This is a genomic window from Pseudomonas sp. 1L-C-7-B-C1, assembly GCF_057291635.1.
In genome coordinates this window covers 57672-166176 of the sequence record NZ_JBXAWH010000015.1, presented here as the reverse complement: position 1 = coordinate 166176, position 108505 = coordinate 57672, and the positions used below count along the sequence as shown (strand labels likewise).

Annotated in this window: 87 protein-coding genes and 2 pseudogenes (1 of these 89 running past the window's edge); 48 read left to right on the top strand and 41 right to left on the bottom strand. The window is 61.5% G+C overall.

Annotated features, from left to right (window positions below; translation table 11 throughout):
- The 3 genes from AC0Z8Z_RS22300 to AC0Z8Z_RS22290 all read right to left on the bottom strand — a co-directional run.
- Positions 1–719 (bottom strand): pyridoxal-phosphate dependent enzyme (locus AC0Z8Z_RS22300; protein WP_485620538.1); only part of this gene is annotated, 719 nt, incomplete at its 3' end.
- A gap of 673 nt (positions 720–1392) precedes the next feature.
- The gene (locus AC0Z8Z_RS22295) at positions 1393–2433 is read right to left on the bottom strand and encodes an AraC family transcriptional regulator (protein WP_485620534.1); all 1041 of its coding nucleotides are present in this window, start codon (positions 2431–2433) and stop codon (positions 1393–1395) included.
- A 3-nt stretch (positions 2434–2436) separates the two neighbouring features.
- Entirely contained in the window at positions 2437–3588 is a 1152-nt protein-coding gene (locus AC0Z8Z_RS22290) for a carbon-nitrogen hydrolase family protein (protein WP_122623934.1), read from the bottom strand.
- 345 nt (positions 3589–3933) lie between these two features.
- On the opposite strand from AC0Z8Z_RS22290, the gene AC0Z8Z_RS22285 reads away from it, so the two are divergent.
- A complete protein-coding gene (locus tag AC0Z8Z_RS22285; protein ID WP_485620533.1) occupies positions 3934–5973 on the top strand; it encodes an oxidoreductase in 2040 nt (679 codons plus the stop codon).
- A 93-nt stretch (positions 5974–6066) separates the two neighbouring features.
- Here the strand turns inward: AC0Z8Z_RS22285 and AC0Z8Z_RS22280 are convergent, their stop codons facing one another.
- The 6 genes and pseudogenes from AC0Z8Z_RS22280 to AC0Z8Z_RS22255 form a co-directional block, all read right to left on the bottom strand.
- Entirely contained in the window at positions 6067–6705 is a 639-nt protein-coding gene (locus AC0Z8Z_RS22280) for a DUF2931 family protein (RefSeq protein ID WP_485620532.1), read from the bottom strand.
- Positions 6706–6802: 97 nt separating this feature from the next.
- On the bottom strand, positions 6803–7441 hold the full coding sequence (locus tag AC0Z8Z_RS22275) for a DUF2931 family protein (protein WP_205487163.1): 639 nt from the start codon (positions 7439–7441) through the stop codon (positions 6803–6805).
- Positions 7438–8115, bottom strand: a complete 678-nt coding sequence (locus tag AC0Z8Z_RS22270; RefSeq protein WP_485620531.1) for a hypothetical protein — start codon at positions 8113–8115, stop codon at positions 7438–7440. The genes AC0Z8Z_RS22275 and AC0Z8Z_RS22270 overlap by 4 nt, the downstream gene beginning before the upstream one ends.
- Entirely contained in the window at positions 8102–8740 is a 639-nt protein-coding gene (locus AC0Z8Z_RS22265) for a DUF2931 family protein (protein ID WP_485620530.1), read from the bottom strand. Before AC0Z8Z_RS22265 ends, AC0Z8Z_RS22270 begins: the two co-directional genes overlap by 14 nt.
- Positions 8737–9558 (bottom strand): annotated as a pseudogene (locus tag AC0Z8Z_RS22260) (phospholipase effector Tle1 domain-containing protein); the annotation flags it as partial. The gene AC0Z8Z_RS22265 and the pseudogene AC0Z8Z_RS22260, both read right to left, overlap by 4 nt.
- A gap of 870 nt (positions 9559–10428) precedes the next feature.
- A pseudogene (locus AC0Z8Z_RS22255) lies at positions 10429–12765 on the bottom strand (type VI secretion system Vgr family protein); the annotation flags it as partial.
- Between the two features lie 240 nt (positions 12766–13005).
- Between AC0Z8Z_RS22255 and AC0Z8Z_RS22250 the strand changes: the two are divergent.
- The 4 genes from AC0Z8Z_RS22250 (at position 13006) to AC0Z8Z_RS22235 (ending at position 18192) form a co-directional block, all read left to right on the top strand.
- The gene (locus AC0Z8Z_RS22250) at positions 13006–14034 is read left to right on the top strand and encodes a 1-aminocyclopropane-1-carboxylate deaminase/D-cysteine desulfhydrase (RefSeq protein ID WP_485620529.1); all 1029 of its coding nucleotides are present in this window, start codon (positions 13006–13008) and stop codon (positions 14032–14034) included.
- Between the two features lie 150 nt (positions 14035–14184).
- Complete coding sequence (locus AC0Z8Z_RS22245) at positions 14185–15525, top strand: MFS transporter (protein ID WP_485620528.1); 1341 nt, start codon at positions 14185–14187, stop codon at positions 15523–15525.
- Between the two features lie 238 nt (positions 15526–15763).
- Complete coding sequence (locus AC0Z8Z_RS22240) at positions 15764–16915, top strand: MFS transporter (RefSeq protein ID WP_485620537.1); 1152 nt, start codon at positions 15764–15766, stop codon at positions 16913–16915.
- The gene (locus tag AC0Z8Z_RS22235) at positions 16909–18192 is read left to right on the top strand and encodes an arsenic transporter (protein WP_108123013.1); all 1284 of its coding nucleotides are present in this window, start codon (positions 16909–16911) and stop codon (positions 18190–18192) included. Before AC0Z8Z_RS22240 ends, AC0Z8Z_RS22235 begins: the two co-directional genes overlap by 7 nt.
- Here the strand turns inward: AC0Z8Z_RS22235 and AC0Z8Z_RS22230 are convergent.
- A complete protein-coding gene (locus AC0Z8Z_RS22230; RefSeq protein WP_485620527.1) occupies positions 18155–19141 on the bottom strand; it encodes a DUF1853 family protein in 987 nt (328 codons plus the stop codon). The two genes, AC0Z8Z_RS22235 and AC0Z8Z_RS22230, sit on opposite strands and share 38 nt — an antisense overlap.
- Positions 19142–19445: 304 nt before the next feature.
- Between AC0Z8Z_RS22230 and AC0Z8Z_RS22225 the strand changes: the two genes are divergently transcribed.
- From AC0Z8Z_RS22225 to pepN, 6 genes are read left to right on the top strand one after another with little or no spacing between them, the layout of a single operon-like run.
- The gene (locus AC0Z8Z_RS22225; protein ID WP_037011709.1) at positions 19446–20336 is read left to right on the top strand and encodes an NAD(+) kinase; all 891 of its coding nucleotides are present in this window, start codon (positions 19446–19448) and stop codon (positions 20334–20336) included.
- Positions 20336–21307 (top strand): metallophosphoesterase, encoded by a 972-nt coding sequence (locus AC0Z8Z_RS22220; RefSeq protein WP_485620526.1) that lies wholly within the window; start codon positions 20336–20338, stop codon positions 21305–21307. Before AC0Z8Z_RS22225 ends, AC0Z8Z_RS22220 begins: the two co-directional genes overlap by 1 nt.
- Positions 21304–22176 carry a rhomboid family intramembrane serine protease gene (locus AC0Z8Z_RS22215; protein ID WP_485620525.1) on the top strand — a complete coding sequence of 291 codons (873 nt, stop codon included), beginning with the start codon at positions 21304–21306 and terminating at the stop codon, positions 22174–22176. Before AC0Z8Z_RS22220 ends, AC0Z8Z_RS22215 begins: the two co-directional genes overlap by 4 nt.
- Before the next feature lie 29 nt (positions 22177–22205).
- On the top strand, positions 22206–22466 hold the full coding sequence (locus AC0Z8Z_RS22210) for a YeaC family protein (RefSeq protein ID WP_074888021.1): 261 nt from the start codon (positions 22206–22208) through the stop codon (positions 22464–22466).
- Positions 22463–23293: a DUF2797 domain-containing protein gene (locus tag AC0Z8Z_RS22205; protein WP_485620524.1), complete on the top strand. Its 831-nt coding sequence runs from the start codon at positions 22463–22465 to the stop codon at positions 23291–23293. Before AC0Z8Z_RS22210 ends, AC0Z8Z_RS22205 begins: the two co-directional genes overlap by 4 nt.
- A 29-nt stretch (positions 23294–23322) precedes the next feature.
- Positions 23323–26019, top strand: coding sequence for an aminopeptidase N (gene pepN, locus AC0Z8Z_RS22200; protein WP_485620523.1), 2697 nt, complete (start codon positions 23323–23325; stop codon positions 26017–26019).
- Positions 26020–26256: 237 nt separating this feature from the next.
- Here pepN and AC0Z8Z_RS22195 read toward each other — a convergent pair whose 3' ends face one another.
- From AC0Z8Z_RS22195 to AC0Z8Z_RS22175, 5 genes are all read right to left on the bottom strand, one after another.
- Entirely contained in the window at positions 26257–27720 is a 1464-nt protein-coding gene (locus AC0Z8Z_RS22195; RefSeq protein ID WP_485620522.1) for an aldehyde dehydrogenase family protein, read from the bottom strand.
- Positions 27721–28079: 359 nt separating this feature from the next.
- Positions 28080–28922, bottom strand: coding sequence for a GNAT family N-acetyltransferase (locus AC0Z8Z_RS22190; RefSeq protein WP_485620521.1), 843 nt, complete (start codon positions 28920–28922; stop codon positions 28080–28082).
- Positions 28919–30100, bottom strand: coding sequence for an NAD(P)/FAD-dependent oxidoreductase (locus AC0Z8Z_RS22185; RefSeq protein ID WP_485620520.1), 1182 nt, complete (start codon positions 30098–30100; stop codon positions 28919–28921). Before AC0Z8Z_RS22185 ends, AC0Z8Z_RS22190 begins: the two co-directional genes overlap by 4 nt.
- Positions 30097–30516, bottom strand: coding sequence for a RidA family protein (locus AC0Z8Z_RS22180; protein WP_485620519.1), 420 nt, complete (start codon positions 30514–30516; stop codon positions 30097–30099). The genes AC0Z8Z_RS22185 and AC0Z8Z_RS22180 overlap by 4 nt, the downstream gene beginning before the upstream one ends.
- Positions 30506–31642 (bottom strand): DSD1 family PLP-dependent enzyme, encoded by a 1137-nt coding sequence (locus AC0Z8Z_RS22175; RefSeq protein WP_485620517.1) that lies wholly within the window; start codon positions 31640–31642, stop codon positions 30506–30508. The genes AC0Z8Z_RS22180 and AC0Z8Z_RS22175 overlap by 11 nt, the downstream gene beginning before the upstream one ends.
- A gap of 95 nt (positions 31643–31737) precedes the next feature.
- On the opposite strand from AC0Z8Z_RS22175, the gene AC0Z8Z_RS22170 reads away from it, so the two are divergent.
- Positions 31738–32622, top strand: coding sequence for a LysR family transcriptional regulator (locus AC0Z8Z_RS22170; protein ID WP_485620516.1), 885 nt, complete (start codon positions 31738–31740; stop codon positions 32620–32622).
- Between the two features lie 503 nt (positions 32623–33125).
- On the opposite strand, the gene AC0Z8Z_RS22165 is transcribed toward AC0Z8Z_RS22170, so the two are convergent.
- Both AC0Z8Z_RS22165 and AC0Z8Z_RS22160 read right to left on the bottom strand, forming a co-directional pair.
- Complete coding sequence (locus AC0Z8Z_RS22165; RefSeq protein ID WP_485620515.1) at positions 33126–33839, bottom strand: cupin domain-containing protein; 714 nt, start codon at positions 33837–33839, stop codon at positions 33126–33128.
- 20 nt (positions 33840–33859) lie between these two features.
- Complete coding sequence (locus AC0Z8Z_RS22160; RefSeq protein ID WP_485620514.1) at positions 33860–34711, bottom strand: GNAT family N-acetyltransferase; 852 nt, start codon at positions 34709–34711, stop codon at positions 33860–33862.
- Positions 34712–35219: 508 nt separating this feature from the next.
- On the opposite strand from AC0Z8Z_RS22160, the gene AC0Z8Z_RS22155 reads away from it, so the two are divergent.
- The 12 genes from AC0Z8Z_RS22155 (at position 35220) to AC0Z8Z_RS22100 (ending at position 49326) form a co-directional block, all read left to right on the top strand.
- Positions 35220–35888 (top strand): haloacid dehalogenase type II, encoded by a 669-nt coding sequence (locus tag AC0Z8Z_RS22155; protein ID WP_122535510.1) that lies wholly within the window; start codon positions 35220–35222, stop codon positions 35886–35888.
- A gap of 58 nt (positions 35889–35946) precedes the next feature.
- Positions 35947–37221, top strand: coding sequence for an NAD(P)/FAD-dependent oxidoreductase (locus tag AC0Z8Z_RS22150; RefSeq protein WP_485620513.1), 1275 nt, complete (start codon positions 35947–35949; stop codon positions 37219–37221).
- A 119-nt stretch (positions 37222–37340) separates the two neighbouring features.
- Entirely contained in the window at positions 37341–38978 is a 1638-nt protein-coding gene (locus AC0Z8Z_RS22145; RefSeq protein WP_485620512.1) for an ABC transporter substrate-binding protein, read from the top strand.
- 12 nt (positions 38979–38990) lie between these two features.
- On the top strand, positions 38991–39947 hold the full coding sequence (locus AC0Z8Z_RS22140; RefSeq protein ID WP_122535507.1) for an ABC transporter permease: 957 nt from the start codon (positions 38991–38993) through the stop codon (positions 39945–39947).
- Positions 39944–40819, top strand: coding sequence for an ABC transporter permease (locus AC0Z8Z_RS22135; protein WP_108123039.1), 876 nt, complete (start codon positions 39944–39946; stop codon positions 40817–40819). Before AC0Z8Z_RS22140 ends, AC0Z8Z_RS22135 begins: the two co-directional genes overlap by 4 nt.
- 1 nt (position 40820) lies before the next feature.
- Positions 40821–42662, top strand: coding sequence for an ABC transporter ATP-binding protein (locus tag AC0Z8Z_RS22130; RefSeq protein WP_485620511.1), 1842 nt, complete (start codon positions 40821–40823; stop codon positions 42660–42662).
- Positions 42659–42967: a (2Fe-2S)-binding protein gene (locus AC0Z8Z_RS22125; RefSeq protein WP_485620510.1), complete on the top strand. Its 309-nt coding sequence runs from the start codon at positions 42659–42661 to the stop codon at positions 42965–42967. Before AC0Z8Z_RS22130 ends, AC0Z8Z_RS22125 begins: the two co-directional genes overlap by 4 nt.
- Entirely contained in the window at positions 42949–44340 is a 1392-nt protein-coding gene (locus AC0Z8Z_RS22120; protein ID WP_485620509.1) for an FAD/NAD(P)-dependent oxidoreductase, read from the top strand. The genes AC0Z8Z_RS22125 and AC0Z8Z_RS22120 overlap by 19 nt, the downstream gene beginning before the upstream one ends.
- The gene (locus tag AC0Z8Z_RS22115) at positions 44337–45491 is read left to right on the top strand and encodes an NAD(P)/FAD-dependent oxidoreductase (RefSeq protein ID WP_485620508.1); all 1155 of its coding nucleotides are present in this window, start codon (positions 44337–44339) and stop codon (positions 45489–45491) included. Before AC0Z8Z_RS22120 ends, AC0Z8Z_RS22115 begins: the two co-directional genes overlap by 4 nt.
- A complete protein-coding gene (gene argE / locus AC0Z8Z_RS22110; RefSeq protein ID WP_485620507.1) occupies positions 45488–46645 on the top strand; it encodes an acetylornithine deacetylase in 1158 nt (385 codons plus the stop codon). Before AC0Z8Z_RS22115 ends, argE begins: the two co-directional genes overlap by 4 nt.
- A 117-nt stretch (positions 46646–46762) precedes the next feature.
- Entirely contained in the window at positions 46763–48223 is a 1461-nt protein-coding gene (locus AC0Z8Z_RS22105; protein ID WP_485620506.1) for an NAD-dependent succinate-semialdehyde dehydrogenase, read from the top strand.
- 20 nt (positions 48224–48243) lie between these two features.
- Positions 48244–49326, top strand: coding sequence for a tartrate dehydrogenase (locus tag AC0Z8Z_RS22100; protein WP_485620505.1), 1083 nt, complete (start codon positions 48244–48246; stop codon positions 49324–49326).
- 439 nt (positions 49327–49765) lie between these two features.
- On the opposite strand, the gene AC0Z8Z_RS22095 is transcribed toward AC0Z8Z_RS22100, so the two are convergent.
- The 3 genes from AC0Z8Z_RS22095 to AC0Z8Z_RS22085 form a co-directional block, all read right to left on the bottom strand.
- On the bottom strand, positions 49766–49999 hold the full coding sequence (locus AC0Z8Z_RS22095) for a DUF7683 domain-containing protein (RefSeq protein WP_074887955.1): 234 nt from the start codon (positions 49997–49999) through the stop codon (positions 49766–49768).
- On the bottom strand, positions 49996–51129 hold the full coding sequence (locus AC0Z8Z_RS22090; protein WP_485620504.1) for a colicin E3/pyocin S6 family cytotoxin: 1134 nt from the start codon (positions 51127–51129) through the stop codon (positions 49996–49998). Before AC0Z8Z_RS22090 ends, AC0Z8Z_RS22095 begins: the two co-directional genes overlap by 4 nt.
- A gap of 700 nt (positions 51130–51829) precedes the next feature.
- Positions 51830–52756: a 2-hydroxyacid dehydrogenase gene (locus AC0Z8Z_RS22085; protein WP_485620503.1), complete on the bottom strand. Its 927-nt coding sequence runs from the start codon at positions 52754–52756 to the stop codon at positions 51830–51832.
- 215 nt (positions 52757–52971) lie between these two features.
- Here AC0Z8Z_RS22085 and gabT point away from each other — a divergent pair, with 215 nt between their 5' ends.
- The 6 genes from gabT (at position 52972) to AC0Z8Z_RS22055 (ending at position 60469) form a co-directional block, all read left to right on the top strand.
- The gene (gabT, locus tag AC0Z8Z_RS22080) at positions 52972–54276 is read left to right on the top strand and encodes a 4-aminobutyrate--2-oxoglutarate transaminase (protein ID WP_122624296.1); all 1305 of its coding nucleotides are present in this window, start codon (positions 52972–52974) and stop codon (positions 54274–54276) included.
- A 46-nt stretch (positions 54277–54322) separates the two neighbouring features.
- A complete protein-coding gene (locus AC0Z8Z_RS22075) occupies positions 54323–54997 on the top strand; it encodes a tautomerase family protein (RefSeq protein ID WP_122624297.1) in 675 nt (224 codons plus the stop codon).
- A 44-nt stretch (positions 54998–55041) separates the two neighbouring features.
- Positions 55042–55530 carry an Lrp/AsnC family transcriptional regulator gene (locus AC0Z8Z_RS22070; protein WP_122534823.1) on the top strand — a complete coding sequence of 163 codons (489 nt, stop codon included), beginning with the start codon at positions 55042–55044 and terminating at the stop codon, positions 55528–55530.
- Between the two features lie 174 nt (positions 55531–55704).
- Entirely contained in the window at positions 55705–56664 is a 960-nt protein-coding gene (locus AC0Z8Z_RS22065) for an omptin family outer membrane protease (RefSeq protein ID WP_122624298.1), read from the top strand.
- Positions 56665–56960: 296 nt separating this feature from the next.
- Positions 56961–58061 carry a WD40/YVTN/BNR-like repeat-containing protein gene (locus AC0Z8Z_RS22060; protein WP_485620502.1) on the top strand — a complete coding sequence of 367 codons (1101 nt, stop codon included), beginning with the start codon at positions 56961–56963 and terminating at the stop codon, positions 58059–58061.
- A gap of 26 nt (positions 58062–58087) precedes the next feature.
- Positions 58088–60469, top strand: coding sequence for an efflux RND transporter permease subunit (locus AC0Z8Z_RS22055; RefSeq protein ID WP_485620501.1), 2382 nt, complete (start codon positions 58088–58090; stop codon positions 60467–60469).
- A 277-nt stretch (positions 60470–60746) separates the two neighbouring features.
- On the opposite strand, the gene AC0Z8Z_RS22050 is transcribed toward AC0Z8Z_RS22055, so the two are convergent.
- Entirely contained in the window at positions 60747–61598 is an 852-nt protein-coding gene (locus tag AC0Z8Z_RS22050) for a 3-hydroxybutyryl-CoA dehydrogenase (protein ID WP_485620500.1), read from the bottom strand.
- A gap of 12 nt (positions 61599–61610) precedes the next feature.
- Positions 61611–62795: an acetyl-CoA C-acyltransferase family protein gene (locus AC0Z8Z_RS22045; RefSeq protein ID WP_485620499.1), complete on the bottom strand. Its 1185-nt coding sequence runs from the start codon at positions 62793–62795 to the stop codon at positions 61611–61613.
- A gap of 189 nt (positions 62796–62984) precedes the next feature.
- Here AC0Z8Z_RS22045 and AC0Z8Z_RS22040 point away from each other — a divergent pair, with 189 nt between their 5' ends.
- Positions 62985–64028, top strand: coding sequence for an AraC family transcriptional regulator (locus AC0Z8Z_RS22040; RefSeq protein WP_485620497.1), 1044 nt, complete (start codon positions 62985–62987; stop codon positions 64026–64028).
- A gap of 69 nt (positions 64029–64097) precedes the next feature.
- On the opposite strand, the gene AC0Z8Z_RS22035 is transcribed toward AC0Z8Z_RS22040, so the two are convergent.
- From AC0Z8Z_RS22035 to vioA, 6 genes are read right to left on the bottom strand one after another with little or no spacing between them, the layout of a single operon-like run.
- Positions 64098–64892, bottom strand: a complete 795-nt coding sequence (locus AC0Z8Z_RS22035; protein WP_485620496.1) for a TylF/MycF/NovP-related O-methyltransferase — start codon at positions 64890–64892, stop codon at positions 64098–64100.
- Positions 64889–66160: an ATP-grasp domain-containing protein gene (locus tag AC0Z8Z_RS22030; RefSeq protein WP_485620495.1), complete on the bottom strand. Its 1272-nt coding sequence runs from the start codon at positions 66158–66160 to the stop codon at positions 64889–64891. Before AC0Z8Z_RS22030 ends, AC0Z8Z_RS22035 begins: the two co-directional genes overlap by 4 nt.
- Before the next feature lie 49 nt (positions 66161–66209).
- Positions 66210–69749, bottom strand: coding sequence for a glycosyltransferase family 2 protein (locus AC0Z8Z_RS22025; protein ID WP_485620494.1), 3540 nt, complete (start codon positions 69747–69749; stop codon positions 66210–66212).
- Positions 69750–69756: 7 nt separating this feature from the next.
- Entirely contained in the window at positions 69757–70755 is a 999-nt protein-coding gene (locus tag AC0Z8Z_RS22020) for a hypothetical protein (protein WP_485620493.1), read from the bottom strand.
- A complete protein-coding gene (locus AC0Z8Z_RS22015; RefSeq protein WP_485620492.1) occupies positions 70748–71521 on the bottom strand; it encodes a WbqC family protein in 774 nt (257 codons plus the stop codon). Before AC0Z8Z_RS22015 ends, AC0Z8Z_RS22020 begins: the two co-directional genes overlap by 8 nt.
- Before the next feature lie 12 nt (positions 71522–71533).
- Positions 71534–72652 carry a dTDP-4-amino-4,6-dideoxy-D-glucose aminotransferase VioA gene (gene vioA / locus AC0Z8Z_RS22010; RefSeq protein WP_485620491.1) on the bottom strand — a complete coding sequence of 373 codons (1119 nt, stop codon included), beginning with the start codon at positions 72650–72652 and terminating at the stop codon, positions 71534–71536.
- A 442-nt stretch (positions 72653–73094) separates the two neighbouring features.
- On the opposite strand from vioA, the gene AC0Z8Z_RS22005 reads away from it, so the two are divergent.
- Both AC0Z8Z_RS22005 and AC0Z8Z_RS22000 read left to right on the top strand, forming a co-directional pair.
- Complete coding sequence (locus tag AC0Z8Z_RS22005) at positions 73095–74336, top strand: glutamine synthetase family protein (protein WP_485620536.1); 1242 nt, start codon at positions 73095–73097, stop codon at positions 74334–74336.
- A 54-nt stretch (positions 74337–74390) separates the two neighbouring features.
- Positions 74391–75869, top strand: coding sequence for an MFS transporter (locus AC0Z8Z_RS22000; RefSeq protein WP_485620490.1), 1479 nt, complete (start codon positions 74391–74393; stop codon positions 75867–75869).
- A 264-nt stretch (positions 75870–76133) separates the two neighbouring features.
- Here the strand turns inward: AC0Z8Z_RS22000 and AC0Z8Z_RS21995 are convergent, their stop codons facing one another.
- From AC0Z8Z_RS21995 to flgA, 11 genes are all read right to left on the bottom strand, one after another.
- Entirely contained in the window at positions 76134–77174 is a 1041-nt protein-coding gene (locus AC0Z8Z_RS21995; RefSeq protein WP_485620489.1) for an SEL1-like repeat protein, read from the bottom strand.
- Between the two features lie 49 nt (positions 77175–77223).
- Positions 77224–78261 carry an SEL1-like repeat protein gene (locus tag AC0Z8Z_RS21990; RefSeq protein ID WP_485620488.1) on the bottom strand — a complete coding sequence of 346 codons (1038 nt, stop codon included), beginning with the start codon at positions 78259–78261 and terminating at the stop codon, positions 77224–77226.
- Between the two features lie 51 nt (positions 78262–78312).
- A complete protein-coding gene (locus AC0Z8Z_RS21985) occupies positions 78313–79281 on the bottom strand; it encodes an SEL1-like repeat protein (RefSeq protein WP_485620487.1) in 969 nt (322 codons plus the stop codon).
- Positions 79282–79354: 73 nt separating this feature from the next.
- The gene (locus tag AC0Z8Z_RS21980; protein ID WP_485620486.1) at positions 79355–81319 is read right to left on the bottom strand and encodes a phospholipase D-like domain-containing protein; all 1965 of its coding nucleotides are present in this window, start codon (positions 81317–81319) and stop codon (positions 79355–79357) included.
- 2 nt (positions 81320–81321) lie between these two features.
- A complete protein-coding gene (locus AC0Z8Z_RS21975; protein ID WP_485620485.1) occupies positions 81322–84108 on the bottom strand; it encodes a type VI secretion system Vgr family protein in 2787 nt (928 codons plus the stop codon).
- A complete protein-coding gene (locus tag AC0Z8Z_RS21970; RefSeq protein ID WP_485620484.1) occupies positions 84105–85085 on the bottom strand; it encodes a hypothetical protein in 981 nt (326 codons plus the stop codon). Before AC0Z8Z_RS21970 ends, AC0Z8Z_RS21975 begins: the two co-directional genes overlap by 4 nt.
- An 8-nt stretch (positions 85086–85093) precedes the next feature.
- A complete protein-coding gene (locus AC0Z8Z_RS21965) occupies positions 85094–85348 on the bottom strand; it encodes a PAAR domain-containing protein (RefSeq protein WP_485620483.1) in 255 nt (84 codons plus the stop codon).
- 334 nt (positions 85349–85682) lie between these two features.
- Positions 85683–86423 carry a flagellar brake protein gene (locus AC0Z8Z_RS21960; RefSeq protein ID WP_122534840.1) on the bottom strand — a complete coding sequence of 247 codons (741 nt, stop codon included), beginning with the start codon at positions 86421–86423 and terminating at the stop codon, positions 85683–85685.
- A gap of 75 nt (positions 86424–86498) precedes the next feature.
- A complete protein-coding gene (locus AC0Z8Z_RS21955; RefSeq protein WP_074893095.1) occupies positions 86499–86966 on the bottom strand; it encodes a flagella synthesis protein FlgN in 468 nt (155 codons plus the stop codon).
- A 49-nt stretch (positions 86967–87015) separates the two neighbouring features.
- Positions 87016–87333, bottom strand: a complete 318-nt coding sequence (gene flgM, locus AC0Z8Z_RS21950) for a flagellar biosynthesis anti-sigma factor FlgM (RefSeq protein WP_122534841.1) — start codon at positions 87331–87333, stop codon at positions 87016–87018.
- Positions 87334–87503: 170 nt separating this feature from the next.
- A complete protein-coding gene (flgA, locus tag AC0Z8Z_RS21945; protein ID WP_122624334.1) occupies positions 87504–88265 on the bottom strand; it encodes a flagellar basal body P-ring formation chaperone FlgA in 762 nt (253 codons plus the stop codon).
- Between the two features lie 73 nt (positions 88266–88338).
- Between flgA and AC0Z8Z_RS21940 the strand changes: the two genes are divergently transcribed.
- Positions 88339–89271, top strand: a complete 933-nt coding sequence (locus AC0Z8Z_RS21940; protein WP_122534843.1) for a chemotaxis protein CheV — start codon at positions 88339–88341, stop codon at positions 89269–89271.
- Positions 89272–89315: 44 nt separating this feature from the next.
- Complete coding sequence (gene cheR, locus AC0Z8Z_RS21935) at positions 89316–90143, top strand: protein-glutamate O-methyltransferase CheR (protein ID WP_122534844.1); 828 nt, start codon at positions 89316–89318, stop codon at positions 90141–90143.
- Positions 90144–90499: 356 nt separating this feature from the next.
- On the opposite strand, the gene AC0Z8Z_RS21930 is transcribed toward cheR, so the two are convergent.
- Complete coding sequence (locus tag AC0Z8Z_RS21930; RefSeq protein WP_485620482.1) at positions 90500–90961, bottom strand: hypothetical protein; 462 nt, start codon at positions 90959–90961, stop codon at positions 90500–90502.
- Between the two features lie 111 nt (positions 90962–91072).
- Here AC0Z8Z_RS21930 and flgB point away from each other — a divergent pair, with 111 nt between their 5' ends.
- The 5 genes from flgB to AC0Z8Z_RS21905 all read left to right on the top strand — a co-directional run bounded on the left by flgB (position 91073) and on the right by AC0Z8Z_RS21905 (position 96018).
- Positions 91073–91480, top strand: coding sequence for a flagellar basal body rod protein FlgB (gene flgB, locus AC0Z8Z_RS21925; RefSeq protein WP_485620481.1), 408 nt, complete (start codon positions 91073–91075; stop codon positions 91478–91480).
- A 3-nt stretch (positions 91481–91483) separates the two neighbouring features.
- Positions 91484–91927 (top strand): flagellar basal body rod protein FlgC, encoded by a 444-nt coding sequence (flgC, locus tag AC0Z8Z_RS21920; RefSeq protein WP_122624313.1) that lies wholly within the window; start codon positions 91484–91486, stop codon positions 91925–91927.
- A gap of 15 nt (positions 91928–91942) precedes the next feature.
- Positions 91943–92662 (top strand): flagellar hook assembly protein FlgD, encoded by a 720-nt coding sequence (locus AC0Z8Z_RS21915; protein WP_122534848.1) that lies wholly within the window; start codon positions 91943–91945, stop codon positions 92660–92662.
- 28 nt (positions 92663–92690) lie between these two features.
- The gene (gene flgE / locus AC0Z8Z_RS21910) at positions 92691–94025 is read left to right on the top strand and encodes a flagellar hook protein FlgE (RefSeq protein ID WP_485620480.1); all 1335 of its coding nucleotides are present in this window, start codon (positions 92691–92693) and stop codon (positions 94023–94025) included.
- A gap of 256 nt (positions 94026–94281) precedes the next feature.
- Complete coding sequence (locus AC0Z8Z_RS21905) at positions 94282–96018, top strand: flagellar hook protein FlgE (protein WP_485620479.1); 1737 nt, start codon at positions 94282–94284, stop codon at positions 96016–96018.
- A 605-nt stretch (positions 96019–96623) separates the two neighbouring features.
- On the opposite strand, the gene AC0Z8Z_RS21900 is transcribed toward AC0Z8Z_RS21905, so the two are convergent.
- Entirely contained in the window at positions 96624–96803 is a 180-nt protein-coding gene (locus AC0Z8Z_RS21900; RefSeq protein WP_172612881.1) for a hypothetical protein, read from the bottom strand.
- A 273-nt stretch (positions 96804–97076) separates the two neighbouring features.
- Here AC0Z8Z_RS21900 and AC0Z8Z_RS21895 point away from each other — a divergent pair, with 273 nt between their 5' ends.
- From AC0Z8Z_RS21895 to AC0Z8Z_RS21860, 8 genes are all read left to right on the top strand, one after another.
- Positions 97077–97817: a flagellar basal body rod protein FlgF gene (locus AC0Z8Z_RS21895; protein ID WP_122534852.1), complete on the top strand. Its 741-nt coding sequence runs from the start codon at positions 97077–97079 to the stop codon at positions 97815–97817.
- A gap of 47 nt (positions 97818–97864) precedes the next feature.
- Positions 97865–98653 (top strand): flagellar basal-body rod protein FlgG, encoded by a 789-nt coding sequence (gene flgG / locus AC0Z8Z_RS21890; protein WP_122534853.1) that lies wholly within the window; start codon positions 97865–97867, stop codon positions 98651–98653.
- A gap of 97 nt (positions 98654–98750) precedes the next feature.
- Positions 98751–99464 (top strand): flagellar basal body L-ring protein FlgH, encoded by a 714-nt coding sequence (flgH, locus tag AC0Z8Z_RS21885; protein ID WP_122534854.1) that lies wholly within the window; start codon positions 98751–98753, stop codon positions 99462–99464.
- 13 nt (positions 99465–99477) lie between these two features.
- Positions 99478–100587: a flagellar basal body P-ring protein FlgI gene (locus AC0Z8Z_RS21880; protein WP_074893047.1), complete on the top strand. Its 1110-nt coding sequence runs from the start codon at positions 99478–99480 to the stop codon at positions 100585–100587.
- A gap of 12 nt (positions 100588–100599) precedes the next feature.
- Positions 100600–101886, top strand: coding sequence for a flagellar assembly peptidoglycan hydrolase FlgJ (gene flgJ, locus AC0Z8Z_RS21875; RefSeq protein WP_485620478.1), 1287 nt, complete (start codon positions 100600–100602; stop codon positions 101884–101886).
- A 10-nt stretch (positions 101887–101896) separates the two neighbouring features.
- Complete coding sequence (flgK, locus tag AC0Z8Z_RS21870; protein WP_122624316.1) at positions 101897–103939, top strand: flagellar hook-associated protein FlgK; 2043 nt, start codon at positions 101897–101899, stop codon at positions 103937–103939.
- 13 nt (positions 103940–103952) lie between these two features.
- A complete protein-coding gene (locus tag AC0Z8Z_RS21865) occupies positions 103953–105557 on the top strand; it encodes a flagellar hook-associated protein 3 (protein ID WP_172612877.1) in 1605 nt (534 codons plus the stop codon).
- A 123-nt stretch (positions 105558–105680) separates the two neighbouring features.
- Positions 105681–108505: the 5' portion of a glycosyltransferase gene (locus AC0Z8Z_RS21860; RefSeq protein WP_485620477.1), read on the top strand. Its footprint extends 757 nt past the window's final position; the window shows 2825 of its 3582 coding nt (coding positions 1–2825); it begins with the start codon at positions 105681–105683; its stop codon lies off the right edge, out of view.

Here is a 108505-nt window from a genome sequence, read left to right as displayed (position 1 = left end):
TACTGACCGATCTGCGCCACCGCGACGCCATCGGCAAACAGCCCGACTTGCTGTAACACCACCCGCTCGCCGTAGGCCATGGCCTGTTGCAGGCAGTTGGAATCGTCCGGCTCGACGCCGATCACCTTGATCTCCGGGCGCAGGTATTTCACGTACGCAGCGATGCCGGCGATCAGCCCGCCGCCGCCGACCGGGACGAAGATCGCGTCCAGCGGCCCCTGATGCTGACGCAGGATTTCCATCGCCACCGTGCCTTGCCCGGCGATGGTGTCGGGATCGTCGTACGGATGAACGTAGACGTAGCCGTGTTCCTCAACCAGTTTCAGCGAATACGCCAGCGCTTCGGGAAACGAGTCGCCGTGGAGTACGACTTTTCCGCCCCGGGAGCGAACGCCCTCGACCTTGATCTCCGGCGTGGTCTTCGGCATGACGATGGTCGCCGACACACCCAAGGTCTTCGCCGCCAGCGCCAGGCCCTGGGCGTGATTGCCTGCCGACGCTGTCACCACGCCCCGCGCCAGTTCTTCCGGACTCAGCTGCGCCAACTTGTTGTACGCGCCGCGAATCTTGAAGGAGTACACCGGCTGCAAGTCTTCACGCTTGAGCAGGACGTGATTCTTCAGGCGCTGGGACAGTTGACGCGCGGCGTGCAGCGGGGTTTCCACAGCAACGTCGTACACGCGGGAGTTGAGGATCTTTTTGACGTAGTGATTGAGCAGGTCGCCCTGATCGAGCGCGTAGGCCGGTGGCTGACTCATCGTGAGGGCCTCGTCGGAAGGCTTGGGATGATCAGGCGGGCGGCGAAAAAGGCGAGGGAAGGGCGAATGATCATGTCTGGCTCCTGGTGTGGTTTTTGGCCCGAGAGACAGAGAGAAAAAACCCGCCTCTAGGGCGGGTTGGGTGCAAACGTCGGCTAACCCGCCATGACTGGAATGGCGGTAATAATTATCTGGCCGAAGAAATGCTGGGGTACGTTCATGGCGTCGAGACTATGGCGAACACGGCGCGATCGTCAAGTGGCCAACCCGTCATGCATAAAAGAACTCACAGCCCACACACCGAATGCGAGCTCAAAGCAGGTTTGGAGATGGGTCTGCACGTGATCGCGACCCTTGCCGTTTATCCGGGCGCGTCCAGTGTTCAACGGACCTTCATTTTTTGTTCATGAGGGCACTTTAGGGTTGGGCTCGTAGTCAGTGAATCTGCTGCTGAATGACTCAGCGTCGCTAGAACGATGTCGAGCACAAAAGCCACCTATCACAAGAACCGGCCACGAGGGCGCGAAAATGGACGAGTATCAGGAAGAACTGCTGGAATACCAGGCGTACGAGATGGACCCGCTGGAACCTGCCGAAGACGCCACTGAGTTGTAAGAAAACCCACGGCTGGAAGTCAGAACGACTGGCGCTGGCTGCGGCGAAACGCACCGGGCGTCTGTTCGGTCCAGCGTTTGAAGGCCCGCTGAAAAGCTTCGGCCGACGCAAATCCCAACAAGTAAGCGATTTCGCCGAAGGCCAGTTCGGTGTCCCGGATGTAGGTCATGGCGAGGTCGCGCCGGGTGTCATTGAGGATCGCGCGAAACTGCGTGCCCTCGTCCGCCAGCTTGCGTCGCAGCGTCCAGGTCGGCAGCTTCAGTCGGGCCGCCACTTCTTCCAGGTCCGGCTCCCGACCTCCATTCAACAACGGCCCCAGCAACTGGGTGATGCGCTCGCGCAGGCTGCGGGTGCGCGTGAGCTGTTCCAGTTCCCGTTCACACACCTGCAGCAGATGCCGCCAGGTACTCGGCACGTGGTCGGGGTTGCGCAGGCCAAGCTGATGCTGGTTGAGCCGCAGCTGATTGACGCCCGCCGCGAAACTCACAGGCTGCTCGCAGAGCACGGCGTATTCAGCGGCGTAGTCGGGGGCCTCGAACTCGATCTCCAGACGTTCGGCTTTTAGTGTCGTCCCGCTCAGCGTTGACAGCTGATGCAGCCAGCCGCTGAGAATAGAATCCACCACGAAGCGGTTGTAGTCGTTGTACGGGCTGATGGAGTAGAAGCGCAGCCAGGCGCCGTCACTGTCCTCGTGCAAGCTCGACTGGCCGCGATAATTCGAGCCGTACAGCGGTTCGAAACGAATCAGCGTTCGCGCCGCTTCGCGCACGGTCGGCGCCTGCCCGGCAGTGATACCCGCCAGACCGGCGTGGCTCAAACGACTGGCCTGGCCCATTCGCAAGCCCAGCGCAGTCATGCCGGTCAGCTCGATGGCGCCATGGCCCAGGCGCATGTAGCGCGGGATCGACAGCCGGGCACCGGCCTCGCCCAGTCGCGCGGCATCCAGGCCGTATTGCGCCAGCAGCGGTTGCGGGTCTTTCCCTTCTTTGCGAACGGCGTCGGTGAGGCTGTGGACGAAGCCCACGGACAGATCGCCCAGACGCACGCGAGGGGAGGCCATCGGTCACAACCACAGATTGATCAGGCGCGCGCCATGACCGGGGCGGACACCTTTCGGGGTGGCGCTGATGGATTGCTCGGCGATGCTTTGTCCGTCGCGACTGGCGAAACTGTGGCCGGCGCTGCCTTGATCCCAGAACTGCCCGCGCATGAATACGCCGATACCCGCCTTGGCGGTGCTGGCCGGGGTCAGGGCGAGTCGACGCCAGGCTTCGCCCTGGGTCATGGGTGTTGCGCCGAGGTTCAGATGGGCGGCCAGTGCCTCATGCTTGTCGCTGCGCCAGGGTTCCGCCCAGCCGCCAGTGCCGGCGACGTAAGCGGGCACTGCGATCAGCTCGACGCCGCTGGCATTGAGGCGCGCGTAGTTGTCGGGGTACCAGCTGTCACTGCCGATCAGCGTCGCCAGCCGCCCGGCCGGGGTGTCGATGACGTTGAGCGGCGCGTCTTTGCCGGGACGGATGTAACCCCGCTGATTCCAGCCCGGGAACAACTGACGCTGGGGCTGCCCCAGGGGCAGGCCGTCGGGGCCGAACACCAGGCTGCTGTTATAGAGCGCGCCACGGCCGATGCGCAGTTCGCCGTTTTCCACACGCGGGCTGGGCAGCACGATCGAGCCGGCGACCAGCGTCACGCCGAATTCCTTGGCCAGCCCGCCGAACACGTTCTGATAATCCTGCGCCATGCCAGGCGCCTTCATGCGTAAGTGTGCGTCCTCCAGGCGGCTGCTGCCCCGCGCATGAAACATGGCGTCGATGAACAGCAGCGGGTTGCTGAACGCCAGCCAGTTCATGGCTTCGTCGAGGGTGGTGGCCTGGTAGAACTGGGCCTTTTCATCGACGGCCAACAGCCAGGTGCCGATGTGCTCGGGCAGTACCACGATGGTTTTATCGTTGAGCAGCCCATGGTCGCGGGCCTGTACGAGATACGACGCGAGCTTGCGGTGCAGGCGTTTGACGCTCGAATAATCGGAGGGGAACAGCTCGGGCTGAATGCCCAGCAGGTTGCCGCGTGCGCCGGGTTGCCCGTCGTTGATCACCAGTTGAATGCGCAGGTCCGTCAGGTAATGCCCGACATGACGCTTGCCCGTCCACAGCCCGTAGCTGACGAGGAGGATCACCAGCACTGCAGCGGTAAGTGAACCGAGAACTTTGCGCATGAAGAAAGGAGAACTGCCTCTGGGAAGAAAGCGCGCAGGGCGCGATGACGTTGCCGGAAGGCTACGGCAAAACGGCCATTTGGAGAAGGTGTAGGGCCGCTTCGGGGGGAGAGAGATGTCGATGTTCTGCGTGTTGCATGATGGAAGTCAAAATGGGCTGACTGGATCTGGGTAGCGAGCAAGCTGCGCGATTTAATCATTAACTTGTCACTTAAGGTCATTGAGCAGGCGTCAAGGGCTGTTTACTGTCTGCGTTATGGACAGGCCGTCATTTGGCCCCTGAACTGATCAGACGCGCACCGCAGAGTGCTCGCATCCCGTGATGATGTTGATGGAGTTTTCTTAATGGCCGCCCCCCACTACCCGCACTTGCTTGCGCCCCTGGACCTGGGTTTCACCACGCTGCGCAACCGCACCCTGATGGGCTCGATGCACACCGGGCTCGAAGAAAAGCCGGGCGGGTTCGAGCGCATGGCGGTGTATTTCGCCGAGCGCGCACGGGGCGGGGTCGGCCTGATGGTCACCGGCGGTATCGCGCCGAACGCTGAAGGCGGGGTGTATTCGGGGGCGGCCAAGCTGTCGACGCCGGAAGAGGCGGCCAACCATCGCATCGTCACCCAAGCCGTGCACGAGGCCGGCGGCAAGATCTGCATGCAGATCCTCCACGCCGGACGTTATGCCTACAGTCCGAAGCAGGTGGCACCGAGCGCGATTCAGGCGCCGATCAACCCCTTCAAGCCCAAAGAGCTGGACGAAGAGGGCATCGAGAAGCAGATTCAGGATTTCGTTACCTGCGCGACCCTGGCGCAGACCGCCGAGTACGACGGCGTTGAAATCATGGGCTCCGAAGGCTATTTCATTAACCAGTTTCTCGTCGCTCACACCAACCATCGCAGCGACCGTTGGGGCGGCAGCTACGAAAACCGCATGCGTCTGCCGGTGGAGATTGTGCGTCGGGTGCGTGAAGCCGTCGGCCCGAATTTCATCATCATCTATCGTCTGTCGATGCTTGACCTCATCGAAGGCGGCAGCAGCTGGGAAGAAGTGGTGCAACTGGCCCAGGCCATCGAGCGTTCGGGCGCCACCTTGATCAACACCGGCATTGGCTGGCACGAAGCGCGCATTCCGACCATCGCCACCAAAGTACCGCGCGCTGCGTTCGCCAAAGTGACCGCGAAAATGCGCGGCTCGGTGTCGATCCCGCTGATCACCACCAACCGCATCAATACCCCCGAGGTCGCCGAACAGGTGCTGGCCGAAGGTGACGCCGACATGGTCTCCATGGCGCGCCCGTTTCTCGCCGACCCCGAATTCGTGAACAAGGCTGCGGCCGGTCGCAGCGACGAGATCAACACCTGCATCGGCTGCAACCAGGCGTGCCTCGACCACACCTTCGGCGGCAAGCTCACCAGCTGCCTGGTCAACCCGCGGGCCTGCCATGAAACCGAGCTCAATTACCTGCCGGTCACCCAGGTCCGGAAAATCGCCGTCATAGGTGCCGGTCCCGCTGGCCTAGCTGCCGCAACCGTCGCGGCCCAGCGCGGGCACGACGTAACGCTGTTCGACTCGGCCAGCGAAATCGGCGGGCAGTTCAACATCGCCAAGCGCATTCCGGGCAAGGAAGAGTTCTTCGAAACCCTGCGCTACTTCGGCCGCAAGCTGCAAACCACCGGCGTCGACCTGCGCCTGAACACCCGCGTTACGGCCGATGACCTGCTTGGCAAGGGCTATGACGAAGTGATCCTGGCCACCGGCATTGCGCCACGCACGCCCGCTATCCCTGGCGTCGACAACCCCAAGGTGCTCAGCTACCTCGACGTGATCCTTGGCCGCAAACCGGTGGGCAAGTCCGTCGCCGTGATTGGCGCGGGGGGCATCGGCTTCGATGTGTCGGAATTCCTCGTCCATCAGGGCGTGGCCACCAGCCTGGATCGCGATGCCTTCTGGGACGAGTGGGGCATCGATACCCAGCTGCAAGCGCGGGGCGGCGTGGCCGGGATCAAGCCTCATCCCCACGCGCCGGCGCGTCAGGTGTTCCTGCTCCAGCGCAAGGCCACGAAAGTCGGCGACGGCCTCGGCAAAACCACAGGCTGGATTCATCGCACCGGGCTTAAAAACAAACAGGTGCAGATGCTCAACAGCGTGGAGTATCTGAAGATCGATGATGCGGGTCTGCATATTCGTATCGGCGCGGAGGGCGAGGAGAAACTGTTGCCGGTGGACAACGTGGTGATCTGCGCCGGGCAGGATCCGCTGCGTGAACTGTATGACGGGTTACAGGCGGCGGGGCAGAGCGTGCATTTGATTGGCGGGGCGGATGTGGCGACTGAGCTGGATGCCAAACGGGCGATTGATCAGGGGTCGCGGTTGGCGGCGGGGTTGTAAGGGTTGGTTTCTGGCGGGTGATGTTGCGGTTGGGGTTAATGGGCTTGGATCGCGTTCCGCCAGGGTCTGTGGGGACTCTGGCGGGTGGGACGGTTACCAGCTGCCGTAGGGGATTCCGTGCTGGTTGATCCAGGCTTGAGCGGCTGGATTTGGGGCTCGGTAAAACAGCCCTTTTCCGTCTTGGTTGGGGCCTAACGGCTCTACTTTAGCTTGGTAACGGCCGACTTCTTTGAAGCCCAGGCACGATCCGCCTAACCACGCTTTTACAATTCCCCCAGGCGCCATTCCTAAGGTGATGGTGTCGCGAAAGTCTTCTTTCCACTCGCCAGCCCAGAGGCAAAATCCTTTCTCTGGTTTGACCATCTCATCGCGTACCCACTGCGGTATCCGGATGCTGATTTTGTAAGCCTGAGGCTCAACTAGCGACTGCCAGCGCAGAAGGAGTTGGTCTGGTAGGTCGACGTTGTTGATGGGTTTGCCACCAGATGTGCCCTTGTGCCAGCCCTCGGGCTTACGCGTGTAACCGGCGACCCCAGCATGCACATTGAAGAAAATGTATCCTCGCTGATCGAGCACGTCGACGCTTTCCACCCACACTTCCATGTGTTTGGGCGCGGCGAAGCCGATGTACCATGCCGGATAAGGCAGCTTGACAGGTGGGGGTACTGAGCCACCCGTTGCGCAGGCACTCAGGCTGATCAGCAATCCGACCGCAAAGACCAGACGCCTCATTCGGGAAACCCAGTCTGCAAATGGAAGCCTTGAACAAAGCCGCAAGTGCGCTAGCCGTCGCGTGCCGTGATGCCCCTTGTGAGCACTCATGGCCGAGTTACCAACTGCCATAGGGGATGCCGTGTTGGTCTATCCAGGCTTGCGCTGCTGGATTGGGTGCTCGGTAAAACAAGCCTCTTCCGTCCTGGTTGGGTCCGAGCGGCTCGACTTTGGCTTGGTAGCGGCCAACTTCTTTGAAGCCCAGGCATGGCCCGCCAACCCACACTTTGACGATACCTCCCGGCGCCATTCCCAACGTAATCGCGAATCGGTAGTCTTCTATCCACTCTTTTGAGCCGCGGCAGTAGACCCGCTCTGGCCGTACCATTTCATCGCGTACCCACTGAGGGATTTGTATCCTGGCCCTGTAAGCCTGAGGCTCTACCAGTGACTGCCAACGCAGGAAAATCTGGTCGGGTAGATCGACGTTATTTATAGGTTTTCCTCCCGACACCCCTTGGTGCCAGCCCTCCACTTTCCCGGTGTAACTCGCGACGCCGCCGTGCACCCTAAAGAATGCGAGTCCACGCGTGTCCAGTACGTCGACGGTTTCCACCCATACTTCCATGTGCTTGGGGGCGGCGAAACCTATGTACCAGGCCGGATACGGCAGCTTGGGGGCTGGGGGTAATCTTGGCCCACTTGCGCAAGCACTCAGACTAATAAGCAGCCCTATTCCGAAGATAAGGCGGTTCATTCTGGATAGCCTTCTTGCGGACGGTTGAAATGCACGTTGCGGCGTTTGAGCGGTGCCGGTTTGCTCAATAGAAAGGGACCCTCAGGGGTCCAGTGCGCGGACAGGTGGATGTAACGTGCTCGGAGCAATGCCTCTTGCGCAGGGTCAAGTCGTACAAGCCGGTCTGTCATTACCTGCTGCAAAATTCGCTTCGAGATTGGCACGAGTTCATCGGGCAACATGAATCGTTTATCCGTATCGGTGATGACGTCGAATGGAACGCCGTGACGTATCCCCAGCTCACGCATGACACGCAATGCAATCAGGCTCAGTTCACCATGCACCGGGCGTTCGAGCAGCACTGTTATCCAGTAGTCCTCGGTGACCGACGCAGCTTTGCCGCGAGGGTTAGTTGCTGCAGGCCAGGCCTTCACGGCAACGTAGCCATCGCGAGCCACGGCTGATTCGCGCAATACGTTGGCGTCCGCCTCTGCACGGGTCCACGCGGCATGGAATTCAACCTTTTGACCGGTCGGAACGCTGGCCTTGCAGGGCTGCGTCATCCACAACTTTTCTCGTGCTCGTGGCAGGTAACCTCCGCCGACATCGGAGTGGGCGCCGCACTGGGTTCTGAGATATTCATTTGTGCGGTGGCGTGATGGTCGCGAGTCCGCAGCAGCATTACCAACTGCCATAGGGAATACCGTGCTGGTCTATCCAGGCTTGCGCTTCTGGATTTGGTGGTCGGTAAAATAGTCCTTTTCCGTCTTGGTTCGGGCCACGCGGCTCGACTTTAGCTTGGTAGCGACCGACTTCTTTGAAGCCCAGGCATGGCCCGCCAACCCACACTTTGACGATACCTCCCGGCGCCATTCCCAGCGTAATAGCGAATCGGTAGTCTTCTATCCATTCTTTTGAGCCGCGGCAGTAGACCCGCTCTGGCCGTACCATTTCATCGCGTACCCACTGAGGGATTTGTATTCTTGCCCTGTAAGCCTGTGGCTCCGCCAGTGACTGCCAGCGCAGGAAAATTTGTTCAGGAAGATCGACGTTATTTATGGGTTTTGACTTGCCCCCTCCTTGATGCCAGCCCTCGGCCTTCCCGGTATAACTTGCGACGCCGCCATGCACTCGAAAAAATGCAAGGCCGCGCTGATCTAAAATATCCACAGACTCTACCCACACTTCCATGTGCTTTGGTGCGGCCAATCCTACGTACCACGCCGGATAAGGCAGCTTGTGGAGGGGCGGGACTCTGGACTCACTCGCACAACCGGCAAGGGTCAGCAGCAAGCCTGCCATATAAATTAGCCGTTTCATTCTGGATAACCATCTTGCGGGTAGTTGAGGTGTACGTTCCTACGATTAAGCCGTGCCGGTTTGCTTAACAGAAAGGGACCCTCAGGGGTCCAGTGCGCGGACAGATGGATGTAACGTGCTCGGAGTAGTGCTTGGTGCGCAGGTTCAAGTTGTACAAGCCGACCTGTCATTACCTGCTGCAAGATTCGCTTGGAGATAGGCAGGAGTTCATCCGGTAGCTTGAAGCGTTTATCCGTATCGGGGATGACGTCGAATGGAACGCCGTGGCGTATCCCCAGCTCACGCATGACACGCAATGCAATCAGGCTCAGTTCGCCATGCACGGGGCGTTCGAGCAGCACGGTTATCCAGTAGTCCTCCATGACCGACGCAGCTTTGCCTCGAGGGTTAGTTGCTGCAGGCCAGGCTTTCACCGCAATGTGGCCATCGCGAGCGACGCCTGCTTCGCGCAATGCTTTGGCGTCTGCCTCTGCACGCGCCCAGGCCGCGTGGGACTCAACCCTTTGGCCGGCCGGAACGCTGGCCTTGCAGGGTTGCGTCATCCACAACTTTTCTCTTGCTCTTGGGAGATAGCCCCCGCCGACATCGGAGTGAGCGCCCGGCAGGCCTATCTGAAGGTGCGTGTGGTGAACATTATTGAGAGAAAAGTCGGCGCGATATTCGTCGAGCGCTTGAAGGTGAATAACCTGCCGAGCGCAGTCGGGTGGTAGGTAGAGATTGACGCCACGATTGACGTCATCGCCTGGACTGAAGTCGCCATGCAGAGGGTCTGAGATGGCCGCAACGGTATCGAAAAGGCCAATCAGGTTAATGCATGCGTCTGTCGAAGCGTCAAACCCTTTCTTAAGACCGAAGTTTCCGGCCTTGAGCACTTCGGCGAATATGCCGCACTGCGGCTTGAGGAATTCATTTGCGCAGTGACGCGCTGCAGCTGCTCCGCGGCTGAATCCGAAAATATCGAGCTCAACTTTTTGAATCGAAGTTCCCGGATTGATTTCGCCGAAAAAGCTGAGCTGGTTCTTGATGGATATTGGTGCCTGTTTGACACGAGCCACCACCCCAGTTTCACCCTGCCCGAGGCCTTGACCAATCAGCCTGTCATCTTTGCCGCCACTACGTGTGCCGATGCCTTCCATGTAGACGGATAGGTAGGCGATCTTTTGGTCTGTATTAAGCGGCGTGGTGCTGTTATCCGGATACAAGTCATACAAATACGCCACGTTGCTCGGCGCATTCCCGTAACTGTTATTCGGCGCGCTGTTAAACGCACTACCGTCAAACTCTCCGAACCCATACTGCTTGCAAGTCGCCGCAATGCTCTCAAGCTCTTCACGACTGAAACTGTCCAAATCCGATTGTCGGCACTGTGCGGTCGCCGCCGCATTGCTCTGGTTATTCCCGGTACCATCAAAGAACAGTCCGATGCGCAAAGTGATGCCTTCGGTGATTTCCTCTTCCTCTTCTTCCTCCTCAGGTTCCGGTGTGGAACGCGGCTTCAGCCATTCTTCGGGCTCCGGAAAGTCGATCGCCACGCGTCCGGGCAACATCGTGTGGACGGGCATGGTTCTGCCGTCCGTGTCGGTCACGCCGTTGAATACTTCGCCGTCCTGGGTGGTGATCCGGTAACGGACGAAACGGGCAGCGGCCTGTTGCGCGTCGACCAGGGTGTACCCCGCCCCATAGCCATAAGGTATTGGCGTCACCGGGGTGGTCAGCGTGGTGGCACCGCCCTTTAGCACGTAACCGGCACGGTGATAGATGTTCCCCGGCGCGCCCAGCTCGATCTCGCCATCCTTGATACGGATGAATGCGCCACCGCAACTGAGGACGAGCTCCTTCGGGGCGCTGATTTCTATCCGGCCGGCCAGGCTTTCAATCTTGATGTCTTCTTGGGCGAGCGCGTGCAGTGCGGCGCTTTGGGCGTGAAGCTGGACGTCGCCCTGAACCGCTTTTACTTGCAGACCGTTGGTGACGGCGCACAGGCTGATCGCGCCTTCGGCGGTGCCGGTGATGTTGCGTCCGGCGCTGAGGTCGGTCGAGCGTGACGAGGTGATGGCGACGCTTTCACGACCGGAGGACACGCAGATGGCCTCGGGGCTGACGATGCCAATGCCGGCCGGCGCGTGCAGCAGAAGACCGGGCTCTGTGAGATTGGTGAGCGCATCGTTCAGTTGCGTTTGGCCGCTCGTATCGGCGGGAATGGCCCCTGCACTTCTCGCGGCCTGGGCCATGGTTCGGGCCAGGGACAGCGCGGTTTCGAGCTGGTCGATTGCAGCGTCCATGTCGAGCTGCTGACCGTGCGCCTGGGTCTGTTCATCCGCACTGATGAACAGCCCGCTTCCCGCCCGAATCGCGCCCCAGCCATCGGTGCGCAACTCAAACCCTTCGCCGCGCTTATCCTTCTCGTTGTCGACCAGATGCCCAAGGTTTAGCTGACTCTTGCCGCTGTGCTCGGTGCTGAGTTTGATGTGTTCCTTGCCGCGATCGTCTTCCATGCGCAGCTTGTTATTCGCCGGCGTGCGCAGGACGTTGCGTTTGTAATCGCTGCGCAGCAGCGTCACATGATCGGGATGTCTACTGTCATGAAGCGCATGGGCGATGTAGGGCCGGTCCGGGTCGCCTTGCTCGAAGGCAATTGCCACTTCGGTCCCGCAGATCAGCGGCAGGTGCAGGCCGTGGGTGTCGCCGGCATAAGGTCGGGCCAACCTCAACCACAGGCTTTCCTCACCCAGTTTCCAGCTGTCGCGATCAAACAGAAAGCTGACTTTGTAGCGGCCTTCGCTGTCGATGTGGCTGTAGGGATCGTTGGCCAGCGAACTGGTCACGCGCGCTGGCACAGTGCCCGCTATCTCAGGCTTTGCCAGCAACGGCGGCCGAAAGCACACGCTCTCCGAATACGGAATCGCTTCAAAGCTAAGCTCGAAACTTCGATTCCGAGCCGCCCGCAACCGCAATGCAGTGATCACCGCTCCCGGCTCAAACGCCTGCGGCGCACCACCGGAAGTCTGCAGCACCCGCGCCAATCCCAACGAAGCACTGCTGCTCACGCCACTTAAGCGAGTCTGATTGTTCAGATACCGCTCATGCCGCAATCGGGCATAGAAAAACCCGCTTTCACCTTCTAAATCTTCATCCTGATCCAGCTTGTCGCCGAGGACTCTGTAGGACTCGGCATAGTGATACGCCTCGCCATAAGTCGTGGAGTCTCCACGCGTCTGGTCCACATCGCCATCCAGCCATGCGTTCGCATCCCGATGGTGATAAGCCCGAAAGTGAACGTTTTTCTCCACCACTTCATGGCTAACCTGCAGCCCCCAAACCCCATCCGCGCCACTGCTGCCCAACCCCGACTGCGGCCGAAACGGCAAGCTCACCCGAGGCCGAACGTAATGCCGCTGATCATCATGAAACTCGACGACCGCAATCCCCAATCGCTCATCGTTAGTGAAGCGATACCAGATCCCCACCTCGGCCAACAACCGCGAAATAAACGCCAGATCGCTTTCGCCGTACTGCATCACCTGCTCGCGCTTCGGATACTCCCGCACCAGCGTGAACAGAAAATCCTGCCCCTCAAAGTCATGCCGCGTACGCAGGATGCTCTCGACAATCTGCGGCACCGACTGATGTTGATAGATCCGGAACTGCCGCCCGCGACCCAGCAACGCCAAGCGCGGTTCCAGCGTCACTTCATAGCGCGCCTCGTCAGCGGAACCGGACAGCCGCTTGAAGCCGGTGATGACCCCATGCAACGTCCGCAACGCTTCAACCCGAAGCACCGGCAACCCACGAATCGCAACAGGCAACGTATGTGCCGCAGCATGCAGGCTGAACTGCGCTGTCTTGCCCAGCATCCGCTCGGCGCCGATGTCCTGCTCGACCGAGGTAAATTCCACCCGGTAATGAAACGGCCGGCTCAGCCGTTCCTCGCCCTCGAAGGCCAAGACGTCGAGCGCAAATGGCAAACGATGAACAACAAGCTTATGGCGACTGTGATCAAAGAAAGGCGGCAATACGGTGAGCATGAATGAGCGTCCTTGGCAGGAGAATGCGCCCCCGACCGGTCCATAAAGAACCAGTCAACTCATCCATGACGGGGGCTGAAGCGGGCGAAGATGAGGCATTTCCAGGCGCCGTTCCATAGCGAAAACACGAACCGGACGCGTCCCAATGAAGAACAAGAATCGCCCTACACAGCCTTCTAAACCGAGCCCCCTGCGCAACGAGTGCTAGACTCGCGCACCGTCCATTGCCTGACCGATTTCATGTTTGCTCCCTCATCACCACTCCCTCATGCACCGCTGCAACCCCTCCGTTTCGACTGGCTCCAGGCAGCCGGCGTGGAGGCGGCAATCCTGCGACTGGACCTCGTCGACCCGCTGATCAGCGGCAATAAATGGTTCAAGCTCAAGCACCATCTGGCGGCGGCTGAACAGGCCGGCGCACGGGGCGTCATCAGCCTGGGCGGCGCGCATTCCAATCACTTGCATGCGCTGGCGGCGGCGGGCAAGCGCTTTGGTTTTGCCACGGTCGGGCTGGTGCGGGGGCATGCGGTCGAGACGCCAACGGTGCTGGATCTGCAGGCGTTCGGGATGGAGCTGCACTGGCTGGGTTACGCCGGGTATCGCGCGCGGCATGAAGCGGATTTCTGGGTACCGTGGCGCGAGCGTTATCCGCATCTGTTTCCGGTGCCTGAAGGCGGCGGGGGGCTTGCCGGCGGGGTGGGCTGCGGTGAAATCGTCGAACAGGCGCGCAGCCAGCTTAGCGATTTGGGGTGGGAAGATTACGACGGCTGGTGGTTGGCCTGTGGCACCGGCACAACGTTGGCGGGATTGGTTCTGGCAGAGGCGGGCGGGCATGAGGTGATTGGCGCGATGGCGGTGCCCGAAGGTCATGGGGTTGAGGGCAATGTGGAGGGCATTCTTGAGGCCTTCGCGAGCAAGCTCGCTCCCACAGGGGCTGCGTCGTTGTCGAAACCAGCGACCTTGGCCGAACGTGATCAACAGCCGCTTAACGCCGCTTTGCCTGCCAGCTGTAAACCTCAGGGTTACCGCTTGCTGGACGCCAGCCGTGGCGGCTTCGCGAAAACCGATCCCGCGTTACTCGACTTCATCGCGCACCATGAGGCTGAAACCGGTATCCCCCTCGAACCGCTGTACACCGGCAAGGCATTGCTGGCGCTGCACGGAGAAGTGATCTCGGGCCGGATCGCCAAGGGCACGCGGCTGATCTTCCTGCACACCGGGGGATTGCAGGGCAAGCGAACCTTCGATTCTGCGCCCGCACATCGCTGACGCCGGAGCGAGCATCCGGGCACTGGCACGAATCCTGCGGCCCACACCCTCCGATAGGTCGGTCCTGAGTACGTCGGCGACATTTCTGGAGTCGGGCGGGCAGGGCGCTGTACCGATAATCGGATCTTTCCCACGCGCGCCGAGGTTTCCATGACCACTCCCGTCCTTGAGCAGGTTGATCCTGCCACCCTGAGAAAAGTCATCGTGGCGGCCGCCATCGGCAATTTCGTCGAATGGTTCGACTTCGCGGTGTATGGCTTTCTGGCCACGACCATTGCCCAGCAGTTCTTCCCCAGCGGCGACGCCAGCGCCGCACTCTTGAAAACCTTCGCGGTGTTCGCCGTGGCCTTCGCGTTTCGACCCCTCGGCGGGGTGTTCTTCGGCATGCTGGGCGACCGCATCGGCCGCAAGCGCACGCTGGCGTTCACCATTCTGTTAATGGCCGGGGCGACGACCATCATCGGTCTGCTGCCGACTTACGCGGCAATCGGCGTCATGGCGCCCGTCTTGCTCACCCTCATCCGCTGCGCCCAGGGCTTTTCCGCCGGGGGTGAATACGCGGGGGCGTGCGCTTACTTGATGGAGCACGCGCCGCGCACGCAACGGGCGTGGTACGGCAGCTTCGTGCCGGTGTCGACTTTTTCGGCGTTCGCGGCGGCGGCGCTCATCGCCTACGCGCTGGAAGCCTCTTTGAGCACCGAAGCCATGGGCAGTTGGGGCTGGAGGCTGCCGTTTCTGATCGCAGCGCCCTTGGGGCTGGTCGGGCTGTACCTGCGCTGGAAACTGGACGAAACCCCGGCGTTTCAAGCGGTCAAGCAGGAGCACGCGGTGGCTCATTCGCCGCTCAAGGAAACCCTGCGCAATCACGGCGCGGCGATCTGCTGCCTAGGCGCGTTTGTGTCGCTGACGGCGCTGTCGTTCTACATGTTCACCACCTACTTCGCGACGTATTTGCAGGTCGCTGGCGGGCTCAGTCGTGCGACCGCGCTGCTGGTGTCGTTGATTGCGTTGCTGTTCGCGGCGGCGATCTGCCCAGTGGCCGGAGCATTTTCCGACAAGGTCGGGAGACGCAAGACGGTGCTCAGCACCTGCGTCCTGCTGATCGTGGTGGTGTATCCGTCGTTTCTGATGGCCAGTTCCGGTTCCTTTGTGGCGTCCATCGTCGGCGTGATGTTGCTGGCGATTGGCGCTGTCCTCTGCGGCGTGGTGACGGCAGCGCTGTTGTCGGAGACCTTTCCGACGCGCACCCGTTACACCGCTTCGGCGATCACCTACAACATGGCGTACACGATCTTCGGCGGAACGGCGCCGTTGATGGCGACCTGGCTGATTGGCGCAACGGGCAGCAACCTGGCACCGGCGTTTTACCTGATCGTGATTGCGCTGCTGGCGCTGGCGGGCGGACTGGCGTTGCCGGAGACGTCCAAAGTGTCGCTGCATGAGGTAGAAGGTTCGTTGACTGCGCGGGGGAGATTGCAGACGGCGATCTGACTGTCGCCCCTGCTTCACGCAACCCAACGCACAAATCCGCAACAAAACATGGCAGCGGCGCCCCAAAAAATGGCACATTGGCGACCCCTTGTGCCGCTGACATGTTCTGTAACGAGTCCGACGGCGCATCAACGTTCGATGGATGGACCTGATGGCCGTTACCCGCCCTGCAACCGTGCCCGCGACCGATACCCAACCCGTTCCCGCTCCGCAATCAACGCCATCAAGCCCCTTGGTCATGCGCATCATTGGTGCGGTGGCGCTGGCGCATCTGCTCAATGACTTGATCCAGTCGATCCTGCCCTCGATCTACCCGATGCTGAAGGCCTCCTACGGCTTGAGCTTTACCCAGGTCGGCTTGATCACCCTGACGTTTCAGGTCACGGCGTCGCTGCTGCAGCCTTGGGTCGGCTATTTCACCGATCGTCATCCCAATCCGTTGGTGTTGCCAGTCGGCTCGTTGTGCATTCTGGGCGGGGTGATGATGCTCGCGACCGTGGGCAGTTTTCCGCTGATCCTGCTCGCCGCAGGGTTGATCGGCATCGGCTCGTCGACCTTCCACCCCGAAGCCTCGCGCATCGCCCGGCTGGCCTCAGGCGGGCGCTTTGGCCTGGCGCAGTCGAGCTTCCAGGTGGGCGGCAACAGCGGATCGGCTATCGGACCGCTGCTGGCGGCGGCGATCATCATTCCGTTCGGTCAGGGGCATATCGCCTGGTTCGGGCTGGTGGCGCTGTTTTCCGTGGGCCTGCTGTACGCCATCAGCCGCTGGTACAAGGCCCACCTGGCGCTGTTCAAGATCAAGGCCGGCCAGGCGGCGACACACGGATTGTCGAAACGTCGGGTGACCGGCGCGTTGGTGGTGCTGGCGCTGCTGGTGTTCTCCAAGTACTTCTACATGGCCAGCTTCACCAGCTACTTCACCTTCTACCTGATCGACAAATTCCAGCTGACGGTCGCCAGCTCGCAGCTGCATCTGTTCATGTTCCTGGCAGCGGTGGCGGCGGGCACGTTCTTCGGCGGGCCGATTGGCGATCGCATTGGCCGCAAGGCGGTGATCTGGTTCTCGATTCTGGGCGTGGCGCCGTTCACCATTGCGCTGCCGTACGCTGACCTGTTCTGGACCAGCGTGCTCAGCGTCATCATCGGTTTCATTCTGGCGTCGGCGTTCTCGGCCATCGTCGTTTACGCCCAGGAACTGGTGCCGGGCAACGTCGGCATGATCGCTGGCATCTTTTTCGGCCTGATGTTCGGCTTCGGCGGCATCGGCGCCGCATTATTGGGTCACCTCGCGGACCTTCACGGCATCGTCTATGTCTACACGCTGTGCTCCTACCTGCCGCTGTTGGGCATCCTCGCCATCCTGCTCCCGAGAACTCCAAAAAGATGTTGATAGCCGTCGCGATTTTTCTGGTCACCATCACCCTGGTGATCTGGCAACCCAAGGGCCTCGGTGTCGGCTGGAGTGCAACCTTTGGCGCCGTGCTCGCCCTGCTGTTCGGGGTGGTGCACCTGAGTGACATCCCCCAGGTCTGGCACATCATCTGGAACGCCACCGGGACGTTCATTGCGCTGATCATCATCAGCCTGCTGCTCGACGAGGCCGGGTTTTTCAACTGGGCTGCGCTGCACGTGGCGCGTTGGGGTAACGGTAAGGGGCGGCGGCTGTTCGCGTTTATCGTGCTGCTCGGCGCGCTGGTGTCGGCGCTGTTCGCCAACGACGGCGCCGCGCTGATCCTCACCCCCATCGTCATGTCGATGCTGCTGGCGCTGCGCTTTTCGCCGGCGACCACCTTGGCCTTCGTGATGGCGGCAGGGTTCATTGCCGACACCGCGAGCCTGCCGCTGGTGGTCTCCAACCTGGTCAATATCGTGTCCGCCGACTATTTCGGCATCGGTTTCAACCGCTACGCCTCGGTGATGGTGCCGGTGAATCTGGTCAGCGTCGCCGCCACGCTGGCGGTGCTGATGCTGTTCTTCCGCCGCGACATCCCGAAAACCTTCGACGCCTCGCAACTGGCCGAACCGTCTTCGGCGATCAAGGACCGCGCGACCTTCATGACCGGTTGGTGGGTGCTGGGGATCTTGCTGGTGGGCTGTTTTGCCCTGGAACCGCTGGGGATTCCCATCAGTGCGATCTCCGCCGTTTGCGCGGCGATCCTGTTGGGCATTGCCGCCAAGGGCCACCGCATTTCCACGCGCAAGGTGCTGAAAGACGCGCCGTGGCAGATCGTGATTTTCTCCCTGGGCATGTACCTGGTGGTGTACGGCCTGCGTAATCAGGGCCTGACCGATTACCTCGCGACCTGGCTTGATCGTTTCGCTGAGCATGGTTTGTGGGGCGCGGCGATGGGCACAGGCGTACTGACGGCACTGCTGTCCTCGGTGATGAATAACCTGCCGACGGTGCTGATCGGCCTGTTGTCCATTGATGCAAGCCACGCCCACGGCGTGCTGCAGGAAGCGATGATTTACGCCAACGTCATCGGCAGCGACCTCGGCCCGAAAATCACACCCATCGGCAGTCTTGCCACCTTGTTGTGGCTGCATGTGCTGGCGAAGAAGGGCGTGACCATCGGCTGGGGCTATTACTTCCGCGTCGGCATCGTGCTGACCGTACCGGTGCTGTTGATCACTCTGGCGGCGCTGGTGCTGCGACTGAGTCTGTAACGCGGCGCGGGTCCGGCAGGTTCGGCCACAGGTCCGACACCAGAAACACCCGCTCGGCCTCTTCCCAGTGGCCGTCGGCATGGCGGGTCAGGCGCACCAGCAGTTGCGCCGGCGCCAGCGGGTCGAGGGCGTTTAGCCAGTCCTGAAACTGGCCCGGTGTCCAGGCGTCGTCGCAGCGCGCCGGCGCCAGCCAGGCCGGACGCGGCAGCAATTGCCAGCGGCCCTCCAGGCTGTTTTCTGCGTAGACCTGCCAGTCCTTTTGATGCAGCCACCTCCCGCGCAGATGCTCGGGGTGGGCACCTCGGGGCGAAGCTGCGGTGTTTGGCCAGGGATAAAACAGATAACCCCCCAACCAGAGCGACGCGCTGAAGGTGTTCACACCGCGTTCGGCGAGGATCGCTGCGCTTTCCGGGCGCCCTGACATGGGCAGTTGATGCTGATTCAGGTGGGCGAGCTTCAGATCCAGCCGGTCGAGAGAGCCGGGGCCGAGCCAATGGGCCGGATCGTCGCCGTCCTGATCCTCAACCCCCAGATACAACTTGATCGCCAGCTCGACATGGTGAACGCCATGCCTGTCACCCAGCAGCAGGTCCAGCTCGCCCAGGGTGCGGCCTTCGCCCTGGATGGGCAGATTCGCTTCGAGCAGCTCCACGCCGGGCGCCTGCTGGATCGCGAATTGCCAGAGCCGCTCGTAATACAGCCCCAGCCGCCGCGTCGAACTTCTCGCCAGCCAGTCGCTGAGTGCGCTGCCGTCTTGATCCAGCTGCTTTAAAAAAGCTTCAAGGGCTTCGGGCTGCTGCACCCAGTCGCTGCCGCTGAGTGGGTGACGGTGGGGCCATTGGGTTTCAGCCAGCAGGGGCGGCGACAGAATGACCCACGCCAGGTCACGCACGGTGGGCGTACGAAGCTGACGGGGCAGGGTGCTCAGGGTCGGGAAAGGGTTATTCATCGAGGCAGGATAGCGGGTGAGGGGCGCTCGCGCCCACGTGATCAATATCGCCAGCGATGCCCGACGCCAATTGCGTGTTTGGCGTAAATCCACTGTAGGAGCCGGCTTGCTGGCGAACGCGATTAACCAGCACTCAATCCGCCGACTGGCACACCGCCTTCGCTAGCAAGCCGGCTCCTGCGGACGCTATGTTTTTGCGGCAACGTCGAGGTGATAGCACGGTGGGCGAAGCGCTTCATTTGCCGCACCCGACCCCTTCGCCCATAATCGCGTTCTTTACACGCATCACGCCTGCGGGAGCCCCATGGAGCAATTTCGAAATATCGGCATCATTGGTCGCCTGGGCAGTACCCAGGTGGTGGAGACCGTTCGCCGACTCAAGAAATTCCTGATATCGCGGCACCTGCATGTGATCCTCGAAGACGCCATCGCCGAGGTCCTGCCGGGCCATGGTTTGCAGACGTCTTCGCGCAAGATGCTCGGTGAAGTCTGCGACATGGTCATCGTCGTCGGCGGCGACGGCAGTCTGCTCGGCGCTGCCCGTGCGCTGGCCAAGCACAACGTGCCGGTGCTGGGCATCAACCGTGGCAGCCTGGGCTTTCTGACGGACATCCGCCCCGACGAGCTGGAAGTCAAAGTCGCCGAAGTGCTCGACGGCCACTATCTGGTGGAAAACCGCTTCCTGCTGCAAGCCGAAGTGCGCCGTCACGGTGAAGCGATCGGCCAGGGCGACGCGCTCAACGATGTCGTGCTGCACCCCGGCAAATCCACGCGGATGATCGAGTTCGAAATCTACATCGACGGCCAGTTCGTCTGCAGCCAGAAGGCCGACGGCCTGATCGTTGCGACGCCCACCGGCTCCACCGCCTACGCGCTGTCGGCGGGCGGCCCGATCATGCACCCCAAACTCGACGCCATCGTCATCGTGCCGATGTACCCGCACACGCTGTCCGGCCGGCCGATTGTCGTGGACGGAAACAGTGAGCTGAAAATCGTTGTCTCAAAGGACATGACGATCTACCCACAGGTTTCCTGCGATGGCCAGAACCACTTCACCTGCGCGCCGGGTGACACTGTGACCGTGAAAAAGAAGCCGCAGAAGCTGCGACTCATTCACCCGCTCGATCACAATTACTACGAAGTCTGCCGGACCAAACTCGGTTGGGGCAGTCGGCTTGGCGGCGGGAGCGACTGATGCTCGATCCCGCGCGTGGCTACGATCTGATCGGTGACGTGCATGGTTGTGCCCAGACCCTTGAGCACTTGCTCGACACCCTTGGTTACCGCTTTCAGGCCGGCGTCTGGCGCCACCCTGAACGCATTGCCGTGTTCCTCGGCGACCTCATCGACCGCGGCCCGCGCATCCGCGAAACGCTGCACATCGTCCGTGACATGGTCGAGGCCGGCCAGGCGTTCTGCATCATGGGCAACCATGAATTCAACGCGCTGGGCTGGAGCACCCCCGCGCCGCCCGACAGCGGCCATGAGTGGGTGCGCGAACACACGCCGCGCCATGCCCGCCTGCTGGGCGAAACCCTGGCGCAGTTCGAGCAGCATCCGGGTGACTGGCACGACTTTCTCAAATGGTTTTATCAGTTGCCGCTGTTCATCGACGCCGAGCGCTTCCGGGTCGTCCACGCCTGTTGGGATGCCAGCCTGATCGCGCCATTGCGCAGCGTTTACGGCGACGGCCGCATCGATCAGGCCTTCGTGCAGGCGTCGGCGGAGCCCGGCAGTTTTGCCAGCGCGGTGTTTGATCGCCTGCTGCGCGGCACCGACATGCGCCTGCCCCACGGCATGACCCTGACCGGCGGCGACGGCCTGACCCGCGCCTCGTTCCGCACCAAATTCTGGGAAGACGACCCGCAGACCTACGGCGACGTGGTGTTCCAGCCTGACGCGCTGCCGGAACCGGTGGCGCGGCGGCCGCTGTCCCCCAGCGAGAAAAACGCGCTGCTGCGCTACGGCGCCAATGAACCGCTGTTGTTCGTCGGCCATTACTGGCGCAGCGGCATTCCCGCGGCTATCCGTCCGAATCTGGCGTGCCTGGATTACAGCGCCGTGCTCTACGGCAAGCTGGTCGCCTATCGGCTGGACCAGGAAACCCAGATCGACCCGAACAAGTTCGTCTGGGTCGACGTCACCCGACCGGAGGTGGGTCAATGAGTCCGGTTGCTGTCTTACGCCTGCCGCTTCACACCGACCTGAGTGGTTTTGTCGAACTGCTGCGGCGCCTCAACGTGCCCCATCGGGTCAGCGAAGAGGCGGGCGAGCAGGTGCTGTGGGTGCCCGATGCGCCGCAACTGGCCGACGACATCCGCCAGCTTTATCAGCAATACCCCGAAGGTGACCCGACCGCGCAGTTGCCACCGGGCCGCGAAGTCGTGGCCATGAGCAGGCCAAGTCCGCTGGCGCAAGTTCGCAGCAGCCCGGTCACCAGTGCGATATTGCTGATCTGCCTGATCGTCGCCGGCGTCACCTTGCTCGGCGACAACTTCGAGGCCTTGAGCTGGCTGACCTTCAACGACTTCCGCGTCAACGGCGAGTACATCAGCTTCCTGCCGGTGGAAACGTCGCTGGCTGCGGGGCAGTGGTGGCGCGTCGTCACCCCGATGTTGATTCACTTCGGCCTGCTGCACCTGGTGATGAACGCGCTGTGGTTCTGGGAGCTGGGCCGGCGCATCGAAATGCGCCAGGGCAGGTGGCAGCTGCTCGGCCTGACCCTGGCGTTCAGCGCGTTTTCCAACTACGGCCAGTATTTCTGGAGCGGCCCGAGCCTGTTCGGCGGGCTGTCCGGGGTACTTTATGGCCTGCTTGGCCATTGCTGGATCTTTCAATTGCTCGCCCCCAACCCCATGTATCGTCTACCACGCGGTGTTCTGGGGATGATGCTGATCTGGCTGGTGGTGTGCCTGTCTGGTGTGGTCGGTGTGCTCGGGTTTGGCGAAATCGCCAACGGCGCCCACGTCGGCGGACTGATCATCGGTTGTGCTACAGGTCTTGTGGGCGGTGCACTGGCCCGCCGCAAACATTAAAATCGCCCGCTTAATTCTGGGAGAACCCAATGTCCTCTTTTGTCGAAATGATCGAAAACATCACCCCGGACGTCTACGAAAGCCTGAAGCTGGCGGTGGAGATCGGCAAATGGTCCGACGGCCGCAAGCTGACCCAGGAACAACGTGAGCTGTCGCTGCAGGCGCTGATTGCCTGGGAAGTGCGCAACGTGCCCGAAGACCAGCGTATCGGCTACATGGGCCCGCAAGAATGCGCGTCGAAGTCGGCGCCGGTGCCCAATATCCTGTTCAAATCGGACTCCATTCATTGATTGAAATCGGCAGAGGCTCCGTCAACAAAATGTCCACGCGGCTTGAGGCCTCGCGGGTGGAATACGCGTTCCGGCTGGGTGATTCACAGATCCCGGTCAACCCGCTGATCGGCAAGACCGTGCGCCTTGAATTTCTGGGTGCGATTCATTGCAGCCATTGCGGCAAGCGCACGAAGACCAGCTACAGCCAGGGTTATTGCTACCCGTGCATGCTCAAGCTGGCCCAGTGCGACCTGTGCATCATGAGCCCCGAACGCTGCCACCACGAGCATGGCACCTGCCGCGATCCGGCGTGGGGCGAGCAGTTCTGCATGACCGATCACGTGGTCTATCTGGCGAACTCGTCGGGCGTCAAAGTCGGCATCACCCGTGCCACCCAGCTGCCCACCCGCTGGCTGGATCAGGGCGCCAGTCAGGCGTTGCCGATCGTGCGTTGCGCCACGCGCCAGCAATCCGGTTTCGTTGAAGACCTGTTCCGCAGTCAGGTGGCCGACCGCACCAACTGGCGCGCGCTACTCAAGGGCGACGCACCGGCGGTTGACCTGGCGGCGATTCGTCAGCAACTGTTCGAGTACTGCGCCGAAGGCCTGGTCGCGTTGCAGATGCGCTTTGGTTTGCAGGCCATTCAGGTGATGAACGATGTCGAGCCCATCGAGATCCGATACCCGGTAGAGGCCTACCCGACCAAGATCGTCAGCTTCAACCTGGACAAGAATCCGGTCGCCGAGGGCACCCTGTTGGGCGTCAAAGGGCAGTACCTGATCTTCGACACCGGCGTGATCAATATTCGCAAGTACACGGCGTATCAACTCGCCGTGCATCAGTAGCCCGTATTAGCAGAAGAAGGGACAACAGCATGCGCACCGACCAGCCGAAAATGATTTACCTGAAGGATTATCAGGCGCCGGAGTACCTCATTGACGAGACCCACCTGACGTTTGAATTGTTCGACGACCACTCGCTTGTCCACGCGCAGTTGGTGATGCGCCGCAACCCGGAGCGCGCCGCGCTGGCCCAGGGCGCGGCCTTGCCACCGCTGGAACTCGACGGCCAGCAGCTCGAGCTGCTGTCGGTGAAACTGGCGGATGTCGACCTGTCCGAGGGCGACCTGTCACACAACGGCTACCAGCTGACCTCTGACAGCCTGACCGTGCAGCCGACGTCCGAGACCTTCACCCTCGACACCACCGTGAAGATCCACCCGGAAACCAACACCGCCCTGGAAGGCCTGTACAAATCCAGCGGCATGTTCTGCACCCAGTGCGAGGCCGAGGGCTTCCGCAAGATCACCTATTACCTCGACCGCCCGGACGTGATGAGCAAGTTCACCACGACCGTCAGCGCCAACAAGCAGGCCTTCCCGATCCTGCTGTCCAACGGCAACCTGATCGCCGCCGGCCCGTCCGAGGACGGCGACCGCCACTGGGCGACATGGGAAGACCCGTTCAAGAAGCCGGCCTACCTGTTCGCGCTGGTGGCCGGTGACTTGTGGTGCATCGAAGACACCTTCATCACCATGAGCCAGCGCAAGGTCACGCTGCGCATCTTCGTCGAGCCGGAAAACGTCGACAAATGCCAGCACGCCATGGACAGCCTGAAGAAGTCCATGCGCTGGGACGAAGAGGTCTACGGCCGCGAATACGATCTGGACATCTTCATGATCGTCGCCGTCAACGACTTCAACATGGGCGCCATGGAGAACAAGGGCCTCAACATCTTCAACTCCAGCGCCGTGCTGGCCCGCGCCGAAACCGCCACCGATGCTGCTCACCAGCGCGTCGAAGCGATCGTTGCCCACGAATACTTCCACAACTGGACAGGCAACCGCGTCACCTGCCGCGACTGGTTCCAGCTGTCGCTGAAGGAAGGCTTCACGGTGTTCCGTGATTCCGGCTTCTCTGCCGACATGAACTCGGCCACGGTTAAGCGCATCCAGGACGTTGCCTATCTGCGCACCCACCAGTTCGCCGAAGACGCCGGCCCCATGGCCCACGCCGTGCGCCCGGACAGCTTCATCGAGATTTCCAACTTCTACACCCTGACCGTGTACGAGAAGGGCGCGGAAGTGGTCGGCATGATCCACACGCTGTTGGGCGTGGAAGGATTCCGCAAGGGCAGCGACTTGTTCTTCGAGCGCCACGACGGTCAGGCCGTGACCTGCGACGACTTCGTCAAGGCCATGGAAGACGCCAACGGTGTCGACTTCACGCAGTTCAAGCGCTGGTACTCCCAGGCTGGCACGCCGCGTCTGGCGGTCAGCGAGTCTTACGACGCTGCCGCGAAGACCTACAGCCTGACCTTCCGTCAGAGCACGCCGAACACGCCTGGCCAGCCGGGGGATCAGAAGCTGCCGTTCGTGATCCCGGTCGCCATGGGTCTGCTGGACGCTCAAGGTCAGGAGCTGCCACTGCGCCTGCACGGCGAAGCACCGGCGGTGAACACTTCCCGCGTGCTGTCGGTAACCGAAGCCGAGCAGACCTTCACCTTCATCGACATCGCCGAGCAGCCGCTACCTTCGCTGCTGCGCGGGTTCTCGGCACCGGTCAAACTGAGCTTCCCGTACAACCGCGATCAGCTGATGTTCCTGATGCAGCACGACAGCGATGGCTTCAACCGCTGGGACGCCGGTCAGCAACTGTCGGTCCAGGTGCTGCAGGACCTGATCGCCCTGCACCAGAAAGGCGAGCCCCTGGTCATGGATCAGCGTCTGATCACTGCGTTGCACACCGTGCTGACAGACGAAAGCCTGGATCAGGCCATGGTCGCGGAAATGCTCTCGCTGCCGGGCGAGGCGTATCTGATCGAAATCAGCGAAGTGGCGGACGTCGACGCCATTCACGCCGCGCGCGAGTTTGCCCGTCAGCAACTGGCCGACAACCTGAGCGACGCGCTGTGGCAGCGTTACCAGACCAACCGCGAACTGTCGAAGCAGACGCCGTACGTGGCCGCGTCCGAGCATTTCGCCCGTCGTGCGCTGCAGAACATCGCGCTGTCGTACCTGATGTTGACCGGCAAGTCGGAGGTGCTGGCCGCCGCCATCGACCAGTTCGACACCGCCGACAACATGACCGAGCGCCTGACCGCGCTGGCCGTGCTGGTGAACTCGCCGTTCGAGGCCGAGAAGGCCAAGGCGCTGGAAGTGTTCGCGGAAAACTTCAAGGACAACGCGCTGGTCATGGATCAGTGGTTCAGCGTGCAGGCCGGCAGCACCTTGCCGGGCGGGCTGGAGCGGGTGAAAGCGCTGATGCAGCACCCGGCGTTCACCATGAAGAACCCGAACAAGGTGCGTGCCTTGATCGGCGCCTTTGCCGGGCAGAACCTGATCAACTTCCATGCAGCGGATGGCTCGGGCTATCGCTTCCTGGCCGATCTGGTCATCGAACTGAACGGCTTCAACCCGCAGATCGCCTCCCGCCAACTGGCGCCGCTGACCCGCTGGCGCAAATACGACAGCGCGCGCCAAGCGCTGATGAAAGCGGAACTGGAGCGCATCCTCGCTTCCGGCCTGCTGTCGCCGGACGTGTATGAAGTGGTGAGCAAAAGCCTGGCGTAAATCGGGCTGATGTTGAAAAGGGCTGTCCGTTTGCACGGACAGCCCTTTTTATGGCCGCTGATTTATGGTTTTAGCGGCTTCGGATGCTGTCTTGCACGCGATACCTTGGCAGGACTGGCTTTAGCCGGGAAGAGGCGGGTTCGTGCACCATCCATTTTGCGGTGTCACGAATGACGCCTTCCCGGGTGAAGCCGGTCCCACAATTGGAGACGTCCAAAAATTCCGGCGAGCGGGCGATCATGCGTTGAAGCCGATAATCGCCTTGGTCTCCAGGTATTCTTCAAACCCTTGCACGCCATACTCGCGGCCATTGCCAGAGCGCTTGTAGCCGCCGAAGGGCGCCATCGGGTCCCACGCCGGGTGGTTCAGGTGCACTTGCCCGGCGCGAATGCGCGAGGCGACGGCGCGGCCCAGTTCGAGGTCCTGCGCCTGCACATGGGCGCCCAGGCCATAGACCGTGTCGTTGGCGATTGCCACGGCTTCGTCGATGGTGTCGTAGGCGAGGATGCACAGCACCGGCCCGAAGATTTCCTCTTGGGCGATGCGCATGGCTGAGTCGACTTCGGAGAACACCGTTGGCTTGGTGTAATAACCTTTTTCAAACCCTTTCAAGCGGCCCGGCCCTCCGCACAGCAATTTTGCGCCTTCGCTGATGCCGGTCTGGATCATCGCCTGGACGCGGCTGAACTGGGCCTCGTTGGCAATCGGGCCGAGTTGGGTGTCGGGGGATTGCGGGTCACCGACGATCAACGCGTTGGCGGTGTCGGCGGCCAGTGCTTCGACTTCGGCGAGGCGGGCGCGGGGCACGATCATGCGGGTCGGTGCACTGCACGACTGCCCGACATTGCGTAAGGCCGACATCACCCCCAGCGGCACGACCTTGGCGAAGTCGGCGTCGGGCAGCATCACGTTCGGCGACTTGCCGCCCAGCTCCTGGGTCACGCGTTTCACCGTCACTGCCGCCGCTTGCGCGACGAGGGCGCCGGCGCGGTTGGAGCCGGTGATGGAGATCATGTCGATGTCAGGGTGCGCGGCGATGGCGGCGCCGACGTCCGGGCCACTGCCGTTGACCAGATTGAACACGCCGGGAGGCAGGCCGGCGTCGTGGACCAGTTGGGCGAACAGCAGGGCGCTCAACGGCGACAGCTCGCTGGGTTTCAGGACCACGGTGCAGCCGGCGGCGAGGGCCGGCGCGACTTTGGCGGTGATCTGGTACAGCGGCCAATTCCACGGCGTGATCAGGCCGCAGACGCCGATGGCCTCGCGTTCGATGGCGGTGCTGCCTTCAACGGTTCTGAAGGGGTAGGTGGAGAGCAGATCCCGGGCGACCCGCACGTGTTCGGCGGCCAGCGGCACCTGCATGGCGCGGGAGAAACTGATGGCCGCGCCCATTTCCAGGGACAGGACCTGGGCGAGGGATTCTTTGCGCTCAAGGATGAGTTCGTGGATTTTGCCAAGGATCGATGCGCGTTCTTCCACCGGTGTTGCTGACCAGCCAGGGAAGGCAGCGCGGGCTGCGGCGACGGCGCGATCAACGTCCTCGGCCGAACCCCGCGCGACCTCGGCGACCACCTCTTCAGTGGCCGGATTGACCACGGGCAAACTGGCGTGGATAGCGGGGGATATCCACTCGCCGTTGATGTAGAACTGCCCGGCGTTTTGCAGCTCGATGCCGTGGGTATTTGAAGCGTATGAGGTCATCCAGCTAGCTCCCTGGAGCGGTGATAAGTGCTGCGAACAGCGAGTCCTGACGTGTCGATACGCTAACAAACCGGCCCAGGCAAAAGATGCCGTTGTTGCGGCCTGCAAGGGAGAATCTGCTGAATCCATCGGTGTTGCCGCTGCCGCCTTCCCGGCTGAAGCCGGTCCCACAAGGGATTGCGTGCGCTGCCTGATTGGCGGGATGCATGCGGTCTGTTTTTGTAGGACCGGCTTCAGCCGGGAAGAGGCCAGTGTGAGCGCCATCAAATTTGCGGTGTGACGCATGACGCCTTCCCGGCTAAAGCCGGTCCCACAACGGATTGCGTGCGCTCCCACCAGGTGTTGCATCCAATCAACTGTCACCCAATCGCCTGGGTCACCATCGCAAACTGGACAATGCCATCCCGTGACTCCGGCGGTTCGCCCAGCACCATGCGGGGCGCGCGATCAACGCATGGCAGCCCCAGACCTTCCAGCCACTCCACCAGCCCGCAATCAGCCAGAATATCGAAACGCACAAACGCGCCGGGGATCAGGTCCAGCAAGTGCGTGATCATCTGTTGCGCCTGCTCCAGATTCTGCGCAACCACCGGCCCGATAAGGTGCCCGCGACCAAAACGGCGGAGCAGGGCGCAGCCTTTCAGTTGGCCGTGCACCTCGACGCCCACCACACACTCCGCCATCGGCAGCAGATCATTGAGGACCGCCGTGCGATCCAGCCCGCTGCCGGCGTTGGCCAGTTCGATCACCTGCGGGTATTCGTCCTGGGTCACTTCGCGACCGACCGCGCCTGCAGTCGCAAATATAGGCGGCAACTGAGGCACGCCCTGATGCTGCTGAATCCGCGCGTATTCGACGAAACCCATGCTCACATACAGCGGCGCCCCTGATTCAGTGGCATTGAGGATCGGCGTGCGCGGCGCGGCGGCGTCCAGGCACAGGCTCATCAACCGGCGCCCAATGCCTTTGCTCTGGTGCTGATCACTGACGATCACCAGCCCGATGGACGAATAAGCCCCCTGATGGCAGGCAAACGCCACGCCCACCAATTGCCCGTCATGGTCAGCGACAAAACCCTCGGACGTGCGCTGCACCATCGCCCAGTCTGCCTCGCGATGGGGCCACTTCAAATGCACGGAGAGCGCGTGGGCGGCGGGCATGTCGGCCGCCGTGGCCATGCGATAAACGTAGGCGTCGCTCATATGAGTTTTCCTGTGCTGAGTAGGCTGGTCGCCAATTGCGGTACGAGTGATGGCTGAGTAAACCGGCGAATGTCGAAGGGGCTGATGGACGTGCTGGTGCTGCCGGTGCTGATCAGTTCGGCCATCACATCGCCCACCCCAGGGCCGAGCTGAAAGCCATGGCCGCAAAAACCGAAGGCGTAAAACAGCCCGTCAACCATGCCGCTGCGGCCCATGACCGGCAGGGAGTCCGGCGTGTAGCTTTCGATGCCGCTCCAGGTGCGGATGATGTTGAGTTTCTCGGCGCCGGGAACCAGCCGCTTCATCTGACGCATCTGATTGAGCAGGCTTTCAGGCTTGAAAAACGCCCGGCGGTTGACCATGTCCGGCGCGCAACGAGCGCCGCCACCGATGATGATGTTGCCGCGCGGGATCTGCCGGAAGTAGATCACCTCTTCCTTGATCTTGGTGAACACGCCGATCACCGTCGGCAACGCGTAGGGCACAGGTTCCGTCACCGACATCTGCGGACCGTTGGGCTCCAGGGGCACGGGTTCATCGAACTGTTGAGACAGCCTGGTCGCCCACGCGCCGGCGGTGATTAACAGCTGCTCGGCGACGAACAATTGCCCGTCGGTGGTGGTGACGTGGAACTGTCCGCCGACCTTTTGCACGTCCGCGACTTCGGTGCGCTCCTCAATGCGTGCGCCAAGCCGACCGGCCGCGCGGGCAAATGCCGGGGCCGCCAGACGCGGATTGGCGTGACCGTCGTGAGGCGCGTAAGAGCCGCCCTTGACCTCTGCGCCGAGGAAGGGAAACCGCTCGTGCAACTCGGCGCCGCGATAGATTTTCAGGTCCAGTTGCTCGGCCTCTGGCGCAGCGGCGTAGGCCTCCAGCTCGGCGATTTCGTCCTCGCGATAACACACGCGCATGTGCCCGCTGGGGATGAATTCCAGGTCGTCGTCGATCAGCTCCGGCAGACGTTTCCACAATCCCCACGACCGGTTTGCCAGTTCGAGCTGGCCCAGATAACGACCTTGGCGACGGACGTTGCCGAAGTTCACGCCGCTGGCGTACTGACCGATCTGGTCGCGTTCCAGCAGGGTGACCGAGCGGCCGCGCCGCTGCAGGAAAAACGTCGAGGAGGCGCCCATGACGCCGCCGCCGATTACCAGCACATCGCTTTTTTGCGGGTTCATGAAGGTTCCTCACGCAGGTTATGGGGTTGCAGGCCACGGGCTACGGCTTCTATCTCAATCAGGTAACCGTGATGCAAAACCGGGACTGGCACCACGGCGCGGGCGGGCCGATGCTCACCCAGGCACTGTGCATAGAGTCGGTCAAACGCCGGCCAGTGTTCAATGCCCACCACGTAGACCGTGACTTTCAGCAAATCGCTTGGGCCCAGGCCCGCTTCCCGGAGGATCGCCATGAGGTTGTCGAGGGCAATCGAGGCCTGCACTTCGAACGGCTGATCGGCGCTGTGCTCGCCGTTGGCCCGCACCGGCAATTGCCCGGACACGTAGACCACGCCGCTGTAGGCCACTGCTTGGGAATAGTGCCCGCCCGGCGCCGCTGCGTCGGCCGTGTGAATGATCTCGATGTCACCAGCCAAGCAAACGACTCCAGGTGTGCACCGCGCCGTCGGCGTCGAGGGCGTGATAGTCCGGGAATTGCGCACCGGTGGCGCAGGCGTGGTTGGGCAGAATGCGCAGGCGGCTGCCGATGGGGAAACGTGTGGCGAGGTCGGCACTGTCGGCGCCGCCCAAGGTAACGATCCCGTGCTCCTGATTGGCGCCGGTGACCAACGCCCCTTCGATCCACTCACCCGTTTCGCTGCACACCTGGCCGTACCCGAAGTCGTGGCGCTGACGCTGGGTGCCGCGATCACGACTCATGGCCATCCAGCCGGCGTCGGTGATGATCCAGCCCTTTTCCTGCTGATGGCCGATCACCGTGGTCAGCACGCTTAGGGCCAACTCGTCGGCCTGGCAGACGCCGATGTTGTGCATGACCAGATCGAAGAACACATAAACGCCCGCGCGCACTTCGGTTACGCCGTCCAGATTCACGGCCGACAGCGCGGTGGGCGTGGAGCCGATGCTGACGTCCGGGCAGGCCATCCCGGCGTCACGGATGCGTTGAGCAGCCTGAACGCAGAGTGCGCGCTCCTGTTCGGCGAGGGCTTGCAGGGCTTCGGGGTTGTCGAGTTCGTAGCTGGAACCGGCGTGGGTCATCACGCCGCGCAGCTGCACGCCGCCTTCGCTCAGGATGCGCGCGACGTCGATCAGCGCTGGGCCTTCAGCGGCGAGGCCCGAGCGATGGCCGTCGCAGTCAACCTCAATCCAGACGGGGAATCGTTCATCGTGCTTCTTCGCGAAGGCGACGATGGCATGGGCGCCCTGAACGCTGTCGGTGAGCACGCTCAGGTTGCAGCCGGCGCGCCGCAGCGCCAGTGCCTGATCCAATTTGCCGGGCGCGATGGCGACCGCGTACAACACGTCGTTGATGCCCTGGTTGAAACAGTGCTCGGCTTCTTTCAGGGTCGAGACCGTCACGCCCCTCGCACCGGCCGCGATCTGCGCCTGAATCACCGGCAGGCATTTGCTGGTCTTGACGTGGGGACGCAACCGCACGCCGAGGCTGTTCATGCGCTGCTGCATGCGCTGGATGTTGCGCTGCATGCGCGGGACGTCCACCAGCGCGGCGGGGGTGTCGAGAGAAGCGATCGGCGTAGACATGACGGAACTCGGGTGGCGAGGGACAGGCTGCACTCTACTCAGCTGTCGTTAAGGTGTGGTTCAATCCAGCCTCATCAATCATTAAGTAAAAGTGAATGATCTCCATCGAAGACCTGCGCCTGGCGGTCGCCCTGAGCCGTGCCGAATCCCTGAGCGCGGCGGCCAGAGCGCTCAATGTCTCGCCGCCGGCGCTGTCCATGCGCCTGCGTAAACTGGAGACATTGCTGGGCCTGACCCTGGCCAACCGCGATGCCCGCCGCCTGAGCCTGACGGCCGACGGCGAACGCTTCTCCCGGGAAAGCGCGCTGTTGCTGGAACAGCTTGAAGCGCTACCGGAATCCTTCCGGCAAAAGGACGAAAGACTGGTCGGCACCCTGCGACTGGCGGCGCCGTTCGGCTTTGGACGCCAGCGACTGGCACCGCTGCTGGCGCGTTTCATCCGGCTGCATCCGCAGCTGTGCCTGCACCTCGATCTGCGCGAAACCCCCTGGCCGGATCGCCACGACAGTGACGCCGTGATCCACATCGGGCACCTCAACGACAGCCTCTGGACCGCGCGACAACTCTCACCCAACGAACGCTGGCTGTGCGCAAGCCCGACCTATCTGCACGAAGACGGTGAGCCGACGTCGCCGGACCAACTCAGCGCCCACCGCTGTATCTGCATCCGCGAGAACGACGAAGACGTCACCCTCTGGCACCTGCGCAAAGGCCCCGCCCGCAAAACCCTGCGCATCGAACCGGCCCTGCTCACCAACGACGGCAGCGTCGCCCGCCGCTGGGCCGAACAAGGCCTAGGGCTGGTGCTGCGCTCGCAATGGGACGTCAGCGACGCCATCGCCAGCGGCAACCTCGTCCGCGTCCTCGCCGATTGGAACTTCGACAGCGCCCCCATCAACCTCCTCGTGCCCTCACGCAAACTCCGTAGTCCGCGGGTGCAAGCGTTAGTGGCGTTTCTGGAAGATGCGTTGAAGGTGTGAACGGCGAGTTCGACCGGGGAGCAGGCGTTACACCGCAACATCGTCGGCGCTCTGACTGGCCTCTTCCCGGCTAAAGCCGGTCCCACTAACAGCGCGCGTTGCATCAGTGAGACCGGTGACGCGGAGCGTCAGGGGATGCGTTCCCACGCAGAGCGTGGGAACGATCAAGATCAAAGGCTTCCCGGCTAAAGCCGGTCCTACTAAGCGCTTTTGATCTTCAAACACAAAACGTTCAAACACCGCAGAACGCGACTTTGGTGCAGGCTGAACGCAGACGACGCGGAGTGGGCCGAGCCGCATGGATGCGGCGAGAGCGCCGTCAGGACATGGATGTCCGTTCGGCGCGGGCCCACGGAGCGTCGTCGAAGTGAGGGAACCCTGACGAAGGAAGGGCCAAACCGAGAGCAGGCACTTTTGGTTACTTTTGGTGCTTTTCAAAAGTAAGTCGCCGAAGGCGAAACAGTCTGCCCCCAGGCAGACGCCCTTGATCTTGATCTGAAAAATCATTTCACCGCATAAACCTTGCGCACATACACCGCACTGGTCCACGCACAAAACGCCCCCTTCACCACAAAAACCGTATCCCCCGGATTAACCGTCACCTCACCGCCCTCATCATCGGCCAACGTCACGCTCCCCTCCAACAGATGCATCAACTCATGCAACCGATGCGCACGACCATGGCGCTGATACGGCGTCGAATCCCAGATCCCAACCTTTAAATCCGTCACCTCATCCTCGAACAGACTCAACGCCCGACACTGCGGCGCAGGCCCGATCAAAATCGGCGGCTCCAGCGTCGCCGACGGCTCCAGCCACAGATGCGCCGGCAACAGCGTCAAACCGGGACGCGCCGGCGCACCCTCCACATCCACCGCACAAAACGCCCACTCACTGCCAGTGCTGGCGTGCACCGCCACCCGACTGCCACGGCCAATCACCGCACTGTCACCGACGCCCAACTCCAGCGTCTGCTCCGCACTGCTCAGCACCACATGGCCGGCGTGCACCACCAGCGTCTCGCTGTAGGGAAAGTCTTCGATCAACGCGTCGCCGGTGAACCGCACAAGCCCGGCCGACACCCCGTCATCGCCGCGCCACGCCACATTTCGCGCCTCGGCAAAAGGGTCGAGCGCGCTCAACGGCGCCGAGCTGAAAGACGTAGAAACGCCGCTGCCATCAGCGCGCGCCAACAGCAAAATACCGGGAGATGACATGGTTAACGCTCCGTAAAAAATCAGCCGATCGCCTGGGTGATCAGCGCAAAAGGTTGCACGCCCTGGCTGGCCTCGGGCGGCGTGCCTCGGGCCATCTGTACCACGGTGTCGACATTCTTCAGGCCCGACGCTTCCAGCCAGTCGCTGAGACCGCAGGTCACAGGGATGTCGATGCGCACAAAAGTGTCCGGCACCTGTGCCAGCAACGTCGCGATCAAGTGCTTGGCCTGATGGATATTCTCTGCCACCACCGGCCCGATGCAGCGCCCGCGTCCGAACGGCCGCAGCAAGGCAAAGCCGCGCAGCTGACCGTCACGCTCGATGCCCACGGCATGCTCCACTTGCAGGTCGCGCAACACATCGCGGCGGTCCAGGCCGCTGGCGGCTTTGGCGAGGGCGAGCAGGGCGGCGTGATCGTCAGCAGTGAGCGCACGGCATATTTCGCCGGCGGCCAGCTCATCAAGCGCCGGCACCTGCGCCTGGCCCTGATGCTGCTGCACTCGACCGAACTCAACAAAACCCTGACTGGCATATAACGGCTTGCCAGCGACGGTGGCGTTAAGAATCGGCGTACGCGGCTCGCACGCGGCGAGGGCCGTCTCCATCAAGCGGCGGCCAATGCCCTGGCCCTGATAGTCGTTGCTGACGATCACCAGGCCGATGGTCGCGAAATCACCTTGAGGGCAGACGAATGCGCTGCCGATCAGGCGACTGCCGTCCATGACCACGAAGCCGTCGCTGACCCGATGCAACATCGCCCAGTCGTCCAGGCGATGCGGCCATTTCAGTTGCACCGACAGGTCATGGGCGGCGGTCAGGTCGGCAACGGTCATCCGGCGGTAGGTATAAGAAGGGTGCGGGAGGGCGGACATGGCGAGGCTCCGTTATGCGTTATTCAGATAGCGCTGAACGCCTGTATCCCACCTGATTTAAGGGCTGACAAGAGGGCGAGGGATATTCGGCAGATTCGTTGCGCAGCGGGGGACGAGACCCAACTTCATACTTAAATCCGGGGCGAGGGCGGCAGCAAATGCCAGGGGCGGATTTTATCGTTTCAGCCCCGATGATCGTTCCCGCGGCCTGAGTGGGAACGATCAACATTATCTGCCGCCGCAAGCCCCATTCTTAAGCCTTACCACCCGGCAATCCTCACAAAAGCCCCCTAAAAGCGCACAAACACAGGCCCTGCCCAAGGCTGGCGCGCACCGCAAACTCTGCTGAGGCCAGCCACCAAAACGGTGGTTTGTATTGAGCACGGGTCGTTTTAGACGGCATATGCTGATTTCACAGTGATGTAATGAACCTGTGCTGCAACGAGGCCGACGCGCCGCCAGGGCAGTGAACGCTTGCCACACTCAACTGACTTCAGGACCGCACTCAATGAGCTTTCTTCGTCCCAAATTCATTACGTTCGACTGCTACGGCACGCTCACCAACTTCCACATGGGCACCATGACCCGCGAGCTCTTCGCCGACCGCGTCAAGCCTGAACAGATGGACCAGTTCGTCAAAGACTTTTCGGCCTATCGCCTCGATCAGGTCATGGGCGACTGGCAGCCGTACGACGTGATCCTCAAGACCGCCCTGGCCCGGACCTGCAAACGCTGGGGCGTCGAGTACCGCGATGAAGGCCAGCTGTATTACGACGCGGTGCCGACCTGGGGCCCCCACGCCGACGTGCCGGCCGGTCTGTCGAAGATCGCCGACAAGATTCCCCTGGTGATCTTCTCCAACGCCAGCGACAGCCAGATCATGTCCAACGTCGACAAACTCGGCGCGCCGTTTCACAAGGTCTTTACCGCCGAACAGGCCCAGGCTTACAAGCCACGCCTGGCAGCTTTTGAATTCATGCTCGACAACCTCGGCTGCGGCCCGGAAGACATCTTGCATGTGTCTTCGAGCTTCCGTTACGACCTGATGCCGGCCCACGACATGAAGATCAAGAACAAGGCCTTCGTCGCCCGCGGTCATGAAGTGCCGGCGAATGCGTATTTCGAGTACCAGCAAATCACCGACATCGGCGGACTGCCGGCGCTGGTGGGCCTGTAACTCAAGCGCCGTCTCCACGCCGTTTCAGCGCCGCCGTTTTCGCAATAAGGGGTTAAAGATGGGCAGTGAATCCTATTGGCTCGACACTTCACCGGCCTTCACCGGTGCCCAACTCGGCGGCTTGCCCGGGCAGGTCGACGTGGCCGTGATCGGCGGTGGATTCACCGGCCTGTCGGCGGCGCGGGCGCTGGCGCTCAAGGGGGCCAGCGTGGTGGTGCTGGATGCCGGGCGCGTGATCGGTGAAGCCTCCGGTCGCAACGGCGGCCAGTGCAACACCGGCGTCGCGCAGGATTACGCCGGTCTGCACGCCAGTCTCGGTGCGGCCAGGGCGCGCGCCTATTACCAGGCCTATGAGAGCGCGGTGCAGACCGTGGTGTCGTTGGTCGAGCAGGAAAGGATCGCCTGCGATCTGCTGCGCAACGGCAAGCTCAAGCTGGCGGCCAAACCCCTGCATTACGAAGGCCTGGCCCGCACCTGCGAGTTGATCCGCCAGGAGGTGGACGCCGACGTCGAGCTGCTGAATGCCGAGCAGACCCGAGCCGAAGTCAACTCGACCCAGTTCCATGGCGCCTTGTTGCAGCGCAACGGCGTGCAGATGCACGTCGGCCGCTTCGGTGTCGGTCTGGCAGAAGCCGCTGCCCGACGCGGCGCAATGATTTACCAACACACCCCGGTCAAGGACTGGAAGCCCGACGCCGGCGGTTATCAGGTCAACACCGCCAAGGGTTCGCTGCACGCCGACCAAGTGCTGCTGGCGACCGGCGCTTGCCAGCACGGCGACCTCGGCTGGTACCGCCGGCGGATCGTGCCGGTGGGCAGTTTTGTCATCGCCACCGAAGTCTTGCCCCAGGCGCTGATCGACGAGTTATTGCCGCAGCACCGGGCCTACGTGACCAGCCGCATGATCGGCAACTACTTTCGCCTGACCCCGGACAACCGCCTGCTGTTTGGCGGGCGTGCGCGTTTTGCCATGTCCGACGGCGTGTCCGACGCCAAGAGCGGCAAGGTGCTGCAGGCGGCGATGCTGAACATGTTCCCGCAATTGGCCAACGTGAAAATCGATTACTGCTGGGGCGGTCTGGTGGATATGACGTCCGACCGTCTGCCCCGCGCCGGCCAGCACGGCGGCGTGTTTCATTCCATGGGCTACAGCGGCCATGGCGTGCAGATGTCCGTGCACATGGGCCAGGTCATGGCGGAGGTCATGGCGGGCAACGCAGCGGCCAATCCCTGGCGTGAACTGGAATGGCCGGCGATCCCCGGGCACTTCGGCAAGCCCTGGTTTCTGCCGTTCGTGGGCGCGTACTACCGCTTGCAGGACTATTTGCACTGAATCATGCACTGAGCACTGCACTGAGTCGCCGCTGTAGCGTCACCGTCGTCTGCGTTTCCAGGACGCTCCGGACATCCGTGAGCACTCGAATATCCCGATCATCGACAGGTAGCCTTGATATGACTGACCACAAAGACACCCCCGAGCTTATCTCCGGCCCAGACAGCCTGCGGGTATTCGAAGGCCTCAATCGCGGCATGTCGCGGCGCAACGCCTTGCAGATGCTCGGCCTGGCCGGGGTCGCCGCAGCGGGGGCGGGCAGCCTGTTTGGCAGCGCCGGCAAGCTGTTCGCCGAAGAAGCCACCGCTGGCGGCAAGGGCAAACCGGGCGGCAAGATCCGCGTCGCCGGCATGTCCAGTTCCACCGCCGACACCCTCGACCCGGCCAAGGGCGCGCTGTCCACCGACTACGCCCGTCACTACATGTTCTACAACGGCCTGACCCGCTTCGATAAGCACCTGGTGCCGCAGCTGGAACTGGCCGAGCGCATCGACAACGTCGACGCCACGCTGTGGACCATCACCCTGCGCAAGGACGTGACCTTCCACAACGGCAAGAGCCTCGGCGCCGCCGACGTGGTGTTCTCCCTCAGCCGCCACAAGGACCCGCTCACCGGTTCCAAAGTCATGCCGCTGATGGAGCAGTTCGCCGAGATCAAGGCCACCGGCCCGAACGAAGTGCAGATCCGCCTGAGCGCGCCGAACGCCGAACTGCCGTCGATCCTGGCCGTGTCGCACCTGCTGATCGTTCCCGAGGGCACCACCGACTTCAACAAAGGCATCGGCACCGGGCCGTTCACCGTCGGCGAGTTCAAGCCGGGTGTGCGTTCGGTGGCCGTGCGCAACAAGAACTACTGGAAACCGGGCCTGCCGTACCTCGACGAGATCGAATTCATCGCCATTGCCGACGAGCCGTCGCGGGTCAACGCGTTGCTGTCCGGCGACGTGCACATGATCAACGAGGTCAACCCGCGCTCCACCACACGTATCGCCGCCAGCCCCAAACACCGCGTCGTTGATGCGCCGTCGGGCAACTACACTGACTTGATCATTCGCCAGGACCAGCTCCCCGGCAAAAGCCCGGAATTCACCCAGGCCATGAAACTGCTGCTGGACCGTGAACAAGTCAAGTCCGCGGTCTTCCGTGGCTTCGCCGTGGTCGGCAACGACCACCCGATTGCGCCAGGTTCGCGCTACTTCAACACCGACTTGCCGCAGACGGTATACGACCCGGAAAAAGCCAAATTCCTGCTGAAGAAAGCCGGCATGGAAAGCATCACCATGCCCGTCATGGCGTCGCCTGCCGCGACCGGTTCCGTGGACATCGCCGTGCTGCTGCAGCAATCGGCGAAACAGGCGGGGCTCAAACTGGACGTCAACCGCCTGCCGAGCGACGGCTACTGGTCCAACCACTGGATGAAGCACCCGTTGAGCTTCGGCAACATCAACCCGCGACCGAACGCCGACGTGATGTTCTCGCAGTTCTTCCAGTCCAAGGCGCCGTGGAACGAGTCCGGCTGGCAGAACGATCAGTTCGACCAGTTACTGATGCTGGCCCGGGGCGAAACCGACGACGCCAAGCGCGCCAAGATGTACGGCGACATGCAGACCCTGGTGCACGATCACTGCGGCATCGGCGTGCCGGTATTCATCAGCAACATCGACGGCGTCGACCAGCGCATCAAGGGCTACGACACCAACCCGTTGGGCGGCTTCATGGGTTACATGTTCGCCGAGCAGGTGTGGCTGGACGCTTGAGGAGGCAGTGCGATGAATAGCCATACGCTGTGGTTGATCTGCCGGCGCCTCGGTGCCGGGGTCGTGACCCTGTTGATCGTGTCCATGGTCGTGTTCGCGATCACGGCCGTGCTGCCGGGCGACGCGGCGCAGCAATCCCTCGGGCAGTTCGCCACCCCGGAACAGGTGGCGGCACTGCGCCTGAAACTGGGGCTCGATCAACCCGGCGTGTTGCGCTATCTGCACTGGTTGATGAGCCTGCTCACCGGCGACATGGGCCAGTCGGTGTCCAACGCCATGCCGGTGGGTGAATTGATGGCCGGCCGGGTGCCGAACACGCTGATGCTGGCGGGCGCCACGGCGCTGGTGTCGGTGCCGCTGGCGCTGATCCTCGGCATCGGTTCGGCCATGGGCCGGGGCGGGCGCATCGACAGCTGCCTGAGTTTCATCACTCTGGCGATGGTCGCGGTGCCGGAGTTTCTGGTGGCGACCCTGGCGGTGCTGATTTTCGCGGTCAACCTCGGTTGGCTGTCGGCACTGTCCTATGCCACTGACATCACCTCGCCGCTGCAGTTTTTGCGCACCTACGCGCTGCCGGTGATGACCTTGTGCTGCGTGATCGTGGCGCAGATGGCGCGGATGACCCGTGCTGCCGTCATCGACCAGCTCGACAGCCCGTACGTGGAAATGGCCCGCCTCAAAGGCGTCAGCCCGATCCGCATCGTGCTGCGCCACGCCTTGCCCAACGCGATCGGGCCGATTGCCAACGCCATTGCCCTGAGCCTGTCGTACCTGCTGGGCGGGGTGGTGATCGTTGAAACCATCTTCAACTACCCCGGCATCGCCAGCCTGATGGTGGATGCCGTGACCAACCGCGACATGGCCCTGGTGCAAGCCTGCACCATGCTGTTCTGCGCGGCCTACCTGGCGTTGGTGTTGCTTGCCGACCTCTGCGCCATCCTCTCCAACCCGAGGCTGAGAAACCAATGAACCCGCTCATTGCGAAATCCAGGCCTGCGTCTTCAGCCCTGGCACTGGCCAAGGTCTCCGGCAACCCGTCCTGGCTGGGATTGGTCGGCGCTGCCGTCTGTGTGATCTGGCTGCTGGTGGCGCTGTTCGGCCCGTGGCTGGCGCCGCACCCGGTCGGCGAAGTGATCTCCGACAACATCTTCGAAGGCTTCAGCCTAGCGCATCCCTTCGGCACCGATTACCTGGGCCGCGACATGCTCAGCCGGGTGCTGGTGGGGGCGCGCTTCACCGTCGGTCTGTCGCTGGTGGCGGCGCTGTTGGCCAGCTTCTTCGGCACCGGCTGCGCGCTGCTGTCGGTGGTTTCGCCGAAATGGCTGGACGAAATCATCAGCCGGATCATGGACGCGTTCATTTCGATCCCCAGCAAGATGCTCGCGCTGATCATGGTCTCGGCCTTCGGCTCGTCGGTCACGCTGCTGATCTGCACGGCGGTCATCAGCTATATCCCCGGTTCGTTCCGGGTGGCCCGCAGCATGGCGGTGAATATCGAAGCGCTGGAATACGTGCAAGTGGCGCGTACCCGGGGCGAAGGCAAGCTGTACGTGGCGTGCCGGGAAATCCTGCCGAACATGCTCAACCCGGTGCTCACCGACCTGGGCCTGCGTTTCGGCTACATCGTGCTGTTGCTCAGCGGCATGAGCTTTCTGGGCCTCGGCGTACAGCCGCCCGACGCCGACCTTGGCTCGCTGGTGCGGGAAAACATCGGCGGCCTCAATCAGGGCGCGATGGCGATCATCATTCCGGCGCTGGCCATCGGCACGCTGACCATCGGCGTCAATCTGCTGATCGACTACCTGTCATCGCGACGCGGTCGACGCTCGGGAGGCCATTGATATGACCCAGTTGATTCGCGTCGAAGACTTGCGCGTGGTGGCCGGCGATCCGGGCAGCGAAGTGGAGATCGTCAAGGGCGTGAGTTTTGCCCTGGAGAAGGGCGAAGTATTGGCGCTGATTGGCGAGTCCGGCTCCGGCAAAACCACGATTGCTCTGGCCTTGCTCGGTTATGCGCGACGGGGCTGCCGGTTGTCCGGTGGCGTGGTGCAGGTCGGCGAACACGACATGCTCGCCCTGAACGAAAAACAGCTGCAGGGCCTGCGCGGCAACCGTGTTTCGTACATTGCCCAGAGCGCGGCGGCCGCCTTTAATCCGGCGAAAAAACTCCTCGACCAAGTGGTCGAAGGTCCGTTGATTCATGGCCTCGGCACCCGCCCAGAGCTGGAAGCCAAGGCCATTGGCCTGTTCCGTGACCTGGCCCTGCCAAACCCGGAACGCATTGGCCGTCGCTACCCGCACCAGGTCTCCGGCGGTCAGCTGCAACGGGTGATGGCGGCCATGGCGCTGATCAGCGACCCGCTGTTGGTGGTGCTCGATGAGCCGACCACCGCGCTGGACGTCACCACCCAGATCGACGTGCTGCGCGCTTTCAAACGTGTGGTACGCGAGCGAGGCGCCACGGCGGTTTACGTGTCCCACGACTTGGCCGTGGTCGCGCAGATGGCCGACCAGATCGTCGTGCTCAACGGCGGGCAGATCCTTGAACAAAGCGCCACCGCGCCGCTGCTCAAGGCACCGACCCACGAGTACACCCGCAGCCTGCTGGCGGCCGCGCGGCCTGACACGGGCATTCGTCCGCCCTGTGGCGTGGCTGAAGAAAGCCCGCTGCTGACCATCACCGGCCTGACCGCCGGCTACGGCAACAAAAACCTGCACGGCATGCCGGCGATCCGCGTTCTGGAAGACATCGACCTGACCGTACGACGTGGCCAGGCCATCGGCGTGATCGGTGAATCGGGCTCGGGCAAATCCACCCTGGCACGGGTCGTAGCGGGGCTGCTGACCCCGGCCCTCGGCGGCCTGACCTTCGACGGCCAGCCGTTGGGCGGCAGCTTGTCGGAGCGTACGCCGGAGCAGTTTCGCCGGATTCAGATGGTTTTCCAGAACGCCGACACCGCGCTCAACCCGATGCACAGCGTGGCGACCATCCTCAGCCGTCCGCTGAAAATGTATTTCGGCCTCAAGGGCGCGGCGTTGCAGGCGCGCATCGGCGAGCTGCTCGACCTGGTGCGCCTGCCGCGGGACATGGCCGACCGCCGTCCCAATGAACTGTCGGGCGGGCAGAAGCAGCGGGTCAATCTGGCCCGTGCGTTGGCGGCCAAGCCCGATCTGATTCTCTGCGATGAAGTCACCTCGGCCCTCGACACCGTGGTCGGCGCGGCGATCCTCGAACTGCTCCGCGACCTGCGCCAGCAACTGGGCGTGTCCTACCTGTTCATCAGCCACGACATCTCCACCGTGCGTGCGCTGTGCGACGACATCGTGGTGATGTACAGCGGCCACAAAGTCCACGCCGGCCGCCGCGAATCCTTTGCCGAAGCGCCATACCACCCGTACACCGACCTGCTCATCCATTCGGTGCCGGAGCTCCGTCAGGGCTGGCTGGAAACCTGCGGCGCGACCCATGGCGAGCTGCCGACGATCGGCGAACGGGCCAACCTGCCGGAGCTGTGCACCTTCCTCAATCGCTGCCCGGTGCGCATCGACGGCCTGTGCAACCGCACCGCGCCGAAGCGCCGCACGCTGGACAACGGCAGCGAAATTCTCTGCCACCGCGACGGCGCCGATCTGCTGGCGACCCAGCGCGGCGTTACCACCACAAGCTTTGGAGCGTATGCATGAAAGGGCGTTTTGTGAGGCTGGCCGAACAGGGCCGGCCGACGGTCAACCTGACTGTTGATGGCGCGCCGGTCGAAGCATTACAGGGCGACACGCTGATGGTGGCGTTGCTGACCCAGGGCGGTTCGCTGCGCCAGTCGGAATTCGACAGCGGCCGCCGCGCCGGTTTCTGCCTGATGGGCGCCTGCCAGGATTGCTGGGTCTGGACCCGTGGCGGCGAACGCCTGCGTGCCTGCTCCAACGAAGTCCGCGACGGGCTGGACATCGTCACCACACAACCGGAGGCGAAATGGCCACTGCACAGTTGAGCACCCAACGCGTCGTCATTGTGGGCGCGGGACCGGCCGGCGTGCGTTGCGCCGAAACCTTGCTGGCGGCCGGCATCAAACCGATTCTGGTGGACGAGAACCGCCGCGACGGCGGGCAGATCTACCGCCGCCAGCCGGACGGATTCACCCGCGATTACTCCACCTTGTATGGCAGCGAAGCCGACAAGGCCAAGGACCTGCACCAGACCTTCGACCGCATCCGTGGCGCCATCGATTACCGCCCGGACACGCTGGTGTGGAACCTCACGCCGGGGCAGTTGTGCTGCGCGAATCAGGGCCGCCACACCACCCTGGACTACGACGCGCTGATTCTCTGCACCGGCGCTACCGACCGCCTGATGCCCATTGAAGGCTGGCAACTGGCGGGCACCTACAGCCTGGGCGGGGCGCAGATCGCGTTGAAAAACCAGGCCGTTTCCATCGGCCATCGCGTGGTGTTCATGGGCAGCGGGCCCTTGCTGTACCTGGTCGCCAGCCAGTACGTCAAAGCCGGCGCGGATGTGGCCGCGGTTCTTGATACCTCGCCCTTCAGCCTGCGTCTTAAAGCCCTGCCAAAACTGCTGGCACGACCGGGGCTGTTGTGGACCGGCATGAAATTTCTGGCGCAGCTGTATCAGGCTAAAGTGCCCGTGCATCTCGGCGTCAAACCGTTAGAGGTGTTGGGCGATGCCGCCAATGGCGTGGCAGGCGTGCGTTTCACCACCGGCAGCGGCAAGGCCGTGACCGTGCAGGCGGATGCCGTCGCATTGGGTTATCACCTGCGCCCGGAAACCCAGCTGGGTGATCTGGCAGGTTGCGCCATGGCCTTCGATGAAGCCTCCAGGCAATGGTGGCTGGCGACGGACGAGGCCGGTCGCACCTCGGTGAACGGCGTCTACGCCGCGGGCGACGGGGCGAAGATTCGCGGGGCCGATGCCGCCGAGCACGCCGGACGCCGAGTGGCCCTGGCGCTGCTCGAAGACCTCAAGCAGCCGTTCAATGCCGGACTGCGTGATGAACAGCAACAGGCGCTCACGGTGATGGACCAGTTTCGTCTGGGCCTGGCCGAAGCGTTTCCTTGGCCCGCCGAGCAGGCGAAGGCCTTGCCCGACAGCGCCATCGTGTGCCGCTGCGAGATGATCACGGCCGGCGAATTACGCCGCACGGTCAACGAGAAGAACGCGTGTGAAGTCAACCGTGCCAAGGCTTTCAGCCGGGTCGGCATGGGTCGCTGCCAGGGGCGTTATTGCTCCCAGGCGGGGGCTGAAGTGATCGCCGCAGAGGCCGGCGTGCAGGTGCAGGAAGTCGGTCGCCAGCGTGGGCAGGCGCCGGTCAAACCCTTGTCGATGCTCATTGAGGAGGTGTCGCCATGAGCGTGCAAAAAGCAGATGTGGTGATCGTCGGTGGCGGCGTGATGGGCTCAGCGACGGCGTTCTTTCTGCGTCAGCGCGGGCAGTCGGTGATCCTGCTGGAGCGCGACCAGATCGGCCAGTACGCCAGCGGCGTCAACTTCGGCAACGTGCGCCGGCAAGGGCGTTTTCTCGGGCAACTGGCGCTGGCCAACCGATCGTACGCACTGTGGAAACGCCTGCCGGAACTGATCGACGACGACCTCGAATTCATCCCCAGCGGGCACATGCGCGTGTGTTACCGCGAAGACGAAATCGCCGAGCTGGAGGCGTATGCCGCCGCCCCGGAAGCCGAGGAACTTGACCTGAAAATCTACCGTGGCGCCGAGCTGCATCAGCGCTTTGGCTTTCTCGGCACGGACGTCAAAGGCGGCTCGTACGCCCCCCACGACGGCCACGCCAACCCGCGCCTCGCCGCCCCGGCCTTTGCCCGCGCCGCCCGGCGCCTGGGCGCGCAGATCGAAGAGCGTACTGAAGTGGCCGAGGTCCAGAAGGTCGGCGGTGATTTTCACGTCACCACAACGGACGGTCGTCAGTTTCACGCCGCGCAGCTGTTGATCACCGCCGGCGCCTGGGGCCAGAAACTCTCGGCGCAGTTTGGCGAGCCGGTGCCGCTGGACACCCACGGCCCGCAGATGGCGGTCACGGAACCGGTGCCCTACGCCTTGCCGACAGTGATCGGTGTGTACACCAAGATCGCCGAAGAGGTGATTTATTTCCGCCAGATTCCCCGGGGCAACATCGTCATTGGCGGCGGCTTTCGCAGCAAACCGGACATGCTCAACCGCCGCGCCGCTGTCGAGCCGCGCAGCATCCTCAATCAGGCCGAGCAGATGCGCCGACTGCTGCCGGGCGTGGGGAATCTGAACATCATCCGCGTGTGGAGCGGCATCGAAGGCTACCTGCCAGATTCGCTGCCGATCATGGGCCCCAGCGGCACCGTCGACGACCTGTTCTATGCCTTCGGCTTCTGCGGCCACGGCTTTCAGCTCGGCCCTGGCGTCGGTGATGTGATGGCCGAACTGCTCGACACCGGTCGCACCACGACCCCGATCGAGGCATTCTCCATCAGACGTTTTGCCCTTCCTGCCGCGCAACGGAGCCACGCCTCATGAAACCCCGCGTTCTCGAGATTCTGAAACGGCTGATGGCCTTCGAAACCGTGTCGTCGGAGTCCAACATGGCCCTGATCGACTACGTTCGCGACCTGCTGCTGAGCAAGGGCATCGAGTCGCTGATCGTCAAAGACGAGAGTGGCAAGAAGGCCAACCTGTTCGCCAGCACCGGGCCGAAAGACCAGCCCGGCGTGTTGCTCTCCGGGCACACCGACGTGGTGCCGGCGGCGGGGCAGGCATGGACCTTTCCGGCCTTCGCCGCCACCGTGCAGGACGGGCGCATCTATGGCCGTGGCAGCTGCGACATGAAGGGCTTCATCGCCCTGGCCATCGACGCCATGCTCGACGCGGCCGAGCACTCACTCAACCGCCCGTTGCAACTGGCCTTGTCCCATGACGAGGAAATCGGTTGCGTCGGCGTGCGGCGCTTGCTCGATGTGCTGCACCTGGCGCCGGTGCGGCCGTTTCTGTGCGTGATCGGCGAGCCGACCAACATGCAATTCGTGCTGGGCCACAAGGGCAAGGGCTCCTACCGGACCTATTGCCGGGGTCAGGAGGCGCATTCCTCCCTGGCGCCGCGCTCGGTGAATGCCATTCACGTGGCCTGCGACTTCATCGCCTCCCTGCGTGAAAGCCAGCAACACCTGCAACAGCACGGCGCCCAGGACACCGACTACGACGTGCCCTACAGCACCGTGCACGTCGGGCACATCAGCGGCGGCAAGGCGCTGAACATCGTGCCGAACCTGTGCACACTGGATTTCGAGGTGCGCAACCTGCCGGCGGACAACCTGGATCAGTTCATCGAGCAGATGCGCGAGCGCGCCGAAGTGATCGTGCGTGAGGCGCAGAAGCTTTCCAGCGTCGCGGCCATCGAGATCGAAACCATCAACGTCTACCCCGGCCTGGATACCCACCCGACGGTCGAAGCGGTGAGCTTCCTCAAGCAATTCGCCGCGCCGGACACCGGCATGACCAAGGTCTCCTTCGGCACCGAAGGCGGTCTGTTCAAGCAGCGGCTGGATGTGCCGGTGGTGGTGTGCGGCCCGGGTTCCATCGAGCAGGCGCACAAGCCGGACGAGTTTATCGAAGTCAGCCAGATGGACGCCGGCGAGCGCTTTTTGCAAGGGCTGCTGGGCTCGCTGAAGGCGTAGCAGAGCCTGCCGTCCTGACGTGAATTTCAGCACGGCACGCTGGCTTGAAGACGCTTTCGGCATCCTCGTCCGAAGCAGATCCCTAGACTGGAATCTGTCTCGGATCAGGACTCGACCATGCTCAAGAATCGCTTGCAAGACCCCGGCCTGCTGGCTGAACGCGCCTACGTGAACGGCCAGTGGATCGCTGCTGACAGCGGCGCCACCCTGGACGTCAGCGACCCCGCCACCGGCGAACTGCTTGCCCAGGTTCCGGCCATGGACGCGCTCGATACCCGCCGGGCCATCGAAGCCGCCGAGCGTGCCTGGCCGGCGTGGCGCGCGCGCCCGGCGGCAGAACGTGCGGCGCTGCTGGAGCGCTGGTTCCAGGCGATGATCGACCACCTCGACGACCTCGCGTTGATCATGACCTGCGAGCAGGGCAAGCCGCTGAACGAGGCCAAGGGCGAAATCCGCTACGGCGCCGGCTTCGTCAAATGGTTCGCCGAAGAAGCGCGCCGGGTCTACGGCGAAACCATGCCGGCCCCCAGTGGCGACCGCCGCCTGCTGACCCTCAAGCAACCCGTGGGCGTCTGCGCCGCGATCACCCCGTGGAATTTCCCCAACGCGATGATCACCCGCAAATGCGCGCCGGCCCTGGCCGCCGGCTGCCCGGTCATCGTCAAACCGTCGGACCTCACGCCGCTGTCGGCCCTTGCGCTGGCAGTGCTGGCCGAGCGCGTCGGTATTCCGGCCGGCGTGTTCAACGTCATCACCGGAATGCCCGCCGGCATCGGTGAAGAACTCACCGGCAACCCGGCGGTGCGCAAGATTTCCTTCACCGGCTCCACCGCCGTCGGCCGCCTGCTGATGCGCCAGAGCGCCGAACACATCAAACGCCTGAGCCTGGAACTGGGTGGCAACGCGCCGTTCGTGGTGTTCGACGACGCCGACCTGGAACAGGCCGTGGCCGGGGTGATGATCAGCAAGTTTCGCAACGCCGGACAAACCTGCGTGTGCGCTAACCGCATTCTGGTGCAGGCGGGCATCTACGACCGTTTCGCCGCGCGGCTAGTGGAGGAGGTGGGCAAGCTCAAGGTCGGCAACGGCCTGGAAGAAGGCGTGACCATTGGCCCGCTGATCAATCCGGCGGCGGTCAGCAAGGTGGCCCGGCACATCGACGATGCCCTGAGCCAGGGCGCCAGACTGCTCTGCGGCGGGATTCCCGCAGGCGACAGTCAGTTCGTGCAACCCACCGTGCTGGCTGACGCCCACGCCGGCATGCTGCTGGCCAATGAGGAAACCTTCGGCCCGGTGGCGCCGTTGATGCGCTTTACTGATGAAGCCGAGGCATTGGCCCTGGCCAACGCCACGCCGTTCGGCCTGGGCGCCTACTATTTCACCCAGGACTTGAAGCGTTCGTGGCGCTTCGGCGAAGCGCTGGAGTTCGGCATGGTCGGCCTCAACACCGGGATCATCTCCATGGAAGTCGCGCCCTTCGGCGGCATCAAACAATCCGGCCTCGGCCGCGAGGGCAGCAAGTACGGCCTGGACGAGTACCTTGAAGTCAAAGCCTTCCACATCGGCGGCTTGAACTGATTCATTGCACGGGGCGCAAAATGAGCAAGGCATTCAGAATCGCCGCGATTGCGGGCGACGGCATTGGCAAGGAAGTCCTGCCGGAAGGGCTTCGGGTACTGGAACAGGCGGCAAAAAAGTGGGAACTCAACCTGAGCATCGACGTGCTCGACTGGGCCCACTGCAACTACTACCTCGAACACGGGAAGATGATGCCCGACGACTGGTTCGAGCAACTCAAAGGCTATGACGCGATCTACTTCGGGGCCGTGGGCTGGCCCGACAAGGTGCCGGACCACATTTCCCTGTGGGGTTCGCTGCTCAAATTTCGCCGTGACTTCGACCAATACGTGAACATCCGCCCCGTGCGACTGTTCCCCGGAGTGCCCTGTCCTTTGGCCGGGCGCGAACCGGGCGACATCGACTTTGTGGTGATCCGGGAAAACACCGAGGGCGAATATTCCTCGGTGGGCGGCAAGATGTTCGAAGGCACCGAACACGAGTTCGTGCTGCAGGAATCGGTGTTCACCCGCCGCGGCGTCGACCGCATCCTCAAATTCGCCTTCGAACTCGCCCAGACCCGCCCGCGCAAACGCCTGACGGCCGCGACCAAATCCAACGGCATCTCCATCAGCATGCCGTACTGGGACGAACGCACGGCACTCATGGCGGCGAACTACCCCGAAGTGACGTGGGACAAGCAGCACATCGACATTCTGTGTGCACGCTTCGTGCTGCAGCCGGACCGGTTTGACGTGGTGGTGGCGTCGAACCTGTTCGGCGACATCCTCTCGGACCTCGGCCCGGCGTGCGCGGGCACCATCGGCATCGCACCGTCGGCCAACCTCGACCCGGAACGGCGGTTTCCGTCATTGTTCGAACCAGTGCACGGCTCCGCGCCGGATATCTACGGACAAAACATCGCCAACCCGATCGCGATGATCTGGTCCGGCGCACTGATGCTCGACTTCCTCGGCAACGGAGACGAACGCTACCGCGCGGCCCATGACGGGATATTGAAGGCGATTGAGGAAGTGATTGCAGAGGGGCCAATCACCCAGGATTTGGGCGGGAAGGGCTCAACCCAAAACGTCGGGGCGGCGATTGCCGGAAAATTGGTTTAACGGAGGGCCGTCAGGCTACGCGTTCCAATAGTGGGACCGGCTTCAGCCGGGAAGAGGCCGGTGTGTGCAATATCAATTTTTCGGTATGGCCGCTGACGCCTTCCCGGCTAAAGCCAGTCCCACAGGGACGCGGAGCGTCCGGGGCTGCATTACCACGCAGAGCGTGGGAACGATCTGCATGTGTCTGGCTCACCGATTACAGGTTTTGATCTCAGTGGGACCGGCTTTAGCCGGGAAGGCGTCGGATGCTACACCGAGAAATTGATAGCGATTGCGCGAGCCTCTTCCCGGCTAAAGCCGGTCCCACTAAATGCAAGCGTTGTGTCAGTAGGACCGGCTTTAGCCGGGAAGACGTCGGATGCCACACCAACGGACCGGGGACAGATTAATTTATGGAGAAGCGCTGTAAATAAATCAGTCCCCTTCAAACGATCGAGCTTTAAGCGACATTGCATGTAAGTTGGAAGATATGAACCTCATCAAAGAATTTTCTTCCAACCAATGCCTCAATGGCTGAAGCCTGATCGCGGTTCAGGTCGTATCCTTCGTCGCCGCGTTGCGGTTCCGACCACTCCATGATTTCGCTCAATTGAGCGTCGCAACCGTCGGGCAGATTGATTTCAAGCTTAAGCTGTTCGCTCTCTCTGTCGAATACCTCAACGATGTATTTCAAGGTTCAACCTCGCGTGTGCTGTCTGCACTTTTGGTTTGAGTGCCTGTTTCTGCGTCGAACTCTCCCAAGTGTTTTCCTCGCTTGTTGTATTTTTCAATTGCCCCGTGCTGGCTGTCCCATTCGAAAATCTCGCCTGCCTGGGTTTTCCAGCGTTTGCGCAGACCTCCACCGCCCTTGACCGATGTCTTCCGGGGCGCAACCTTTGCGTCGGGAAATGCGGCGAGTTCTTTCGGAGGAGGATAGTACCCATGATCCCCATTAAACGGCCGCGCATACACCACATACATCGACCTCAGCCCCGAATCAGCGGGGAAGACTAGGATGCGGTCTTCTGCGGTGATGTCGTCGCCTGGGAGGCCTTCGAGCTGGCTGTCGGTGTCGTCCGGGATCGGGTGGACGAGGATGGTGCCTAAACGGGCATCGCTGTTTTCGGGGTAGACCAGCGGTTCCAGCGTCCCGTATCGACCCCGGCGGCGCGTCATGAGAATAGTGATGCCGTTGAGATGGGCTTCCATCGCGCTTTTGTCGGCATTCCAGCGGGCTTGCACAGTGCGGACCGAGTCGTCGCCGGATGCTTTGGAGTGAATGCCGTAGATCTGCAACTCGCCCTCTGCATCACGGCGCAGCTGAAAGCGCACCCGCGTGGTTGCCTGAGTCAGGTTGCGCAATTCGTCGTCGGTGTAGAGCGTGCCGTCGCCCATCTTCGCCGGGAGCATGCCGACGATGAACAGACTCGCCGGGCCGCCTGCTCCGCGAAGCAGCCAGGTGTGGCTGCGCTGCATGATGCCGCCACCGGCCATACGGCCCAGTCCCATGTCTGCGCCGAGTGCGGCGGCAATGGCGTCGGAGGCGGAAGGCAGCAGCATGGCGCCCGCCATCATGACCGCGCCGAAGTTGGAGGCGGGCTCTACCTCAGTGCCGGCGTCAGTGCTGCACCATTCCCCGGTACAGGATTTGGCGAAGACCTTGTCGGTGCGCTCCTTCGGGGCCGGCCAGCGCTCTGGCATCGAAGTGGGCACCCGCACGGGTTCGGGAGGCGGGTTCCATGCGGCCCACGACGCACCTCCGTTGGGAAGCCCTTTGAAAATCGAGTCGTCCCCAAAGGGATCTTTTTTGTCGTCCTTGAACATGACCTTGTTGATGCCTGCCAATTTGAGGCGGCGCAGGATGCAGGCGGTCCGACGAGTGGTCAACGGTAGGGCAGTTTCGGAATGTTGCCGTGCCGACAGGCCTTTGATGTCAGTGGGACCGGCTTCAGCCGGGAAGGCGTCGGATGCCACACCGCGAAATTAATATCGATTGCGCGGGCCTCTTCCCGGCTAAAGCCGGTCCCACTATGAGTGCGCGTACATCAGTGAGACCGATGACGCAAAGCGTCCGGGGCTTCATTACCACGCGGAGCGTGGGAACGATCAGATCAAAAACTTCCCGGCTGAAGCCGGTCCCACTAAAAGCATGCGCTGTGTCAGTGGGACCGGCGGCGATCCCCGTAAGACCGGTTTTAGCCGGGAAGCCCTTGATCCGATTTTGATCTGCTTTTGATCTTCATACGCAAATAGCGCAGACGACGCCAATCGCGACTTTGGTGCAGGCTGAACGCAGGTTTCGCGGAGTGGGCCGAGCGGCATGGATGCCGCGAGAGCTGCCCCCCGCCATGGATGGCGGATGGCAGCGGGCCCACGGAGCGAGACCGGAGTGAAGGAACCCTGACGAAGGAAGGGCCAAACCGAGAGCAGGCACTTTTGCTTACTTTTGGTGCTTTTCAAAAGTAAGTCGCCGAAGGCGAAACGGTCTGCCCCCAGGCAGACGCCTTTGATCTTGATCTAGATCTCAATACCCCCGATTTCGATCAATCTGCCCCACCATCCGCTCCCCCCGCTCAAACCGCCGAATATTCTCCAGCAACACCCCGAACGCACTGGCCGGCTGCGTCATCGCCGCCACATGCGGCGTCAACACCACCTGCGGATGACCCCAAAACGGATGATCAGCCGCCGCCGGCTCCACCTGCAACACATCCAGAATAGCGCCGCCCAACTGACCACTTTCCAGCGCCTCCAGCAAATCCCCCTCCACCAGATGCCCGCCGCGGCCCATATTCACCAGCCCTGCGCCCCGCGGCAGCAACGCAAACAGATTCCGGTCCAGAATCCCCTCCGTCTGCTCCGTCAACGGCAACACACACAGCAAAATATCGCACTGCCCCAGAAACGCCGCCAACTGCGATTGACCCGCGAAACAAGTCACGCCCTCAATCTCATGAACACTCCGCGCCCAGCCCGACAAGGCAAACCCGAACGGCGCCAGCGTCGCCAGAATCTGCTGCGCCTGCGTGCCCAACCCCATCACCCCCACACGGCGGTTCTCCGCCGGCTGCAACAGATGCGCCTGCCAGCAACGCGCCGCCTGCTGCTCGCGGTACCGCAGCATATCCCGATGCAGACTCAACACCGCCCACGTCGCGTACTCGCACATCCCCCGCGTGATGCCCGGATCCAGCAGCCGCACCACCGGCAGCTCCGCCGGCAACCGCGACAGATCCAACTGATCGACCCCGGCCGACAGCGCGAACAGCACTTTCAGATTGGGCAGCAACTGCGTCAGATCATCCGGCGCCTGCCAGGCGGCCAGATACTCGACCTCCTCGGGATTGCCGACGTCCGGCCAGGCGCGCCATTCGATGTCCGGTGCATGTTCGGCGAAGAGTCTCTGCCAGTGTGGCGCGCGCGCGGGGTCGGCTTTATAGAGCAAGGCCATGGGCGTTTCCTGCTGAAAAGAGGCTGAAGGGAAGGGGTAGGGAGCTAGCCCACATCATCCTCCAAGCCCGGCGCAGGATCTGTTGAAAGGCGGGGCCAAAACAGTTGATCCGAATTTCTCACGGGCCAAGTTCGGCTAAGTGCGTTGCCCGCACGCCGTAACCTGATCAGCATCGCAACCGCCTCCAGGTTGCCGGACTCACGATGGGAAATGCCATGAACAGCAAAGTCGACGAAACCCCTCTTTTGCTCCGTCAGCGCGAGCAATTTGTGCCCCGTGGTCTGGTCACCGCGCACCCGCTGGTGATCGACCGTGCCCAAGGCACCGAATTGTGGGACGTGGATGGCAAGCGCTACCTGGATTTCGTCGGCGGCATCGGCGTGCTCAACATCGGCCACAACCACCCGAAAGTGGTCGCCGCCGTGCAGGCTCAACTGCAAAAAGTCTCCCATGCCTGCTTTCAGGTGGCGGCCTATACGCCTTACCTCGACCTGGCCCAGCGCCTCTGCGAAATGATTGGCGGGCAGGAAGCCTACAAGGCCGCGTTCTTCACCTCCGGCGCTGAAGCAGTGGAGAACGCCGTGAAGATCGCCCGTGCCCACACCAACCGTTCGGCAGTCATCGCCTTTCGGGGCGGCTTCCACGGGCGCACCTTGCTCGGCACCACGCTCACCGGCATGAGCCAACCCTACAAACAGAACTTCGGGCCGTTTGCGCCGGAGGTGTTCCATACGCCGTACCCGAACGCGTATCGCGGTGTCAGCAGTGTTGACGCAATCACTGCGCTGAATGAATTGCTCGCCACTCAGGTGGCACCGGATCGCGTGGCTGCGATTTTGATCGAACCGGTGCAGGGCGACGGCGGTTTCCTCACCGCGCCGCCGGAGTTTCTCCAAGCCCTGCGCGCCTTGGCCGACAAGCACGGCATCGTGCTGATCCTCGACGAAATCCAGACCGGTTTCGGCCGTACCGGCACCTGGTTCGGTTACCAGCACGCCGGCATACAGCCTGATCTGGTCACCGTCGCCAAAAGCCTCGCTGGTGGCCTGCCGTTATCGGGCGTGGTCGGCAAGGCGCACATCATGGATGCGCCGCTGCCCGGCGGCCTCGGCGGCACTTACGGCGGCAACGCCCTGGCGTGCGCGGCGGCCCTGGCGGTGATCGATGCGTTCGAGGAAGAGCAACTGCTGGCGCGCAGCCAACTCCTGGGCGAGCGTCTGCGCCGCGGCCTGATCGGTTTGCAGGCGCGCTACCCGCGCATCGGCGACGTGCGCGGCACCGGTTTCATGCTGGCGATCGAGCTGATCAAGGATGACGCCGCGCGCACCCCGGATGCCGACCTCAATGCACGGGTGATCGACGAAGCCCGGGCGGGTGGTTTGCTGGTTATCAAATGCGGCGTTTATCGCAACGTGCTGCGCTTCCTCGCACCATTGGTGACGACAGAAGCCCAGGTCGATGAAGCCGTGCAGATCCTCGACGCCGCCTTGGCACGGGTCTTGAACTCGAATTTGAAGTAGTGCCTTGCCCGCTACGGGCCAGATGCATCCAGGAGGTTCAATCCACATGGGGCTGACAGAATTGGGGCTGACAGGGTTTGGGCTGACAGAGTACCGAGCGTTACTGATTGATTGCGATGAAGTGCTGGTGGACCGCGATTCAGGCGTCTGGGCCGCGCTGCAACCGCTGCTCGACAGCCGCGGCGGGCAACCGGCCAAAGATGAAGTGCTGGCGGAATTCAACGCCGTCGTTGCGACCCTGTATCCGCGTTTCGCCGAGCTGGGCTTCAGCGGCCTGTTGTGCTTCGCCCATCGCCAACTGGCGGAAAAGTGGGGCCTGCACGCCAGTTGGGAGGAGGGCATGAGCTTCGCTCGTTCGGCGGCCAACTGGTCGTTGTTCGAAGACGCACCGGGGGCGATGCTGTACTTGCGCAAGTTCTATCGGCTGCTGGTGCGCGGCGACCGCGATGCCGAGGACCGTGGCGTGCTCTGCGAGCGGCTGGGAATTGCACCGGAAGATTTCATTTCCTTGGCCGAAGGTCCGCAATGGCTCACGGATCAGGGCGATCAGGTGCAACCGGTCCTGCACGTCACGGGACCGTCGGTCGACACGTTCGCCGGTCTGGACCGCTGCCTGATCGGCCGCCACCGGGCGCGTCAGCCTTCGCCCTGCGCGGCGGAATACTGCATTAACAGCATGGCTGACCTGGTGGCGCAGCATCAGCTGTCTTTACGGCGCTGATTTTGCTAGAAGATTGTCTTACAACGGCAGTCAAGAGGTACGTGATGGAAGGGCTCGTAAAACTGGATCGGATCGACATCAGTATCCTGGTCGAACTGCAGAAGGACGGCCGGATGACCAATGTCAGCCTCGCCGATGCCGTCGGCCTGTCCGCCAGCCCGTGCCTGCAACGGGTCAAGCGGCTGGAATCGGCTGGTTATATCTCCAGCTACAAAGCGCATCTGAACCTGGGCAAGATCACCGATTCGGTCACCGTTTTCACCGAAATCACCCTCAGCGACCACAAGCGCGAAGACTTCGCCAAGTTCGAATCCAACATCCGTCTAGTGGACGAAGTGCTGGAATGCCACCTGATCAGCGGCGGCTACGACTACCTGGTGCGCTTCATGACCCGCAGCATCCAGCACTACCAGGAAGTGGTGGAAAGCCTGCTCGACAAAAACATCGGGATCTCCAAGTACTTCAGCTACATCGTCATCAAGTCGCCGGTGCTCAAGGATGGGGTGCCATTGCGCAAATTGTTGCGTCACTGAACACACCTTCGACGGCTTTGTAGGCAATTTCCCAACGCCAACGTTTAGCTTTCACTCAGTTCCTTCAGAACCGCCCGGCAGAGATTTCCTTCGCGGCGCTTCATCCTTTCGCTCCTTGTTCAGCTGCGTGCGGCGCTGGACAAAAATCTCAATAAGAAGAGTGCGGAGTGGGTGATGAAGGGCAGGAATACGCTGTTATGGGTAGGGCTGGCTGCGTTTAACGCCGAGGCGTTGGCCGAGGCGCAGACGACCCGCGAGGAGCGGTTCCAGCTGGGGGCGGTTGGGGTGAGCCTGGGGGTCGGGCTGTTGAATGGTCAGGCGCGGGAAAAGGTGTACGACGTTGAAAGCGGGCAGAAGATCAGCCAGTTGAACTGGAGCATGAAGCAGGTGCCGACACTGCATCTGGGCGTGAAGTACCAGCCGATAAACTGGCTGTCCCTTGATCTGAACGGCTGGACGCGGGTGGCGAAGGGCGATGGGCATCTGAAGGATTACGACTGGCTGGAGGAGGATCGCGGCGACTGGAGCCACTATTCCGATCATCCGGACACTCAGGTCAGCAAAGCCTGGCAGGCCGATTTCGCCGCCACCGCGTGGGCGCTCAAGCGTGAGGATGTGGCACTGGGTGTGATGCTCGGTTATCAGCGCAACCAGTTTGGTTGGTCGGCGAAAGGCGGGCGTTATACCTATTCGTCGGACGAAGGGTTCCGCGACGAGTCCGGAGAATTTCCGGCGGGGGAGAAAGGCATTTCCTATCAGCAGACCTACGACACGCCTTATGTGGGGCTGGTCGGTCTCTACCATTTTCGCAACTGGACGCTGGAAGGCAGGTTCAAATATAGCCAGTGGGTTCGGGCGCGGGATCACGATCGGCATCATGTCACCGGCGTTACCTACGACGGTGACTACGGGAACGACGGCCGCATGCAAAGTCTGGCGGTTGCGCTCAGTTACCGCGTGAGTCCGCAGCTTTCGGTGAGGGCGGGTGTGGATCATCAGGTGTACGCCGAGGCGAAAGGCAGCACGCTGATCAAGGACACCCACAGCGGCGATCGCTTCCGTATCGCAGGTGACGCGGGCAGTCAGTCCGCCAGGACGACGATGTCCACGCTGGCGCTCACTTACGCTTTCTGAGCCAAGCCGACAACCGTGCTGGTGCCGAGCGGCCCGGCACCGTTGACGGATGAATGGGAGCTCCACGGCCCAGCGATGCTACACACGGTGAATTCGCTCAATCACTCCCAGTGATAACACGCCAATCAGCGCCCGCTGCTTAACAAAAGATAACGTCATGTCGATTGTCATACGTTTCCAAAGCTGACTAGGATGGGGTCGCTTCGGTACGGCCACGTCGCGTGCAGGCTAGAGCATCTGCGCGGCTGAAACGGCCTTCTGAAGCACCCAATAAAAATAAAGAAAGGGGTAGCTTCATGCGTGAGCCTGTCATTCGGCGCACTCGGTTTGCGGTCATTCGGGGCCAGTTCAACGCCCGGATGCTTTTCAAGAGCCTGCCTCTCCACGCTGCTCTGTCCCTGCTTCTCTCCTCGAACTTCTGCGGCGCCGCCCTGGCCGCTGATGGCACGCCCGCTGACGCTCCTGCCAACGCTGGCGATTCCGCCGTCTACGCCCTCGAATCCGCGAAAGCTTCCCGCAGCCTGCTGCTGGACGTAACCCATGCCGGCAAGCGCATGGTCGCGGTGGGGGATCGTGGTCACATTCTCTATTCCGATGACCAGGGCAAAACCTGGACCCAGGCCAAAGTGCCAACCCGCCAGATGCTCACGGCGGTGTATTTCGTCGATGACCAGCACGGCTGGGCGGTGGGCCACGATGCGCAGATCCTAGCCAGCAGCGATGCCGGCGCCAGCTGGACAAAACAGTTCGAAGACCTCAAACGCGAAGCGCCGCTGCTGGATGTCTGGTTCAAGGACCTCACTACCGGGATTGCCGTCGGTGCTTATGGTGCGGTGCTGGAAACCACCGACGGCGGCCAGCACTGGGAAGACATCGGCGACCGGCTGGACAACGAAGACCAGTTCCACCTCAATGGCATTGCCTACGTGAAGGACGCCGGCCTGTTCGTGGTCGGGGAACAGGGCAGCATGTTTCGCTCCCCGGACGACGGCCAGACGTGGGAAAAACTCGAAGGCCCTTACCAGGGCTCGCTGTTTGGCGCGGTCGGCACTGCCGAGGCCAACACGCTGCTGGTGTACGGCCTGCGCGGCAATCTGTTCCGTTCCACCGATTTCGGCACGACGTGGGAGCCTGTCCCGCTGCAGGGTGAGCGTGGCCCGCTGGAGTTCAGCATCGCCAATGCCTCGCTGATGCCAGACAACGCCATCGTGCTGGTCGGTAACGGCGGCAGCGTGATGCGCAGCACGGACGATGGCGAAAGCTTCACGGTCGCCAATCGCCCCGACCGGCTTTCCTTGTCCGGGGTGGCTGAGGACGATAAAGGCAATCTGGTTCTGGTGGGACAGGGCGGCGTTCGCGTCACCTCGCCGACGGGCGCTGACAGCGCTCAACAATAAGAACAAGCAGGCGAGGAACCGTTTCCATGAGCAACCTTCAACAGCATCACGACAAGCCGACGCGCCTGGAGCAGTTGATTTTCAACAACCGCAAGACGGTGATCGGCATCTGCCTGCTGGTCAGCGTCTTCCTGTTCTGGCAAGCGACGTTGGTGCGCCCGTCCACCAGCTTCGAAAAGATGATCCCGCTGGGTCATCCGTTCGTTCAGAACATGATGGAGCACCGCAACGACCTGGCGAACCTGGGCAACACCGTGCGCATCTCGGTGGAGGCCAAACAGGGCGACATCTTCTCCAGGGAGTACATGGAGACTCTGCGGCAGATCAACGACGAGGTGTTCTACATTTCCGGCGTCGACCGCTCGGGGCTTAAGTCGTTGTGGAGCCCCAGTGTGCGCTGGACCGAGGTGACGGAGGAGGGCTTTGCCGGCGGCGAGGTGATTCCGCAGAGCTACGACGGCTCGCAACAGAGCCTCGACAAGCTGCGCAATAACGTTCTCAAGTCGGGGCAGGTCGGGCGTCTGGTGGCCAACAACTTCAAGTCGAGCATCGTCGATGTGCCGCTGCAGGAGTTCTACCCGGACCCCAACGACCAGAGCAAACTGCTGCCGCTGGATTACCGCCAGTTCTCCCACCAGCTCGAAGAAAAGATCCGCGACAAGTACGAAGCGCAGAACCCCAACGTCGAGATTCACATCGTCGGTTTCGCCAAGAAGGTCGGCGACCTGATCGACGGTCTGATCATGGTGGTGATGTTCTTCGGCATCGCGTTCCTGATTACCCTGGTCCTGCTGATGTGGTTCACCCGCTGCGCCCGCAGCACCATCGCGGTGTTGAGCACCACGTTGATCGCCGTTATCTGGCAGCTGGGCCTGATGCATGTGGTGGGTTTCGGGCTCGATCCCTATTCAATGCTCGTGCCGTTTCTGATCTTCGCCATCGGTATTTCCCACGGCGTGCAGAAGATCAATGGCATCGCTCTGCAATCCAGCGACGCCGACAGCGCCCTCACCGCAGCACGTCGCACGTTCCGCCAGTTGTTCCTGCCGGGGATGATCGCGATTCTTGCGGACGCCGTCGGCTTTATCACCTTGCTGATCATCGACATCGGCGTGATCCGCGAGTTGGCCATCGGCGCGTCCATTGGCGTGGCGGTGATCGTGTTCACCAACCTGATCCTCTTGCCGGTGGCGATTTCCTACGCCGGCATCAGCAAAAAAGCGGTGGTGCGCAGTAAAGAAGATGCCGTGCGCGAGCATCCGTTCTGGCGTCTGCTGTCGAACTTCGCCGCACCGAAAGTCGCCCGGGTGTCTGTGGCCCTGGCACTGGTCGCGCTGGTGGGTGGCCTCTGGTACGGCCATAACCTGAAGATCGGCGACCTCGACCAAGGCGCGCCGGAGTTGCGGCCGGATTCGCGCTACAACCAGGACAACAGTTTCATCATCAACAATTATTCGACCAGCTCCGACGTGCTGGTGGTGATGGTCAAGACGCCGCCCGAGGGGTGCTCGGCGTATCAGACGCTGTCGGCGATGAACGAGCTGTCGTGGAAGATGGAAAACACGCCGGGGGTGCAATCGGCGATTTCTCTGGTGACTGTGTCCAAGCAGGTCATCAAGGGGATGAACGAGGGCAACCTGAAATGGGAGTCGCTCTCGCGCAACAAGGACGTACTGAACAGCTCGATTTCCCGCGCTGACGGTTTGTACAACAACACCTGTTCCCTGGCCCCGTTGCTGATTTTCCTTAACGACCACAAGGCGGAAACCCTCGATCGGGCCGTACATGCGGTGCAGGAGTTCGCTCAGCAGAACGGCAAGGACGGCCTGGAGTTTCTGCTGGCGGCGGGTAATGCCGGGATCGAGGCGGCGACCAACGAAGTCATCAAGCAGGCTGAACTGACCATTCTGATTCTGGTGTACGTGTGCGTGGCAGTGATGTGCATGATCACCTTCCGTTCATGGGCGGCGACGCTGTGTATCGTGCTGCCGCTGGTGCTGACGTCGGTGCTGGGCAACGCGCTGATGGCGTTCATGGGCATCGGCGTGAAAGTCGCGACCCTGCCGGTGGTGGCGCTCGGGGTGGGGATCGGGGTCGATTACGGGATTTACATCTACAGCCGACTGGAGAGTTTCCTGCGGGCGGGGCTGCCGTTGCAGGAAGCGTATTACCAGACCCTGAAATCCACAGGCAAAGCGGTGTTGTTCACCGGCCTGTGCCTGGCGATCGGGGTGTGCACCTGGATTTTCTCGGCCATCAAGTTCCAGGCCGACATGGGCCTGATGCTGACCTTCATGCTGCTGTGGAACATGTTCGGCGCCCTGTGGCTGTTGCCGGCGCTGGCGCGGTTCCTGATCAAACCGGAGAAGATGGCGGGCAAGGTCGGGAATTCGCTGTTTTCCCATTGACGCACGCAGAGCTCTTGTAGGACCGGCTTTAGCCGGGAAGAGGCCGGTAGGGTCACCCCAAAATTTGCGGCGTGACCACCGACGCTTTCCCGGCTAAAGCCGGTCCTACATTCGAGTACGCCGGAAGCTCACTGGATGCACGCGGTGCCTTAGTAGGACCGGCTTTAGCCGGGAAGAGGCCGGTAGGGTCATCCCAAAATTTGCTGCGTGACCACCGACGCTTTCCCGGCTAAAGCCGGTCCTACCAGAAGCATGCTGTCCTACATCCGGTGTTCATTCAGTTATAGGTGAAAAAACCACGCCCGGTCTTGCGGCCCAGGTACCCCGCCGCGACCATTTCCTTGAGCAGCGGAGCAGGGCGGTATTTGCTGTCGTTGAAGCCTTCGTTGAACGCTTCGACGATCGCCAGCAAGGTGTCCAGCCCGATCAGGTCAGCCAGCGCCAGCGGGCCGATGGGCTGGTTGCAGCCCAGGCGCATGCCGTCGTCGATGTCCTGAGCGGTGGCCAGGCCTTCCTGCAACACCAGAATCGCTTCGTTGATCATCGGCACCAGAATCCGGTTGACCACAAACCCCGGGCGGTTGCCGGCAGTGATTGCGGTCTTGTTCAACCGCTCGGCCAGCTTGATCGCCGCGATGTGGGTGGTGTCCGCCGTCTGCAGACCGCGAATGACCTCGATCAGGCTCATCATCGGCACGGGGTTGAAGAAGTGCAGGCCGATGAACCGGTCCGGGTGTTCGACGCTGGCGGCCAGTTGCGTGATCGACAGCGACGAGGTGTTCGAGGCGATGACGCAGTCGCGGTCGACATGGCTGGCGATCTGCTTGAGCAGGCGCAACTTCAGCTCCAGGTTCTCGGTGGCCGCCTCGATCACCAGTTGCGCGCCATTCAACTGGCCGTAATCAGTGGTGACACTGATGCGCCCCAGCGCGGCTTCGGCAAGCTCGACGGTCACCGTCTGTTTGGTCACCTGCCGCTCGAGGCTCTTGCGCACGGTCGCCATGCCGCGTTCCAGTGCCGTGTCGGAAATGTCCAGCAGGATCACGTCGAAACCAGCCACGGCGCAGACCTGCGCGATGCCGTTGCCCATGGTGCCAGCGCCGATTACAGCGATGTGTTGCATGCTCATCGACAAACCTCCTTACACACGTTCGAAAATGACGGCGATGCCCTGGCCGCCGCCGATGCACATGGTCACCAGCGCATAGCGGCCTTGAATCCGGTGCAGTTCGTGAATCGCCTTGGTGGCGATGATCGCCCCCGTCGCGCCCACCGGATGGCCGAGGGAGATGCCCGAGCCGTTCGGGTTGACCCTGGCTGGATCAAAGCCTAGCTCACGGGCGACGGCGCAGGCCTGGGCGGCGAACGCTTCGTTGGATTCGATAACGTCCAGGTCCGCCACGGTCAGGCCGGCACGTTCCAGCACTTTGCGGCTGGCAGGGATCGGTCCCAGGCCCATCATCGACGGATCAACCCCGGCATGGGCATACGCCACCAGACGCGCCATCGGCGTGAGGCCGTGCGCGCGGACCATGTCGCCATTGGTCATGACCAGCGCCGCCGCGCCGTCGTTCAGGCCGGACGCGTTGCCGGCCGTTACGGTGCCGTCCTTCTTGAACGCGGTTTTCATCTTGTCCAACTGTTCGGCGGTCACGTCGCCACGGACGTGCTCGTCCTGGGCGAAGGTCACGGTGCCTTTGCGCGTGGCGATCTCGATCGGCACGATCTGGCCCTCGAAACGCCCTTCGGCGATGGCTTGGGCCGCGCGCTGCTGGCTGGTCAGCGCCAGGGCGTCCTGATCGGCACGGGTGATGCCGTAGTGCTCGGCGATATTCTCGGCGGTGATGCCCATGTGGATGTTGGCGAACGGGTCATGCAACGCGCCGAGCATGTAGTCGTACGCCTGGACGTTACCCATGCGCGCACCCCAGCGGGCCTGGGGCATGATGTACGCGCCACGGCTCATGGATTCGGCGCCACCGGCCAGCACCGCCCGGGCGTCGCCGAGCATCAGCGATTGCGCCGCCGAGACGATGGCCTGCAGGCCCGAGCCGCACAGGCGGTTGACGTTCATGGCAGGCGTTTCTTTGGTGAGGCCGGCGTCGAGGGCGATGACCCGGGAAAGATAGGCGTCGCGCACTTCGGTGGGGATCACGTGGCCCATGACCACATGGCCGATGTGCTCCGGTGCGATCCCGGATTTCGCCAGTGCGGCGCGGCTGACCTGGGTGCCCAGTTCGATGGGGGAGACGTCCTTGAGGGAACCGCCGAATCCACCGATGGCGGTACGCAGTGCGCTGACGACGAAAACTTCGGGTGTGCTCATGGCGACTCCTGACACGTATTGGAATTGTGGGGGCTGCACCGCGAAATGGGATTTCGGCCGGTGCTGACTGCGGGCAAGTCTAGATCGGCGTTCGGGACGGGCCTATGCCGAAACTGTCCAGATGGGCTGGCGTTCTTTACCATCAGCGCCTGATCCGTGTTGCACCATTGAAAAAAGGGAAAAGCGGTCATGCGGGAAAAGGATTCAGTGTCGATCTACTTCGTCCAGTTGATCGTCCATGCGCTGCGCGACCAGCCGCTGCGTTTGCAGTCGGTTTTGCAGGCGGCGGAAATCGACATGGCGCTGCTCGACGACCCCACGGCGCGGGTCTCGGCCAGTGCGTTTGCGGCGTTGTGGCTGATTCAGATCAAGGAACTGGGCGACGAGTTTTTCGGCCTCGATTCCCACGGCATGCCTCTGGGCAGCTTCGCCCTGATATGCCGGGGGCTGATTCAGGAGCCCAACCTGGAAAAGGCCCTGCGCCAGTGCCTGAGCAATTTCGGGCTGTTCCTGCGCGACTTCCGCGGCAGCCTCATCATTCGTGGCCCACGCGCGGTGCTCGCGGTGGACACCACGACGGACGATCCGGTCCGGCAGCGCTTCGGTGAAGAGACGTTTCTGCTGCTGATGATCAGCCTGCTGTGCTGGCTTGGCGGGCGCCGCATCAGCATCGACCGCGCGCAGTTTCGCCAGCGCCGTCAGCGGCTCAGCGACGATTCTCTGTTGTGGGGTTTCAACCTGAGTTTTGGCGAGCCGCGCACCGAGATCGAGTTTTCCAGCCACTACCTGCGTCTGCCGGTGGTGCAGTCGTTGCCGTCGCTCAAATCATTTTTGCGCACCGCGCCGCAGTGGCTGGTCATCCGCTACCGCAACCAGCGCGGGCTGGCGGCGCAAGTCTATCAACGCCTGCGCAACAGCCATTACGGACACTGGCCGACGCTGCTGGAAATGGCCGACGAGCTGAAGCTCAGCGCCACCACGTTCCGCCGTCGGCTGGAGCGTGAGGGCTGCGCGTTTCAAGGGATCAAGGACGACGTGCGGCGCGGCATCGCCCAGCAGAAGCTGCGCGACACCGAACTGAGCGTGGTCGAGATCGCGTCACTGGTGGGGTTCCAAGAGCCCAGCGCGTTTCACCGGGCGTTCAAGAAATGGACAGGGGAAAGTCCGGGTGCGTATCGATCGCGGGATGCAGGGCTCACGCTCCGGGCTGTCGAGGATCACGGTCTTTCGTAAACGCCGAGCCAGGAACTGATGACCCCGATGCGCCCGTCGCTGGCTCGCCAGGCCATGTCGAAATCGGATTTACCTGCTGAGTGAGGACGCTTGAAACCCATCCCCGATTGTTGTCGCCGACTTTAGCTTTATAAGGACCGCATGCCCGTTCAAGTTTTGAAACAGGAAGTAATTGGGGTCCTGGGCAATTTCCTGTACCAACTCTGTGACTCCCTCGCAGCCCCAAGTGCCGTAATCATCAAACACCACCAAGCCGTGCACGCTCAGACGCGGGCTGACCCACTCGAAGACATCCTTCGCCGACAGGTAGGTGTCTACGTCGATGTGGCAAAAGGAGAAGAGGTTGTGCTCCACCTGGTGAGCGCTTTCCTCCGGGAAGATGCCTGGCAAAATCTCAACGTTCTGAGTCACCCCCAGTGTGCTCATCAGCTCCATCACTGCCTCCTTTGAGGTGTCGGCATGTTCGCCACCCCGGTAGAGCGTGTCTTTGTCGCCAGCTTTGACCACGCCTTGAAAGGTGTCGCACAGGTAGATCTTTCTGGGCATTGGAAAGCGCTTGAGCATGCTGGCGATCAGGCCCCCGGTACCGCCTTTCCAAACGCCCACTTCAATGGCTTCGCCGGGCACGTGCTCAAGCTGTTGCATCAGGGTCCAGAGTTCGTAGCAACGGTAGATATCCACCAGCGTGGAGTGCTTGATAGTGTCGAATACCTTCATGAAGGCGGGGTCGGTATACCAAGGTGAATAGGTCGCTCGCGAAATCAACACTGAGTGTGGATGTTGAGCATTAAGCGGATTGATCCACGTGTCACGAAGCCTGCGTAAAAGGTAACGACGCAGCTTGTCAAATTTGAATGATTTCAAAAGAAAAACTCCAGAGCATCTACATCAAAGACCGGGATGCCGCACGTCGTCGCCACGTCCAGTCGTTCCGGAAAGTGGTTGTCGACGAAGATGGCGCGTCCAAGGGTGAAAGCTGATTTCTTCTCGCCGTTGTCGAGGTGGATGATTTCGTCAAACAGCTTCGGGTCTATACGCGCCTCACCCAGTGCATCCAAAGGGTTGCCGACGTGGCGAGTGATCAGGATCAACCGTTTGCCTTTGGCGAGCATGCGGTAAAGGAAATACAGGGTCGAGGGAATGGCTCTGCCGTCCTTTATCACGGTCTCGTCGAAATCGATGTAGACCGTGTCGAAGTCTTCATCCAGTTCGGCCAGCGTAGTGATGCGGCGCTCGACCAGATTGACGCCAGACACGGGCAAAGCGATTACGTCGCGCCCCAGGTAATCGAGCACGGCCATAAGTGGCAGATTGATCCCTCTGGCACGCTGGGTGACCATTGCCCCGGCCACCCGACAGCTGATTTCCAGCAGTTTCCATGAGCCGGCAGGGTCCTTTTTAAGCTGGAAGAACCAGGGTCCACGCAGCGTCAGGCGTTGGTTGATCAGCTGCCCGATGGCCTCGATTTCCGCAGACAGTGCCACGGGACGACAACGCATGGCGATGCCGGCGCGAACGCGTTCGCGGGTTCGCGGACCGAGCCAGACGATACGGTGGTTTCGATCGGTGAAGCAGTCAACGGTGATTTCTTCCCCGGGCAGGTACTCTACGAGTAACGGCGCCGCCAGTTGCGCCGACGCAGCGTCGGCCTCTGCAACGGTCTGCACAATGCGCACGCCCTGGCCGCCCTGGCCCGTGTCCGGCTTGACCACCACCGGCCAATGCTCGACGTGCTCAACCGACCGGTACAGGGTCGGTGTCCACGGCTGGTCAGCAAACAGGTCGTAGGTCAGCGCTTTATGTCGGCTGGTCAGCGATGCCTCAGGGTCACCGTTTACCAGCGCCACCTTCCACCCGGCGACCCGTGTCGACAGATAATGCTGAACGCTGTCGTGGGTAGCGAATACCAGCTGAATGTCCCACTGAGCCAAGAGAGCTGCGAACCTGGCGTCGAAATCTTGCGCGTCGATGCGCGGCAGATCGCCTGCGTAGTGGGTGAACAGAAAGCGCCCATGGTCATCTACGCTGGAGGCGCCAAACAGATTGACGTGGACCGAGTGCATCAGGGCCTGATGTATTTCCGAGGCGTTTTCCGATCCGCAAGGAAAGACCAGGACATTTACCGCTGCCATGGGTTTGATTCCTGCACAGAGTGTCTGAAGGCATTTAGGGATGCAGGCATCATTCAGGCAACCAGCTGCGCAGCGAATCGCGCGCGGCACCCGGCGTGCCGATCCATGCACTACGCACTTCGGTGCACAGTGCCGCTCCTTCCTGCCTGCCGGCTTCGCGATCTGCCAGGCGCACCCGAATTTCGCGTACCCACAACGCCGCATCGTTGACCAAACGTGTGATTGGCAAGGCTCCGCGCATGCCATCGACGTCGCTGGTGATCACCGGTACGGCGCAGGCGCCGTATTCGAGCGCAATGGTATTGCTGCGGCAGTGGTTGGCAGCGTTCAACGTCATTGGCAGCAACGCCAGGTCCAAGTTGAGCGCGCTCAGCATTCCCGGAGCATCCTGTGTGTGGGCGTTCAGATGCGTCTCGTGCGCGTACTTGCGCAATGCGACGGGCGCCTTGCCCATAAACACCCATTCAACCTCACCGGCGAGCGCTTTGACGATCGCCTCCACCATGAGGCTGTCCCCGCCAACGACCGCTCCCATGAGGCAGGCCACCCGCGGCCGTCGCGTCAGTGCCTGGGTGTGTGCAACCTCACCCCAGCTGGCAGGTAGCAGGGTAGGCACCACCCGGATATCCGCGTGCCAACCCTTGAACAGGTCGGCGAGACCTACCGTGGGCACCACCAGTCGATCCACATAGCTCAGGGCATCCTTGAGCGCTTGCTTGATGTCCACGCCCTGGCCGTTGACCTGACCCGTGAGGTCCAGACCGGCAGGGTACTGGTCGATGTCCAGAACCTTGAACGCGCTCGAGAACGCATGGATCTTGCGCATCATCTGCAGGCGCGGCGCGTCAATGCGCCGCTGCAGGACGATGACGCCCGGTCCGAACCGCTGCAATTCGACTTCGCTGAGCAAATGACGGCTGATCATGCCGTCGACCTCGCCGCTGTCCTGCAATGTCTCGAAGGGTTGGACAAGGCGTCGGCTGGATGAGGGTTGCGAGTCCGCAGGATGGGCCAGCACGACGGGGAGCGGTCGCCAGGACAACGGCTTCCAGGACAACTTGGATCGGCCGTCGAAATGGAAGCCGCCGTCGTTCAGGGACAAGTTGCGGTTATACGCCGGGTCGGCGGCCAGAATCGGCAGCCACTTGGAATACATATGCGCCTGCTCGCCGGTGAAGCGTGCGAGCTTGCTTTCGAACGTGGCGATGTCGATGGCCTTCTGGCTGACACTGCCTTCATGCAGCAGGCATGCGTGAGGGGTCCAGACGTTCAGATACCCCTGGGCGCCGACCTTGAGGCACAGGTCCACGTCATTGTAGGAAACCGTCAAGTGTTCCTCGTCGAGACCGCCGACCTCCTCATAAACGGATTTGCGGATCATCAAACAGGCCGCTGTGACCACGCTGTAATTCTGATCCACCAGCAGACGCTGCATGTACCCGGAGGCGTCGCCAGCCAGACCGATGAACGGATGCGCCGCAGGCCCCTCCAGCCCGACGATGACGCCAGCGTGCTGGATATTGCCGCTCGGGTAGAGCAGTTTCGCGCCAACGACTCCAACTTCCGGCCGCAGCGCGTGGTTGAGCAGCGCCTCCAGCCAGTCATCTTGCAGCACCGCCGTGTCGTTGTTCAGCAGGACCAGGTATTCGCCGTTGGCATGCCGGGCCGCCAGGTTATTGATCGCAGAATAATTGAAGGCGTGCGGATAGCGCAGCACGCGAACCTTCTGGCCGCCGATGGCTTCGATTTCGCTTATCCACGCCACGGCGTCAGCGACTTCGCTGTTGTTGTCGACGATGATGATTTCGTACTGAAAGTATCGGGTTTTTTCCAGAATGCTTTCGACACAGCGCTGCAGCAGGTACAGCTGGTCCTTGGTCGGAATGATGATCGAAACCAGAGGCTGATCGGCATGGCCGTATTTGACATGGTAATGCCGGCCCGGGCCTTGCTCGATGGCATGCTGGGGATAACCACGGCGGTTCAGATGCTGGCTGAGGGCGGCGACTTCGTCGGGGTTTTCATCGAGGGTCGGTGTTTCGCAGATCAGCAGGGGCTCGGCCACGTGTTCCACGCACTGCAAGCCGTTTTGCTCGATCACGCGCAGGATCGTGTCGAATTCCAGCGCCTGCGGCAGGTCGGGGTCAAACCCGCCGGCCGCAAAAAACGCATCACGTCGCATGAGCCAGTGGCCGGCAGTAATGACAGGCAGGCTCAGCAGGAAATCCAGGTTCATATCAGGTCTGAACGCGGCGCCCAGGGTTTTGCCCGAGCGGTGAATTTCATCGCAGAAGATCAGGCTGGCCTGGGTCTCGGACAAGCGGGGTTCCAGGCATGTGATGCCGCTCGGCAAGAGCACGTCGCCGGCGCGTAATACCAGCAACCACTGCGCGTCGCTGTCTTGAAAACGCGCGTTGATCCGCGCTGCAGTTTCGCCAGCCGCTTCCCACTGAGTGCCGAACGTCAAGTCAGGTGGACAGGTCAGGGCGCTGTAAACCACTTGCTTCACGTCGCGTTCTGCCAGGCTCTGCCATGCGTCGAGGCTGGCCAGCGTCGCCTTCAGCTCCTCGGGATCGTTTTCTGTGTCCACGACCACTACAAGCACATCCCCGCGCGGCAGTCGTGCCAAATAGTCAGCCATGATCGTGCGTTGCGCAGGCGTCAGGTAGCGGTCTTTGAGCCACCGCTCAATGGAAGGCTGCTGAGTAAGCTTGTAATCGTCTGCCGCGTGCTGGGTGAGGTCGATAAAACTGCGGAACTGGCTCCAGAACTCGACCTCCATGTCCAGCCAGATGTCGTATACACCAGCCACCGTATCTCGGGCCCGTTCATACCCGCCGGGCTCATCGTGCAATGTGGCACCCAAGTCCCCGATATAGCTCGTGAACGGAAGCGTCTGAATGTGCTCGCCCTTGAAATAGATGACCGGGCAGCCGCATAGCATGGCTTCTGTGCAGATCGTGGAAATTTCATACGAGTACAGAGCTTTGGCGTATTTGAAAACTTCGGCAAGCTCGGCAAGGGTCTTGGGATTTTTAAAGGTCAGCAGCTCTACGTCTTCCGGCAGCAGACGGAAGTCAATCTGGTCGTAGGGGTAGCGATGCAGGTACAGATAGCTCTTCGTACGTTCGGTGGGCTTGTCTGGAGGGCAAAACAGTTGCGAATCGATCACCGGCAGGGTCAGCATGTTGCCTTGCGACGTGCTGTCCTTGAAGTCTTCGGCGTAATAGAAAAACAGATCGGTGTCGGCGGCGCCAACATCACGCCCGTTCAGAAAACCTTCGCGATTAAGGATGTAACGCACGACCACCGCGCTACCCAGCGGGTTGCCATCGATCACCTCAGGGTAGACGGCAATGGGCACCCGGCCTGCTCGACGGTGCTGTTCCATAATCGCTTCGGTCAGGAATGGTGTGCGCAGTTGCGGGTTCACCACGTCGCACAGCGCCACATACGCCTCGTGCCCCGAGATGTTGAGCGCGTGGCAGAGGTAATGCAGCACGCAGATGCCGGAAGAAGTCTCCCGATAATCGGGTGCGTAGATGTAGTAAGGGTGCGCGATTTGCTGATGCAGACTATGAGCAGTCATTGTGGTCTTAGTTCCAGGGTTCGGTCGCAAGGCGCTGATGGCCGTTGATGACAATCGCGGCCAGTCTGTTCATGTCTTCGGCGCCGTAGCGCTGATCAATCGGCAGCGGTAAGAGCCTGCCTGCCAGTTCTCGCTCCAGCGCCGGAGCGCCAGGGTCCGACAGCACTTCTCGCCAATAGCACGGCACATACACCCGCTCATTCAGCAACGTCTCGCGGATGCGCGCGGCCTCGTCGGGATCTTGCGCAATGAACGGGTAGCAGAGCGCCGGTGCTGAGGCGAGGCTCATGGCCCCGAGGTCGTTGACCGGGCCGAGGGCATCGTGCAGCCGGGAGAAATTTTCCTGACGCCGACGCTTGATGTGAGGGTAGTCGATGCTGTCGAGCAGGCGCGTGGTGGCAGCAGACATCCCGCGCAAACCTTCCGCACCGAGTGCGTGCTCAACGTCGAGAAAGGCCGCGTAGTACGCTTCCGGTGGGCCAGCGAGGCGGCCGAGCAAGGCCTCGAACCGATCGGCCGATTGTCCAGGCGTGGCCAATGGGAGATCGACCGGGCCGTTCACCAACCAGCCGCCGTCGGGCACGCCCACGAACTTGCGAGGGGAATAGAGCGTGGGGACGCCCATTTCGGCGGCGCTGAAGAGTGACTGCGAATTGTCGACGATCAAACCGTGACGGAGCCGTTTGACCAGGGTGTCGTGGATGTACGCGTCCTTGAGCCCAAAATAATTGACGTAAAGAAACGCCTCATCGGCGGCCAGAGAGGGCAGGCTGGCAGGCTCCAGTGCGGTATCCAGGCCGTAACGCACAACCTCGACATCAATGGCCCGTGCGGCGTCGGGCATGACCGCGCACAAGTAGTGGGGTAACCAGACCCTGCGAACCTTCTGCGCGAGCAGCAGCGCCTGAAACGCCGAGCGTGCGAGGTTGTAAGCACGGGCACCTGGTAGAAGCGCCTGACCGCTGCGCAGTTCCAGCTCGAAGAAGCCGCCCATGGCCTTATCCATCGATGACTTTCCCGCGCCGGGCCCAGGTGCTCACGGTGTCCAGTTCGTTGAACATCAGCAAGTCGAGGATCGAGAGCGCGGGCACGAACGGTTTACCCAGCTGCTCGTAAGCGCGAAGTTCGGGTTCGAGGAGTTCCAGCGCGTAACCGGCGTTGGCGAACTCAACGCTGTCGTACATCGCGCCACCTGCAACCGGGTTGAGATAACGGGTGCCGCCGATCGCCCTGATCGTCTCGAGCACGCGATCCTGCCCTTTGGCATGGGACACCGGCGCCCATTCACTGGCCCGAACGATCGGGGTGTGAATGCGCAACAGGCTGCAGCAGGAGCGCAGCGCCAGCTCGTTGAACTCGGCGATGTTGTGCGCCGGCAACTTCAGCAGCGCTTCGAGCCAGGTCAGCGTGCGCTCAGCGTGGGGTGCCTTGCGGTACGCAAACGCGAGGCGGCTCATGATGGCGTCGATGTCAACGTGTGGCGAAATCTGGCGTTGATTGATCAACTGCGAGTGACTGCCCTTTGCCAGCGGCAAGCCAAACCACTTCGGCTCGCCCTCCAGCAGGTAACGGTTGCGCTCGATCCAGCCGTTCTTGATGAACTGCACGTTGTCGTACAGCACGAAACAGTCGCTCGCGGCGATCAGCTGAAAGTAGCCCAGGTAAGGAAGAAAGTACGGTTGCATCAGGGCCACACGGCCCTGATCCAGAAGTGCATGGTCGTTGGACCGCTGATCAAGCCCGGCAGGGCTGCGGGTAGGGGCGATGAGCACGGGTTGCATCGGTCAGGCCCCGCGCGCGCTGAGCAGGATGTCGATAATGGAGTCCTGCTGCTCATCCGTCAGGTCCGGGTAGATCGGCAGGCACAACACGCGGCTGGAAATCAGGTGGGCATGGGTGAGCTTCGCAGCGTCCGAACTGGGCAAGCTGCGGTACATCGGGAATTCTGTGATCAACGGGTAGAAATAACGCCGCACCAGTACATCGCGCGCACGATAGCGGTTGTACATTTCGTCGCGGCTCACGCCAAACCGAGAACCGTCTATGAAAATCGGGCAATAGGCATAGTTCCAGTCCACACCTGCGGGCTGTTCCAGCAAGGTGATGCCGGGCACGTCTGCCAGCGCCCTGGCGTAGCGATCAAACAGACGTTTGCGCGACTGCAGCGCAGAATCGATGTGGCGCAATTGGAGCATGCCGAACGCTGCCTGAATCTCGTTCATCTTGCCGTTGATGCCCGGCGCCATGATCGTAACTTCGTCGGCAAAACCGAAGTTCTTCAGGTAATCGATGCGCTGCTTGGTCTTCCTGTCGTGGCAGATGATCGCGCCGCCTTCGAAGGTGTTGAACACCTTGGTGGCATGGAAACTGAGCACCGAAAGGTCACCATGATTCAAGACGCTGGTGCCATTGTGCTGAACACCGAATGCGTGGGCAGCGTCATAGATGACCTTCAACCCGTAGGTGTCGGCGATTTTTTGAATGGCGTCGACGTCACAGGGAATCCCGTAGCAGTGAACCGGAAGGATGGCCGTGGTCGCCGGCGTGATCGCTTCTTCAATGCGCTTGGGGTCCAGGTTGTTGGTCAGCGGGTCGATGTCGACAAACACCGGCTTAAGGCTGTTCCACAATAACGAGTGGGCCGTGGCGACGAAGGAATACGGCGTGGTGATCACCTCGCCCGTGACGCGCAGCGCCTGAAGCGCGGTGACCAGCGCCAGGGTGCCATTGGAAAACAGGCAGACATGCTCGACGCCCAAGTGCTCGGCCAGTGCGGCTTCCAGCTGTTCATGGAAAGGGCCACCATTGGTGAGACGCTTGCTGGCCCAGATCTCCTCCAGAAACGGCATGAACTCTTCCAGCGGAGGAAGCAGCGGACTCGTGACAGGAATTGAATTCGACATGGACACCAAGGCTCATGGGCGGTTGAAAGCCCCACGACCCTTGGAGGCATCGAGATGGGGGGGCATAGGGCCCTTTTAGACGGTGCCGAAAAAATGACGTCTAAAGGCGGCTTGCAGCTTGAATAGCAAAAATTCGGCCAATACCTGTCGAATCGGTAGCCGAGACGTGGCGGGGGCCTGCCCCAAGGGTGCAAGACGCTGGATTGGCAGTCGTCGGGACCGCGGCCCCGGCAGCACCTTGATAGAGGGTTCAAGCTCGGCGCTTGATATTCCGAACGCGTGACGCTTACTTTGTACGCCTTGCCGCCCTGCGGCCTGCCCAACGAAAAGGATTTGAGTCATGAGTAGCGATGACCACCATTCACTCGCGCAGCGACTGATGGGCATTGATGAAATTGAATGCGTCACGCCGGATCTGAATGGCGTGCCGCGAGGGAAGGTGATGACCGGCGAAGGTTTTCTCGAAGGCCGTCGGTTGCAGCTGGCGCGGGGCGTGCTGCTGCAGTGCATCATGGGCGGCTATCCGCCGTCGAAATTCTATGGCAGTGACGATGGCGACCTGGCCCTGATCGCCGACCCGCAGCAGACCCATCGTCTGCCGTGGAGCGACGAGCCTCGCGCCCTCGCGATCTGTGACGCCGACGAGCTCGACGGCCAGCCATCGCCGCTGTCCACCCGCGGCCAGCTCAAATCGGTCATCGCCCGTTATGCCCGGCATGGCTGGTCGCCGGTGGTGGCCACTGAGCTTGAGTTCTTTGTCTTCGCGGCTAACCCCGATCCGAGCCAGCCGTTCCAGCCGCCGGTCGGTCTGGACGGTCGGCGCGAGGACGGCCAGTCGGCGTTCAGCATCAGCTCCAACAACGGCCTGCGACCCTTCTTCAAGGAAATCTATGCCTGCATGGCCGCGCTGGGCCTGCCCCGCGACACCGTCATGCACGAGATGGGCGTCAGCCAGTTCGAGATCAACCTGCTGCACGGCGATCCGCTGTTGCTGGCCGACCAGACATTCCTCTTCAAGCACATGCTCAAGGAAGTCGCGCTCAAGCACGGCCTGATGGTGGTGTGCATGGCCAAACCGCTGGCGCACACCCCCGGCAGTTCCATGCACATTCACCAGAGCGTGGTCGATACCAGCACCGGCCAGAACATCTTCAGCGACGATCAGGGCGAGGCCACTGATCGCTTTCATCACTTCATCGGCGGGCAGCAGGCGGCGATGGCTGACTTCACCGCGTTGTTCGCGCCCAACGTCAATTCCTATCAGCGCCTGTGCCATCCGTTTGCTTCACCGAATAACGCCTGCTGGTCCCACGACAACCGTTCGGCGGGTCTGCGCATTCCGGCCAGCGCACCGGTCGCCCGTCGGGTCGAGAACCGCTTGCCCGGCGCCGACGCCAACCCGTATCTGGCGATCGCGGCCAGTCTGGCTGCAGGGCTTTATGGCATCGAGCATGAGCTGGAACCGTCCCCGCCGATTCAAGGTGAGTTCGTTGTGCCCGATAATCTGTCGTTGCCATGTACCTTGCACGCTGCTCTGGAACGTCTGACTCGCAGCTCGCTGGCCAAGGAACTGTTTGGTGCCGAATTCATCGAAGGCTACGTCGCGTCGAAGACCCTGGAACTGACCAGCTTCTTCAACGAAATTACTCCCTGGGAGCGCCGCATTCTGGCCGCTCAGGCTTAAGAATCGCTGTTCGGAAATCCTCTGAATCCGGGGGTTTCCGTCTTTTGGAACGTTATGCGCCAAATCTGGAAGTCCTTTCGAGCGCTGTATTTTGCCTCGCTGATGATGTTGATCGGCTCGGGCCTGCTCAGCACCTACCTTGCCTTGCGTCTGGCCGCCGATCAGGTCGATGGCCTGTGGGTCGGTGCGTTGATGGCGGCGAACTATGTCGGTCTGGCCCTGGGCGGCAAGATCGGCCATCGGCTGATCGGCCGAATAGGGCACATCCGTGCGTACGCCACCTGCGCCGGCATTGTCGGCGCGGCGGTCTTGGGCCACGGGCTGTTCGACTACCTGCCAGCGTGGATCTTCCTGCGGATGATCGTCGGCCTGGGCATGATGTGCCAGTACATGGTCATCGAAAGCTGGCTCAACGAGCAGGCCTCGCCCAAGCAGCGCGGCACGGTCTTCAGCCTCTACATGATCGCGTCGTACTTGGGGCTGGTGCTCGGCCAGCTGATTTTGGTCATCCACCCGCAACTGGGCCCTGAACTGCTGATGCTCGTGGCGATGTGTTTCGCCCTGTGCCTCGTGCCGGTGGCCATGACCCGCAGCATTCACCCGGCCCCGATGCACCCGGCACCGCTGGAGCCGCTGTTCTTCATGCGCCGGGTGCCGCAATCCCTGACCACCGTGTTGAGCGCCGGCATGATCATTGGCTCGTTCTACGGCCTGGCGCCGCTGTATGCCGCGCAACAAGGGCTGTCAACCGAGCATGTCGGTCTGTTCATGGCCAGCTGCATCGGCGCGGGCCTTATCGTGCAAGGCCCGCTGGGCAAGCTGTCAGACCGCTATGACCGTGCCTGGCTGATCCGCGGTGTAGCCGGCTTGCTGGTGCTGGCCTCGCTGCCTCTGGCGATCCTCCCGGATGTGCCGATGGAGCTGCTGCTGGCGGTGGGCTTCCTGGCGTCCCTGCTGCAGTTTTCGCTGTATCCGCTGGCGGTGGCGTTCTCCAATGACCATGTTGAAGGCGAACGCCGCGTGTCCCTGACCGCCATGTTGCTGATGACCTACGGCGTCGGCGCCAGTATCGGCCCGCTGGTGTCCGGCGTGCTGATGAAGATGTTCGGCAGCAACATGCTTTACGCCTTTGTCTGCTTGGTGGCGCTGGTGCTGGTGCTGCGTATCCGTCCGAAAGCCGTCACCAACCTGCACCAGGTCGAAGACGCCCCGCTGCATCACGTCGCCATGCCTGACAGCATGTCCAGCTCGCCGCTGGTGGTCGCCCTTGACCCGCGGGTGGATGAACAGGTGGTGCAGGATCAGATGCAGGACGTTGAGCCTGAGCCTGAGGTTTCGTCGGAGATTGCGCCGGATGTGGCGGCTGAATCTGAAGTGCAGCCAGAGATGGTGGAGCGGGTTGTGGCGTCGGGTGAAGGCGTTGTGCGGCCAGTGGCGATTATGGACGAGGAAGTGGCTGCGGATTCTGGTGCGGCTGGACCGGAGGAGGCGGTTGAAGTGCGTCGGAATGTCGGGGTGGATCGGCCTTTGTGATGGGGGCTTGCCGATCTTGTTGATCTTGCTGCCATCCACTTTTTCCGCTGCGCCGTAGAACTCTGTGGGAGCGCCACCCCGGTCGCTCCCACAGGTTCGGTGTCTCACCCTCAAACCTTGGCCGACACAAGCCCCTGTAGGAGTGAGCTTGCTCGCGAAGGCGATCTGTCTGCGAAATGGATTTCGTCTGGCTGACCCCAATTCGACGGCTAGCGCGCTCCAACGGTTTATTTCCGTGTAGCCGACAATCTGCGCCGAGTGCTATTACTTCAATCCGCTCAACGGCCAACCTGTCGATGGATCAAGGTCTTTCTCCTCGCACATTCGCGCGATGAGCTCCTCGCTGGGTGGGGATGGGGGTACGACAGCGTCGCGTTTGCGCTTCCATTCGAATGTTTCGTCCCACTCGGGAAGTTTGGCCGGGGGGAGGGGGACGATCCGGTCGATGTCCGGGACTTTTGCGCCGAGGTGTTCGTATTTATTCAAAAAGTTAGTTATAAGGCTATATCGTCGTGCTCTTTCGCTATCAATATCGGCTGCTAAATAATAGGTTTCGTTGCTTGTCTTGCTGTAGTTAAATGCCTCTCTAAGTCTGCGCGCTCCAGCGGGATTTCCGAATTTAGATGCTGATTGATAAGCTTCAAGGGCTTCAATGAATAGACCTTCATTCTTTCTCGATACGCCGTATCTCAGCGCCGCCTCGCGATGTCCCTGTTCCATGGAGCAGCGCATCATCGCAAGTGGGGTGGCTCCAGCTTTACCAGTCTTCGCCAATAAATTAGCTACGTAATATTGAGCCTCCGGGTTTCCATAGTCAGCAGCGCGTCTGAAATAGTAGCGAGCTGCTTCAGCATCCTGCCTGACACCATATCCGAGTTCAAGATAGTGACCCATATCATAGTAAGCTCCTGGGATGCCGCGGTTAATCAAATCTTCTACCAAATCAATAGTCTCTTTCGCGGGGCGCGGGGCGTTTGTTAGGCCCTGAGATAGCAGCGCTTGCAAATTTGTCGCCGCACGATAGTGGCCATGCGCGGCGGCAATTCTGTAGTGCCGGGCAGCCTTATCAAAGTCTTTCGGCCCTCTTACTTGAGTAAGGTGCAGTGCATATTGATATAAGAGCTCTGCATCAGCATCGAGAGGTGGGAGTTTTTTTGATTCATATACGCATTCGAACTCCAGATTTTTGAACGCGGCATCGTAATCGGCTTTCTCGGGAGCGAATTTCTTTATGTTGTTATCTTTCGCGTCGCAGTCAGTTAGAAGTAACGCGAGTATTAGCGCCGCCGATGGGTAGTGATTCATACCAGTCCTTACATTGCTCTTCAGCTCAAATAATCATGCACGAGTGATGTTACTTCAACCCAATCAATGGCCAGCCCGTAGCGGGATCAAGTCCCTTTTCCTCGCACATTCGCGCGATCAATTCTTCGCTGGGTGGGGATGGAGGTACGGCGGCGTCGCGCTTGCGCTTCCAATTGAATGTTTCGTCCCATTCGGGAAGTTGGGCTGGGGGGAGGGGTACGATTTGGTCGATGTCGGGGACTTTGGCGCCGAGGTGTTCGTATCTTGTAAGGAAAGCTCTGATTAGATCGTAACGGTGGGATCTCTCGAGGTCCTTTTCAACGCCTAGATAATCATCACTTTCTGAGTCACTCACTTTGAAGCTATCTTCAAGTATCAGAGCGCTGGTTGAGTTGCCTGTCATGACGGATGTCTGATATGCCAGCAATGCCAAGCGATATTCTTTGTGGTTTTGTCGGGCTATGCCATAAACAAATGCCGCCTCGGCATGGTTTTGTTCCATTGCGCAGCGTCGCATCTGGGACGCTACCATGCCAGCTCCTTTAATTCGAACCAGACGCTCGGCGACGTAATATTGTGCTTCAGGATTCCCTAAGTCAGCGGCGCGCCTGAAGTAATAGTCTGCGGCTAAGGGATCTTGTCGTACGCCATACCCAAGCTCCAGATAATGTCCCATATCGTAGTAAGCCCCCGGTATGCCTTGACTGATCAGGTCTTCTACCAAATTCAGCGTTTCCTGAGCCGGACGCTCGGCCGTCGTCATGCCCTGCGACAGTAAGACTTGCAAATTTGTGGCAGCACGATAGTGACCATGCGCGGCGGCAATTCGGTAGTAACGGGCCGCCATATCAAAGTCCTTCGGACCTCTCAATTGGGTAAGATGAAGTGCATATCGATACAAGATTTCTGCATCAGTATCGAGAACTGGCAGCTTTGTTGATTCATACACACACTCGAATTCCAAGTTTTTAAATGCTGCGTCGTAATCGGCTTTCTCAGGAGCGAATGTCGGTATGTTGTCATCTTTAGCGTCGCAGCCGGTTAGAGACAGCGCTACTAATAACGCTGCTGATGCGTGAAAGTACATATAAGTCCTTGTAATTGCTGTTTGCTTGAGTACTCATGCATCGAGGGGGTATTACTTCAACCCACTCAATGGCCAGCCCGTAGCAGGATCGAGTTGCTGCTCCTCACACATTCGCGCGATCAGTTCTTGGCTGGGAGGAGAGGGAGGTATTGCAGCGTCCCGCTTGCGCTTCCATTCGAATGTTTCATCCCAGTCAGGAAGTTTGGCTGGGGGGAGGGGGACGATTTGGTCGATGTCCGGGACTTTGGCGCCGAGGTGTTCGTATCTCTGCAGGAAGTCTTCAATGAGTCCATAGCGACGAGATCTTTCCTTATCCTCATCTAGCCCCAAATTGTCGAGCAAACTTTTCTTGCTCGAACTCAAGAAAGAAAGTCTCAGGCCCATAGCGGCCGACGATTCTCCGGCTCTTACGGCTGCTTGAAAGCCTCGAACTGCTTCGCCGAAATCACGTTGAACTTGTCTGTCATTAGCGTAGCGAATTGCGGCTGCTCTATGCCCTTGTTCCATAGCGCAACGAATCATTAAAAATGCGACCCCACCAGCGCCCTTTATCGGTGCTAATGATTCGCCGACGTAATACAATCCTTCCGGATTTCCGAGGTCTGCGGCACGTCGGAAATAATACCGAGCCGCCTCAACGTCCTGCCGCACCCCATATCCCAATTCCAGGTAGTGGCCCATGTCGTAAAATGCGCCTGGGATATTTCTGGCCATAAGATCCTCTACAAGATTGATTGTTTCCCTTGCCGGTTGTGGCGAACTTGTCAGTCCTTGAGATAGAAGGCTTTGCAGTCTTGTCGCTGCTCGGTAATGACCGAATGCGGCCGCTATTCGATAGTATCTTGCGACCTGATCGAATTGTTTTGGTCCTTTTTTCTGGTTTAGATACACCCCATAATCGTATAGGGTTTGCGCATCGCTATTCAGCTGCGGAAGTTTATCGATTTCGTGTATGCAATCAAATTCCAATCTTTTAAATGCTGCATCGTAATCCGCTTTTTCAGGGATAAAGTTGGTCAAAAGCTTCTCTCCGGAATCACATCCTGCAATCACTATGGTTAGTAACAAGGCAGCGTTTATGCTTTTCATAATGTTAGTCGAAATCTTTGCGGCTTGGGCTCATTCGTAGGAATTCGACAAGAGAGCATATGGGTTGCTCTGCAGGCTTATTATGTAGCGCATATCTCCGTGCTTTGTTAGTGTCCAACAGTCGCCGCCATTGATTAAATGCCTTCGTAATACTTTTTTCGTCCTCCTCCCCCGTATGCAACCCCCACAACTGCCTCCTCAACGGCCGTGCCACCGCCGGATCCTCGACACATATATTCAACTCACTGTCCGAGCTCATACTCCGCTCATTGATATTCGCCGAGCCCAACGTGGTAAACACGTCATCAATAATCATCAACTTGCTATGGATATACACTTCCAGCCAGTCATCGGGCGGAGAGTCTGGCGCAACAAGTGTGCAGATGTGGACTTTCAGACCAGGCACATCAATCGGAGTGATGGGGGCGCTTTTCTCGCTCTTAAGCTGCCTTTTTAGTTCTGCGTACTGCCTGGCCAATTCATCGCGTTCGATTTCCAACCGTTCGATGGGGCCGGCCAGCTTGCCCATGGCGTCTACGCGGTTGTTATAAGCCGCCAGTTTGCGTTGCGCGGCGATGTACTCCTCGTGCAGCGCATCGAGCTTCGCCTGCCAGTAATCGTCGTGTTCGAGGCGCGCCACAGAGGGCATGACTTCACTGCGACCCAACTGCCGAAGCATGCGAAAGGTCCCAAGGGCGCCGTCGGCCATGCCTTCGTCGGAGGAGTTGGTGACGACGAACAGGTGCAGGTAGCCGTGTTCGCCAGGATCGCGGCCGCCTTCGGCATGGCGCCGGGCAATGTCGACAACGGCGTCGGCGAACGGCTTCCAGCGGAAGTACTGGTTCTCGATGTAGATGAACTGGGTCGCGTTCTTGACCGCCTGCAGGTACATCGTCCGGATGTCGCGCTTGCCGACCTCCGTCTGGGTGCGCAGTACCTGCGCCATCATCGGCGGGCCGAAACCCTTGCGCGGTTTTAGGTGTGCGGCGAGGGATTCGCGGGGTGTCTGCAGATCAATGCCGGTTGCTTTAAGCCAGGCCTGGGTGAAGTTGGCATTCAGGTCCTGGAGCACCGGGCCGGTGACGCGACTGGATATGTCCTGCCTCGGCGTAAAACCGTTGCGCCCGTACACGTCATCGGCACGAGCATGGGCGTGGTCGTCGCGGTCCCAATAAGGGTCGAGCATGTTGTGGCCCATGACGAAACCGACCGCCCGGTCGGCGTGCTCGTAATCGACCAGCACCATTTTCTGGTGATGAGTGGGGATCACCGACATCGCTGCTGCCTTGCCGGCCGCCTCAAGTTTTGCCGCGCCTTGCTCCCGGGAGCGGGTCCATATTTGATAGGCAATTTCGGCTCGGTCGGCCAGCCCCAGGTCGCGGACCGCAAACTCGATGTTTTCGAATGGCTTCGCGCCCGCCTTGAACAGTTCTTGTGCCTGCAACGTGATCCATCGGAAGCCCTTGAGTGCGGGGAACACCTGTTCGACCGGCGAACTGGCACCGGTGTCAGGGGTTGAGGCGCGGCGGTACCATTCCCAGTCATACGCTTGCTGCCACGTGGATCGCCAGTCGCCGGCGGGTGATACAAAAGAGGCCAGGTTCCGGCCTGGTGTCATGTTCTCCGCGAACATCGCGGTGAGGTGAGCGCTGTCGGACCAGCACAGCACGCGCACCTTCACGCCAAGGGAGGCCTTAGTGACCAGCAGTTCGCCGATGCACTGCGCCTGACCACCGCCACGCTTGAACTGCATCGAGGGCTGAAATCCCCAGCAGATGATCTCCACCGAATGTTTTGCCGCCATGATCGCGTCGTGGACGGCGCCAAACGCGCGCTCGCCATTCACCAGCGGCTCGAAGGTCGCAGGCTTGGGCGAATACTCGCTGCACTCGACCATCCAGCGCTGGTTCATGACGGCCGATGAGGTCTGGCTCGTGGCGATGGGGCAGGTGATGCTGGGTGTGTTCATCTTCAGGCTTCCGTGTCTGGGTCGTTGAGGCGGTCATAGTCTTCGCGGTATTGACTGGGTGCTTCGCCCGAACCGGGCGTCAGGCTGTGTTGATGGCGATGCAGGCCGCGGTTGGCGCGGGCGCCGTTGTCCTGATCGCCGAGGTAATCGCCGCTGACCGGGATGTCATAGCTGGCGCCGTTGGCCAGTTCGACGCGGTAGCGCGAGCGGGATACGCGGTGCTCGACGCTGATTTTCCCGTCGCTCGACATCACGCCCTTTTCAATCTCGACCCCGTCGGCGAACACCGTGTAAGGCATGCCGGTCCACGGCTGGTGACTGGCGGCGCTGCTTTGCCCGGCCAGCAAGGTCAGCGTCTGGCCCGCCGTGCTTTGTGGCCATGGCGTCTGTTCGCGGTCCATCCGGCTGGCGCCGCCGATGTTTTTCTTCGCCGCCTTGATGTCGATGGTGCCGGGCGCGTGAATCTGGATATCGCCGTTCTTGAGGCGGATAAAGGCACCGCCGCAGGTCAGCAGAATCTCCTCTTGGGCAGCGATCTCGATGGTTCGCGCCGTGGAGGTGATGCGCACGCTGTCTTTGGCGGTCAGTTCGATGGCGTCGTCCTGGGCCTGAATCTCCACCTTGCCCTTCGCCGCGAACAGTTTCGCCCCGGCGTCGCGGGCAAACAGGCTGATGCTGCGACCCACGCTGACCAGCAGCGAGCGTGCACTGGCGAGGTTGATGTCTTCACCACTGGAGAGGCTGGTGTGGCGGCCGCTGTGCAGCTGGATGTTTTCAGGCGTGACAGCGGCGATGTCGGCGGGCGCGGAAGCGACGATCAGCGGTGCGTCATAGCCCTGCGACGTCGCATTGCCCTGGCGGTGGGAATGCGTGGCGGCCTGATGCAGGCGGTTCAGGTTGTCGACCCCTTCCTCCAGCGACAGGGCATTGTGCTGACCGGCCTGGTCGGACAGCGCCGTCATGCGCTGCAAAGCGTCGCTCAACTGCTGGCCGGCTTCGCTGCTGTCCAGATGCCCACTTTGTGCCTTAGTGCGGCGCCACGTGCTGAGGTACAGACCCTGCGGTGCGCGAATGGCGCCGGAGGCTTCGGTGCGCAATTCAAAGCCGTCACCGCGCCACGCGCCTCGGTCATTGCCCTGTTGATCAACCAGACAACCGAGGTTTAGCTGGCTGTGGCCGTGACTGCTGTGGATTTGCGTGCGCAATTGGGCGGTGGTGTCGTCCATGACCCACTGGTTGTAACCGAGCCCGTCGATTTCCTGACTTCTGTAGCCGCTCATCCGGCCAGTGGAATGCCATGCCGGTTTGTCGCCGCCGTAGACCTGCCCGAGGATCAGCGGTCGGTCGATGTCGTTGTCGAGAAAGGTGACTACCACTTCTTCGCCTGCGCGCGGCACATAGACACTGCCCCAACCGGCGCCGCTGCTGTTTTGCAGCATGCGCACCCAGCAACTGGGTGCTTTTTCCGGCGCTCTGAGGCGGTCCCAGTGAAAGCGCACGCACACCCGATTCAGCGCGTCGGTCTGCACAGGCCCGCCGTTGGGCGCCACGACCACGGCGGTCTGCGGCCCGGGGTTAGCAGGCTTTTGGTGTTCAAAGGCGCTGCGGTACGGGACGTCCAGACGTTGAGCTTCGAACGCGTTGCAATAGAACCCTTCGCCTTGCTCGGACGGTTTATCGGCACCGAGATCTTTCAGCTGCAATTGCAGGCTGCCGGGCCGCTCGCGACGGGTCAGAGCAACGGGCAGGTTGCTTTGCGCGAAGAACTCGACAGCGATCAGCATGAACGCCCGGCGTTCGCGCGGGCCATTGTCGTACAACGGGTGCCCGCGCAGCTCGAACCCATGACCCGGGAGCATGTGCCGGACGCCGCCTTGCCCGGTGATGCGCCGCGCTGCGGACTCCACCTGCTCGATGTGCACCCGTGTCTGCCAGTTGCCGTCGTCTTCGCTGTGCCACGCGTATTGCCCTCGGTATTCATAACGCTCGAGCGTCTTTGCCGCATTCGGTGGATTGAGCCCCAGGGACCGGGCAGACAGCGGCTGGCGGTGCGCCCGGTAGTTATTGCTGCTCCACAGAACGTGGCCATTGAGCAGCGTGTCGGCCTGACTCCACTCCTCAATGCTGTCGTGCTTTAGCGCGGCCGTCTGGGTATGAAAAGGCAGCGCTTGCGGCTCCAGCGGCGGCAGGTCAAGGACGCTGTCGACGAACACGATTCGATGCTGGTCAGCCTCATGAACGACGTACCAATAAATGCCCGCGTGCTCGCACCAGCGCTGCACGAAATGGGCGTCGCTTTCGTTGAACTGGGTGACGTAGGACTGCGGCGGATGCTCGTGGCGCAAGTTGAATTCATAGCGGCCTTGCGCCTGGGGATGTCCCCGAAATACTTCAGTGAAGATGTCGATCAGCGTCATGTCTTGCCAGATGCGGCAGTCCTGGCGGTATTCCAGCAGGCTGAACCACGGCGCGAATTCGAGCTGCCAGTCCTGCAAACGGCCGTCGCTGCCCAGATAGCGCGCGCTGCCCACGAAGCCGTGTTTATAACTGTGGCTGCCGTCGGCGCGCTTGATGGCGAGGCGAACCGGCTCGCCGATCAGTTGGTGGGGGTCGATGCGTGTCGACTCGCTGACGACATCCACGCAGTAACGCGGGATGCGGCCGAGTCGCTCGACGCCGTGGACGCGCACGGCCAGCAGCGGCTCGGTCAGTGGCGTCTTGAATTCGAGCAGGCGTCCATTCTGGCTGATGCCGGCGAGGTTGAAAGCAGAGGGTGTTGCGAAGGTCATGTCGGACTTCCTGTCGGGGCAGTGGGCGCGGTGCGGGGCACGGCAATGATCGAGGCACTGCTTGGATCGCTGTCGGTGAGGTCCAGCACCCAGTGGGCCTTGCCGGGTGAAGCGCGGGCCGCCAGACAGCCGAGGGCCGTTTCCGTCCATTCGGCGGCGACGGGCCCGACCTGGCCAGACAGCAACTGGCCCTGAACCTGCTGACTGAAGGTCTGTCCGGAGGCAGTGGTCGGGGTATCGGTGGGCGCGCCCCGCTTGAGCGAAACAAGGGATACCACCTCACCCAGGGGCGCCGGATCCGCAGCGTGTGCGTTGGCCGGCAGAGTGGCCCAGCTGTCGATGCCCAGGCACAAGTGGTCGGGCATGCTCAAGTGGCTGGATAACAACCCGGCAAGCCAGGCCGCCGGCCGTTGGCTGACACTGCGGAAACCGCCCCCGGGCAACCACGCCTGGGGCCACACACCCACCACGGTCTCAAACCAGACCAGTGGATCGACATGGGAGGGCGGGAACAGATGCACTTCAACCTGCGTCCAGTCCGCGACTCGGTCGAACAGCGGACACTGGGTCAGCGTCGCCTGCAGCAGTTCCATGGCGCGGGTGAGCGGGTCGATCGAGGGCAGGGGGATCGCTTTGATCTCGATCCGCCGCAACAGTCGGCGCGAGCCATCAGCAGCCATCAACCTTGAATCGTGACTCAGCGCGTTCGCTTGTCTGGGGATGTCCTGGACAGGTAGCTGCTGATCCAGAGAATGCCCGGGGAATCGAAGCCAGACGTCCTCGACGCTGACCCCCAGGGCGCAGAAATCACCCCGCGGCTTGGCCCGGTCCAGCAGGCGCTGGGCCGCTTCTTGTGCCAGCCGTTTCTCGGAGAGCCGGTCGTACATGTTCCGCCTCGGCTGGGCCCAATGTTGAGGGGCAGGAGGCGGTGGCAGCTCGACAGGTTTGCCGAACAGTCGCTTGATGAGTGTGTTCATGACGACCCCTACAGAATGCAGCAGTCATCGTGGGTCGCGACGAGGAAGTCGCCGCACAGAAGGCGGTCCCCGTCGCGGGCAATGGGCCGGTCATCGACGAGGCAGGTTTCATCCCCTTCGGCGATGGCACAGGGGCCGTGGAAGCAGAGCACGCCGTCGCCATGGCGGGCGACTTCGAGACCGTGCAGGAACGTGGACGGCGAGCCTTGAATAACTCGACCGCCTTTGAGGGTGGGGTCGTTGAGAACGATGATGGGGCGCATGACGAAACTTCCCTGAAGTGTGGCCGCGGTGAGCGTCCATGCTCCAGTGCGTTTGAGCGGCGAAACTAACACAGGCTCAGGGGCCTGAAATTGGCACAGGAAATTTCAAGACGCGTCCCACGCTGGGGAAGCGAACAGTCCTACAAGCGGACGTGATGAGGCGCACATTTTGATCGAATAAGCGTGATTTTTTGGAGGGTGAGCGGGGCGGGAGGCGTCGTGGGACCGGATCAAGGGCGCTGTTTGACGTGCGCACTATGGGAATGGATAGCAGCTGATTTGCAGCAACCCGCCAGCACGCCATGGAGCGCACCGGCCGGGTTACCGCCAACGATCAAAAATCGTCGTCTTTGTCGAAGCGTCGCGCTTCGCGCTGCAGTTGATAGACCAGGCGCTCGACCTGACGCTGCACCAGGCCACTCATGTTGTGGAAGCGTACGCCGGCAAACGTGGTGTTGATCCTTTCTTCGAAGTGCAGGTAGCGCAGTTCAACGGGTGTGGTCATGTTGCCGAAGGGCAGGGAGGCGATAAAGCGCTCATAGACCTGACCCAGCTGCATGCGCTCGGAAACATCGCCTTCGAAGCGCAGCTTGCACCCGGTCGCGGAGATGTCCAGCAGCTTGCCGCGTAACGGGGATTTAAGCCGTTCGCCACCGATCTCGACATCAATCAGGGAAGCCAGCTTCAGGGCCGCGCGAAAGGCATTGCGGCGCTGGTGATAGACGACTTCTTCAGGCAGCGGGCCGCGATAACTGCGCGGTTCTTCGATCACCGTCAGCCGGGCTTTGCTTTCCCAGGCGATGCGCACACCGTCGTGAAAGCCCTCGACCCGGAACGGCTCACCGCTGGCAAGGAAACGCTCGCCGTCACGGGGGATCATCTCGTCGAAAATGACTTGATTGGTGTCGCGGTTGACATCGATCACGTAGCTCTGAAAACGCTGGGTGCGTTCGTGGAACGTGATGATCAACGGGTCATGACTTTCCATCAGCAGCCGCAGATTGGCAGCGATTTCCAGCGGGGTGGTCAGTACCTTCGGGGGCTGCGGAACATCTTCCGCGCTTGAGGCATTCACGGTCTATCCATCTCCAGGCAAATAACGGCAGCGGGCGGCATATTGCCACCACGGTGCGCACCTTGATACAAGAACTTACGCCTGGCTAAGCGGACGCGGCCTGGCCTTGCCCGACGTCGAGCCGCGGCTGTCATAAAGCGTGGGCGTGTCGCCGCCGTTGAGAATCCTCAACTGCTGTGCCGTGGTGAGTTGCTGGAGCTGGATAAGGCTGCCGTTTTGCTCATTGGCCGCCTGGCATTCACTCATCAGTGCGCTGAGTTCATCGCCCGCGGTCAACAAGGCTTCACCCACTGACGAATGTTTCGCCACTTCTTCTAGTCCCGCACGATTGGCGGGCAGACCCAGGCTGGTCATCAGCTGGGTACGTCGGCGTCCATGCTGCTCGAGCACAATCACCAGCGCCTGTTTCTGCGCCAGGATGTGTTCCATCTCGACCATATTGCGCCCATGAAGGGCCACTGATTCGGCCTTCAGGATGTCCAGCAAATGCCGGGTTGGCGCAATGTCGTCCGTGATCAGTTGAAGCAATGTAGTGTCTTGCATCGCATGCCCTGGTGTTTAAGCGTCCAGAAGCCCCTGCGCAGACCGGGGGCTAGCGCTGGGCTTCGAAGTTAAGCAGTTTGCTTGCAACACGATTGCTGTCGACCTTATAGCTGCCGTCGGCGATTGCCTGCTTCAACTCGGCCACACGGGCGCTGTTGACGACTGGCTGATCACGCAACGAATCACTGATCTTCTGCAACTGTTGAGCTTCGCTGCTCAAATGTACTGCCTCACCACTGCCCGGCACGCTGGAAGTGCCGCTGACCGCCGCCGTAGCTTCGGTTTTGCCGGCTTCCTTGGTGCTGGCGGTACGTGTTGTACCGCTCACGGGAGTGGAGCTATTCAAACGATTGAAGTCGATGACCATGATTGAAAAACCTCTGGGTTCTAGGACGCTTGCCTTGGTTTCGGCCCGACCCGGAATAACTTTAGGGCTCGTGCGAAAACAGTCTCGAATGGACTTCGCACGGAGCACTGGGGTTCCGAGTGTAGGAAAAGCGCAAGCGCAGCGCCAGAGGTCTTACCTTCACATGTCAGTTACATAGCGACCTCAACTTGTCCGGGCGCAACGATATTGGCCTTGATCACCCGCTGGGAATTAAGGTTCTTCACCCGTATTTGCTCGTTGAAACCGCCGTCGGACAGGGCTTCGCCCGGCATGCGCACGCTCATGGAACCACTGCGCGCACTGATCACCACCTGGTCGCCCTTGTGAACCATTTGCGGCTGGTCGAGGTGGACCGGGGTCAGGATCTGGTCGATGACCGTTGGTCGGACAACTTTCTGCCCGACCGCCTGATCGAGCGAATCCAGAAAGCCTTGCCCCAGCAGGCTTACGTCACGTTCGCGCAGCGCCACATCGTTCTCAGTCACGATCGCGTCGCGTTTCATTGGCCGCACGCCGGTGACCACATTGCGGTAAAGATGAACTTGGGCCGGCACGAACACCGTCCACGGGGACGTGCCTTCGCAGCGCACTTTCACCGTCACGCGGCCGATGGGCTGGGCGGGGCTTTCCAGTGAGGCTGTCAAATCCTTGTCGCACAGTGGCATGCGCAGACGCGGATCCAGCTGCTTGACTTCGATTTCATAGCGGCCGGCGGTTTGATTGGTCGCCATGTAGTCTTCAACTGTGAATTCAAGAAAGCCCTGGGTCACGCCGATAAGTGTTTCAGGCAAGGTCATGTTGTCCGCGCGGCTCAGGCTGGCGGCACACAACAGACACAGCGCGACCAGCACGCAGAGAAAGCTGCGGGTTGCGGGTGCCGGGCGTCGGGATACTGTCGTTTGTGTGTTCATGATGAGTAAATAGCAAGGCCCGTGCCGCTTACCGATTCGGTAGCGCAATTGGTCGTTTTGGGAGGAGTGGTGCATGGCTGGTGTGATGGATTCAGTAAACCAGCGCACTCAACTGGTAGGGCAGAACCGCCTTGAACTGTTGCTGTTCCGGTTGGACGGCAAGCAGTTGTATGGGATCAACGTGTTCAAGGTAAAAGAGGTGCTTCAATGCCCGAAACTTACCCACATGCCCAAATCCAGTCCGATTGTGCGCGGCGTGGCAAATATTCGTGGCGGGACCATCCCGATCCTTGATCTGGCATTGGCGACCGGCGGCAAGCCGTTGAGCGACATCGCCAATTCCTTCGTGATCATCACGGAGTACAACACCAAGATTCAGGGTTTCCTGGTGCATGCGGTGGAACGCATCGTCAATATGAACTGGGAAGACATTCACCCGCCTCCCAAGGGAACCGGTCGCGACCACTACCTCACGGCGGTGACGCGTCTGGACAATCAGTTGGTGGAAATCATCGACGTAGAGAAGATCCTTGCCGAGGTAGCGCCAGTCTCCGAAAACATCTCGGTCGGCGTAGTCACGGCGGAGGTGCAGCACAAGGCGCTCTCGTTGCGCGTGTTGACGGTCGATGATTCCTCCGTGGCGCGCAAACAGGTGACGCGCTGCCTGCAGACTGTCGGCGTGGAAGTCACGGCGTTGAATGACGGTCGTCAGGCGCTCGAGTTCCTGCGCAAACTGGTAGACGAAGGCAAGAAACCGGAAGAAGAATTCTTGATGATGATCTCCGACATTGAAATGCCGGAGATGGATGGCTATACCCTCACTGCGGAGATTCGCAGCGACCCGCGCATGCAGAAGTTGCACATCGTGTTGCACACCTCGCTGTCGGGCGTGTTCAACCAGGCGATGGTCAAGAAGGTCGGCGCTGATGACTTCCTGGCCAAGTTCCGGCCGGACGATCTGGCGGCGAGGGTGGTAGATCGTATCAAGGCGGCAGATATCAGCTGAGGAGGGGTGTTCCTCCTTGCTGTTCACATGATTTGAGAGGCGGCATGTCGACAGGTAATTTGGATTTTGATCAGTTCCGGGTGTTCCTGGAAAAAGCCTGTGGCATTTTGCTGGGTGAAAATAAACAGTATCTGGTCTCCAGCCGCCTTAACAAGTTGATGGAACAGCAGTCCATCAAGTCGTTGGGTGAGCTGATCCAGCGTATCCAGACCCAGCCGCGCAGCGGGTTGCGCGAGCAGGTGGTGGATGCGATGACCACCAACGAGACGTTGTGGTTTCGCGATACGTACCCCTTCGAGGTGCTGAAGAACAAGGTGTTGCCGGAGGCGATCAAGGCCAGCCCCAATCAGCGTTTGCGGATCTGGTCGGCGGCGTGCTCGTCGGGGCAGGAACCGTACTCGCTGTCGATGTCGATCGATGAGTTCGAGCGCAGTAACCCGGGGCAGTTGAAGTCGGGCGCGCAGATTGTGGCGACGGATTTGTCGGGTTTGATGTTGAACAATTGCAAGACGGGCGAGTACGACAGTCTGGCCATCGGCCGGGGGTTGTCGCCGGACCGTCTGCAGCGTTTCTTTGATCAGAAGACGCCAGGGCGCTGGACGGTGAAAGCGCCGATCAAGAGTCGTGTGGAGTTTCGTTCGTTCAATCTTCTGGACAGTTATGCGGCGTTGGGCAAGTTCGATATGGTGTTTTGCCGCAACGTGCTGATTTATTTTTCGGCGGAGGTGAAGAAGGATATTTTGTTGCGTATCCATTCGACGTTGAAGCCTGGGGGGTATTTGTTCCTTGGGGCGTCGGAGGCGTTGAACGGGTTGCCCGATCATTACCAGATGGTGCAGTGCAGTCCCGGGATTATTTATCAGGCCAAGTGATTGGCTCTGCTTTTGATTTGATGAGAACCCGCTTAGGCGGGTTTTTTTATGTGAGTCAAGGGCCTCGGCCTAACGGCCTCGTGTTTCGCCTTCGGCGAGTTACTTGGAAAAGCACCCCAAGTAACCAAGGGTGCTTGCTCCTGGTTGGGCTCCTCCTTCGTCGGAGTACCCTCACTCCGGTCTCGCTCCGTGGGCCCGCGCTGAACGGGCATCCATGCCCTGACGGCGCTCTCGCCGCATCCCTGCGGCTCGGCCCACTGCGCGAGACCTACGTTCAGCCTGCACCCAAGTCGCGATTGGCGGTGACTGAGCCTTTTGCATATGAAGATCAAGATCAAAAGCAGATCAGAAGCAGATCAGAAGCAGATCAGAAGCAGATCAAAGGCTTCAGCCGGGAAGCTCTTGATCTTGTTCTGCTGTTGATCTTGATCTTCGTACGCAGATAGCGCTGAAGACAACAATCGCGACTTGGGTGCAGGCCGAACGCAGACGACGCGGAGTGGGCCGAGCCGCATGGATGCGGCGAGAGCGCCGTCAGGACATGGATGTCCGTTCGGCGCGGGCCCACGGAGCGTCGTCGGAGTGAGGGAACCCGACGAAGTCGGGCCCAACCAGGAGCAAGCACCCTTGGTTACTTGGGGTGCTTTTCCAAGTAACTCGGCGAAGCCGAAACAGTCTGCCCCCAGGCAGACGCCCTTGATCTTGATCTTGATCTTGATTCTGATCTCGCGAGCGATAGCGCAATACGGCAAAAAAACGGCACCGCGCTTGCCGCTTTCCTCCCCCGGAGCGGAAATCCCTTGCCGCTTTTCTGTCATCACCCCGCACCAACACCCCTGCAGCCCCCGGAAACACGCGCTTTTAGCATGTGGCACGCACCTTGCTATAACTCCTGCACGTACATTTGGTCAGCCCTCAAAGGTCCCGACATGAGCATCAGTTTTGAAAACGCCCTCGGCATCCACGAAAAAGCGCTCAACTTCCGCGCCCAGCGTGCTGAAGTGCTGGCCAACAACATCACCAACGCCGACACCCCCAACTACAAGGCGCGTGACCTCGACTTCTCCAAAGTCCTGGCCGCCCAAAGCGACAAGAGCAACAACGGCCACTTCGCCCTCGACATGACCAACAACCGTCACATCGAAGCCGAAGGCATGAGCGATGGCGAAGCCAGCCTGCTCTACCGGACCCCGTCGCAGCCGTCGCTTGACCAGAACACCGTCGACTCCCAGGTCGAAAATGCGAACTACGCCGAAAACGCCATCGGTTTTCAGGCCAGCTTCACCTTGCTCAACAGCAAATTCAAAGGGCTGGTTGCAGCCCTGCGCGGAGAGTAATCCATGTCCCTGTCCAGTGTTTTCAATATTGCCGGTAGCGGCATGAGTGCCCAGAACACCCGCCTCAACACCGTGGCCAGCAACATTGCCAACGCCGAAACCGTGTCCTCCAGCATGGACCAGACCTACCGCGCCCGACATCCGGTGTTCGCCACGGTCTTCCAGGGTCAGGAATCCGGTGGCAGCTCATCGCTGTTTGAAGAGCAGGGTCAGGCCGGCGTCGGCGTACAGGTGTCCGGCATCGTCGAAGACGCCTCAAACCTCGAAGCACGTTACGAGCCAAATCACCCGTCAGCCGACAAGAACGGCTACGTGTATTACCCGAACGTCAACGTCGTCAACGAGATGGCCGACATGATCTCGGCCAGCCGCTCGTTCCAGACCAACGCGGAAATCATGAACACCGCGAAAACCATGATGCAGAAGGTCCTGACCCTGGGTCAGTGATAAAGGGCGAAATCCATGACGGTCTCAAACACAGACGCTACCTCGTCGTTCCTCAAGGGGCTGCAAAGCACGACCCCTGGAACCACAGGCACCAGCACCAAATCCAGCACGAGCAGCCTCACCGGGTCCAGCTCGCTGGGCAAGGATTCATTCCTGCAGTTGCTGGTCACGCAGATGCAGAACCAGAACCCGCTCGATCCTCAGGACAACAGCGAGTTCGTGGCGCAGCTGGCCCAGTTCAGCAGCCTGGAAACCATGCAGAACCTGAGCACCTCGGTCGACTCGATCAGCACCATGTACCAGTCGTCCCAGGCGTTGCAGGCCTCGTCGCTGGTCGGCCGTTCGGTGACCGTGGACGCAGGGTCGACCTACGTCGACACCAGCAAGGCCATGACCGGTTCCGTGGTGCTGCCATCGTCCAGCTCCGACACGACGGTGAAGATTTACGACAGCACCGGCACGAACGTCGTGCGCACCATCGACCTGGGCACACAGAAGGCGGGTACCACAGCCTTCAGTTGGGATGGCAAGGACGACAGCGGCGCGGCGGTGGAGGCGGGCAACTACAGCTTCGTCGCCAACGGCAAGCTGGACGGTAAAGGCACTCAGCTGAGCACCTACCTGCCGGCGACAGTGAACAGCGTGACCATGGGCACAACGGGCTCTGACATGACGTTGAACCTCGCCGGCGGCACCCAGGTGGCACTGGCAAATATCAAGCAAATCGGAATTTAGAGCCGACTAGACGGCGCAGGAGTTAATCATGTCTTTCAATGTTGGTCTTAGTGGGCTCTACGCAGCAAACAAAAGTCTGGACGTCACCGGCAACAACATTGCCAACGTCGCGACCACCGGCTTCAAATCTTCCCGTGCGGAGTTTGCTGACCAGTACGCCCAATCGATTCGCGGCACCTCCGGTGGCACCAACACCGGCAGCGGCGTCTCCACCGCCGCCGTGTCGCAGCAGTTCACCCAGGGCACCCTGAACACCGGTACCGGCCGCAGCCTGGACCTGGCGATCAACGGCAACGGCTTCTTCATGCTGAGCAACAACGGCGAGAAGCTGTACACCCGTGCGGGCGCTTTTCACACCGACACCGATGGCTACGTCATCAACGAAGCCGGCAACAACCTGCAGGGCTACAGCGTTGACGGCCAGGGCAATGTCGCCACCGGCGTGCTGAGCAACCTGCGTGTCGACTCCTCGAACCTGGCGCCGAAAAGCACGGGTGTCATCACAGTTGCCTCCAACCTGAATTCCTCGTCCACCTCGCCGACGGTTCCGACCTTCTCGCCATCGGACACCAACAGCTACACCACGACCTACAGCACGCCGCTGTATGACAGCCAGGGCAACCAGCACACCCTCGACCAGTATTTTTCGAAGACGGGCACCAATACCTGGACCATGTACAGCCTGGTCGACGGCCGCAGCATCAACGATCCAACGTCTACCAAAGCTGACGCCACAGCCGTGACCTTCGATTCGTCGGGTGGCTTGATCACCAGCGGCGCCGGCGGCCCGGATACCACCAACTCGCCCAACGTGAGCGTGGGCACGGACGGGATCTTCTCTATCAACAACTGGGTGCCGGCTGCCAAGACCACTGTCGGCAGCACCACCACATGGTCGAGCAATGGCGCGGCCGCGAATGCGGGCGGGATCAAGCTCAACATGCTGGCCACCACCCAGACCAACGCAGTGTCCGGTGCAATCAGCAAGACTCAGGACGGTTACGCCACCGGCCAGATCACGGCCATGAACATCGACGCCACCGGCAACATGTTCGCGACCTACACCAATGGTCAGTCGAAGGTGATCGGCCAAGTGTCGTTGACCAACTTCGCCAACGTGCAGGGTCTGGCACCGGCAGGCGGCACCAACTGGCGCGAGTCGTCCGCGTCGGGCATTCCGGTCACGGGCGCGCCGCAGTCGGGTACGCTGGGTTACTTGACCGGGCAGGCGCTGGAAGAATCCAACGTCGACCTGACCGGTGAGCTGGTCAACCTGATCAAGGCGCAAAGCAACTACCAGGCGAACGCCAAGACCATTTCGACGCAAAGCACCATCATGCAGACCATCATTCAGATGACCTGATAACGGTCGCTGGATACGCTCGATGAAGCCCCTCTTTGAGGGGCTTTTTTTATGCCTTTTTTTGGCAGGAAATATCGGGAGCCGTCCCACTCTACAACTGGAAACTTCCTACTTTCGTCTTTGCGAGAATCAAGTTCGCTGACAAATAAATGCCATTGAGCGGCGCCATCTACGGGGCCCTTTCGATTGCATTCCTTTGCCCGCGATCTCGATGCATCGACGAACGTGTCGTTGAACAACGACTCAGGGAGTGTTCATGTCATTCAACACAGCGGTTTCTGGTTTGCATGCGGCGCACAAGCGCATGGAAGTGGCCGGCAACAACATCGCCAACGTCCACACCTCCGGTTTCAAATCTTCGCGCGCCGAGTTCTCGGCGGTCTATTCCTCATCGATGCTCGGCGGCAGTCGTACGGCCGCAGGTGACGGCGTTCAAGTGGCCAACGTTTCGCAGAACTTTGCGCCCGGCGGGGTCATTACCAGCGAGGGCAGGGCGCTAGACATGCGCATTCAGGGCAGCGGTTTTTTTGTCATGAGTGACGCCGGTTCCATCAGCTACGGCCGGTCAGGGGCCTTTATCAAGGATGCGCAGAATTTTGTCGTCGACTCCCACGGCAGCCGCTTGCAGGGCTATGGGGTGACGGACGACGGGAAGGTGATCAGCGGCGTTCGCACGGATCTGAAGATTGACGCCGCCGGCATGTCGCCCAAAGCCACCGGCAAGATGGAGCAGACCCTCAACCTGAACGCGGCGTCGACGTCACTCGGCGCCATCCCGCGCTTCGACCCCGGCGACCCGACCACGTACACCCGGGTCACGGGGCGGCTGATCCAAGACGCCGGCGTCCCGCCAACGGATCACGAGCTCAAGCACTATTTCGTCAAGACCGAAGACAAGAACTGGACGTCCTACCTTCTCATCGACGGCGTCAATCCGCTGGACCCCACCAGTACCGCGCCGCTGGAGATGGGTTTGCAGGTGTCTGCGGCCGGCAGACTCTCGGTCACCGGCGCGACGGCGGCGGTGAAGATGATTTCCGACACCGAGTTGTCCCTGCAGACATGGCGCCCGGCGGTCAATGTCAATGGCACCTGGACCGCCAGCCCCGCGCCTTCTCCGGGACCGATCTCACTGCCGCTGCTGGACGGCGGCCTGCCTGTGCTCGACCCGGCCGACCCGCTCATGCCACGGCCTGTACCGGCGTTCGATCCTGCGGACATCACCACCTACACCAAGGCGTTCACCTACGGCGTGTTCGACAGCCTGGGCATGCGCCACGAGATGACCCAGTACTTTGTCAAAGACGGCAGCAACAGCTGGAAGATGCATACGCTGATCGACGGGCGCAACCCGCAGGACCCGGCCAGCACGGCGCCGTCGACGGCGAGCATGCTGTTCGACTCCGGCGGCTCGCTGCAGTCGCTGACGGGCAGCCAGTGGCTGACCGCCGCCAACAACACCCTGACCCTCAGTGGCTGGGTGCCGGCCAAGCCTCTGGACGGAAACAAGCCAGGCGGGCGTTGGGTGGCGAACGGCGCGGTGGGAAATGCTGACGGGATTGTCATGGACTTCAACAACATCAGTCAGCACAACGCCGCCACGGGCAGCAGCAACATCGTCATTGACGGGCACACGGCAGGGCAGGCCACTCAGTTGACGGTCGACAAAAGCGGCATGCTGATGATCGGGTTCAGCAATGGCGAGCATCGCAACGTCGGCCAGGTCATGCTCGCCAGCTTCGCCAACAACCAGGGACTGCAGCCGGTGAGCGACACGCGCTGGGTCGAAACCCTGGCCTCCGGCGTCGCCAATTACGACACCCCGGGTGTCGGCACGTTGGGCAGCGTCATCGGGCACTCGCTGGAGGGCTCCAATGTCACGTTGACCAATGAGCTGGTGGAGCTGATCCAGGCGCAGACGGCCTATCAGGCGAACTCGAAAACCCTGTCCACGGAGGCGGAACTGATGCAGACGTTGATACGCGCGACCTGATGCCGGATTTAACGGGAACACGAATGTGGGACCGGCTTTAGCCGGGAAGGCGGGGTGTCAGACGATTGATGCGTCACAGGCCAACCGCCTTCGCGAGCAAGCGCGCTCCTACACCGGATCTCGGCAACGCACGTAATCTTCGGCGGACACAGAATCCGTAGGAACCGGCTTGCTGGCGAATGCTGCGTGCCAGGCGATTGATTCGTCACAGGCAAACCGCCTTCGCGAGCAAGCTCGCTCCTACACTGGATCTCGGCAACGCACGTAATCTTCGGCGGACACAGAATCCGTAGGAGCCGGCTTGCTGGCGAATGCTGCGTGCCAGGCGATTGATTCGTCACAGGCACACCGCTTTCGCGAGCAAGCTCACTCCTACATTTGATCGTCGTCTGGCTCGGAATCTGCGCAAGGTCAGGCACAGGTTTGGTCTGCGCTAAATTCTGCGGACGCTGCGGAACCTGTAGGAGTGAGCTTGCTCGCGATCTGGCGCGCAGCGGCAGTACAACCGGTGCGTGAGGCGTGTCAGGCGTTGTCAAGGCGTCAGGTTTACTGCCGCTGCGCGCCAGATCGCGGAACAAGCCGCGCTCCTACTAAAACAGCGCCCTTCAAATCGAACAATCCGACTTCACATACGCGGCGCTGATCCGCGTCCAGCCTTCGCCGGGGCTGGTCTGGGCGCAGACCGTGCGGTGGGCGCCTTGCCAGAGGAAATAGGGCGCCGGTGCCGCCCATACGGCAAGCGAGCAAGCGATTGTTGTGAGGAGCAGGGCGATGCGCAGACCCATGACAGTTTTCCGTAGCGACTGAAGCGAATTCACAAAACGCTGCAAGTTTCGCACCCCCCATGGAAAGTTTTCTGGCGCTCGCTGCCGTCAATCTGCAGGAAACCGGCAGTCTGCTGTCGCGGGGCGGCTCACACCGGATCCCAGTCCGCCAAATACGACCGGAATCGTTGAAGAATCAACGCTTTGTCTCTCCGCTGAAAAACTGGTTCGATTATTGCTAAGACCTGTTCAGTACAGCTACAGGCGGCAAGCGTCTGTCGGAGGAGGAAGACTGTGGACAAGTTGCTATACGTGGCCATGAGCGGAGCGTCGGAAAACGCCATCGCCCAAAAGGCCCATGCCAACAACCTGGCGAACGTTTCGACCAACGGGTTTCAGCGCGACCTCGAGCAGGCGCGTTCCATGCCCGTGTTCGGCGAGGTCAACCCGTCCCGGGCGTACGCCATGAGCGAACGTCCGGGCACTGACTTCAGCCAGGGCGCGATGGTCGACACCGGCCGCGAACTGGACGTCGCCGTCAAAGGCGACGGCTGGATGGCGGTGCAGACGGCTGACGGCGGCGAAGCCTACACCCGCACCTCGAGCATGAACATCGACGCCCTCGGCGTGTTGCGTGATGGCAATGGTTTGCCGGTCATGGGCAACAGCGGGCCGATTGCCGTGCCTCCGCAGCAGCAGATCGAGATCGGCGCTGACGGCACCATCAGCGTTCGCTCGCTGGGCGAGAGCCCCCAGGTCATGGCCCAGATCGACCGCATCAAGCTGGTCAAAGGCGACCAGACCACCATGGAAAAAGGCCCCGACGGCCTGATGCACACCAAAAGCGGCAGACCGGCGCAAGCCGACGCTACGGTTCAGGTTGAATCCGGGTTTCTGCAGGCCAGCAACGTCAACGCCGTCGACGAGATGACCTCGGTACTGGCCTTGTCCCGCCAATTCGAACTGCACATCAAGATGATGAAGACCGCCGAGCAGGATGACGAGTCGATGGCTCGCGTCTTGCAAATGGGCTAATGACTGACAGCTTGCGCCGATAAACAGGCGCTCGAGGAGATTCAAACATGCTTCCGGCACTCTATGTTGCTAAAACCGGTCTGGCCGCCCAGGACACCAACCTGACGACCATTTCCAACAACCTGGCCAACGTTTCGACCACCGGTTTCAAAAGCGACCGTGCGGAATTCCAGGACCTGCTCTACCAGATCAAGCGTCAGCCAGGCGCCCAGTCCACTCAGGACAGCGAGCTGCCCTCGGGCCTGCAACTGGGTACCGGTGTGCGCATCGTCGGCACCCAGAAAAACTTCACCGCCGGCAGCCTGCAGACCACCAATCAGCCGCTGGACATGGCGGTCAACGGTCGCGGTTTCTTCCAGATCCGTCAGCCTGACGGCACCCTGGCGTACACCCGTGACGGTACGTTTCACCTGGACAGCAACGGCCAGATCGTGACCTCCAATGGCTACGCCCTGGAGCCGGCGATCGTCGTTCCGCAGGACTCGCAGACCTTCACCGTCGGCGAAGACGGTACGGTTTCGGTCACCACATCGGCCAACGCCGCCACGCCGCAGATCATCGGCAACGTACAGACCGCCGACTTCATCAACCCGGCCGGCCTGCAATCCCAGGGCGGCAACCTGTACCTGGAAACCGCTTCCAGCGGCGCGCCCCAGGTCGGTACGCCGGGCCTCAACGGTCTGGGCGTGGTCAAGCAGAACACCCTGGAAAACTCCAACGTCAGCACCGTTGAAGAACTGGTGAACATGATCACCACCCAGCGTGCCTACGAGATGAACTCCAAAGTGATCTCGACCGCTGACTCGATGCTGCAGTACGTGACCCAGAACCTGTAAGCCCTTCTTGAAACGCATGATGTCCTGCTGCGAAACACCTGATCAATTCCAAGGGGCGCCTGAAAAGCGCCTGCTACACCGCGAGGTTTTAAGTGTCATGAAACGGCTCTCTGTATTGCGGCTTTCCCTGTTGGCAGCTCCTGTGTGCGGTATCGCGCTGCTGACCGGCTGCGTTGCGCCTGCGGCCAAACCCAATGACCCTTATTACGCGCCGGTGTTGCCGCGCACGCCGCTGCCATCAGCGGCCAGCAACGGTTCGATTTATCAGGCCGGTTTCGAACAAAACCTGTATGGCGACCGCAAAGCGTATCGGGTGGGTGACATCATCACCATCACCCTGTCCGAGCGCATGGCCGCCAGCAAGGCCGCCAGTTCCGGCATCAGCAAGACCAGTAAGACCAGCCTCGGCCTGACCTCGCTGTTTGGCGCGGGCGTGAGCACCAATAACCCGGTGGGTGGCGGCAACCTCAGCCTGGACGCCGGCTACAGCGGCGACCGCGCCACCAAGGGCGACGGCAAGGCCGCGCAAAGCAACAGCCTGACCGGCTCGATCACCGTGACCGTCGCTGACGTGATGCCCAACGGCATTCTGCTGGTGCGCGGCGAGAAGTGGATGACCCTGAACACCGGTGACGAACTGGTGCGCATCGCCGGCCTGATTCGCGCCGACGACATCGCCACCGACAACACCGTGTCGTCGACCCGTATTGCCGATGCACGCATCACTTATTCCGGTACAGGCGCGTTTGCCGATTCCAGTCAGCCAGGCTGGTTCGACCGATTCTTCCTCAGCCCGTTGTTCCCTTTCTGATAGCGGGATAGCCATGATCACGTTCAAGCAACTGATAGCGGCAGCGCTGCTGTTCACCACCGCACTGGGCGCCCACGCCGAGCGCCTGAAAGACATCGCCAGCATTTCCGGCGTACGGACCAACCAGTTGATCGGTTACGGTCTGGTGGTGGGGCTCAACGGCACGGGTGACCAGACCACCCAGACGCCGTTCACCCTGCAGACCTTCAACAACATGCTCTCGCAGTTCGGCATCAAGGTGCCGGCGGGTTCCGGCACCGTGCAGCTGAAAAACGTCGCGGCCGTGGCCGTGTACGCCGACCTGCCGCCGTTCGCCAAGCCGGGTCAGCAGATCGACATCACCGTGTCGTCCATCGGTAACTCGAAAAGCCTGCGCGGCGGTGCCTTGTTGATGACCCCGATGAAGGGGATCGACGGCAACGTCTATGCCGTGGCCCAGGGCAACCTGGTGGTCGGCGGCTTTGATGCCGAAGGCCGCGACGGCTCGAAGATCACCGTCAACGTTCCGTCTTCCGGTCGTATTCCCGGCGGCGCATCGGTTGAACGTGCCGTGCCGAGTGGCTTCAACCAGGGCAACTCCCTGACCCTGAACCTCAATCGCAACGACTTCACCACCGCCAAGCGCATCGTCGACAAGATCAACGACATGCTTGGCCCTGGCGTGGCTCAGGCGCTGGACGGCGGCTCTGTGCGGGTCACCGCGCCGCTGGACCCCAACCAGCGTGTTGATTACCTGTCGGTGCTGGAAAACCTGGAAATCGATCCGGGCCAGACCTCCGCCAAGGTCATCATCAATTCGCGCACAGGCACCATCGTGATCGGCCAGAACGTCAAGGTCTCGCCGGCAGCCGTCACCCACGGCAGCCTGACCGTGACCATCACCGAAGACCCGATCGTCAGTCAGCCGGGCGCGTTCTCCAACGGCCAGACTGCTGTAGTCCCACGGTCGAAGATCAACGCCCAGCAGGAAATGCACCCGATGTTCAAGTTCGGTCCGGGCACCACGCTGGATGAAATTGTCCGCGCGGTTAACCAGGTGGGCGCAGCGCCAGGCGACTTGATGGCGATTCTCGAAGCACTGAAACAGGCTGGCGCGTTGCAAGCCGACCTGATTGTGATTTAAGAGGCAATCTGAATGAGCATTCCAAGCGGCGGCGTTTCTTCCGGTGATTCAGGTGCGTATACCGACCTCAATCGTCTGACGGCCATGAAAACCGGTGATCGCGACAGCGAGGGCAACCTCAAGAAAGTCGCGCAGGAATTCGAGTCGCTGTTCGTCAGCCAGATGCTCAAGGCCATGCGTTCGGCCAACGAAGTGCTGGCCAAGGACAACCCGATGAACACCGCGGCGACGCGGCAGTATCAGGACATGTACGACCAGCAACTGTCGGTGAGCATGTCCCGGGAGGGTGGCGGCATCGGTCTGCAGGACGTGCTCATGCGTCAACTGTCGAAAAACAAAGGCGCTGAAATTGCACCGGCCAGCACTGGGCTTGTGTCCGGTGGCAAAACGGAGGCGAAGGTCGAGGGCAAAGCCGACGCGCCTGCGCAAGCCGGCCTGGCCACGCGTATCGCTCAACGGCCGCTGTGGGCCAGCCGTGCGGTGACGGCTCCGGACGCCGGCGACGGCGCGGTGCATAACGACGTGGCGGCGCTCAATTCCCGTCGCCTGTCGCTGCCAAGCAAGCTGAGCGACCGCATCATGGCCGGTATCGTGCCGAATGCATCGGGTGCCCAGTACCCTGCCGCCAGCGCCACCACACTGAAAAACCGGATTGCCGTATCCAATGCCGTGGCAGCCGCGAAAAGCGCGGGCTCCCAGGGCAATGGCGACTGGACGGTCGGGCCGCAATACGCCGCGGATGCCGACGCTTATGTGCGCAGCCGCGTGCAGACGCCGCTGGCGCCGGGCAAGAGTGCGTTCGCCAACAAAGACGACTTCGTCGCCACGATGATGCCGTTGGCCAAAGACGCTGCGGCCCGCATCGGCGTCGACCCAAGCGTGCTGGTGGCCCAGGCCGCGCTGGAAACCGGCTGGGGCAAATCGATCATGCGTCAGTCCGATGGCGGCAGCAGTTACAACCTCTTCGGCATCAAGGCCCAGGGCGGCTGGAAAGGACCGGAAGCACGTGCAATTACCAGTGAGTTCCGCGACGGCCAGATGGTCAAGGAAACGGCGGATTTCCGTGCCTATGACTCGTACGCCAGCAGTTTCCACGACCTGGTGAGCTTCCTGCAGAACAACAGTCGCTATAAAGAAACCCTGAAATCAGCCGATAGCCCGGAACAGTTTGTGAAAGAGCTGCAGAAAGCCGGATACGCAACCGACCCGTCCTATGCCAGCAAGATTTCTCAGATAGCGAAACAGATGAAGAGCTACCAGACCTACGCATCCGCCTCGGGCTCTTCCACGACTTTATAAGGTTTGAACCATGTCACTGATCTCAATCGGGCTTTCGGGACTCACCGCCAGCAGCGCAGCGATGACGACGATCGGCAACAACACTGCCAACGTCGACACGCAGGGCTACTCGCGTCAGCAAGTGATGACCACCGCCGGGGCTCAGCAGAATATCGGCGTCGGCTTCATCGGCACCGGTACGACGTTGTCCGACGTGCGCCGCATCTACAACGGCTACCTCGATAACCAATTGCAGACCAGTACATCGCTCAACGCCGATGCCACCGCGTACCTGAGCCAGGCCAGCAAGCTCGACTCGATCCTGTCGGACAGCTCGACCGGCGTCAGCACCGTGCTGGCAAAGTTTTTCACTGACCTGGGCGCCCTCGCGTCCAAGCCGACCGACAACGCGGCCCGCACGACGTTTCTGACCAGTGCATCGGCCCTGGCCGGTCAGTTCAACACCATCTCGTCGCAGATGAAGGACCAGAACGCGAGCATCAACACCCAGCTGACCACGGCAACAGGGCAGGTGAACGCACTGGCGTCGTCCATTGCCATCCTCAACAAGCAGATCACCGAGGCCCAGTCTTCCGGCGGTCAGCCCAATACATTGCTCGATTCGCGTACGGAAGCGGTACGCCAGTTGAATGAACTGGTGGGCGCCAAGGTCGTTGAAACCAACGGCAGCTATGACGTTTATATCGGCACCGGCCAGCCGCTGGTGACGGGCACCACCGCCAACACATTGAGCGCAGTGCCGAGCGACAGCGACCCGAGCGTGTACGCGCTGAAACTGAAATATCAGAACAACGTCGTCGATGTCTCAAGCGTGGTGACCGGCGGCTCCCTGGGCGGTCTGCTGCGGTATCGCAGTGAAGTGCTGCAGCCAGCCGCCAGCGAGCTGGGCCGTCTGGCGGTGGTCGCCTCCGATCAGATCAACAGCCAGCTCAACCAGGGTGTGGACGCCAACGGCAATTTCGGCAGCAACCTGTTCGTCAGCGTCAATGACCCAAGCCTGACCAGCCAGCGCAGCCTTGCCAACAAGACCAACGATCAGTCGTCGGGCAACTTCGCGGTGTCCATTGCCAACAGCGGCGCGCTGCAGACCAACGATTATCAGGTGACGTTCACCGATGCCAGCGGCCAGTACAGCGTCAAGCGTCTGCCGGACGGCAAGGACATGGGTTCTTACAACACCGCCGCCACCTCGGCGCCGGTCATCGACGGCTTCTCGCTGAAATTCAACGGCACCTCCACCGAGGGTGACAGCTTCAAGATCAGCCCGACCAAAACCGGCGCTGACGGCATCAAGGTGGTGATGACCGACCCGAAAGCCATCGCCTCGGCCAGTCCGCTGACCGGTAGCTCCATCGTGAGCAAAGGCTCGGGCACGTTCACCCAGCCCGTGTTGTCGACCCAGGCCGACATCTACAATCCGACGGCCACTGCCGATCTGCGCAATGCGCTCACAGCGTCGACGCCGATGCGTTTGCTCATGGGCGATGTCACCAATGGTGCTCAGAGCTACTCGCTGGTCGATGCTCAAGGTGTGGCGGTCAAAGACAAGTCCGGCAACGCGATCACCGGCTCTGTGGTTCCGGGCTCGTCCAACGACATCAGTCTGGAAGTGGGCTACACCGACTCGTCGGGTGCGGCGCAGTCGTTCAAGTTAGGGATGACCATCGCCGGGAAGCCGAACAGCGGCGACACCTACAGCATCGCCATGACCGGCGCCGGGTCCTCGGACAACCGCAACGCGGTATCGGTGGGGACCCTGCAAACCAAACAGACCCTCGACACCGCAGCGGGCAACGGCACCGGCATGAGCCTGAGCGGTGCCAACGCCAACATGATCACCACGGTGGGCAGCAAGGCCGCCCAGGCCAAGAATGACACCACGGCGACCACCGCGGTGTTGACCCAGGCCAAGACCGCGCGCGACAGCGTTTCCGGTGTGTCACTGGATGAAGAAGCCGCCAACCTGGTCAAGTATCAGCAGTACTACACCGCCTCGTCGCAGATCATCAAAGCGGCTCAAGCCATTTTCAGCACGCTGATCAACAGTCTTTAAGGAATCGTAATCCATGCGTATCTCAACGACCCAGTTTTACGAAACCAGTGCGGCGAACTACTCGCGCACCTATGCCAACGTCACCAAGACCGGCGATGAAGTGGCCAGTCAGGTCAAGCTCAACACCGCTGGCGATGACCCGGTGGGCGCCGGCCGTGTGCTGCAATTGCAGCAAATGGGCACGATGCTCAATCAGTACAAATCCAACATCGACACCATCAACACCGGTGTCGTGCAGACCGAAACCGCGCTGACCGCCGTGACATCGGCGATCCAGCGGGCGCAGGAACTGGTACTGGCCGCGGGCAACGCAACGTTTACCGACAAAGACCGTCAGGCCAACGCAGCCGAGCTCAAAGAAGTCCAGACGCAGATTCTGGGCCTGATGAACAGCCAGGACGCCGATGGCACTTATCTGTTCTCCGGCTCCAAGGGCACCACGGCGCCCTACGCCCTCAGCACCGACGGCACCTACAGTTATCAGGGCGATCAGACCCGCAATCAGCTGGCAGTCGGCAGTGGCATCACCATGGCCAGCAACACCACTGGCTGGGATGCCTTCGAGCAGGCGATCAATACCACGCGCACCTCAATGACCCTGACCTCACCGGCGGTCAATGACAACGTGATCGCGCTGTCCGGTGGCAGCGTGACCAACTCGGCTGAGTACAACACCAAATTCACCCCTGGGGAGCCCTACAGCATCTCGTTCCAGAGCAGCACCCAGTTCAAGATTCTCGACAAAGACGGCACCGACGTCACGGCAGAAGCCTCGTCGGCGGGCAAGTTCACGTCCACCAGCGCCGCCAACCAGACCGTCGGTTTTCGAGGGCTTCAAATTGACCTGAACGTCAATCTGACCGATGCCCAGTACGGCAACTCGGCCCAGGCCGACACCGCCGTGGCCGGCCACACGTTCACGCTGGCGGTGTCCAACAGCACCGTGAGCACGTCGCGTTTGCCGGGAAACCCGTCGACCACGGTGGTCACCGATTCCAAGGTCACCGACCAGACCAAATTCAACGAGACGTTTCCCTCGGGCGGCGCAATCATTCGCTTCAGCAGCGCCACGGATTTTGCGCTGTACGCGGCGCCCTACGATGCTGCCACCAGCAAGCCGGTGTCGAGCGGCACCCTGACCGGCACGCCGGTGGCCAATCAGGCGGTCGCGTCAGGTGTCACGTTCACCTTCAGCGGATCACCGGTGGCCCTGGCCAGCGGCGACCAGTTCACTGCGCAGCCAGCGAGCCAGCAGAACCAGAACATCCTCAACACCCTGTCCAGCGTCATCACCGCGCTGAACGGCAAGGTCGACGGTGACCCGGTGGCCAAGCAGAAACTGCAGGCCACGCTGACGTCGACCATCGGTAACCTGACCAGCGCTGCCAACCAGATCAACGACGCGGTCAGCGACGGTGGTGCGCGTGCGAAAACAGCGACCGACCAGAGCGTGACCAACCAGAACCTGCTGGACAACGGCTCCAACGAGTCCAGCAGCATCACCGCCTCTGACCCGGTTGACGCCATTGCCCGCCTGACCCTGCAGAAAACCATGTTGCAAGCGTCTCAACTGGTCTTCACCCAGCTGTCAGCGCTGAATCTGTTCAGCAAACTGTGATTGCCCCACTGGACGCGCACGCCGGTTGACCCCGGCGTTCGTGTCCGCTGAGCGTCAACCGTTATTGTCAGCGGTTAGGCCGGACCTTTGCGACAAAGGCCGGCGCCGCTCGTGAGTCTGCCCGTGAATTCAGTTCCCCTCGTCAGTATCGTCATCCCTGCCTACAACCCCCAGTTTTTCCAGACGGCCCTGGCCAGCGCCTTGACCCAGAGCTACGAGCGTCTTGAAGTCATCGTTTGCGATGATTCGCGTGGCAATGAAATCAGCGACATCGTCGACAGTCTGAAAGCCCTGACCACGGTCGAACTGCGCTACGTGCGCAACCCGCAGCGCCTGGGTTTCGTCGGCAATCTGTTGAACTGCCTTTCTCAGGCCACGGGCGAGTACGTCAAGTTTCTGTGTGACGATGATCGCCTGTTTCCCGGCTGTATCACGATGCAGGCGCAGGCATTTGATGCCAATGCCGACGTCAATCTGGTGCTGGCCCAGCGCTTTCTGTGGGACGCCGACAGCATTCAGTTGCCATCCCGTCTGGAAAACACTCCGGTTGCGCCCAAGAATTCTCTGTTCCTTGGCACGGACATGCTGGCGATCTTCGAGAATTTCCCGTCCAACTTCCTGGGCAGCTTCACCAGCGCGATGTTTCGCCGCGCGGACCTTGAAGAGCTGCTGCCCGCCCTGACTGGCAGCGCCCAGGGCTTCGTCGCCATGCTGGATCTGGCGCTTTACACCTGCCTGCTGCGTCGCGGCAATCTGATCGTGCTCAATCAAGTCCTGAGCGTCGAGCGTCTGCACCCGGAGCGCCTCAGTCGGCAGCAAGCCATGCGTACGGCGGCCGCCAGCGAGCTGACCTGGCTGGTGGACATGCTCAAGGCCCGCACCAGTGAGCCTCCGCCCGCCCAGGGCTGGGTGCGTTACGTTGAGCTGGAACACGCTGACCGGCTCCCGCGAGTCTGGGAGGAACTGGCGCTGAGTCGTACGCTGGGCAGCCAGCAAGCGGTGCTGCCCCTCAAAGTGGGTGTCGACAGCCAGAGCTTTGCCGAGCTGTACGCGCAGTGGCTGGCGTGCCGGACCTTCACGGAACACCAGAAAGTTCTGCTGCCAGACCGGCTGCGCCGATTGCCGATGCAGCCCAAAATCGTTGCGGTTGTCATCGACGAACACGGCAGCAGCGCGCGACGCAACCTCACGCTGGACAGCCTGGCCGCGCAGTTCTATCCCCCGGAGCTGACGGTGATGCTCACGGGATCGGTCACCGATCCTGAGCGGGACGAGCGCCTGTTCAAACTGCCATTGCAGGCCGATTGGGCCGAACAGCTGAATGGCGTGCTGGCGCAACTGGAAGGGGCCGACTGGTTTTACCTGCTGCGTGCCGGTGACCGGCTGGTCGCGCCGGCCCTGCTGACGCTGGCCGATCGGATCGCCACCTCGCCCGAGCTGCGCTGCCTGTACAGCGACGAGGGCGCGTTGCGTGAGGGTGAATCGGCAGAGCCGGTGTTCAAGCCGGCGTTCAACCTGGATTTCCTGCGCAGTTACCCGTACGTCGGCCGAGCCCTTGTATTCGAGCGCCAGCGGTTCATCGCGCTGGGCGGGTTCGATGCCGGATTTGGCGAGCTGGCGCCCCACGATGTGATCTGGCGGCTGGTCGAAAGCGAGGGTGCCGAGGTCATCGGGCATGTCGCTGATCTGCTGGTGGAAAGCCAGTTTGCACTGGGTCAGTGGCTCGGCTCGGACGGCGTCATCGAGCAAAACCCGCGGGTGGTGCAGGCGCACTTGCAGCGCTGCGGCATTGCTCACCAGATGCGCCAGGGTAACCAACCGCTGCTCAACCGCATTGATTACCTGCATGGGCAAGCGCCACGGGTGTCCATCATCGTCAGCCATCGCAACCAATTGGCGGTGCTGCAGCGCTGTTTCGAAAGCTTGCTGGAAAAAACCGCGTATGCCCATTACGAGCTGCTGATTGCCGACAACGCCAGCGACAGCCCCGAGGCACTGGCCTGGCTGAAGGGGTTGGCGAGCATGGGCAGCGACAAGGTCCGCGTGCTGTACAGCGCCGAACGTCTCAGTCTGACGGCACTGCGTAACTTCGCAGCCGGTCAGGCGCGCGGCGAGTACCTGCTGATGCTCAATCCCTACGCGGTCGTGACCCAGGGCGACTGGCTGGATGAGTTGTTGACCCACGCACAGCGCCCGGAAGTCGGTGTGGTCGGCGGCAAGCTGTTCGATGCCAATGGCGCCATCGTCCACGCCGGGGTGATCCTTGGTCTGCAGAATTCGGCAGCCACGCCTTTCTACGGTGAGTCTCTGGGTGCGTCGGGCTACATGCAACGGCTGCAAGTGGTTCAGGACTTGAGCGCGGTGGGGGGTGACTGCCTGATGGTGCGCACGTCGGTGTTCAAGCAGGTCGGCGCGCTGGACGCCGACGCGTTCGCCGACTCGTTCAGCGAAGTGGACCTGTGCCTGCGCGTGCGCCAGCACGGTTATCTCGTGGTGTGGACACCGTTCGCGGTCATGGCCCTGGGCACCGCGCCGGTCGCAGCAGCCGACGATCAGGCGCAACAGCGCCAGACCCGCGAGCTGGAAACCCTTTACCTGCGCTGGCTGCCGATCATTGCGCGGGATCCTGCGTACAACCCGAGCCTGACCCTGGACGCTTACAGTTTTCGTCTGGACCCCGGCCTGCGCACCGGCTGGTCGCCGTTTTCCGAACGCTCGCTGCCCAGCGTACTGGCCTTGCCGATGAACGCCACGGCCGTCGGCCATTACCGGGTGACCCAGCCGTTCATCGAGCTGTCGGCCGCTGACAGAATCATCGGCCAGATCGCGTATGACGCCCCGACCACGATCGAACTGGAGCGCCGCACGCCCGACGTGATTGTGTTGCAGGGCCGCTATCACGAGGCGTCGATGGAGGACACGGTGCGGCTGAAGACCTTCTCCAATGC

Coding starts and splice junctions, on each gene's coding strand:
- AC0Z8Z_RS22295 (WP_485620534.1), bottom strand. CDS start 2,433: ATGGCCTCCCCTCGCGTGCGTCTGGGCGATCTGTCCGTGGGCTTCGTC.
- AC0Z8Z_RS22290 (WP_122623934.1), bottom strand. CDS start 3,588: ATGCGCAAAGTTCTCGGTTCACTTACCGCTGCAGTGCTGGTGATCCTC.
- AC0Z8Z_RS22285 (WP_485620533.1), top strand. CDS start 3,934: ATGGCCGCCCCCCACTACCCGCACTTGCTTGCGCCCCTGGACCTGGGT.
- AC0Z8Z_RS22280 (WP_485620532.1), bottom strand. CDS start 6,705: ATGAGGCGTCTGGTCTTTGCGGTCGGATTGCTGATCAGCCTGAGTGCC.
- AC0Z8Z_RS22275 (WP_205487163.1), bottom strand. CDS start 7,441: ATGAACCGCCTTATCTTCGGAATAGGGCTGCTTATTAGTCTGAGTGCT.
- AC0Z8Z_RS22270 (WP_485620531.1), bottom strand. CDS start 8,115: ATGGCAGTTGGTAATGCTGCTGCGGACTCGCGACCATCACGCCACCGC.
- AC0Z8Z_RS22265 (WP_485620530.1), bottom strand. CDS start 8,740: ATGAAACGGCTAATTTATATGGCAGGCTTGCTGCTGACCCTTGCCGGT.
- AC0Z8Z_RS22250 (WP_485620529.1), top strand. CDS start 13,006: ATGTTTGCTCCCTCATCACCACTCCCTCATGCACCGCTGCAACCCCTC.
- AC0Z8Z_RS22245 (WP_485620528.1), top strand. CDS start 14,185: ATGACCACTCCCGTCCTTGAGCAGGTTGATCCTGCCACCCTGAGAAAA.
- AC0Z8Z_RS22240 (WP_485620537.1), top strand. CDS start 15,764: ATGCGCATCATTGGTGCGGTGGCGCTGGCGCATCTGCTCAATGACTTG.
- AC0Z8Z_RS22235 (WP_108123013.1), top strand. CDS start 16,909: ATGTTGATAGCCGTCGCGATTTTTCTGGTCACCATCACCCTGGTGATC.
- AC0Z8Z_RS22230 (WP_485620527.1), bottom strand. CDS start 19,141: ATGAATAACCCTTTCCCGACCCTGAGCACCCTGCCCCGTCAGCTTCGT.
- AC0Z8Z_RS22225 (WP_037011709.1), top strand. CDS start 19,446: ATGGAGCAATTTCGAAATATCGGCATCATTGGTCGCCTGGGCAGTACC.
- AC0Z8Z_RS22220 (WP_485620526.1), top strand. CDS start 20,336: ATGCTCGATCCCGCGCGTGGCTACGATCTGATCGGTGACGTGCATGGT.
- AC0Z8Z_RS22215 (WP_485620525.1), top strand. CDS start 21,304: ATGAGTCCGGTTGCTGTCTTACGCCTGCCGCTTCACACCGACCTGAGT.
- AC0Z8Z_RS22210 (WP_074888021.1), top strand. CDS start 22,206: ATGTCCTCTTTTGTCGAAATGATCGAAAACATCACCCCGGACGTCTAC.
- pepN (WP_485620523.1), top strand. CDS start 23,323: ATGCGCACCGACCAGCCGAAAATGATTTACCTGAAGGATTATCAGGCG.
- AC0Z8Z_RS22195 (WP_485620522.1), bottom strand. CDS start 27,720: ATGACCTCATACGCTTCAAATACCCACGGCATCGAGCTGCAAAACGCC.
- AC0Z8Z_RS22190 (WP_485620521.1), bottom strand. CDS start 28,922: ATGAGCGACGCCTACGTTTATCGCATGGCCACGGCGGCCGACATGCCC.
- AC0Z8Z_RS22185 (WP_485620520.1), bottom strand. CDS start 30,100: ATGAACCCGCAAAAAAGCGATGTGCTGGTAATCGGCGGCGGCGTCATG.
- AC0Z8Z_RS22175 (WP_485620517.1), bottom strand. CDS start 31,642: ATGTCTACGCCGATCGCTTCTCTCGACACCCCCGCCGCGCTGGTGGAC.
- AC0Z8Z_RS22170 (WP_485620516.1), top strand. CDS start 31,738: ATGATCTCCATCGAAGACCTGCGCCTGGCGGTCGCCCTGAGCCGTGCC.
- AC0Z8Z_RS22165 (WP_485620515.1), bottom strand. CDS start 33,839: ATGTCATCTCCCGGTATTTTGCTGTTGGCGCGCGCTGATGGCAGCGGC.
- AC0Z8Z_RS22160 (WP_485620514.1), bottom strand. CDS start 34,711: ATGTCCGCCCTCCCGCACCCTTCTTATACCTACCGCCGGATGACCGTT.
- AC0Z8Z_RS22155 (WP_122535510.1), top strand. CDS start 35,220: ATGAGCTTTCTTCGTCCCAAATTCATTACGTTCGACTGCTACGGCACG.
- AC0Z8Z_RS22150 (WP_485620513.1), top strand. CDS start 35,947: ATGGGCAGTGAATCCTATTGGCTCGACACTTCACCGGCCTTCACCGGT.
- AC0Z8Z_RS22145 (WP_485620512.1), top strand. CDS start 37,341: ATGACTGACCACAAAGACACCCCCGAGCTTATCTCCGGCCCAGACAGC.
- AC0Z8Z_RS22140 (WP_122535507.1), top strand. CDS start 38,991: ATGAATAGCCATACGCTGTGGTTGATCTGCCGGCGCCTCGGTGCCGGG.
- AC0Z8Z_RS22135 (WP_108123039.1), top strand. CDS start 39,944: ATGAACCCGCTCATTGCGAAATCCAGGCCTGCGTCTTCAGCCCTGGCA.
- AC0Z8Z_RS22130 (WP_485620511.1), top strand. CDS start 40,821: ATGACCCAGTTGATTCGCGTCGAAGACTTGCGCGTGGTGGCCGGCGAT.
- AC0Z8Z_RS22125 (WP_485620510.1), top strand. CDS start 42,659: ATGAAAGGGCGTTTTGTGAGGCTGGCCGAACAGGGCCGGCCGACGGTC.
- AC0Z8Z_RS22120 (WP_485620509.1), top strand. CDS start 42,949: ATGGCCACTGCACAGTTGAGCACCCAACGCGTCGTCATTGTGGGCGCG.
- AC0Z8Z_RS22115 (WP_485620508.1), top strand. CDS start 44,337: ATGAGCGTGCAAAAAGCAGATGTGGTGATCGTCGGTGGCGGCGTGATG.
- argE (WP_485620507.1), top strand. CDS start 45,488: ATGAAACCCCGCGTTCTCGAGATTCTGAAACGGCTGATGGCCTTCGAA.
- AC0Z8Z_RS22105 (WP_485620506.1), top strand. CDS start 46,763: ATGCTCAAGAATCGCTTGCAAGACCCCGGCCTGCTGGCTGAACGCGCC.
- AC0Z8Z_RS22100 (WP_485620505.1), top strand. CDS start 48,244: ATGAGCAAGGCATTCAGAATCGCCGCGATTGCGGGCGACGGCATTGGC.
- AC0Z8Z_RS22090 (WP_485620504.1), bottom strand. CDS start 51,129: ATGTTCAAGGACGACAAAAAAGATCCCTTTGGGGACGACTCGATTTTC.
- AC0Z8Z_RS22085 (WP_485620503.1), bottom strand. CDS start 52,756: ATGGCCTTGCTCTATAAAGCCGACCCCGCGCGCGCGCCACACTGGCAG.
- gabT (WP_122624296.1), top strand. CDS start 52,972: ATGAACAGCAAAGTCGACGAAACCCCTCTTTTGCTCCGTCAGCGCGAG.
- AC0Z8Z_RS22075 (WP_122624297.1), top strand. CDS start 54,323: ATGGGGCTGACAGAATTGGGGCTGACAGGGTTTGGGCTGACAGAGTAC.
- AC0Z8Z_RS22070 (WP_122534823.1), top strand. CDS start 55,042: ATGGAAGGGCTCGTAAAACTGGATCGGATCGACATCAGTATCCTGGTC.
- AC0Z8Z_RS22065 (WP_122624298.1), top strand. CDS start 55,705: ATGAAGGGCAGGAATACGCTGTTATGGGTAGGGCTGGCTGCGTTTAAC.
- AC0Z8Z_RS22060 (WP_485620502.1), top strand. CDS start 56,961: ATGCGTGAGCCTGTCATTCGGCGCACTCGGTTTGCGGTCATTCGGGGC.
- AC0Z8Z_RS22055 (WP_485620501.1), top strand. CDS start 58,088: ATGAGCAACCTTCAACAGCATCACGACAAGCCGACGCGCCTGGAGCAG.
- AC0Z8Z_RS22050 (WP_485620500.1), bottom strand. CDS start 61,598: ATGAGCATGCAACACATCGCTGTAATCGGCGCTGGCACCATGGGCAAC.
- AC0Z8Z_RS22045 (WP_485620499.1), bottom strand. CDS start 62,795: ATGAGCACACCCGAAGTTTTCGTCGTCAGCGCACTGCGTACCGCCATC.
- AC0Z8Z_RS22040 (WP_485620497.1), top strand. CDS start 62,985: ATGCGGGAAAAGGATTCAGTGTCGATCTACTTCGTCCAGTTGATCGTC.
- AC0Z8Z_RS22030 (WP_485620495.1), bottom strand. CDS start 66,160: ATGGCAGCGGTAAATGTCCTGGTCTTTCCTTGCGGATCGGAAAACGCC.
- AC0Z8Z_RS22025 (WP_485620494.1), bottom strand. CDS start 69,749: ATGACTGCTCATAGTCTGCATCAGCAAATCGCGCACCCTTACTACATC.
- AC0Z8Z_RS22020 (WP_485620493.1), bottom strand. CDS start 70,755: ATGGATAAGGCCATGGGCGGCTTCTTCGAGCTGGAACTGCGCAGCGGT.
- vioA (WP_485620491.1), bottom strand. CDS start 72,652: ATGTCGAATTCAATTCCTGTCACGAGTCCGCTGCTTCCTCCGCTGGAA.
- AC0Z8Z_RS22005 (WP_485620536.1), top strand. CDS start 73,095: ATGACCGGCGAAGGTTTTCTCGAAGGCCGTCGGTTGCAGCTGGCGCGG.
- AC0Z8Z_RS22000 (WP_485620490.1), top strand. CDS start 74,391: ATGCGCCAAATCTGGAAGTCCTTTCGAGCGCTGTATTTTGCCTCGCTG.
- AC0Z8Z_RS21995 (WP_485620489.1), bottom strand. CDS start 77,174: ATGAATCACTACCCATCGGCGGCGCTAATACTCGCGTTACTTCTAACT.
- AC0Z8Z_RS21990 (WP_485620488.1), bottom strand. CDS start 78,261: ATGTACTTTCACGCATCAGCAGCGTTATTAGTAGCGCTGTCTCTAACC.
- AC0Z8Z_RS21980 (WP_485620486.1), bottom strand. CDS start 81,319: ATGAACACACCCAGCATCACCTGCCCCATCGCCACGAGCCAGACCTCA.
- AC0Z8Z_RS21975 (WP_485620485.1), bottom strand. CDS start 84,108: ATGACCTTCGCAACACCCTCTGCTTTCAACCTCGCCGGCATCAGCCAG.
- AC0Z8Z_RS21970 (WP_485620484.1), bottom strand. CDS start 85,085: ATGAACACACTCATCAAGCGACTGTTCGGCAAACCTGTCGAGCTGCCA.
- AC0Z8Z_RS21965 (WP_485620483.1), bottom strand. CDS start 85,348: ATGCGCCCCATCATCGTTCTCAACGACCCCACCCTCAAAGGCGGTCGA.
- AC0Z8Z_RS21955 (WP_074893095.1), bottom strand. CDS start 86,966: ATGCAAGACACTACATTGCTTCAACTGATCACGGACGACATTGCGCCA.
- flgM (WP_122534841.1), bottom strand. CDS start 87,333: ATGGTCATCGACTTCAATCGTTTGAATAGCTCCACTCCCGTGAGCGGT.
- flgA (WP_122624334.1), bottom strand. CDS start 88,265: ATGAACACACAAACGACAGTATCCCGACGCCCGGCACCCGCAACCCGC.
- AC0Z8Z_RS21940 (WP_122534843.1), top strand. CDS start 88,339: ATGGCTGGTGTGATGGATTCAGTAAACCAGCGCACTCAACTGGTAGGG.
- cheR (WP_122534844.1), top strand. CDS start 89,316: ATGTCGACAGGTAATTTGGATTTTGATCAGTTCCGGGTGTTCCTGGAA.
- AC0Z8Z_RS21930 (WP_485620482.1), bottom strand. CDS start 90,961: ATGACAGAAAAGCGGCAAGGGATTTCCGCTCCGGGGGAGGAAAGCGGC.
- flgB (WP_485620481.1), top strand. CDS start 91,073: ATGAGCATCAGTTTTGAAAACGCCCTCGGCATCCACGAAAAAGCGCTC.
- flgC (WP_122624313.1), top strand. CDS start 91,484: ATGTCCCTGTCCAGTGTTTTCAATATTGCCGGTAGCGGCATGAGTGCC.
- AC0Z8Z_RS21915 (WP_122534848.1), top strand. CDS start 91,943: ATGACGGTCTCAAACACAGACGCTACCTCGTCGTTCCTCAAGGGGCTG.
- flgE (WP_485620480.1), top strand. CDS start 92,691: ATGTCTTTCAATGTTGGTCTTAGTGGGCTCTACGCAGCAAACAAAAGT.
- AC0Z8Z_RS21905 (WP_485620479.1), top strand. CDS start 94,282: ATGTCATTCAACACAGCGGTTTCTGGTTTGCATGCGGCGCACAAGCGC.
- AC0Z8Z_RS21900 (WP_172612881.1), bottom strand. CDS start 96,803: ATGGGTCTGCGCATCGCCCTGCTCCTCACAACAATCGCTTGCTCGCTT.
- flgG (WP_122534853.1), top strand. CDS start 97,865: ATGCTTCCGGCACTCTATGTTGCTAAAACCGGTCTGGCCGCCCAGGAC.
- flgH (WP_122534854.1), top strand. CDS start 98,751: ATGAAACGGCTCTCTGTATTGCGGCTTTCCCTGTTGGCAGCTCCTGTG.
- AC0Z8Z_RS21880 (WP_074893047.1), top strand. CDS start 99,478: ATGATCACGTTCAAGCAACTGATAGCGGCAGCGCTGCTGTTCACCACC.
- flgJ (WP_485620478.1), top strand. CDS start 100,600: ATGAGCATTCCAAGCGGCGGCGTTTCTTCCGGTGATTCAGGTGCGTAT.
- flgK (WP_122624316.1), top strand. CDS start 101,897: ATGTCACTGATCTCAATCGGGCTTTCGGGACTCACCGCCAGCAGCGCA.
- AC0Z8Z_RS21865 (WP_172612877.1), top strand. CDS start 103,953: ATGCGTATCTCAACGACCCAGTTTTACGAAACCAGTGCGGCGAACTAC.